Here is a 113,458-nt window from a genome sequence, read left to right as displayed (position 1 = left end):
GTGGCGGTGATGGCGGTCGGGTGAACGCGGGATGTCGGCCGGGCTCGCCCGGCCGCCCCTGTGGCCTGATCCGAGTGGTCTGCGTCACAACGGCTCAATCGAATACAACCGTTCGGAATGCGAACGAGTCATGATCTTCCGTGTAGGCGTTCGATTCCTTGGGTATGCCGACGCGCCCCGAAGACTCGAAAAGACCTGAAAGAGACATAAGCCGCAGAAGTTCCGCACTGAGTGGAAATTCTGATTGCTCCCGCAGGATCGACCACTCCTGCCGCGTGCCGACCGCTCCCGCAGTGCCGCAGTACCAGAAAACGCAAGAAGTTCCAGAAGGGAAGCACCATGGCCGCCTCGCCTGTGAAGCGGCGACACAAGGTCCGCCGCCGGGCCGATATGTCGCTGCTGGGTGGTATACGACCGCCCATCGCGGTCCTCTCGGCCCTGCTGCTCTCGCTGGCCGCCATCACCGCGCTCGGACTGGGCCGCACGGTGCAGGACCGCGTACCCGAGGCGGTGCTGACCTCCCAGCAGGAGTTCGCCGAGGACGGCGCCATCGCCCTGCGCGCCTCCATCGACGAGAGCTTCACCGACCTGGGGCGGACCGCCGGCCTCTTCAACGCCGCGGACCAGGTCTCTCCCGACGCGGTGCTCGACAAGGTCAGCAGCGTCTACCAGAAGTGGACCGGCACAGCGGTCGTCGAGATCTCCTCCGGCAAGCTGCTCGCCGCCCGCGGCGAGAACGTCCCCCTCACCGCGATCGACACCTCGAAGCTCAGCGGCAAGGACGCGCTCGGCCCCCGCATGGTGAAGCTGGCCAACGGGGAGACCCGGCTGCTCTCCTTCGCCCTGCTCTCCTGGCCCGGTGCCCCGCAGCAGCTCCTCGTCGCCTCCAGCAACCTGCGGTTCCCCGGCATCAGCCTGGGCCAGTTCCGCTCCATCGCCGTCATCGACGCGGACGCCGCCATCCTCTCCAGCGACGGCATCCCGCAGCCCGAGCAACTGCTCACCGACACCCAGCGTGCCGACGCCAAACGCGCCGACAAGCAGCTGAAGAGCTTCGCGAAGACCGCCTCCGTCAAGGTCCGCCAGCACCCGCTGTCCGCCAAGGAGCCCGGCTCCGGCGGCTTCCCCGGCGTCAGCGGCAGCCTGCTCGGCAGCGTGCACTCGGGCGACCGCAACGTCGCCGGCTACGCCTCCCTCGCCGGCCCCCAGCCCGGCGAACCCACCATCGCCACCGGACTCGGCCTCAGCGTCGTCGCCATGGTCCCGGTGGCCGAGAACCCCACCGCGGTCGCCGGACCGTTCTTCGGCCTGGTGGCCGCGGGCTGCCTGGTCGTCGTCGGCGCACTCGCCGTCGCACTGCTCCTGGGCACCGTCCAACGGCCCCTGATCCGGCTCTTCCTGGAGAGCCGCCGGCTGACCCGCGGCGACCTCACCCGGCCGGTCAGCACCCCCTCGTACGGCGAAGCGGCCCGGATCGGTAACTCCCTGGAACGGCTGCGCCGTCAGCTGCTCGGCGAGCCCCGGTCCACCGAGCCGCCCCGGCGCGGCCGGTTCGGCACCCGCGGACTCCTCGTCGTCTGCGGAGTACTCGTCCTCGCCTGGTGCGCCCCGATGCTGCTCCTCCTCAACCGGGCCGACGCCACCGCCGTCGTACCGCAGCAGCTCGTCAACGACCAGCGCGAGCGCACCGACACCCTCACCGACCGGGTGCGCCGGGCCCTCAACGAGGGACAGGCCGACCTCCTGTCCGTGGCCACACTGATCGGCGCCGACACCTCGCCCGCCGACATGCGCACCGTCCTGGAACGCACCCGCCTGGAGCACGACCGCTACCAGTCGCTGTACGTCGTCGACGCCTCCGGGAAGGTCGCCGCGCACGCCGGCGACACCCCGCACCAGCCGTCCGGCAAGACACCCACCGGCCAGCTGATCCGGGTGCTCAACGACTCCGGCAAGAAGCCGGTCATCGTCGCCCAGGCCCAGATACCCGGCCGCGACGGCGACACCGTCGTCGGCGAGTTCCGCATCGAGTTCGTCAACGGCCTGCTCAAGCGGCCCGGCCTCGGCCAGGTCAACATCGTCGACGACAAACAGCGGATCATCGGCGGCAACTCCGGCTACCGCGCCTTCCAGGAACTGTCCGGCGAACGCCTGCGGACCCTCGTGGCCGGCACCAACCAGAAGACCGGTGTGAGCACCCACCCCAGCGGCATCCTGTACCGCGACGGCGGCAAGGTGCAGATCGCCGCGGCCGCGCCCTTCGTCGGCGGCGGGGCGGCGAAGTCCCTCGGCTGGACCGTGGTCAGCCGCCAGCCCGCAAGCTCCCTCGCCATCCCCGAATACCGCCGGCAGAACCTCACCGTGCTCGCCGGACTGCTCGGGATGGCCGCGGCCATCGCCTGTCTGGGCTGGCTGCACATCGTCGTCGTACGCCCGCTGCGCGCCCTCGCCGACCAGGCGGAGGCGCTCGCCGGCGGCGACCGGCGCACCGTCCTCTATCCGCGCCACCACGACGAGGTCGGCGCCGTCACCCGCTCCCTGGAGCTGGTACGCCAGCAGCTCCCGGCGCAGCAGAAGCGCGAGACCGCGCCGACGGCGCCCACGACCTACGCCGAAAGGACCTGACCGGCCGTGCTGTTCCTTTACACCGTGCTGGTGGTGTGCTGCGCGATCCTGCTGACAGCGGGCATCGTCGAGCAGCGACGCCACTTCATCAACCTGGAGCGAATACCCGCCCGGGTCCTGGTGAACGGCATCCGCGGTAAGTCCTCCATCACCCGGCTCTGCGCGGGTGCCCTGCGCGGCGGCGATCTGGTGACCGTCGCCAAGACCACCGGTACGGCGGCCCGGTTCATCCACCCGGACGCCACCGAGGAACCCGTCTACCGCAAATTCGGCCTGGCCAATGTCGTCGAGCAGATCGGCATCGTGCGCCGCGCCGCCTCGTACGAGCCGCAGGCCCTGGTCATCGAGTGCATGGCCGTGATGCCCGCGCTCCAGGAGATCAACCAGTCCAAGCTGATCCGCTCCACGATCGGCGTGCTCTGCAACGTGCGCGAGGACCACCTCGCCGAGATGGGCCCGACCCTCGACGACGTGGCGCGCTCGCTCTGCCGCTCCATGCCGGAGGGCGGCATCTGTGTGACCGCCGAGGTCGAACGGTTCGCGATCCTCCAGGAGGAGGCCGACGCCCGCGACTGCGAGCTCGTCTACGCCGACCCCGAGACCGTGAGCGACGAGGAGCTGCGCGGCTTCAGCTGGTTCACCTTCAAGGAGAACGTGGCCATCGCGCTGAAAGTCGCCGAACTGCTCGGCGTGGAACGGGAGACCGCCCTCAAGGGCATGTACGACGCCCCGCCGGACCCGGGCGTCCTCTCCGTCGAGAGGTACGTGACACCGGACGGCAAGAAGCTCCGGTTCGCCAACGTCTTCGCCGCCAACGACCCCGAGTCGACGCTGATGAACGTCAACCAGCTGCTGGACCTGGGCGCCGTCCACCGCCCGCTGAACGTCGTCATCAACTGCCGCCCCGACCGCGTCGAACGCAACGGCCAGATGGGCGAGATCATCCCCGACCTCCAGCCCGACAAGGTCTTCGTCATCGGCCACCCCGCCAAGAGCGCCATCGACGCGATCCCCGCCGAATGGCGCGACCGCGCGGTGGACCTGGGCGGTGACCGGCGCGATCCGGAGGAGTTCATGCGTGAGCTGCTCGGCGGCCTCGGGCCCGACTCGTCGCTGATCGCCATCGGCAACATCCACGGCCAGGGCGAACTCCTGCTGGAGCACCTCAGCGAACTCCCGCCCGACGAGACCCCGGACGAGCAGCTCGACCCGTCCCCGGCCGAGCCCGCCGAGGAGACCCCCGACGAGCAGGACACGGGGACCCCGGACGAGCAGCCGGCCCCGCACGCCCCGCAGCACGTCCGCCACGACGAGACGCTGCCGCTCCAGCAGTACCGGCCGCACCTCGACCCGTACGCGCCCTACCCGGAGGCGTACGAGACCCGCTACCAGCCGCACCCCACGGTCCAGACCCTGGCCCAGGCCCAGGCCCAGGCAGCGCTCCAGACCCCGGCGCCGGTGCCGGCCCAGCCCCGGCAGCGCGGCATGTTCGAGCCCGCACTGCCCCCGGACAGCCGGCCCCCGGACCACCGGCAGGAGCCGGAAGACCCGCACCAGCAGCCGTACCGACACGGGCAGCAGCCCACAGGGCAGCAGGGCCCGCACCCGGACCCGTACCCGCCGCAGGACCCCTACCAGCAGAGCCGGCAGAACAGCGCAGGAGACCCCCGTTGATCCCCACCGTCCTGACGCCCGAGATCGCCGCCATCGGTATCGCGCTCGGCCTGATGTTCTCCCTGGTCTGCTACCTGACGACCAACCTCTCACCCGGCGGCATGATCACCCCCGGCTGGCTCGCACTGACCCTCGTCGAGGATCTCCAGCGCGCGGCCATGGTGGTCGGCGTCACCGTCCTCACGTACGTCTCCGTGCTGCTGCTCCAGAAGGTCGTCATCCTCTACGGGAAGCGGCTGTTCTCCGCGGTGGTGCTGACCGGGGTCATCCTCCAGGCGACGGTGATGATCGTGCTCCAGGTGGAGTTCCCGCTGATGTACGCCAACCAGACCCTCGGCTTCATCGTCCCGGGACTCATCGCCTACCAGCTGGTCCGCCAGCCGAAGGGCGCGACGCTGCTGGCCACCGGCTCGGTCTCGCTGCTCGCCTACGTCGTCCTGACCGCCGGCATCCTGCTCGGCGCCCTTCCGTCTGCCTGAGGTGATCTCATGACCGCTCCCCGTACCAAGCAGTCCAAGCGCCCCCGTCAGATCCTGCACGCCGTCACGCTGGTGGCGCTGCTCGCGGGCAGCGCGTACTTCACGGTCGAGCTCCGCAAGGACGAACAGGCGAAGGCGCCCGCAGTCCAGGCCATCACGGACAAGCCGGCGGGAGCCGAGCTGAAGTCCGGCGAGCAGACCTGGGAACGGCTGAACACACCCGCCCGTACCGTCCTGCGCGACGCCGGCGGCAAGGTGCTCGCCACCTTCACCGACCACGCCCGCACCGCCACACTCACCGGCCCCTCCCGTACCTTCGCCGAACCCACCAGCACCAAGTCCCGGGTCATCACCGAGAACTGGGTGCGGCTGATGCCGGAGAAGTGGAAGAAGGGCGCCGAGAAGCAGCAGTGGTTCAAGGACTGGTTCAAGACCTACTACGGCAGCGAGGAGGACGACCTGTTCGCCTTCGCCTTCCAGTACATCGAGGGAGCACCGGTCAAGAAGGACGACGAAGGAGTCTCCTACGCCGGGGACGCCCAGTTCGGACCCCTCAACCCGGTCGGCAGCGAGGGCAACGACCTGCGCCTGGAGGAGTCGGACTTCTTCGACTACCTCGGCATCCCGTACACCTTCCGCAACGGCGTCACCCGCCAGCCCGAGAAGGCCCGCTACCGGTCCATGGACTGCTCCGGCTTCATGCGGACGATCTTCGGCTACCGCGCCCGCTACCCCCTCGCCCCCCTCGACGGCCAGGGCGACGGACTGCCCCGCACCGCCAACGGCATCGGCCGCTCCAAGCTCGGCGCGGACGTCATCCCGCTCAAGGGCATCACGCCCGCGGACCGGCCCACCTCGATCGACGTCCTGCAACCGGGCGACCTGGTCTTCTTCAAGCTCGACCAGCGCACCGGACAGCGGCTCGACCACATCGGCATGTACATGGGCCACGACTCCGACGGCCACCTCATCTTCGTCTCCAGCCGGGAGGAAGTGAACGGCCCCACCATCGGCGACAAGGGCGGCACCTCACGCCTCGACGGCAACGGCTACTACGCGGCCACCCTGCGCAGCGCGAAGCGGCTCTGAGGCCTCCACGGCCCGTGCTCATCGTCGAGCGGCGCCCTCACGAGCCGCCCCACGATGAGCACGAGCCCCGACTGCGGGCGTCCACGGGCCAGTTCACCCAATGGCCGCCCCTCGGCCACACCCGGCATCCACTCCCGACACATGGACCGGCTGATCTACCTGTGTGCTGATCTCGCTGGTGGTGCCCTGCTTCAACGAGGAAGCGATTCTCGAACGCTTCCATGAACGCGTGACGGACGAGATGACCCGGCTGGGACACGCGTTCCAGCTCGTGTACGTCGACGACGGCAGCGCGGACCGGACCCTGCCGATCCTGCGGCAACTGGCCGCCGCCGACCCACGGGCCCGCTACGTCTCCTTCAGCCGCAACTTCGGCAAGGAGGCCGCCATGCTGGCCGGGCTCCAGCACGCCGAGGGCGACGCCGTCGTCATCATGGACGCCGACCTCCAGCACCCGCCGGAACTCGTCGGCCGCATGCTGGAGGAGCACGCGCACGGCTACGACCAGGTCATCGCCCGCCGCACCCGCACGGGCGACCGCGTCACCCGCACCCTCACCGCCCGCGCCTACTACTGGCTGATCAACCGCCTCGTCGACGTGGAACTCGTCGACGGCGTCGGCGATTTCCGGCTCCTCTCCCGCCGCGCCGCCGACGCCGTACTCGAACTCACCGAATACAACCGGTTCTCCAAGGGCCTCTTCGCCTGGGTCGGATTCCCCACCACGGCCTTCAGCTACGAGAACGCCGTCCGCGAAGAGGGCCGGTCCGCCTGGACCTTCGGGAAACTGCTGAACTACGGACTCGACGGGCTCCTCTCCTTCAACAACAAGCCGCTGCGCGCCGCGCTCTACCTCGGCCTGCTGCTGCTGTCCCTCGCCCTCGTCTACTCCGGGTGGATCGTCGGCGTCGCCCTGGTGAAGGGCATCGACACCCCCGGATACGTCACCCTCCTCGTCGTCGTCACCGCCCTCGCCGGGGTCCAGATGGTGATGGTCGGGGTGGTCGGGGAGTACGTCGGCCGGATCTACTACGAGGTCAAGCGCCGCCCGCACTACCTGGTCCAGGACACCAACACCCGCACCCGCGGGACGGCCCCGGAGCCGCAGCCCCTGGAGTCCGTACGCCGATGACGGTCAAGGCACAGCTGGCACGCTTCGCCCTCGTGGGCGTCGTGAACACCGGCACGTACTACGGCTGCTACCTCGCCCTGCTGACCCGGCTGCCCTACATAGCGGCGCACGTGGCCGCGTTCGCGCTCAGCATGACCGGGTCGTTCTTCCTCAACTCCTGGTTCACCTACCGCACCAGGCCCACCTGGCGGAAGTTCCTGCTCTTCCCGCTCACCAACGCAGCCAACTTCGCCATCACCACCGGCGGGGTCTACCTGCTGGTCGACCTCGCCGGGTTCAGCAGCCGGTACGCCCCGCTCGTCGCGGCCGCGGCAGCCGTCCCCATCACCTTCGTCGTCTCGCGCACGATCATGCTGCGGCCGGACGCACCACCGAAAACCTCCCTGCCCGTGCGCTGATCGGGGCCTCTGGGGAGACCACATCCCCAACTCCTGCCGGATGCTCTAGCATCGATCACCGCAAGGCCTTGTGCACCGCCGCACAATCTCCTCGGGAGGCTCCTTTGCACCGCCGCCGTCGCACCGCGCTCACCGTCTCCGCCGCGGCTCTCGTCGCAGCGCCACTCCTCTCCGCCTGCGGCAGCCAGGCTCACCCCGGCGCGGCAGCCGTCGTGGGCGGTGACCGGATCGCGGTGTCCACCGTGCAGGCCCAGGTGGCGGACGTGCGCGACGCGCAGGACACCTCCGCGCAGCCCGCCCAGGGCGCCGACCAGTCCGGCCAGCTCGCCCGCGCCAAGCTGCACGGGATCATCCTGGACCGGGTCCTGGACCGGGCCTCGGCCGACGCCGGGGTCACCGTCAGCCGCGCCGAGATCCAGCAGATGCGCCAGTCGGCCGTCGCCCAGTACAAGGGGGAGAAGGGGCTGCGGGCCGCGGTGCTCCAGGAGCGCTGGATCTCGCCGGGCCAGATCGACTCCTTCCTGCGCGAGCAGATCCAGCTGACCAAGCTCTCCCGGGCACTCGGCGCCGACCCGTCGACCCCGGCCGGCACGAAGATCCTCGGCGACGCGCTGACGAAGGCGTCCAAGGCGCTGAAGGTCGACGTCAACCCCCGCTACGGCACCTGGAACAACAAGCAGATCCAGCTCGCGGACTACAAGGCCCCCTGGATCAACCAGGTCACCAAGCCCGCCCAGGCACCCGCGGAGGCCGGGGCGTAGCAGCGGCCGGGCGGCCGGGTAGATTCGCAGCGTGAACGCTGAAGACCCCGGCCGTATCGTCCTGCTCACCGCCAGCCACCGGGTCGCGCCGGGGCTGCTGTCCTGGCCCGCCTGGCAGACGCTGCACGCCGCCGACCGGGTGCTGTGCGCCGAGCCGGACCAGCCGCAGCTGCCGTATCTGCGCGAGGCGGGCATCACCGTGGACCCGGCCGTCCCCGACGCACCCGAGCTCGTCGGCGCCTGCGCCGGAGGCCGGACCGTGGTGGTGCTCAGCGGCGGCGAGGGGAACCAGCCGCTGACCGACGGGCTGGCGAGGCTGGCGGGTTCGGGGCGGGTGCAGATGCCGGACCTGGAGCTGCTGCCCGGCTCGTACGACCTGCCGGGTGCCCGGCTGCTGGATCTGGTCCAGGTCATGGACCGGATCAGGATCGAGTGCCCCTGGACCTCGGGGAAGACCCACGAGGGCCTCGCCAAGTACGCCATCGAGGAGGCGTACGAACTCGTCGAGGCGATCGAGGACGGCGACCGCGAGGAGCTGCGCGAGGAGCTCGGCGACGTACTGCTCCAGGTCGTCTTCCACGCGCGCATCGCCGAGGAGGACGAGACGGAGCCGTTCTCGGTGGACGACGTCGCCGCCACGCTCGTCGAGAAGCTGGTCCACCGCCATCCGCACGTCTTCGGCGACGAGACCGCGGAGACCCCGCAGGACGTCCACGCGCACTGGCTGCGGACCAAGGCGATCGAGAAGCAGCGCGAGTCGGTCACCGACGGGGTGCCGATCGGCCAGCCCGCCCTGGCCCTCGCGGCGAAGCTGGCCGGCCGGGCCCGTACCGCCGGACTCGACGTGGCGCTGCCGCAGGGCGACGGCATCGGCTACCGGCTCCTGGAGCTGGCCGTGCGCGCGCAGGAGGACGGCACCGACCCGGAGGCAGCACTGCGGGCCGCGGGCCGCGCCTACCGGGACGCCATCAGGGCGGCGGAGGGCAACGGCTGACGTCCGGGCCGGTGGACACGGTCGTGGGGGTGAACTCCACCGGGAGTGTCCGCAGACCACGCATGATGAGTCCGCCCCTCCACCGCAGGTCGACGGGGTCCACGGCAAGCCCGAGGTCCGGCAGACGGCGGAACAGGGTCTCCAGCGCGGTGCTGCCTTCCAAGCGTGCGAGGGGAGCGCCCAGGCAGTAGTGGATGCCGTGTCCGTACCCCAGGTGCTGGTTGTCCCGGCGGGACAGATCCAGCGTGTCCGGCTCCGCGAAACGGGCCGGATCACGGTCGGCGGCTGCGAGGACCACGAGCACCGGATCACCCTCGCGGATCCGCTCTCCTCCGATTTCGAGCGCTTCCGTGGCGTAGCGCCAGGTGGCCAGCTCCACCGGGCCGTCGAAACGCAGCAGCTCCTCGACTGCGCTGTCCAGGAGGCGCCTGTCGCCCCGCTGGACCGCGTTCTGGAAAATGGCGCGCTGTGGGGGGTTACGGAAGAACGCGTGGGCGCTGTTGCCGATCAGGTTGATGGTCGTCTCGAAACCCGCAAAGAGGATCACGAAACACATCGCGGCGGCCTCGTTCTCGGTGAGGTGCTCGCCGTGGTCGCTGGCCCGGATCAGGCCGGAGATCAGGTCGTCGCCGGGGTTCTGCCGTTTTCTGTGGATCAGCTCGGCAAGGTAGGCGCGGATCTTCTTCACGGATCGGGCGACCCCGCCGCGCGGCCCGCCGCCGTGCCGGATCATCATGCCCGCCCAGTCCCGGAAGTCGTCCTGGTCCTCCTCGGGTACGCCGAGCAGATCACAAATAGCGTAGATGGGGAGCGGGAAGGCGAAGTCGTGGATCAGGTCGGCCTCCCCCTTCTCCGCGAAATCGTCGATGAGCCGATCAGCCAGCTCCTGCACGCGGGGTCCGAAAGCGGCGATCGTCCGGGGTGTGAACGCTTTGGAGACCAGTCGGCGAAGTCGTGTGTGGTCGGGCGGGTCGATGTTCAGCAGATGCGTCATGAGGTTGGCGCTGCGCTCGCCTGGGATGCCGGTTTTGCTCTTTCCCCGGGCGTCCTTCGCGTGGTGCGCGGGGTTCTTCGAAAGGCGGCCGTCGGCGAGGGCCTGCCGGGCGTCTGCGTATCGGGTGACGAGCCACGCCTCGACACCGCTGGGCAATATCGTCTGGTGTACGGGACTGTGCTCCCTCAGCCAGGCGTAGGCGGGGTACGGGTCGGTGGCGAACTCCCAGGTGAAGAGTTCTGGCGGCGGGGTGTGGTTCACGTGACGACGGTATCGGGCGTCCGCGGGTCGGCCTCCGCCGTCGCGCTTCTCGCCGACCGTCGGTGTCAGCGCCCATCACTCAGACGGGTATCAGGGAAGCCTCCTGTAGGCTGCTCCCCAAAAAACGGCACCGGCCCCAAAGCGCTTGGTAGAGCGCGATGAGGCCGGAACCTTCCCGGCGGTGCGTCAACACCCCGGGGACGGAACAGTCTCGGAGGACTGATCATGTCCATTGTGGCACGCCTGCGCCTGCCTGAACCTGCCGCGATCGTGGTGGCGAAGTACGCCCGCGTCTCTACCCTCGACCAGCTCGACGGGTTCGGTCTCGAAGACCAGGAGAAGATCTCCAACGGGTGGCTCGACCGTCATCCAGAGGCCACGGTCTACGACGCGTACGTGGACGAGGCAGTGTCCGGCGCGCTGGAGAGTCGCCCCGAGATGGACCGCCTCGTCCTCGACGCGCATCGGCAGCACTTCAACCGCATCCTTGTCCCCAAGGTGGACCGCATCGGCCGCACGGCCCGTGTCGCCTACCAGTGGGCCTGGGCCATGGCCGACCTCGGTGTCTACTTCATCTCGGTCAGCGAGAACATCGACACCAGCACAGAGTCTGGCTGGTCCCAGTTCATGCGGCACGTCACCTTCTCTGAGATGGAGTGGCGACGCATCAAGGAACGGACCCTCGCCGGACGGGAGTTAACGATCAGTTACGGTGGCTGGCCCGGCGGCCCCGCCCCCTACGGATACAAGATCGCGCAGGACACCTCCGCGGTGGGCGAGCGACGGAAGAAGTTCAGTGTCCTGGTCACCGATGAGCACGAATCGAAAGTGCTCTTCGTCGCCACCGAACTCATCGTCGACCAGGGTATGAACATCTCCGAGGCCTGCGACGAACTCAACAAGCGCTCGCTCTGCACCCGCAGCGGCGTCCCGTGGAGTCCGGCGAACCTCCGTAGCCGCCTCCACAGCGAGACCATTCACCGCGGCTATGTCGTCTACCGCAAGACCGACCGAGGCACTGGCAGGAACACCACCCGGCGCCGCGAAGACGGCAGCCCCGTCCACGGCGACCAGGTCAAGATCGGCGTCCCGCCCATCCTGTCCGAGGAGCGTGCCGGGCTCCTCATGGGGACGCTCAAGAAGATCGGGTTCCAGAACGGCCGCACCGGCGACCGGATCTACCCCTTGAGCGGACGGATCGACAGTCTCTGTGGCTCGGTCTACGTCGGCTCCGGCAGGCGCGGCGAGAAGGCGCGCTCCTACCGCTGCAAGGGCGTGACCAAGAAGGGGGAGTCCTGCGGAGAGCCGTACTTCAACGCGGCGGAGATCGAAGGTGCCGTCTGGACCGAGCTGGCCGGACTCGTGAAAGACGAATCCCAACTCCTGGTGATGGCGTCCGAGTGGGTCAGCAGTCGGCCGGGGGACAGGGAGAAGTACGAGAAGCGTGTCACCGACTTCGCCGGCAAAATCGCGAAGCAGGAGGACCTCATCCACCGGCAGGTTCCCGCGTACATGAAGGCCGGCGTCGACCCCCTCGTACTCAAGGCGGGGGTGAAGGAGATGCAGCAGGAGCTGGCCGAGTACCGCAAGCAGCTGGGCTTCGCCGAAGAGTGGTTGCAGGCGTACGCGGAGCATGAGCGTCAGGCCCGCAATCTCGCCGGCATCGCGCACAACGCTCGCCGGCCCCTCGACAGCATGACGCTGTCGGAGCGCAAGGAAATCTTCGACATGTTCGACATCCGTGTCACGCCGGGCACGATGGGGAGTACGGCGAAACCGGGTGTCAAGTGCGAGATCGGTCGGTGGCACCACGAAACGGCCACTCTTGTGCCCCCCGACCCGACGGACGAGGAGTGGGAGGCGGTTCTTGCGGTCCTGCGCAAGGCCGTCTCCGGGAAGTCGAAGAAGCACTTCACTTCGAAGTACGACATCCGCGCGCAGTTCTCCGGCATGCTGCACAGGCTCCGGCAGGGGCTGTCATGGGCCGACATGCCCCTTACCTGGGGCCCGATCAATCCCATGCGGGAACGCCAGCTCTTCTGGTGGAAGCGAGGTGTCTGGCCCGAGTTCATGGCGGTCCTGGGAGCGGACCGCAGGGGAGTGGAGGCGTACAGGCGTCCGACCCTGCCGCAGCTCACTGTCACCGGAGGGCTCCGTGCCGGTCTGCCGGTGGAGGTGCGAAGCGAGGCTCCCGAGGACAAGGAGACGCCGTGACCTCCCAGCGGCTGTGGTCAGGCTGCCCTCGCCACGTTGCTGAGACGCCTTCCGGACCTGCGACTTGCGGTGGAACCTGCCGATTTGCGCTGGCGTGGCGGGCTCATCATGCGTGGACTGCGCACGCTTCCGGTGGAGTTCACCCCCGGGCCCGCCCTCGGGTCCACTTCCGGGTCCGCTCCCCGGGAAGGTGACACTCTGTCAACTCTGTGACTTTTACGTGATCTCCGCTGCATCGACTTGTGACACACGTTCGAGTCCCGCTAGGTTCACCGTTCGACTCACCCGTCACTCGTCAGTCACACGGAAGGCATTCCCATGGGCTCCGCGAACGGCAGACACCGTCGCCCTCGGCAGGCACCCGCGATCATCGTCGCCGCAGGCGTGACCGGCTCGGCCATTGCCATCCCGCTGCTCGGCGCGGCCGGTGCGCACGCCGCCGACGCCTCGACCTGGGACCGGGTCGCGGAGTGCGAGAGCGGCGGCATGTGGAGTGCCGACCTCAGCAACGGCTACTACGGCGGCCTGCAGTTCTCGCAGGAGGTCTGGAAGTCCTACGGCGGCGAGTCCTACGCCCCGCGCGCGGACCTCGCCAGCCGCTCGCAGCAGATCGCCGTGGCGGAGAAGGTCCTGGACGACAAGGGGCCCAAGGCGTGGCCCAGCTGCGCCGTCATCTCCGGCCTCGCCACGGACGGGTCCCTGCCGGGCGTCGACCCGGGCGACACCCCGTCCGCCGATCCGTCGGAGAGCGCGGACCCGGCCGCGAGTGCCGACCCGTCAGAGAACGCCGACCCGGCGGACGACGCGTCCGAGGGCGCGACGAAGACCCCGTCGGACGACGCCACCGCCGACACCGCCGACAAGGACCGTACGCCGGACGCCCCGGCCTCCCCGTCCGCCACGCCCTCGGCATCCGGCTCCTCTCGTGCGAGCGACCCCTCGGACGCCCCGGACGGGTCCTCCTGGGACGGGGAGACGGGCGGCAGGCACCGCGGCGCGCCGGCCCCGGAGGGGACCGGTGACCGGGACGCGGGGCGGCACGCCTCGCGCGGCGAGGCCGACGCACGGGGCAAGGGCGCACCGGCTGCTGACGGTACGTACACCGTCCGGCCGGGCGACAACCTCTGGGCGATCGCTGACGCACAGGAGCTGCCCGGCGGCTGGACCGAGCTGTACGAGGCCAACAAGGCGGCGGTCGGTTCCGATCCGGACCTCATCCTGCCTGGCCAGAGCCTCGATCTCGGCGTGAAGGCCGGATGAGGGCGGCCGCGCGAGCGGTCTGATCAACAGCTGAAAACGCCTCAAATCTGGGGTACTTAAGAGGCCTATGTCCCACTTTTGACTAAGTGAGACATGGGTCTCTTCGTGTGAACTGGCGCGTCTTGTCCGGGAGCTCCCTCCGCATCCCTTCCGACCTGCGCAAATATATGTTTTTCAGATGCAAGTAAGGGCTGTTTATCCGGTATGTCCTTCTTTGAATGTGGGGGTGGCGTGTGTTTACGGTCAGAACCGCTCGCACCGCGGGCCCCGTCGATCGTCACGCCGAATCCTGCCGTCGGTCGAAGGGAACAGACGCGTAAAGCGCCGTAGGCAGGAGCGGGGGACCCAGGTAAGTGCCGGGCTGGATCGTCGCGAGACGCATCAGGACCGGCTTGGGGTTAAGTCGTGCGCTAGGACGTGCGACCGGGCAACTCACTTGGCCCGAACCCGACAGCTCACCTCGTAGGCGTCGGTGAGGAGAAGTCTCGATGCTGCTTAACAGCAAGGGCAACAAGCACCGCCGTCCGTCCAGGGCCGTCCGTATCGCCACGCTCGCCGGTGTGACCGGTGCCGCCATCGCCGTGCCGCTGATGGGTGCCACCGGCGCCTCCGCGGCCTCCGTCTCCACGTGGGACGCGGTCGCCCAGTGCGAGTCCGGCGGCAACTGGTCCATCAACACCGGCAACGGCTACTACGGCGGTCTGCAGTTCTCGCAGTCCAGCTGGGCCGCCGCCGGCGGTACGCAGTACGCGGCCCGCGCCGACCTGGCCAGCAAGTCCCAGCAGATCGCCGTGGCCGAGAAGCTCCTCGCCATGCAGGGACCGGGTGCCTGGGCCTGCGCCGGTGCCGGCAACCTGAGCAACGACGGTGTCGACCCGGGCGTCGACACTGCCTCCAAGACCGAGACCGCTCCGAAGCAGGAGTCGGCTCCGGCCCAGCAGGCCGAGCCGAAGAAGGCCGAGCGCACCGAGGCCCCCGCCACCAACCGCTCGGACCGCTCGACCGCCCCCGAGGCGGAGCAGAAGAAGACCGTCACCACCCCGACCGGTGAGAAGGTCAAGAAGGGCGACGGCGAGTACAAGGTCGTCACCGGCGACTCGCTGAGCCAGATCGCGGCCGACCACAACGTCAAGGGCGGCTGGGAGCAGCTGTTCAAGCTGAACAAGGACATCGTCACGGACGCCGACATGATCTTCCCGGGCCAGCAGCTCCACCTGGTGAAGTAGTTCAGCACTCTCCTCGCTGACCGCCCCGGCCCGGCCGCACCTCCCCCCGTGCGGCCGGGCCGGGGCTCACCGCTTTCCCGTGTTGATTGTTCAACTGTTGTAGTTACTTGCCAGTAAATTTCTGGCCGTTTGCCCTGCTGTGACCGCTCTTGGGTCCTTTTTCGTCCCAGGGGACGGGCGCGCGGCCGACTGAGACGGCCGCGCCGGTTAGGCTCTTGTCGCAAGGCCAAAGTGACCCTGCACAACCAGCGTCATATCCCAGAAGGAGATGCCTCGTGCCGTCCATCGACGTCGTCGTAGCCCGGGAAATCCTCGACTCCCGGGGCAACCCCACGGTCGAGGTCGAGGTTGGCCTCGACGACGGCAGCACCGGTCGTGCTGCTGTTCCGTCCGGAGCCTCCACCGGTGCGTTCGAGGCCATTGAGCTTCGCGACGGTGACCCCAACCGCTACCACGGGAAGGGCGTCGAGAAGGCGGTCCTCGCCGTGATCGAGCAGATCGGCCCGGAGCTCGTCGGCTACGACGCGACCGAGCAGCGGCTGATCGACCAGGCCATGTTCGACCTGGACGCCACCGAGAACAAGGGCTCGCTCGGCGCCAACGCCATCCTCGGCGTCTCGCTCGCCGTCGCGCACGCCGCGTCCGAGGCCTCGGACCTGCCGCTGTTCCGCTACCTCGGTGGCCCGAACGCGCACCTGCTGCCCGTCCCGATGATGAACATCCTCAACGGTGGGTCGCACGCCGACTCCAACGTGGACATCCAGGAGTTCATGATCGCCCCGATCGGCGCGGAGTCCTTCTCCGAGGCCCTGCGCTGGGGCGCCGAGGTCTACCACACGCTGAAGAAGGTCCTGAAGACCAAGGGCCTGTCCACCGGTCTCGGTGACGAGGGCGGCTTCGCGCCGAACCTGGAGTCCAACCGCGCCGCGCTCGACCTCATCCTCGAGGCCATCAAGGAAGCCGGCTACGCCCCCGGCAAGGACATCGCGCTCGCGCTCGACGTCGCCGCGTCCGAGTTCTACAAGGACGGCAAGTACGAGTTCGAGGGCAAGTCCCGCTCGGCCGCCGAGATGACCGAGTACTACGAGGAGCTCGTCGCCGCGTACCCGCTGGTCTCCATCGAGGACCCGCTGTACGAGGACGACTGGGCCGGCTGGAAGGTCATCACCGACAAGCTCGGCGCCAAGGTGCAGATCGTCGGCGACGACCTCTTCGTCACCAACCCGGAGCGCCTGGCCCGTGGCATCGAGGAGGGCTCCGCCAACGCCCTGCTCGTCAAGGTCAACCAGATCGGTTCGCTGACCGAGACCCTGGACGCCGTCGAGCTGGCCCAGCGCAGCGGCTTCAAGTGCATGATGTCGCACCGTTCCGGCGAGACCGAGGACGTCACCATCGCCGACCTCGCGGTCGCCGTGAACTGCGGTCAGATCAAGACCGGCGCCCCGGCCCGCTCGGACCGTGTCGCCAAGTACAACCAGCTGCTGCGCATCGAGGAGATCCTCGACGACGCCGCGGTGTACGCGGGCCGCTCGGCGTTCCCGCGGTTTCGCTCCGCGAACTGACGAAGACAGCACGGGCTGACAAGCCCGGCCGGGACCGACGCCCCGGCCTCCGTCCGTCCCCGCACTCGGTCCCGTACCGTGTGCGGGGACGGACGTGCGTAATGGGGAGGCGGAGACATGGCCGCGAAGGACCGGGACCGGTTCTCCACCGCGACCCGGCTGAGGCTGCTCGGAGAGCAGACCGCAGCCCGTGTCTACAGGTCCCAGAACCGCCGCCAGGCGCACCGCTCCCGGCTCACCGGCCGGGCGGCCTTCCTGGCGCTGGTCGTCTGCTCCCTGGTCGTCGCCCTCGCGTACCCGATGCGGCAGTACGTGTCGCAGCGCGACGAGATCGCCGACCAGCAGCGGCTCGCGCAGGAGGCCGAGGCACGCACCGAGGAGCTGCGCGACGAGAAGTCGCGCCTCCAGGACGACGCCTACGTCAAGCGGCTGGCCCGCGAGCACCTGCACTACCTTCTTCCGGGAGAGACCGGCTACACGGTGGTCGATCCCGACGCGGTCAAGGAGCGCAACGGAAAGTCGGACGAGTCCGGCCGGCCGTGGCACTCCAACCTGTGGGACGGCGTCGACAGCGCCGACCGCGGCTGACCCGCGTTCCCCCGTACATCTGCGGAACCGCAGTTCGAGCAGCCCGATCAGAACCTAGGCAGGCATGGAAACGCCCCCTCCCCAGACCGAGTCCACCGCGCCCACCGACGCGGACATCGCCGCGTTCCAGCAGCAGCTGGGGCGCCCGCCGCGCGGGCTGCGCGCCATCGCGCACCGCTGTCCGTGCGGAAACCCGGACGTGGTCGAGACGCAGCCCCGGCTGGAGGACGGCACGCCGTTCCCGACGACGTACTACCTGACGTGCCCGCGTGCGGCGTCCGCGATCGGCACGCTGGAGGCGAACGGGGTCATGCGGGAGATGACCGAGCGCCTCGGTACGGACCCCGAGCTGGCGGCCGCGTACCGGGCCGCGCACGAGGACTACATCGCGCGGCGTGACGCCATCGAGGTGCTGGAGGGTTTCCCGAGCGCGGGGGGCATGCCGGACCGGGTGAAGTGCCTGCACGTGCTCGTGGGGCACTCGCTGGCCGCGGGGCCGGGAGTGAACCCGCTGGGGGACGAGGCGATCGCGATGCTGCCGGAGTGGTGGCGCAAGGGGCCGTGCGTGTCGCCGTGCGGCGTGCAGGGTGGGGACGAGAGCTGAGGTTCCCCCTCGGGGGCTCCGCCCCGGACCCCCGCTCCTCAATCGCCGGAGAGGCTTGAAGACATGACGCGCGTGGCCGCCATCGACTGCGGTACCAACTCGATCCGCCTGCTGGTGGCGGATGCCGACCCCGTCACCGGGGAGTTCGCCGAGCTCGACCGGCGGATGGAGATCGTCCGGCTCGGGCAGGGCGTCGACCGGACCGGACGGCTCGCCCCCGAAGCGCTGGAGCGGACGTTCGCCGCCTGCCGGCAGTACGCGGCGGTGATCAAGGAGCACGGCGCGGAGAAGGTCCGCTTCGTCGCCACCTCCGCCTCCCGGGACGCGGAGAACAGGGACGACTTCGTCCGCGGCGTGCTGGACATCCTGGGTGTGGAGCCCGAGGTGATCACGGGTGACCAGGAGGCGGAGTTCTCCTTCGACGGCGCCACCAAGGAGCTCACCGGCCGCGACGACCTCGCGAAGCCGTATCTCGTCGTGGACATTGGCGGCGGCTCCACCGAGTTCGTCCTCGGCGACGACCGGGTGCGGGCCGCCCGGTCCGTGGACATCGGCTGCGTCCGGATGACCGAGCGTCATCTCTCGCGGGACGGCGCGGTCGTCGACCCGCCCACGCCGGACGCGGCCGACGCGATCCGCGCCGACGTCGCCGCCGCCCTGGACCTGGCCGGGCGGAGCGTCCCGCTCACCGGGGCGGGCACGCTCGTGGGGCTCGCCGGCACGGTCACCACCGTGGCCGCGATCGCGCTGGGGCTGGAGGAGTACGACTCCGCGGCGATCCACCACTCCCGGGTCTCCCTGGAGCAGGTCCGGGAGATCACCGGGCGGCTCCTCTCCTCGACCCACGCCGAGCGTGCCGCGATCGGCGCGATGCATCCGGGACGGGTCGACGTGATCGCCTCCGGGGCGCTGATCCTGCTGGCCGTCATGGAGCGGACCGGGGCCCATGAGGTCGTGGTCAGCGAGCACGACATCCTCGACGGGATCGGCTGGTCCATCGCGTAGGTCAGGCCCTGGCGCGCCCTCTCGGGGGCCGGGGCCGCACAGCGCCCTCCTGGGGCCCCCGCGCGGGGCTCCGGGGGCCCGGTGCCCGGAGGGGCGGGAACGTCGCTCATACGCATTCCTGCCTGCACCTTTGAGTCGCTGAGAGCCACCCGAGGGACCCGCTCGGGGACACGTCGCGACGAACTTCGTGAACTTCTTCACAAGGAATTGCGCCCCTGGGGGCGGACTTCTGCTCCGGACGGGCACCCGGGAGGGTGTGCGGGGTCACAGACGGCGGGAACGCGCCGGTTCCGGGGGTGTTGCGGGCGTGTGAACCGAGGGGGTGGTCCACCTCGCCCGGTGGCTCAAGGGCCAGCTCACAAGGGGTGAACAACGTTCGCCGCAGTGTCGTGGTTCCCTTCCGGGAACATGACCTGGGTCACGTGGGCGGCGAAGTGTAGCAGAGGGTGGGCCATACCTTGTGAAGGGGCTCACGAGCTCGCCCCCCGGGTGGGGTGGATACTCGATGGCATGAGCACCACGGAGCGTCCCAGGATCCTCGTAGTAGGGGGTGGGTACGTAGGCCTGTACGCAGCTCGGCGCATCCTGAAGAAGATGCGCTACGGAGAGGCGACCGTCACGGTCGTCGACCCCCGGTCGTACATGACCTACCAGCCCTTCCTCCCCGAAGCTGCTGCCGGCAGCATCTCGCCCCGGCACGTCGTCGTCCCGCTGCGACGCGTGCTGCCGAAGGCCGAGGTCCTCACCGGCCGCGTCACGACCATTGACCAGGACCGCAAGGTCGCCACGGTCGCGCCGCTCGTCGGCGAGGCCTACGAGCTGCCCTTCGACTACCTGGTCATCGCGATGGGCGCCGTCTCGCGCACCTTCCCGATCCCCGGCCTGGCCGAACAGGGCATCGGTATGAAGGGCATCGAGGAGGCCATCGGCCTGCGCAACCACGTTCTGGAGCAGCTGGACAAGGCTGACTCGACGACCGATGAGGATGTCCGCCGCAGGGCGCTCACCTTCGTCTTCGTGGGCGGCGGGTTCGCCGGTGCGGAGACCATCGGCGAGGTCGAGGACATGGCCCGCGACGCGGCGAAGTACTACACGAACGTGAAGCGCGAGGACATGCGCTTCGTGCTCGTCGACGCCGCCGACAAGATCCTTCCCGAGGTCGGCCCGAAGCTGGGCACCTGGGGCCGGGAGCACCTGGAGTCCCGCGGTGTCGAGGTCTTCCTCTCGACCTCCATGGACTCCTGCGTCGACGGTCACGTGGTGCTGAAGAACGGCCTGGAGGTCGACTCCAACACCATCGTGTGGACGGCCGGCGTGAAGCCGAACCCGGCGCTGGCCCGCTTCGGCCTGCCGCTCGGTCCGCGCGGTCACGTGGACACCTCCGAGAAGCTCCAGGTGCAGGGCACCGACTACATCTGGGCCGCGGGCGACAACGCCCAGGTTCCGGACCTGGTCGGCCGCAAGGCCGGCAACCCGAACGCCTGGTGCCCGCCGAACGCCCAGCACGCACTGCGTCAGGCCAAGGTCCTCGGTGACAACGTCATCTCCGGGATGCGCGGCTTCCCGCAGGCCGACTACAGCCACGCCAACAAGGGCGCGGTCGCCGGTCTGGGCCTGCACAAGGGCGTCGCGATGATCGTCGTCGGCAAGATGAAGATCAAGTTCAAGGGCCGCCTCGCCTGGTACATGCACCGTGGCTACCACGGCATGGCGATGCCGACCTGGAACCGCAAGATCCGGATCTTCGCCGACTGGACCCTCGCGATGTTCCTCAAGCGCGAGGTCGTCTCGCTCGGCGCCATGGAGACGCCGCGCGAGGAGTTCTACGAGGCCGCCAAGCCGGCTCCGGCCCCCGCCGCCGCCCAGCCGGTGGGCGAGAAGGCCAAGGCCTCCTAGCGCACCCGGGACCGGAGGCCAGCACCTCCCGGTCCGCCCGCGGATACCCGTATCCGCGCAGAGCAGTCGCACAACCCCGAAGGGGCCGTCCGCCATCCGTGGTGCGGGCGGCCCCTTCGGCGTATCGGCGCGGCGCGGGGCGGGGCACGGTACAGGGCGACCGGGGCCAGCGGCCCGGCGGATGCGTGGTCCGTACAGGTATTTTGCCGATCCATTGCGCGGTAGCGGGATGGCCCGGCCGCCGGAAACTGTTGAGGGGGGTGTACCTCGCCGCGGCGCCACAGGGTGCCGGGGCGTGGTCCGAGACATGTGTGGGCATGTCTGGGCACGTTGGGAAACACCATCACGGAGGTGTGCGCCATGGCAGACGCCGCGTTGCGGCTGACCGCTCTCGCCCAGGAGTTGCTGGGAGAACCCCTACCGGTCCGCATCCGGGCCTGGGACGGCAGCGAATCCGGACCGCCCGATGCTCCCGCCCTCGTCCTCAGAAACCGTCGCGCCCTGCGCCGGCTGCTGTGGAAACCGGGCGAACTGGGCCTCGCCCGCGCCTGGGTGGCCGGGGAGCTCGACATCGAGGGCGATCTGTACGAGGCCCTGGATCTGGTGGCCGGGCTGATCTGGGACCGCGGTGCGGACGCGAAGGACAGCGTCCACCCGGTCCGCGACCCGAAGGTGCGCGCAGCGGCCAAGGGGCTGCTGCAACTGGCCGGACCCTGGCCGCCGCCCCCTCCTCCACCGGAGGAGGTACGCCGCCGCACCGGTGCCCTGCACACCAAGCGCCGCGACAAGGAGGCCATCAGCCACCACTACGACGTGGGCAATGACTTCTACGAACTGGTCCTCGGCCCGTCCATGGTCTACTCCTGCGCCTACTGGGAGGACGGCGGGAACCTGGAGGACGCCCAGCGCGACAAGCTCGACCTGGTCTGCCGCAAGCTCGCGCTGAAGGAGGGGGACCGCCTCCTGGACGTCGGCTGCGGCTGGGGCTCCATGGCCATCCACGCGGCCCGCGAGTACGGCGCCCGGGTCACCGGTGTGACCCTCTCCACCGAACAGGCCGCCTTCGCCAGGAAGCGCATCGCCGAAGAGGGCCTGACCGACCGGATCGAGATCCGGGTCCAGGACTACCGTGACGTCAGGGACGGCCCGTACGACGCCATCTCCTCCATCGGTATGGCAGAACACGTCGGCTCCGTCCGCTACCGCGAGTACGCCGACGACGTCTACGCACTCCTCAAGCCCGGCGGGCGCCTCCTCAACCACCAGATCGCCCGTCGCCCGGAGAAGGACGAGTCCGCGTACCACGTGGACGAGTTCATCGACGCCTATGTCTTCCCGGACGGTGAGCTGGCCCCGCTGGGCCGGACCGTCGCGACCCTCGAGGAAGCCGGTTTCGAGGCCCGCGACGTCGAGTCGCTCCGCGAGCACTACGCACTGACCCTGCGCCGCTGGGTCGCCAACCTGGAGAAGGACTGGAACCTCGCGGTCAAGATGACCTCGCCGGGCCGGGCCAGGGTCTGGCGGCTCTACATGGCCGCCTCCGCGCTCTCCTTCGAGCACAACAAGATCGGCGTCAACCAGATCCTGGCGGTTCGGCCGGCGGCTGCCGGTTCCGCCCGGATGCCGTTGCGCGCCCGCGACTGGAAGGCGTCCGCGACCGGCTGAGCCGGACGTGACACGGCAGAGGGCCGGTACCCGCCACCGCGGGTACCGGCCCTCTGCCGTGTCACGTCCGGTGCTACTCGGTCTTGATGGCCGTGAGCATGTTGAGCTTGGCGGCGCTGCGGGCCGGCCACATCGCGGCCAGCACCCCCACCAGCCCGGCCAGCAGCAGGAAGAGCGCGATCCGGCCCCACGGCACGACCAGGGCGTAGTCCGGGATCCCGGACGACGCGGCCTGACCGATCGCCCAGCCGAGGAACAGGCCGAGCCCGATGCCGACCACCGCACCGAACAGTGAGATGACCACGGCCTCCAGCCGGATCATGCGCTTGACCTTGCGCCGGTCCAGGCCGATCGCCCGCAGCATGCCGATCTCCTGCTGGCGCTCGAAGACCGACATGGCCAGCGTGTTGACGACCCCGAGCACCGCGATGATCAGGGCCATCGCCAGGAGCCCGTACATGATGTTCATCATCAGGTTGATGGTGCCGCCGAACATGTCCCGGATGTCCTGGCGGTCCATGATGCTCATGCCGGGATTGTCGCCCAGCGCGTTCACCACGGACTTCTCGTTGGCCGCGCTCGCGCCGCCGTCCGTCTTCACCCAGATCTCGCGGATGTCGGCACGCTCCTCGTGCGGGGCCACCTTCTCGCGGGGGATCAGCGCCTGCGAGAGGAACTCGTTGTCCTTGTAGAGCGCGCCGACCTTCAGGTTCTCCTTCTTGTCGTCCTCGTAGGTGACCGGGAGGGTGTCCCCGGTCTTCCAGCCGTTCGACTTCGCGGTCTTCTCCGAGACGGCGATCTCTCCGCTGCCCAGGGAGTCCATCGAGCCCGAGAGGGTGTCGACGTTGAAGACCTTCTGCACATCGCCGGGTGACACGCCGGACGCCGAGAGACCGGCCTTGCCGACCGTCAGCCAGACGGCCTGCTGGGGCGAGACCGCGGTGACGCCGTCGGCCTTCTTCAGGGCGGTGAGCGCCGACTCGTCGAGCGAGTCCCCGCTCGCCATCGACACCATGTAGTCGGCCTTGATGTTGTCCGTCGTCATCCGGTCGACCGCCTGGCCGAGGGTGACGCCGAGGACCGAGATGCCGGTGACGAGGGTGAGGCCGATCGCCAGCGCGGAGGCGGTGGCACCGGTGCGCCGCGGGTTGCGGACCGCGTTCTGCGCGGCGAGCTTGCCGGAGACCCCGAACAGCCGCTGGAGCAGCGGGCGGACCAGCGCGATCACCGGGCGGGACAGCAGCGGGATGAGTATGATGATGCCGATCAGTGCCAGGAAGGCACCGGCCGCGATGACGGCCTGGGCCGTGTTCCCGGACTGCGCCGCACCGGCGACGACCGCCGCCGCGCCGAGCAGGGTGATGACGGCGCCGATCGAGTTCCGTACCACCAGGGACTTCACGGTGGCCGCGGAGTACATGCTGTTCATCGCCGCGACCGGCGGGATCTTCGCGGCCCGGCGGGCGGGCAGCCAGGCGGCCAGCACGGTGATCAGGACGCCGACACCGAAGGCGGCGGCGACGGTGGTCGGGGAGACCACCAGCGGACCGGCCGGGATCTTGCCGCCGATCAGGCTCATCGCGGAGCGCAGCCCGGTCGCGAGACCGAGGCCCAGCGCGAATCCGATGACGGACGCGATCAGGCCGACCACGGCGGCTTCGAGCAGCACCGAGCGCTTGACCTGGCGGCGCGAGGCGCCGACGGCGCGCATGAGCGCCAGCTCCTTGGTGCGCTGGGCGACCAGCATGGTGAAGGTGTTGGCGATCAGGAAGATGCCGACGAAGAGGGCGATGCCCGCGAAGCCGAGCAGCAGCTTGTTGAGGCTGCTCAGGCTGTTCTCGATCTGCTTGGCCTGCTCATCGGCGCGCGCCTTGCCGGTGCTGACCTCGGCGTCCTTGGGCAGCAGCGGCTTCACCGCGGTCAGCAGTTGCTGGTCGGAGGCGCCGGCCGCGGCGGTGACGGAGACGTCCTGGAACTCGCCCGGCCTGAGGAACAGCTTCTGGGCGACCTCGGTGTCGAAGAGCACCAGGCTGCCGCCGGCGTTGACCGCGCCGTCCTCCGTGGTGAAGACCCCGGACAGGGTGTACTCCTTCACCGGCCCGTTCGTGGCGACCCGGACCTTGTCGCCGACCTTGTACTCGCCCTTCTCGGCGGTGTCCGCGTCGAGGGCGATCCGGCCGTCCGCGGTCGGCCCGGTGCCGTCGGTGAAGGCGTACTGCGCGTCCTCGCCGCCCTTGCCGGGGGAGAAGTTGGCACCGGTGTTGGACCAGCCGTTGCCGATCAGCTTGCCGTCCGGGTCGGCGACCCCGGCGAAGCCGGAGACCCGGCCGGTGGCGCTCTCCACCCCGTCCAGGGCCCGGATCTTCTTCAGGGTGGCGGTGTCGACGCCGTGTGAGTCGGGGTCGTGCGGGCCGGCGTAGGTGGTGACCGCGACGGCGACGTCGTCGTAGCTCTTCGCCGACTGGTTGCGGAAGGCGTTTCCGAGGGTGTCGGTGAAGACCAGGGTGCCGGAGACGAAGGCCACGCCGAGCATCACGGCGAGGACGGTCATCAGCAGCCTGGCCTTGTGCGCGAGCACATTGCGCAGGGCGGTACGGAACATGTCTGTCAGTCCTGGGAGGGGAGGGGTTCCGGAAAGGGCAGGGTTCGGCCGCCGCGCGGCACGAGGTGGTGCGGGGCGGTGCGGCGTCGGGGCCCGGGGAGGGGCCAGGGGCTCAGCTGGTGCGGCCCTTGGCGTCGAACGCCTTCATCCGGTCCAGCACCCCGTCCGCGGTGGGGTGCATCATCTGGTCCACGATCGCCCCGTCCGCGAGGAAGATCACCCGGTCCGCGTAGGAGGCGGCCGCCGGGTCGTGGGTCACCATGACCACGGTCTGGCCCAGCTCGCGCACCGAGTTGCGCAGGAAGCCGAGGACCTCGGCGCCGGAGCGCGAGTCCAGGTTCCCGGTCGGCTCGTCACCGAAGATGATCTCCGGCTGCGAGGCCAGGGCGCGGGCCACCGCGACGCGCTGCTGCTGGCCGCCGGAGAGCTCGGTGGGCCGGTGCTTCAGCCGGTCGGAGAGGCCCACCATCTCGATGACCTTGTGCAGCCAGTCCTGGTCGGGCTTGCGGCCGGCGATGTCCATCGGCAGCGTGATGTTCTCCAGCGCCGTCAGCGTCGGCAGCAGGTTGAACGCCTGGAAGATGAAACCGATCTTGTCCCGTCGCAGCTGGGTGAGCTGCTTGTCCTTGAGGGACCCCAGCTCCGTCTCGCCGATCCGGACCGAACCGCTGCTGAAGCTGTCGAGACCGGCCACGCAGTGCATCAGCGTGGACTTGCCGGAACCCGACGGGCCCATGATCGCGGTGAACTCGCCCTGCGGGAAGTCCACGGTGACCCGGTCCAGCGCGGTCACCTTGGTCTCGCCCTCTCCGTAGACCTTCGACAGTTCCGTGGCGCGGGCAGCCACCGCGGTGGCGCGGTGAGCGGTGGTCATGGTGGTCACGGGAGACTCCAGGGTCGGGTTGGTACGGGAGGGAAGGGCCTTCGCTCCGGGGCCGGAGGGAAGGCGCCGCCGGGGGGCAGCGCCCTTCGCGATGGCACAGCTCCATCGTCTCCGCCGCTTCGCCACGGATCGTCAGTCCCGGTGCCCGTTCCGGAGGCCGCCTTGAGTCGCACCGCGGGGTCCTCACGTCCTCCTGCGGTATGACACCGCCCCTGAGAGGAGTGACGCCCTCCCGGGACAGAACACCTACCTCGGCGCGGCCGTCGACCCGCGTGGGACCAGCCGGGCCGCCGCGTCCTCGACCCCCTCCGCCGCGCCGTCGGTGACCAGGGCCAGCAGGGTGCGGGCCGCGTGGCTCCCGTACGCCGGGCTGTCGCGGCTCAGCGCGGTCAGCGGCGGCCTGACCACCCGGGAGAGCTGGGAGTCGCCCCAGGCGACCAGGGAGAGGTCACCGGGCACGTCCAGCCCCATCTCCTGGGCGACCGAGAGCCCGGCGACGGCCATGATGTCGTTGTCGTAGATGACCGCGGCCGGCCGCTCGGGGGAGCTGATCAGCCGTCGGGCGGCATGAGCCCCGTCCTCGCCGGAGTAGTCGGTGTGGACGATCACCGGCTCACCGAGACCGAGTTCGGCGCAGACCTCGCGCTGGGCCCGGTCGCGCAGCCCCGTGCGGTTCAGCTCGGGCAGCCCCGCGACCCGGGCGACCGACCGGTGCCCCAGCGCGGTCAGATACGTGAGGGTGTCGCGGACCGCCGCCGCGTCGTCCGACCACACGGAGGTGAGCGGGCCGGCCGCCGAGGGATGGCCGATCACCACGGCCGGCAGGCCCAGTTCGGCGATGCCCTCGATCCGCGGGTCGCGGGGGAGACGCCGGGCCGGTCGTTCAGCGCGTAGGACACCGCGACCTTGGAGACGCCGGCGCGGTGTGCGATATCGGCGATCGTGGGGCGGTGCCTGGGCATGCGACCTCGCAAAGACCTACCGCGCCGGAGCCTTCGGCGGCGGCTCCGTCACCGCCGTCGACCGGGTGTCGTTCACCGCCGCACCCGGCGAGGTCGTCTCCCTCATCGGGGAGAGCGGCAGCGGGAAGTCCACGATCGGCCGGATGATCCTCGGCCTCACCGGGGTCAGCGGCGGCAGCCTCACCCTGGACGGCCGGCCGGTCCGCCCGGGAAAGGACTTCTACCGCCGGGTCCAGGGCGTCTTCCAGGACCCCTTCTCCTGCTACAACCCGGTCTTCCGGGCCGACCGCGTCTTCGACCTGATCCGCCGCGCCTACCACCCCGGTGTGCCCGACACGCAGTGGGCCGACCGCGTGGAGAAGGCCGTACGGGACGTCCGCCTGGGCCCCGGACAGGTACTCGGCCGCTACCCGCACCAGCTCAGCGGCGGCCAGCTGCAACGCCTCCTCATCGCCCGCGCCCTCCTGCTCGACCTGAGTTTCCTGGTCGCCGACGAGATCACCAGCATGCTCGACGCCTCCACCCGCATCGACGTCCTCAACCTCCTGGCCGCCCTCAAGGAACGCGGACTGGGCGTCCTCTACATCACCCACGACCTGGCCCTCGGCACCTACCTCGCCGAACGCACCGTGGTGCTGCGCCGCGGCCGGGTGGTGGAACGCGGCGACACCCAGAAGGTGTTCGGCAACCCGCTGCACCCCTACACCCGCATCTTGCCGGCCGCCGTGCCCCGCCTGAACACCCCGTGGAACCCGCCCGAACCGCTGGAGCGCTGCGCCTTCCACGAGGGCGGGGCACCCGCCACCACCGACCTGTTCGGGCACCGAGGACGTCCACCCGCAGGACCCGGCCCACGGCACCATCCACATCTGGGACGTGTGGAACCGGGCCGACTACGCGGCGTACGCCGACCGGGTACCGCGCTTTCGTCGCCGAGTTCGGCTTCCAGGGCCCGCCCGCGTACGCGACCCTGCGCCGCGCCGTCAGCGGACCCCTCGCCCCCGACGCCCCGCTCCTCGCCCACCACCAGAAGGCCGAGGACGGCAACGCCAAACTGCTCCGGGGCCTGGGCGACCACCTGCCGCCGCCCGGCGCGGACTTCGACGACTGGCACTGGCTCACCCAGCTCACCCAGGCCCGCGCCGTCGCCTTCGGCATCCGCCACTTCCGCTCCCACACCCCGTACTGCATGGGCACGGTCCTCTGGCAGCTCAACGACTGCTGGCCGGTCGTCTCCTGGGCCGCCGTCGACGGCGACGGCCGCCGCAAACCCCTCTGGTACGCCCTGCGGGCCGTCTACGCGGACCGCCTGATCGCCGTCCGCGACGGCGCCGTCCGCCTCGTCAACGACGCCCCCACGCCCTGGACGGCGCGGTCCTGGCCGAAGAGGAGGTGGGGGCGAGCACGGCCGCGCGCTCGGTCACCCGCGTCCCGCTGCCGGGGACCTCGCGCTCTTCCCCGACCGACTGGACCCGGCGGCCGAGGTGGACGCCATGCTCGTCACCCTGCTCCCGGGGGAGAGCACCGTGTTCATGATCACAGGAGCGGCCCTGAAGGACCCGGAGGCCCTGGGCCGGCACCCGGTGTTGCGCTGCGTGAACGACACCGTCACCCGATAGGGGTGGCGCGCCCCTGGCGATCCGTGGCGTGCCCCTGGCGAATCGGCTGTGTGGGTGCGGCGAATTCACGTCAATTCGGATTGCCGGTCGCTGCGCCCACAACCCCGCAAAGGGTGCGCCTACGCCTCGCGGGTGTGCTGACGCACCCTCAAACGGTCAATAAAATAAGACAACATCGAGCCACTGTTCAGCTGATCGGGGGAGCCCCCCGGATAGGGTCATGTGCCAACGCGGAGCCGCGCGCCAAGCCCGGATGGTGGAATGCAGACACGGCGAGCTTAAACCTCGCTGCCCCTCGGGGGCGTGCCGGTTCGAGTCCGGCTCCGGGCACCACCGCGCGCTTGCGGGCTGACCTTTATGTGCGGCTTGTTCCGCGCATTCCCCCTTATGCGCCTCCTCCTCGGACGGCTCCGCTCCCGGTGATTGCTCGCAACCGGCGCCGTCCCCGGCGTGGTCGCAATCTGCCGCAATCTCAGCGCGGCTGACCTCTATTCGACCCATCCTGGTGGTCTGCGCCCCCGGAGACTGATGGAGGCAGAGATGACACTGCGGTTCCTCGGCACGACCGGCGACGGAGGAGACTGCCCGACCCTGTGCGAGATCGAGGGGCAGCGTTTCCTGCCGGCTACGGCACCGAGCCTGATGCGATTCGTCTTCGACGAGGATGACACCACCGTAGGGGTCTTGATTTCCGAGGACCCGACAGAGGTACTCGCGGCCTGCCAGGCACGCGACAAGGCATGGCATCACGCGGTCCGTGCCGCCGACTTCGCCGGGGCGGTACGTTCCACAGCCTGAGCACGGACTGTCAAGCTGCCCGGATCAACCTCGGTGCGCGACTCCGTGAGCTGCGTACCGCTGCCGGTCTCGACGGCAAGGGAGTCGCCGCTGCCCTTGGGTGGCAGCGCTCCAAGGTGTCGCGCCTGGAGAACGGCAAACAGGCTCCGTTCCCCGCGGACGTTGCGGCATGGGCCCGTGCGGTCGGCCGCGAGGACCTGACAGGGGAACTGAAAGGCCGTCTGGCAGGGCTGGAGACCCAGTACCGCTCGTGGCGGCGGCAACTCGCCGGCGGCCACCGGGCCCGGCAGGAACTGGGTGTGGCGGAGAGCGCGGCCACCGAGACGATCCGGGGCCTGGAGGTCTCCCGAATCCCTGGGATGTTCCAGACGGCCGACTACGCACGCCATGTACCGACCGCCTGATCGCGATCCGAGGCGAGGGAACCTCGAACGGGGCCTGAGCCGGGCCCAATCCGGGCCCGCAACCGGCCCGGATTGGGCCCGAGCAGTGCCCGGGTTGAGCCCGGAACGATCCCGGCCGGCGATCCTCCGCCGTCGCGTGCCGCGCATCAGGCTGTCTCGTGCGGGACTTCCCCGCCCGGTGCCGCGCCTGCGGCCGGGGCGGGGCCGCGGTCCGGGGTGCGGTGGGTGACGGCGTGGACCGCGGCGCCCAGGGCGAAGCCGTAGAAGGTGCTCAGCACCGGAGCGCTGTCCTCATAGAGCGCTGCGGACGCTGAAGGACGCCGGTGTCCACGACGAGCACCTGGGCATCGCGGGCGACACGGTGTTCAGTCACATCACGGGGTACGTGCTCCAGGAGCAGAGCGAGCCGCCCGCCCTCGACGTCAGCGCCGAGGATGTCGCCGCCCTCCACCGTCGCTTCCCGATGACCGTGGCCGCGGCGGCCGGCCGCGACCAGGACGAGAAGTTCATCCGCAGCGTGCGACTGCTCTGTGCCGGAATCCGGGCGCTCGACGAGTGAGGGCGAGGGCGACGGCGCCTTCGGAACGGCCTTCGGAACGGCATCCGGGGCCGGTCACCCTCCGGTGATCGTGATCAACGCGCTGTGGACATCCAACGGCAGGCATGGAGAATGGGCTTCCTCATCCAGTCGCTGTGGGGGGTCACATGAGTTCTGGTGGAAGTGCGATAGGCCTGTTAGGGCTGGTCGTCATCCTGTTCGTCTATTTCGTGCCGACTGTGGTCGCGTTCGCCCGAGGAGTGCCGAACAAGGGCTCCGTACTTGTCCTGAATCTGTTCCTGGGCTGGACCGTGCTGGGGTGGATCGTGTCGCTGGCCATGGCGGCGCGCAGCACTCAGCCGCGACCGTACGTGTGAGCCGTCCGGGCGGGCCGTGCCGCATGACGGCCCGCCGGGCGGCGTCGGAGGCCGGCCCCGCCGGCCTCCGGCACCACGCCGCCTGATCACCCCGGCGCCTTCCGTCACGCATCGCCCGCTTTGTCGGCGGGGCGGGCCCGGTTGGCCCACTGGCGTGTCCGAATTGGGACCGGGATTGGGCCCACGGGCCCGTGCCGTACCAGGTGCACCTCTCATAGCCTCCCTGCCCTAAGGCCATACGGGGAGGACACGACATGCCGCGAACGAGGTACCGGGAGCCCATACCCAGCAGCAGGCGGGGTGACCGGGGAGCCACCGCGTTCGAGTATCTCGGGACGATCCTGGTCGTCGTCTCCCTCATCGGCGGTATGGCGGTGGCCGGTCTCGGTGGGCAGATCAGCCAGCGGATCCAGTGCCTCGTCTCATCGATCGGCGGCGGCAGCGCCGGGTGCGACTCGGGCAAGGGCGGTGAGGCGGGCGCCGATCCCAACGCCGAGTTCGAGCCCATCACCTGTGCGACGGTCACGAAGTCCGGTACCCAGGGCGGCAAGGTGGGCGTTTCCTTCGAGACGCTCGGCATTGAGTTCGGCGGCGAGTTCGGCTTCGAGGAGACGACCTCCAAGGCCAAGACGGACGTCAACAAAGACGGAAAGATCGACGACAAGGACGAGCAGGTCTCGCTCACCTTCACGGACGCCGCCTCGGTGAAGGGCACGGAGAAGCCCAAGGCCCGCGTCAAGATCGGCGACGTGGGCAAGGACAAGGTCGAGATCGGCGCCGGGCTCACGGTCACCACCGGCGACACCTGGGTGTTCGACAGCCAGAAGGAAGCCGACCAGTTCCGCAAGGACCTCCAGGAGTACAAGAAGCTCAACCGGCTGAACAAGCTCTCCAACCTCAGCCCGATCGTGGGCGGCAGCACGGAGATCGCCAGCTGGTTCGGCAAGGGCCCGAAGGCCAAGGAGAGCCGCCTCAAGAAGAACATCGAGGACCGGCTCGGCAACAAGCACATCACCACCCAGAAGCTGAGCCTGGAAGTCGCCGCTCAGGCCGGGTTCCAGTTCGGCGCCGGGATGAACGCCCCTGACACGACCAACCCCGACGGCACGACCAGCCCGGCCCCCAAGCCGGGCGCCACCATCGAGGCGGGCGTCAAGATCTCCGAGTCCCAGGAGGTCACCCTGACGCAGAACCACATCAACAACACCGACGCGTACACCTACCAGGCCAAGGCCACCGGCGGTGCGTACGCGAAGGCGGAGGCCGGACCGGCCAAGGCCGGCGCCGAGGCCAACGGCTCGGCGGCGGGCGCGATCACGGTCACGGTCGACAGCAAGACCGGCAAGGTGAAGAGCATCACGATGACGCGGACCCTTGAGGGGAAGGCGGACGCCAACGCCGGTATCAAGGGTGACGTCAACGGCAACAAGAAGGGCGGCGGGACGACCACCGAGGTCGTCACGACCACCGTGCCGCTGGACGACAAGAACCTCTCCAAGGCGGAGTCCGACCGCATCAAGGCCCAGATGTTCTCCGGGCAGGGCATGAACAGCGCGTTCAACTACCTGTTCACCGGCACTCCGGTCCCGACCAAGGACCCCGGCCCCGGAGACCCGTTCGGCCACTACGCGTTCCAGCACGGGCAGGTCAGCAAGCAGGAGTACGACGGTTCCTCCTCGTCCGACGAGATCGGCCTCGACATCAATCTGGAGGTGGCGGGCATCAACGGCGCCTACACCACCTCCGAGAGCGAGAAGAACCTGCAGAAGGCCGAGTTCCTGGGGGCTCCCACCAACGGGCAGCGCTCCTTCGTCCCGTACAGCTACTGTGCGAACTGATCGACCAGCACTAGGAGACGTGATCATGACCTACCGTTCCCTCCGCCGGACGGTGCAGGCCGTCGCCGTCACGACCGCTGTCGTCACCGCCGGGCTGACGCTCAGTGCCTGCGGCTCGGAGAAGCAGGAAGCACCGGCCGCGCCCAGCGGCTGGAAGGAGTTGTCGGGGCCGACCGTGTCGCTCTCCTACCCGGCCGACCTCACCGAGCAGAGCAAGGCGGAGCTCGGCAAGCTCAACGACGCCGCGGCCCTCCGTACCGAGGGCGACCGGCCCACGGTCAAGGTGTCGATCCAGAGCGGCTTCGCCAACGCCTCGAACGGCGACGACGCGGCCTCCGTCGGCCGGGCGCTCCTCATGGCGACCACCGAGGTGAAGGACACCAAGGACGCCGGCATCACGGGTGCGAAGGGCGCGAAGCGCATCGACTTCAGCTACACCGGTACCGGTGTGCCGCAGTCGCCCCCGAAGGGCGCCAAGGTCAACGGCGTGGTCATCACGGGCGTCGACTCCAAGGGCAAGATCTACTCCGTCCGCATCGACGCCCAGGCGGGCAAGCTCAGCGACGCCGACCGGACGAAGATCGTCGACAGCATCGAGGTGAAGTAGTGCCCGAGCGCCGGCCGACGACGAAGAGGCAGTCGAATGTCGCGATTTGACGCACACCGCGGGTACGCCCCCGCCCCGGCCGGCGACCGGCCGCGGCTGTTCGACCTGATGCTGCCGTGGGCCGCGGGCATCCTGGTGACCGTGATCGCGGAGCTGTGCGTCGCGGTGGTCGTGTGGGACTGGGTGGCGGGCGACGACCCGTCGAGCGTGGCCACGCCCGCCCGTACCATCCTGTTCCTGCACCTGCCGTCCGCTGTCTGCATCGCGCTCGGCACCTGGGCCGCGGCGGCGGTGCACCGCTCGCCGTCACGGGATTCCCGCGTACGGCACGCCCTCGCCGCGTTCGCGCCCGCCGCAGCCCTGCAACTGGTGATCTACGTGTCCCAGGGGAGCGACCTCACCGTCCTCACCTTCCTGGTCCAGCTGGTCGTTCTGCTGGTGGGCTGCGCGGTGGGCTTCCTCGCCGACAGGCTGCGCAACGGCTAGCAGGAGTCGGGGAACCAGGGGAGCGGGGCACGGCATCAACGGACCAAGGAAGCCATGAACACGTCGTACGTACTCATCGGTGTGGTCGCCCTGGTGGCGCTCAGGTCCCTGGGGCGGACCGCCCGGCAACTGCGCGGGGCGCGCTCCGGCGTCACCGCTCCGGCGCGCTGCATCCGGGTGTACGAGCGCGACTCGGCGACCGGCTCGTCGAACGACCGGCGGACCTGGCACGTCTTCGCGTTCACCGCGCGGAACGGGGAGTGGGTCGAGTTCCACGACGGCGGCAACAGGCGCTACATCGAGGGCGCGCGGGTCACGGTGCGCTACGACCCCGCCGACCCCAAGCGCACCGCCACGCTGGCCGGCAGCCCACGCGCGGCCCTGACCGAGGGGGCCGTCGGCCTGGCGCTGATGGCGCTCGTGCTGGTGATGTTTCTGACCGGCTTCCCGGAGAACCTGTTCTCCTGACCGGGCGGTGGGGGTTCGGCACGGCGGTGGGTTCAGCCCCGCCAGCGCCAGTAGAGGCCGGGCCGGATCTGCGCGCCACAGCCGAGGAGCCCCAGCCGGGGATGCCGGTTGTCCCTGGCGTCCCACCGGGAGGGGAGCGGGCGGTCGTCCTGGAAAAGACGAACGGAAGCAGCGTCGGCACCCGGCGGCCCCGGGTCTCGGAACGTGTGCGGCCCACGGAGCCGTCCTCATGGCCGGGGGCTGGGTCCGGACCCCGCGTCCGCCCTGTGCGCGGTGCTGGGCCTCTGCTGCTCCCCACGGCCCCACGTCCCGCCGCTCAGGGCTCGGCGGCCGCGTCACACCTGGCGGGGGAGGCGCCGGACGATCCGCGCGGGCTGCCCGCTGACCACGGGAATCTTGCAGTCCGGCGCGGTAGACGCCCGGCATCCGACGCGCGGGCCGCCGCGGCGGCACCGCATGGGCGAAGCCCCCGGGCCCGCTCCGGCGGGGCCGGCCCCCGGCCGACGACCGGGGAAAGATCCTCCCCTGGCACTAGGGAGTTTGTTTTGCCTACCCATTACTCTTGTCCCAAGGCCGCGCTGGGTGGCCATGGAGGAGTGAGATGAGGAGCAGCAACCCGGTCTTCTCGCGACGGGGCTTCAGCCGCGACAACGGTTACGCGAACGTCAACGCGGCACCGCAGGCCGGGGCCCCAGTAGCGGGTGCCAACCCGTACGCCACCAACCCGTACGCCCAGCCGGACGCGCAGTTCGGCGCCCCGCAGGCACCGGCGCGTTCCGGTGTGATGACGATCGACGACGTCGTCACCCGTACGGCACTGACGCTGGGCACGGTCGTGGCAGGTGCCGCGGTCGCCTGGGCCCTGCTGCCGGTCGACGAGGCCAACCTCGGCAAGTCGTACGGCATCGCGATCGGCGCCGCGCTGATCGCGTTCGTGCTGTCACTCGTCCAGTCCTTCAAGCGCACTCCGGTTCCCGCGCTGATCATCGCGTACGCGGCCTTCGAGGGCGTCTTCCTCGGGGTCATCTCCAGCGCGGTCAGCACGTACATCGGACCGGGCGTCGTGATGCAGGCGGTGATGGGCACCATGTGTGTCTTCGCCGGTGTGCTGTTCGCGTACAAGATGCGCTGGATCCGCGTCACCCGCCGCTTCTACGGCTTCGTGATGGCCGCCGCCATGGGGTTCATGCTCCTGATGGTGGTCAACCTGCTGTTCGCCGCCTTCGGTGGCGGTGACGGCCTCGGCTTCCGCAGCGGTGGTCTCGGCATCCTCTTCGGCGTCGTCGGCATCATCCTCGGCGCGTGCTTCCTGGCACTCGACTTCAAGCAGGTCGAGGACGGCGTCGCGTACGGCGCCCCGCGCGAGGAGTCCTGGCTGGCGGCCTTCGGCCTCACCATGACCCTGGTGTGGATCTACCTGGAGATGCTGCGTCTGCTCTCCATCCTCAGCGGCGACGACTGAGCCGGGCTTTCCACCAGGTCCGTTGATCTCGCGTGAACGGCCCGCAGGCTCCTTCGACGGAGCCTGCGGGCCGTTCCGCGTTTCCGCGGGGACGGGGCTGCTGAGGGGGCTGAGCCTCCCGGCGCCGTGCCCGGCGTCAGCCCGTTGGCAGCAGTCCCTGCGAGGCGCGTAGGGTCGCGGGGTGCTCGATACGACGCCCCTGATCATCGCCGTGGACCGATTCGCCGACCGGCTGCGTGCCGCCCCGCAGAGCAGGCTGCAGCGGGGTGCGGCGGCCGAAGGGCTGGCCGTGGCCAGGCGGTTGGCGGTGCGGGCCCAGCGCATCGAGGCGCCGGAGCGGGAGCCGAGGACCATGCCGGATGCCGGGATCTTCGCGATCGGTGACCAACTCGCGGTCGCGGGCCGGGATCTGGCCGTGGCACTGGAAATGGCCCCGTCGGCGGAGCTGGACGAGGCCGTGCGTTTCGTCGAGGAAGCGACCGCGCGGGCGTTCGCCTGAGCCACGGGGCGAGAGGCGGCAGCGCTGGGCGTCCGGGGCGTGCGGGGTGTTCTGGGCAGCGGCAGGCAAGGGCCGCTGTGCCGGGGGAGGTGCCGGACGACCGGTCCGCGGGCTAGAAGCTCGCGATGACGCGGTCGGCGAGTATGTACACGTTCTCCCTGCCGCAGGAGAACGTCAGCGCGTACGCGCCGGAGACTCCGGAACCGCCCAGCAGCACCGGGTGCTCACCGGACCGCAGCGACTCGGCCAGACGCTCGGCCGTCTCCCGGTGGCCGGGGGTCATACAGAGCGTGGTGCCGTCGGCGAACACATAGACGTCCAGGGTGCCGAGCGGGCCGGGGCGCACGTCGGAGAGCTCCGTACGGCTGTCGGCGAGCTCTTCCAGGCGGTTCACCGTACGCTCGTGATCGGTGACAACGGGTGTCTGCACCGGCACGAAGTCGGGGTGCGAGGGGTGGCGGCGACGGGCCGCGGCCAGTTCGGGGGAGTCCTCGGCGAACTCCGCGATCTCGGGGAGCTCGGCGATGTCCGCCAGCTCGGCCAGTTCCGTCAGCTCCTCCAGCGCCTCCGCGGCGTCGAGGTCCATCGCCTCCAGGCCGACGAAGTCCGCCTGGCGCGGCATGAAGAACGGGGCGTCCTCGCCGATCCCGGCCAGGCCGCCCAGCAGGGACGGGGCGTCGGCGGCGTCGCGCGCCTCCTGCGAGGCCCAGAAGGCGCGGGCCTCGGCGAGCTCGCGCTCGCGCTCCTCGGCCAGCGCCTCGGCGACCGCCGCGCGTATTTCCGCGGCAGGTGTGGCGTCGTTACGGCTCTGGGCGGGGACGGCGGCGGCACGGGCGCGGTCGTCGGCCAGCTCCCTCCGGAGGGCGGATACCTGCTTGCGCAGCCCGTGAGCGGCGTGCAGAGCAGCGGCGCCCACGGCCGTGGCAGCGGCGGTGGTCAGCAACAGGGCAAGAGGCATGGCGCTCACTGACATACTCCCGGTTTCAATCGATCCCCCGACTTCCTACATCAGCTTGGCCTGTACCGGCACCATGTGTCAGTGCATTACGTCACGAATTGGACAGGTCTTTGTGCCTGGGGTTTAGCCCTGATGTGGGTGTGACCTGCGGGAATGACTCTCCCCCAGGAGATAGGTCACATCCTGGGGGAGATTCGGTCACGTTCGGGGCTCGGAACCGGCCACGCCGGCCGGTCCGGAAGGCCCGAAAGGCCCCGAAGGGCCCGGCGGGCGGGGCCTGTGACGGTCAGCGGAAGGCCGCCCGCACTCGGGCCCGGTGGAACGCGTCCCGGTTCAGCTCAGCCGCTCGATGACCATCGCCATGCCCTGGCCGCCGCCCACGCACATCGTCTCCAGGCCGAACTGCTTGTCGTGGAACTGCAGGCTGTTGATCAGCGTGCCGGTGATCCGCGCGCCGGTCATGCCGAAGGGGTGGCCGACGGCGATGGCGCCACCGTTGACGTTGACCTTGTCCAGCGGCAGGCCGAGGTCCCGGTAGGACGGGATCACCTGGGCGGCGAAGGCCTCGTTGATCTCGGCCAGGTCGATGTCGTCGATGCCCAGCCCGGCGCGCTTCAGCGCCTGCTTGCTCGCCTCGACCGGTCCGTAGCCCATGATCTCGGGGGAGAGGCCGGAGACGCCGGTGGAGACGATCCGGGCCAGCGGGGTCAGGCCCAGCTCGCGCGCCTTGGTGTCGGACATGATCACGAGCGCCGCGGCGCCGTCGTTGAGCGGGCAGCAGTTGCCGGCGGTGACCAGGCCGTCGGGGCGGAAGACCGGCTTCAGGCCCTGCACGCCCTCCAGGGTGACGCCCGCGCGCGGACCGTCGTCCTTGGCGACCACCGTGCCGTCCGGCGTCGTCACCGGGGTGATCTCGCGCTCCCAGAAGCCGTTCTTGAGAGCTTCCTCGGCGAGGTTCTGCGACCGGACGCCGAACTCGTCCATGTCCTGACGGGTGACGCCCTTGGTCCGGGCCAGGTTCTCCGCGGTCTGCCCCATCGAGATGTACGCGTCCGGCACGAGGCCGTCCTCGCGCGGGTCGTGCCAGCTCGCACCGGACTCCTCGGCGCGGGCCGCGGTACGGGCCTCGGCGTCGGCGAACAGCGGGTTGTGGGTGTCCGGCCAGCTGTCGGAGTTGCCCTTGGCGAACCGGGACACCATCTCGACACCGGCCGAGATGAACACGTCGCCCTCGCCGGCCTTGATGGCGTGCAGCGCCATGCGGCTGGTCTGCAGGGAGGACGAGCAGTAGCGCGTGACCGTACAGCCGGGAAGGTGGTCCATCCCCATCTGCACGGCGATGATGCGGCCCAGGTTGTTGCCCTGCTCGCCGCCGGGGAGGCCGCAGCCGAGCATCAGGTCGTCGATGTCCTTGGGGTCCAGCTCGGGGACCTTGGCCAGTGCGGTCTGGATGATCGTGGCGGTCAGGTCGTCCGACCGCAGGTCCTTCAGCGAGCCCTTGAAGGCCCGGCCGATGGGGGAACGGGCAGCAGAGACGATCACGGCTTCGGGCATCACGCGGCTCCATGAGGGCTGGAAGGCTGTCTGGCTGGACTGCTCTGGAAGTTACCCGGACGTACTGCCGAGGTCACCCGGCCGGGCGTGTGATGCGGGCCTCTTTTCTAAGCGACCGCTCAGTCCGTCGGTTCAGGCGGTCCGGGACGAGGTGCCCGTGTCGGTGCCCGGACGCCGTTCCACCCGGGTGGAGCCGCCCTTCTCCCCGCGCGCACCCGGGTGCGGATGCGGATGCGGGTGCGGCTCCGTCGCCGCAGGCAGGCGCCGCCGCCTGCGGTGCTTGAGGAGCGCCCAGGGCGCCCGAGCCCCGGTGACCTCCGTACCGGCCTCCCTGGCCGCCTGGGAGGCCGCCTTGGCCACCGGCAGCATGTCCTCGCGCCGGGCGCCGTCCAGATGATCGGACTCCGGCCACAGCCCCAGCACCGCGCAGACCGTCGGCAACAGCGCCATCGCGGCCGTCGCGTAGCCCTCTGCGGAGGGGTGGTAGTTGTCCGGGCCGAACAGCTCCCGCGGGTTCGCCTCGAACTCCGGGCCCAGCAGGTCCCCCAGCGACACCGTGCGCCCGCCCTGCTCCACCGAACCGATCGTCTGCGCCGCCGCCAGCTGCCGGCTCACCCGCCGGGCCAGCCACCGCAGCGGCTGGTAGACCGGCTCGATCGTGCCCAGGTCCGGACAGGTGCCGACCACCACCTCGGCCCCCGCCGTACGCAGCCTGCGCACCGCCGCGGTCAGACAGCGCACCGACTCGGTCGCGGGCATCCGGTGCGTCACGTCGTTCGCCCCGATCATGATCACGCAGATGTCCGGGGTCCCGAGCGGATCGGAGAGCAGCAGCGCCACCTGCCGCTCCAGATCGTCCGACCGGGCTCCCGGCTGCGCGACGTTGCGCAGATCCACCGGCCGCTCCGAGACGGCCGCGAGGCCCGAGGCCACCAGCGCCCCCGGCGTCTGCCCGGCCCGCCGCACGCCCTGCCCGGCCGCGGTGGAATCCCCCAGCATCCCCAGCCGCAGCGGGTCCGACGGTCCGGCGAACGCCACGCCGTACCGCCCGTCCGCACTCGGCGGGACCGGTGCGATGCCGCCGCCCACCAGCCGCTTCGCCAGCTGGACCTCCGCCAGCACGACCCCTACCGCCGCGGCGCCCAGCAGCCCGACGCTGCCGCCGCCGTAGGCCGCGCCCGCCGCGATCCGCCGTGCCACCCTCGCTCTCGACACAGTCCGGTCCACCTCCTCGTCGCCTTACGGCCCCGCCCGCGGCCGCCGTTCCCGCCGCGGTGTCCGCGGCGTCCGGCCATCGCGGGTGAGGTCGTCACCGCCGTACACAGAGCTAACTGCCCCCAAGAGGCCGTTGTTCAATCGCTTCGCCCAATCAGGTCCCCGTACGCATACTCTTGCCGCACCATCTCGGAGACCCCGGAGTACACGGTGCAATTCCACGATTCGATGATCAGCCTCGTAGGCAACACCCCGCTGGTGAGGCTGCGCAGTGTGACGGCCGGCATCCAGGCGACGGTCCTGGCCAAGGTCGAGTACTTCAACCCCGGCGGTTCGGTCAAGGACCGGATCGCCCTACGCATGATCGAGGCCGCGGAGCAGAGCGGCGAGCTGCAGCCCGGAGGCACGATCGTCGAGCCGACGAGCGGCAACACGGGCGTCGGCCTGGCGATCGTCGCGCAGCAGAAGGGCTACAAGTGCATCTTCGTCTGCCCGGACAAGGTGTCCACGGACAAGATCAACGTGCTGCGCGCCTACGGCGCCGAGGTCGTCGTCTGCCCGACGGCGGTCGACCCCGAGCACCCGGACTCCTACTACAACGTCTCCGACCGGCTGGTCCGTGAGACGCCCGGAGCCTGGAAGCCCGACCAGTACTCCAACCCCAACAACCCGCGCTCCCACTACGAGACCACCGGTCCCGAGCTGTGGGAGCAGACGGACGGGAAGATCACCCATTTCGTCGCGGGGGTCGGCACCGGCGGCACGATCAGCGGCACCGGCCGCTACCTGAAGGAAGCCAGCGACGGCGCGGTCAAGGTCATCGGCGCGGACCCGGAGGGCTCGGTCTACTCCGGCGGCTCCGGACGGCCGTACCTGGTCGAGGGCGTCGGCGAGGACTTCTGGCCGACGGCGTACGACCGGACGGTCACCGACGAGATCGTCGCCGTGTCCGACAAGGACTCCTTCCAGATGACCCGTCGGCTCGCCAAGGAGGAGGGCCTGCTGGTCGGCGGCTCCTGCGGGATGGCGGTCGTCGGCGCACTGGAGGTCGCGAAGCGGCTGGGGCCGGACGACGTGGTCGTTGTCCTCCTGCCGGACAGCGGGCGCGGATACCTGAGCAAGATCTTCAACGACGAGTGGATGGCGGACTACGGCTTCCTGGAGGGCACCGGTCCCTCCGCACGCGTCGCGGCCGTCCTCGACTACAAGGAGGGCCCGATCCCGACCCTCGTCCACATGCACCCGGAGGAGACCGTCGGCGAGGCGATCGAGGTCCTGCGCGAGTACGGCGTCTCGCAGATGCCGATCGTGAAGCCGGGCGCGGGCCACCCGGACGTGATGGCCGCAGAGGTCATCGGCTCGGTCGTCGAGCGGGAGCTGCTGAACGCGCTCTTCGCCCAGCGCGCCTCGCTCTCCGACCCGCTGGAGAAGCACATGTCGCCGCCGCTGCCGCAGGTCGGCTCCGGCGAACCGGTCGAGGACCTGATGGCGGTGCTCGGAGGTGCGGGCGCGGCGGACGCGGCGATCGTGCTGGTGGAGGGCAAGCCGAAGGGCGTGGTCAGCCGGCAGGACCTGCTGGCGTTCCTCGCCAAGGACGCGGCGGCGGCCCCCAAGCCGTAGCGGCGGGCCAGGGGAAGAAGCCGCAGGCCGGGCCCGCCGGGGAAGCCGCGAGCGGGTCCGGCGGGGAAGCCCGCGCGCGGGCTTCGCGAAAACGGTACGAGCGCGACACGTACCCGCAGCACCGGCTTAACACGGCTCGGGCAGATTGATCGGTGTCGGCAGGGAGACCCGCCGGCACCGATACGGCGACACGGACTACGGAGCGGCTCCCGGACCTCCACTGTCGCCCGGATGCGAGACCGGCCCTGACCCGGACCGCGTCCCTCGCGGGGACCGCCGCCGTCCCGACCTCCGGGAAACCGGGGGTGCGGCGGTCCCCGCGATACACCCCCGGCCCTCCCGGCCGCTCATTCCTCCCAGTCGGACTTCTGCCGCTCGTCGTCCCGGCGCCGGAAGAGCCGCCCGCCGCGGGCGACCTGGAAGGCGTTGACACCGACGATCCCGAGCCAGGCCACGACCAGCCCCTGAATGCCCGCGTTGGCGACACCGATGGCCGACAGCGGGATGGCCAGGACCAGCGAGACGATCGCGAATCCGTACTGCTCGCCGAAGTGCCCCGCGGTGGGCCGCGGCGGCTGTGCTCCCCTGGCGACGACGATCTGCTGCTCCGCGAGATGGCGCCTGACCCGCCGGTCGAGCGTGCCGTCGAGCCGCTGCTCGACCTTCTCGAGGAACGACTCGACGAGCGCGGGCTCGTACTCGGCCCCCAGCTCACGGCGGGCCTGAAGGGTGGCGTCGAGCTCCTTCTTGAGCTCGGTGTCGGGTGCGTCCATATCCCTACGGTACGAATCCGGGGCGGGCGGGTCAGTGGGGCTAACCCCCCTGTTTGTGCCGGAGCACGCCCCGGCGACGCCGCCGCCGTCCTCCCTCACCGCGCGGCTGCATATGGACATGCAGACGGCTTGCTGGCTGAATGGATTCGTCGGTGCCGGACCGCGGCGCGACGGATCTACCGAGGGGACAGGATGAGCGGGAGCAGCCCGGCCGCGAGGTTGCAGCAGCTGTTCGAGGGGCGCAGGCTCACCCCCACCCAGCGGCGCATCGCGCACTCGATGGTGCGCAGGGCGGGTGACGCCCCGTTCCTGTCCAGCGTCGAGCTGGCCGAACTGGCCGGGGTGAGCCAGCCCTCCGTCACCCGGTTCGCCGTGGCGCTCGGCTTCGACGGCTACCCCGCGCTGCGCAGACATCTGCGCGAGGTCACCCCGGCCGGACCGGCGGCGGGCGCCGGGGAGGACACGTACAACGAGTACCAGCAGGCGGTGCACGCCGAGATCGAGAACCTGCGCCACCTCGCCGAGCTGCTCGCCGATCCGGGTCCGGTCGAGCGGGCCGGACGCCTGCTCGCCGCCTCGCGCCCGCTGCCCGTGCTCGGGCTGCGCGCCGCCTCCTCGCAGGCCCGGGGCTTCGGATACTTCGCCGCCAAGGTCCACCCCGACGTCCGGGTGCTCGACGAGGGCGGCAGCATGCTGCACGACCGGATCGACGCCGCCCGGCGGGCCGGGGCCAGCGCCCTGATCTGCTTCGCGCTGCCGCGTCACCCCCGGGAGGTCGTGGACGCCCTCGCGTACGCGCGGGAACAGGGGCTGACCGTGGTCTCGGTCGCGGACTCCGCCTTCGCCCCGGTGGCCGGCCACAGCGATCTGCTGATCCCGGCCGCCGTCGGGACCGGGCTCGCCTTCGACACGGCGTGTGCGCCGATGCTGCTGGGGCGGGTGCTGCTGGAGTCCATGTGCGACGCCCTGCCGGACGCGCAGGCGCGGCTGGAGGAGTTCGACGCGAGGGCGGCGGCGCGGGGCCTGTTCGTCGAGTGAGCCGCGCGGCGGCCCGCGCCGCCGCCCCGTCCGTCACGGGCGGGGCCGCGCTTCTCAGACTTCGCTCATGTACGGCCCCTAATCTGCGCCCACGGAACGGGCACAGGGCCGTCGGAGAGGGGTAAGGACGTGGGGCGCGGAGCGCAGTCGTTGGCGAGAGTGGCCGTGATCGTACGGGCCGGCGCGGCGCCCATGTGGTGGCCGGGGCTGCTCGCCGCGGCCATCGGGGCACTGGTGCCGGGGCTCACCGGCCGTCGCATCGGACTGCTGACCGGGGCGGCGCTGTTCCTGGTCACGATGGCCGTCGTGGCGCTGGCGCGCGGCAAGCGGTACGACGGGCTCGCCCGGGGTGCCACCCGGGCCGGCCGCACCGACTTCCTCCAGGACCGGGCCGTGACCGTACGCAACTGGCGCCGCGGGCACCGCTGGTGGCTGCTCGGGGCGTTCCTGGTGGCCGTCGCGAGCGCGTTCGCGGTTCCCGGGGCGGGCGGGCTGCTGCTCGCGGGGGCCGGGGCCGGGCTCTGGGCCAAGGCCGTCCGGATCGGGCAGCGGGAGCGCCGGGACGACGCCCTGTACTGGGTCCGCACGGACTGGGTGGAGCGCGGGCGGCCCACCGGCAAGCCGGTCAAGGCGTTCCGGACGACGGGGCCGGTGGCCGGGGACGCCGCACCCGGTGGGGCGCGGCGCTCCCGCTGACCGGCCGGTCAGACCTCCAGCTCCGCCTCGATCCTCTTGAGCTGGTGGCGGGCCATGGCCAGGTTGGCGCGGCCGGCGTCCAGCACCAGGTAGAGGAACAGGCCGTTGTTGCCACGGGTCTTGAGCAGCCGGATCAGGTGGTACTGGGTGCCCAGGGTGATCAGGATGTCCTCGATCTCGTCCTGGATGCCCAGGTGCTCCATGGTGCGGAGCTTGGCGCGTACGACGTCGGTGTTGCCGGCCGCCGCGACCTCCAGGTTGAATTCCTTGCCGCCGCCGAGGGTGCCCAGCGCCATGCCGCTCGTGTAGTCGACGAGGGCGACACCGACGGTGCCCTCGATGGACGTCATCGCTTCCTTCAGTGACGCTTCGGTGTTCGCCATGAGTACTCGATTCCTTTCCCTGACCGGCCGCGATGACCGGTTCCGTTTCCTGGGTGCGAGAGCTGGGGGCGGTTCATGTCGTGCGGTGGGGCAGGGTGCCCGGCTGCTGCGGGGTGCGTGGCAGCGGTGGGCGTGCCCCGGGTGCGGGCTGCGGGGTGCGTTCCAGTGCGGCGTCGATGAGCTGACCGATCCTGGCGCCGGCCCGGCGGCCCTCCAGATGGAGCCTGCCGACGTTGATCCGGTCCTCGGCCAGCAGGGTCAGTACGGCCGACGAACCCGCGGCGTACGCCGCGATGTAGCCCGTCTCGCCCCGTACGAGGAGTTCGCGGAAGCCGCCCCGGCCGGTCGCCTCCGTCATCCGGATCGAGACGCCGAGCGCGGCCGCGGTCAGTGCGGCGACCCCTTCGGCCTCCACCCCCGGGGTGTCATGGGCGAGAACGAGTCCGTCGGTGCTGGCCGCCAGGGCGCCGGCGAGGAGCGGCACCCGCGCCCGCAGCCGCTGGAGTTCGGCCAGGACATCCTGGACTTCGGCCTCGGGCACCATCGGCTGTCTCCTCCCGGCACGCTGTCTGAGCGCGCGTATCACAGGGCCTCCAATGCGTCTCTGAGCCGGCGCAGCAGGGCGACGTCGGGGTCGGCCGTGACCTCGGGCAGCTCGATCCGGGGGGCCGCGGAGGCGGCCGGGCCCGTCGGCGGGCGGACCGCTTCCACCAGCCCGGACGCGGCCAGCCGCCGGAGGTCGACCAGGGTGTGGAACGCCGACCTGCCCAGCTCCTGGGCGATGTCCGTCGCGGTGCGCACCCCGTCCACGTGCTCCAGTACGCGGTACTGGCGCGGTGGTACGGGGGAGTCGAACGGGCGGCCGGTCCGCACGAGCGGGGCGCTGTCGGTCACCGCCTCCGGCCAGATCCGGTCCAGCAGCTCCCGGCGCCGGAGCGTCTCGCGCTGCACGGCGTCCACGGGCACGGGGCGGACCGGGCCGATCCAGTGGGCGACCCCGTAACGGAAGCGGGCCGGGGTCCGGGTCGGGGCGAGGGCGAAGAACGCCGCGTCGTACAACGCCCCCAGGTGGCACAGCTCCAGCGCGCCGCCCGCCACCCGGCCGCTGTCCACGAGGTAGCGGCCGACCCGCTGCCCGGCCCCCGCCTGGGCGACCGCGTCCCACCAGCCGTCGCGGTGCAGGGCGCCGCCCCGGGTGAGCAGGACGTCGATACCGGGCGTGGCCGGGCTCTCGGCGTGCACCACCTTGCCGTCGGCGAGGTAGAGGGTGCCCCGGTCGCGCATCAGGGCGCCGGTGGCCCGTTCCGCGGCGAGGCGCTGAAGCATGGGCGAGAGGACGGCGGCGGGGGAGGGGGCTGCCTCGGGGGTGGTCGTTCTCATGCCAGGACCAGCCGCTCGGCCATCTCGCCCAGCCGTATCCGGGCCAGGGCCAGATTGCCCTCCGCGCGGTCCAGCCAGAGGTGGAGGAAGACACTGCTGTCGAAGTCCGTCTCGACGAACCGGAGGATGTGGTACCCGGCCCGGGTGGTGACGATGACGTCCTCGACCGGGGACCCCGTCCCCGTGATATCCGTGCCGCCGACGGCCGTTGGCGGCTGAGGTAACTCCAGGGCGAAGGCGGGCTGTTCGGCCGCCATCCGTGCCACCTCGGCCGTCTCCGCGGCGGTGGCCTCGTGGTCGCCGTTGGGCGAGTCACCGATGGTGCCGAGAGCGAGACCGCTCGTCCAGTCGACCACGGCGGCACCACGGGCACCGGGCAGTCTCATGGCGTCGAGCAGGCACTCGTCGATTCCGGGCACGCGGACTCCCCTCCGACGCTGCGTGCGGCTGTGACCCTGAGGTTACGCAACGTGCTCACGCCCGGTGGAGGTTCTGGCATTTTCCACAGGTACATGCAGGTGGCGGTGGAAAATGCCCTGCCGCAGACCGGAATGACGCCGTCCGGGTCCGGGTCGCACCGCCCTGTTGACTGGAGGTATTCAGCCGATCAAGATGTGAATAGAAAATTCACAGTCGCGAGGAGGCATTGCCATGTCAGGACCCCGCCCCGTACGGGCACCGCGCGGTACCGAGCTGAGCGCCCTGGGATGGCAGCAGGAAGCCGCGCTGCGGATGCTGCAGAACAACCTGGACCCCGAGGTGGCCGAGCACCCCGACAAGCTCGTCGTCTACGGCGGCACCGGCAAGGCGGCCCGCGACTGGCGCTCGTTCGACGCGATGGTGCGCACGCTCCGGACGCTCAAGCAGGACGAGACGATGCTCGTCCAGTCCGGGCGTCCGGTCGGCGTCATGCAGACGCACGAGTGGGCCCCGCGGGTCCTGATCGCCAACTCCAACCTCGTCGGCGACTGGGCGAACTGGGAGGAGTTCCGCCGCCTGGAGGCGCTCGGGCTCACCATGTACGGCCAGATGACCGCCGGGTCGTGGATCTACATCGGCACCCAGGGCATCCTCCAGGGCACGTACGAGACGTTCGCCGCCGTCGCCGCGAAGAAGTTCGGCGGGACGCTGGCCGGGACGATCACGCTGACCGCCGGGCTCGGCGGCATGGGCGGCGCCCAGCCCCTCGCCGTGACGATGAACGACGGCGTCGCGATCTGCGTCGACTGCGACCCGCGCGCCATCGAACGCCGCATCGAGCACCGCTTCCTGGACGTGAGGGCCGACTCCCTGGAGCACGCGCTCCAGCTCGCGGTCGAGGCACGGGACGCCCGCAAGCCGCTCTCCATCGGGCTGCTCGGCAACGCGGCGGAGCTGCTGCCCCGGATGCTCGCCGAGGGCGCCCCGGTCGACATCGTCACCGACCAGACCAGCGCGCACGACCCGCTCGCCTACCTGCCGCTCGGGGTCGACTTCGACGACATGGCCGACTACGCCGCCGAGAAGCCCGCCGACTTCACCCTGCGCGCCCGCGAGTCGATGGCGAAGCACGTCGAGGCGATGGTCGGCTTCATGGACGCGGGCGCCGAGGTCTTCGACTACGGCAACTCCATCCGCGGCGAGGCGCGGCTCGCGGGCTACGGGCGGGCCTTCGACTTCCCGGGCTTCGTGCCCGCGTACATCCGGCCGCTCTTCTGCGAGGGCAGGGGCCCGTTCCGCTGGGCGGCCCTGTCCGGCGAGGCGTCCGACATCCACAAGACCGACAAGGCGATGCTCGAACTCTTCCCGGAGAACGAGTCGCTGCACCGCTGGATCAAGATGGCCGGCGAGCGCGTCCAGTTCCAGGGGCTGCCCGCCCGGATCTGCTGGCTCGGCTACGGCGAGCGGGACCGGGCCGGCGAGCGCTTCAACGACATGGTGGCGAGCGGTGAGCTGGCCGCGCCGCTGGCCATCGGGCGCGACCACCTGGACTGCGGCTCCGTGGCCTCCCCCTACCGGGAGACCGAGGCCATGCTCGACGGGTCCGACGCCATCGCCGACTGGCCGCTGCTCAACGCGATGGTCAACGTGGCGTCGGGGGCGTCCTGGGTCTCCATCCACCACGGCGGCGGCGTGGGCATGGGCCGCTCCATCCACGCGGGCCAGGTGACGGTGGCCGACGGGACGAAGCTGGCCGGCGAGAAGATCCGCCGGGTACTGACCAACGACCCCGGCATGGGCGTCATCCGGCACGTGGACGCGGGGTACGACATCGCGGAGTCGGTCGCCTCCGACAAGGGCGTGCGGGTGCCGATGCGGGAGGGCGAGGCGTGACGGCGCCGGACCGATCCCGGTCGACGCTGTCCTTCCAGGACATGTGGCGGGAGCTCGCTCCCCTCGGACGGCACCCGGACAGCGGCGGCTACCGCCGCTACGCCTGGACCTCCGCCGACACCGACTGCCGTACGTGGTTCCGGGCGCAGGCCGAGGCGCGCGGGCTGACCCTGGAGACCGACCGCAACGGCAACCAGTGGGCCTGGCTCGGCGACCCCCTGGCCGGGGACGCCGTCGTCACCGGGTCGCACCTGGACTCGGTGCCGGACGGCGGCGCCTTCGACGGCCCGCTCGGTGTCGTCTCCTCCTTCGCCGCACTCGACGAACTCCGCGGCAGGGGAGCGGAGTTCACCCGGCCACTGGCGATCACCAACTTCGGTGACGAGGAAGGCGCCCGCTTCGGCCTCGCCTGCGTCGGCTCCCGGCTCGCCGCCGGGCAGCTGACCGCCGAGGCCGCGCACCGGCTGCGGGACGGGGACGGCGTCACGCTCCCCCAGGCCATGGAGGCGGCCGGGTACGACCCCGACGCCATCGGACCCGACCCCGAACGGCTCGCCCGGATCGGCGCGTTCGTCGAACTCCACGTCGAACAGGGCCGCGCCCTCGACCTCACCGGCGACCCCGTCGGCATCGCCTCCGCGATCTGGCCGCACGGACGCTGGCGGTTCGACTTCCGGGGCGAGGCCAACCACGCGGGCACCACCCGGCTCGCCGACCGGCGCGACCCGATGCTCACGTACGCCGAGACGGTGCTGGCCGCCCGCCGGGAGGCGCAGCTGGCCGGCGCCCTCGCCACCTTCGGCAAGATCGCCGTCGAGCCGAACGGCGTCAACGCCATCCCCTCCCTGGTGCGCGGCTGGCTCGACTCCCGGGCCGCCGACCAGGACACCCTGGACACCGTCGTCACCGGGATCGAGCGGGCCGCCAGGGAACACGCCGAACGGGCCGGTATCGATCTGGACGTCGTACGGGAGTCCTTCACGCCCGTGGTGGAGTTCCAGCACGACCTGCGCGACGAGCTGGGCACGATCCTGAAGGGTGCCGCCACCCGTGGGGACGGTCGCGCCGCCCCCGTGCTCGGCACCGGAGCGGGACACGATGCGGGTATTTTGTCCGCTTCGGCCCCTACCGCCATGCTGTTCGTCCGGAACCCCACCGGGATCTCGCACTCGCCGGCCGAGCACGCCGCCGAGGACGACTGCGTGGCCGGGGTGATCGCACTCGCCGATGTACTGGAAGGTCTCGCGTGCCGATGACGACGGAGCCGACGAAGGCCCCCGTGACGTACTGGCTCTCCCATGCCTGGCTCGGCACCCATGTCGAACCGGATGTCCTCCTGGAGGTGGCCGACGGGCTGATCGCAGGGGTGCGGACCGGAGCCGGCACCCCGCCGCCCGGCGCCACCGTGCTGCGCGGGCTCACCCTGCCCGGTCTCGCCAACACCCACTCGCACGCCTTCCACCGCGCCCTGCGCTCCACCGTCCAGGTCGGCTCCGGCACCTTCTGGACCTGGCGCGAGACCATGTACCAGGTCGCGTCCCGCCTCACCCCCGACACGTACTACGAACTGGCCCGCGCGGTGTACGCCGAGATGGCGCTGGCCGGCATCACCGCGGTCGGCGAATTCCACTACCTGCACCACGCGCCCGGTGGCACCCCGTACAACGACCCGAACGCGATGGGCACGGCCCTGATCGCGGCCGCCCGCGAGGCCGGCATCCGGATCACCCTGCTGGACACCGCCTACCTCGCCGCCGGGTTCGGCCGCAGGCCCTCCCAGTACCTGAAGCCCGACCGGCACCAGCTGCGCTTCTCCGACACCACCGCCGACGCCTGGGCCGAGCGCGCCTCCCTCCTCAAGGGCGACGAACACGCCCTGATCGGCGCCGCCGTCCACTCCGTGCGCGCCGTGCCCGCGGCCCAGCTCGCCACCGTCGCGGCGTGGGCGCAAGAGAGGCGGGCGCCGCTCCATGTCCACCTCTCCGAGCAGACCGCGGAGAACGACGCCTGCCTCGCCGCCCACGGCTGCACCCCCACCCGGCTCCTGGCCGACCACGGGGTGCTCGGCCCGCGCACCACCGGCGTCCACAACACCCATCTCACCGGGGAGGACATCGCGCTGATCGGCTCCACGGCCACCGGCACCTGCATGTGCCCGACCACCGAACGCGATCTCGCCGACGGCATCGGCCCCGCCGCCGCCCTCCAGCACGCCGGCTCCCCGCTGTCCCTCGGCAGCGACAGCCACGCCGTGATCGACCTCTTCGAGGAAGCCCGCGCGATGGAGCTCAACGAGCGCCTGCGCACCCGGACCCGCGGCCACTGGACCGCCTCCGCACTGCTGCGTGCCGCCTCCGCCGACGGCCATGCGGCCCTCGGCCGGCCCGACGCGGGCATCCTCGAACCGGGCGCGCCCGCCGACCTCGCGACCATCGCCCTGGACTCCGTCAGAACAGCGGGGCCGGTCCCCAGGCTGGCTGCCGAAACAGCCGTATTCGCCGCCTCCGCGGCCGATGTGCGCCATACGGTGGTCGCCGGACGGCACATCGTGCGCGACGGACACCACACGCTGGTCCCCGACGTCCCCGCGGCACTCGCGAAGGCCATCGCGGCCCTGTACCGCTGAGCGCTCCCCGGGAGCCGCCCGGCCCCGCGCCCCCGCCGAAGCCGACACGCAAGGAGAGCAGTCCCCCGATGACGACGACCGCCATCACCCACATCGCCGCGCTGGTCACCAACGACCCCTCCCTCGGTGACAGTTCCCCCCTCGGACTGATCCAGGACGCGGCCGTCGTCATCGAGGGCGACCGGGTCGTCTGGACCGGTGAATCCAGCAAAGCACCCGCCACTGACAACGCCGTCGACGCGGCCGGCCGGGCCGTGATCCCGGGCTTCGTCGACTCCCACTCGCACCTCCTCTTCGCGGGCGACCGCACCCAGGAGTTCAACGCCCGGATGTCCGGACGGGCCTACACCGCGGGCGGCATCCGCACCACCGTCGCCGCGACCCGCGCCGCCACCGACGAGGAGCTCGACGCCAACGTCGCCCGCTACCTCGCGGAGGCGCTGCGCCAGGGCACCACGACCTTCGAGACCAAGTCCGGCTACGGCCTCACCGTCGAGGACGAGGCCCGCGCCCTGCGCATCGCCGCCCGCCACACCGACGAGGTCACCTTCCTGGGCGCCCACATCGTCCCCCCGGACTACGCCGACGACCCGGCCGGCTACGTCGACCTGGTCACCGGTCCGATGCTCGACGCCTGCGCCCCGTACGCCCGTTGGATCGACGTCTTCTGCGAGAAGGGCGCCTTCGACGGCGACCAGGCGCGGGCCGTCCTCACCGCGGGCCGGGCCAAGGGCCTGCACCCCCGCGTCCACGCCAACCAGCTCGGCCACGGCCCCGGCGTCCAGCTCGCCGTGGAACTCGACGCGGCGTCCGCCGACCACTGCACCCACCTCACCGACGCCGACATCGACGCCCTGGCCCAGTCCGCCACCGTCGCCACGCTGCTCCCCGGCGCCGAGTTCTCCACCCGCGCCGCCTGGCCCGACGCCCGCCGCATCCTCGACGCGGGCGCCACCGTCGCGCTCTCCACGGACTGCAACCCGGGCTCCTCGTTCACCTCGTCCATGCCGTTCTGCGTCGCACTCGCCGTCCGCGACATGGGCATGACCCCCGACGAGGCCCTCTGGTCCGCCACCGCGGGCGGCGCCGCGGCGCTGCGGCGTACCGACGTCGGGCGCATCGGTCCCGGGGCCCGCGCCGACCTGGTCGTCCTCGACGCACCCAGCCACGTCCACCTCGCCTACCGGCCCGGCGTACCGCTGGTGCACGAGGTCTGGCGGGGCGGCGAGCGCACCGGCGCCCGGCAGCAGGGCTGACGTCACGTCGGCAACGCGGAAGGACCTGCCCCCTGTCGGGGCAGGTCCTTTGTCCGGCAGCCCTCGCGAGCGCGTCGCGAGGTGACCGCTCATTCCTCCAGCGTCAGGCCCTTGCGGAGCTTGACCAGGGTGCGGGAGAGCAGCCGCGAGACGTGCATCTGCGAGATGCCGAGCTCCTCGCCGATCTCCGACTGCGTCATGTTGGCGACGAACCGGAGCGAGAGGATGGTCCGGTCACGGCCGGGCAGTGAGGCGATCAGCGGCTTCAGGGACTCGACGTACTCGATGCCCTCGAGCCCGTGGTCCTCGTAGCCGATCCGGTCGGCCAGCGCGCCGTCGTTCTCGTCCTCCTCGGGCTTGGCGTCCAGCGAGCTCGCGGTGTACGCGTTGCTCGCGGCCATGCCCTCGACGACTTCTTCCTTGCTGATGCCCAGGCGGTCGGCGAGCTCGCCCACGGTGGGCGCGCGGTCCAGCTGCTGGGCGAGCTCGTCGCCCGCCTTGGCCAGGTCGAGCCGCAGCTCCTGCAGGCGCCGCGGCACGCGCACGGACCAGCTGGTGTCGCGGAAGAAGCGCTTGATCTCGCCGACGATGGTCGGCATCGCGAAGGTCGGGAACTCGACGCCGCGGCTGAGCTCGAACCGGTCGATCGCCTTGATCAGGCCGATCGTGCCGACCTGGACGATGTCCTCCATCGGTTCGCTGCGGGAGCGGAACCGGGAGGCGGCGAACTTGACCAGGGCCATGTTCAGCTCGACGAGCGTGTTGCGTACGTAGGAGTACTCGTGGGTGCCCTCTTCGAGGGACTCGAGCCGGGCGAAGAGCGTCTTGGAGAGCGCCCTGGCGTCCAGCGGCCCCATCTCGGAGGAGGGCGGGATCTCGGGAAGCTCCACGAGTCCGCCGGTGGTGTCGCTGTGGTCACTGCTGGTGGTGCTGTCGCGCGTGCCGTCCAGGACGGCCGCGGCAGGGGAGTCTGATTCGGTCAGTCCCTGAGGACATGCTGACGTCGCGTTGTGGGTACGCGGTTCGTCGAGCCGGGGTGACATGGTCTCCTCCATCGTTCTCGGCATATGGCTGCCGATGCCCATACGTGTTCCTGCGGTAAAGCGGCGCCTCCAAAGCCGGCCATGTTTTGGGTGTCCCCCTACCCTTACCCGGTCCCTGTGGGTCGTTACAAGCTCCAATTACCGCTATATGTCCGGTTTGTTGAGGTCTTCGGCTACCGCGTGGCGCACAGAACGCGTACTGTTTTAACAACGTCAGCGACAGGTGCAACGCATCTGCATGCACGGTGATGCAGACAGTGACGATCGGCGAAGAGGGACGGGCATGGACCGCGGGACGGTCGGCAGTGCGAACCGGGGTCGGCTTCAGGTCGAGGCCCGGACCGTGGGCCGCAGCGAGGTTGTGACGCCGGTGGGTGAGCTCGATCACCACACGGCCGATCTGCTGCGTGAGCCCCTGGAGAGCGCGGTCGAGCAAGGGCGCGCGCGCCTGGTGGTGGACTGCTCGCAACTCGAGTTCTGTGATTCCACCGGGCTGAACGTGCTGCTCGGTGCCCGCCTCAAGGCGGAGGCGGTCGGGGGAGGGGTCCATTTGGCCGGAATGCTGCCCGTGGTGGCGCGGGTGTTCGAGATCACCGGGGCCGAGGCGGTTTTCACCGTTCACGGCTCCCTCGAAGAGGCCCTGGACGACTGATCGTGGTGTGTTCCACCACCCCGCCAACCTCATGTGTTGCGCGCGTCACGCGATCCGCGTAGCGAAGTGGGTGTTGTCACGATTCGGCCGGGCAGGAGACACCCCGGCGGCCCCTCGGCGAGCTGCACGCTCCGTATCCGCCCGGTGCCTGCATGTGTATCTGTATTCGTATCTGTTCAATGGCGACATGGTGAATCGGTGAGGTGAAGCGCTGATGAGCACCACCCGGCAGCATCCGCCGGGCGACCTCGGCCGCGAGCCGGAGGACGCAGGCGTGGGTGCGCCTACCGACGCGGGCACACGCGCGGACGCGGGCGCCGGCGCTTCCTCCGACGGGTCCGCCGAGCGGCAGTGGCGCACGCTGTCGCTGCGGCAGGTCAGCGGCATCGTGCCGACGGCCCGGGATTTCGCCCGTCAGGCACTCCACGACTGGGGCTGGCTCCCCGCCTCGACCGCCGACCGCCGTGCGGCCGCGGAGGACGTCCTGCTGGTCGTCTCCGAGCTGGTCACCAACGCGTGCCTGCACGCGGAGGGCCCCGACGAGCTCCGTATCGCGCGCACACCGAAGGCGCTGCGGGTCGAGGTCGTCGACGGCGGCGCGGGACAGCCCGCGCCGCGCACTCCGCACCGGGCCGGCCGGCCCGGCGGGCACGGCATGTTCATCGTGCAGCGGCTCTGCCTGGACTGGGGAGTCGCACGGGTACCGGACGCACCCGGCAAGACCGTCTGGGCGGAGCTGGCCGCCCCCGTATAGCCGCACGCGGGTTTGCCCGCCCGCCCCGGGGGCCGTACCCCCGGGCTCCACGCCCCTCGAAGAGCGCGCCGGATCGGCGCGCTCTTTGTCTTCCCTCCACAAGGCGCCGGGCGTACCTTGAGCGCCCAATCTGATGTGTCGTCAGCTATTTGGGCCGCACGGAAGCGGCGCACGGCGACTCCCGGCATGAGGGGAACTCGAGGTGTCGTACCAGAAGCGAACAGCTCTCGCGCTGGCGTCCGGGCTGGCGGGGGCGGTGGTGCTGATGGCCGCGCCCGCCGCTCACGCGACGGTCGTGGACGTCAACTACAAGTGCAAGACCCCGATCGGGGACAAGGCCGCCGTGTCGCCCATCGACATCAAGAGCGTCAAGAGCGGCAGCGGCTACAAGCTCACGATGTCCTTTCAGAAGGGCGTCTCCTCCAGCCCGGTCGAACTGGGCAAGGGCGCGATGAACCCCAGCGCGGTGATCAAGGTGGGCGGCGCGGACCCGGGGCAGCTCCAGGTGTCGGGACCGGCCAACTCCGCCGCCATCCCCGCCAACAGCCCCATCAAGATCAGTGATCTGTCGGGGACGTACACCCCGAAGAAGAGCGGGAAGGTCGACTTCACCGCCGGGGTGCTGACCATCAAGGCACTCGGTACGACGACGACCTGCACCCCGTCCAACAACCCGGGCCCCTCGCTCTCCCTCGACGTGAAGGCCGCGGGCGGCGGCGGGGGCGCGCAGAGCGCACCGGACACCGGCGGCTCGCTGCCGAAGACCGGCCCGCTCGACTCGGCGGTGGCGCTCGGCACGCTCGGCGGCACGGTGCTGCTGACCGGCGCGGCCGGAGTGCTGTGGCTGACCAGGCGCGGGCAGCGGGCCACGGGCTGACCCCCGCTCACCGCCGCCGCCGTCACGCACCAGGGAGCCGCCCATGCCGCCGTTGACCGGTCACGCCACCCGACTCGCCCTTGCCGTACCGCTGCTCGCCGCCCTGTGGTGGGCCGTCGCCCCGGCCGCGGCGGCCGGTGCCACCGAGCACCCGGCCGCCCCGGCGTGGACGGCGCAGCCCGCGACGGACGGCGCCGGCCGGGACGGCGGCAGACCGTACTTCTACCTGGAGGGCCTGCCCGGCAGCGTCCTCCAGGACCGCCTCTCGGTCACCAATCCGGGTCCGGAGCCGGTGACCGTACGGCTGCGCGGCGCCGACGCGTACAACACCGCGAAGGGCGGCTTCGCGGTACGCGGCGCGCGGGGCTCCACCGGCACCGGGGCCTGGCTGCGCACGGCCACCACCAAGGTGACCGTGCCCGGCCGGACCCGTGCGGAGGTGCCCGTGTCCGTCACCGTGCCCGAGGGCGCGCTGCCCGGTGACCACCCGGGCGCGATCGTCGCCGAGAGCGGCGGCCGCTCGGTGGGCGTCCGGGTCCAGCTGCGGGTCGGCGGGCCGACGCTGGCCGCGCTCACGGTCGAGGACGTCACGGTGTCCGGGCGGACCATCCACTACACGCTGGTCAACCGGGGCAACGCGGTCCTTGCGCCCCGTCTCGCCGTCAGCGCCGACGGGCTGTTCGGCAGCCTGCTGCGACGCGACGCCCGCACCCTGCCCGTCGAGCTGCTGCCCGGACAGCGGGTACGGCTCACCGAACCGTGGCGGGACACCCCCGCCCTGGACTCCGCCACCGTCCGGCTGCGCGTCACGGCGGCGGGCGGCGCGCACGGCGAGGCCACCGCCCCGGCGCTCTTCGTCCCGTGGCTTCCGGTGACCGGGGGCGCGCTGCTGCTCCTGGCCGCGGCCGCCGCGGGCACGTACGCCCACCGGCGCGGACGAGGAGCACGGCGGAGCGAGCACGAGGACGGGCCCGTCCCGTCCCCTGACCATCAACGGCATTCCGACGAGAGGCACTTGGTGAAGGCGGGAGCGGAATCGTGACTGGACGGACCGGACCGGCGGCACTCCGGAGCTGCGGCCGCGGGCGGGCGGCAGCGCTGTTCGCCGTACTGCTGGCCGCGATACTGCCCGCCCTGCTGCTGACCGCGACCGGGGCCCACGCCACCGGCCGCAGCGCGGCGGACCCCGAACCGGCGGTCACGCTCTCCGAGAAGCAGGCGGGCAAGGGCGGCGAGATCACCGTCAAGGGCAGCGGCTGGCGGGCGGACACCCTGCTGATGATGCTGGTCTGCGGGCAGTCGAGCCCCGCCCGAGGCGTGATCGGCGGCACCAACTCCTGCGCCAACGCGGACGGCCGCGCCGTCACCACCGACTCCAAGGGCGCGTTCGCCAAGAAGCTGCCGGTCGCGGAGCCGCCCGCGCCCTGCCCCTGCGTGGTGCACGTCGCCACGGTCACCGGGGACCAGGCCGTGGCCGACGCCGTGTTCGTCGTCGCCGGACACCCCGTCGCCGCCCTGCCCAAGGCGGACGGCGACGGGAAGCTCGCCGTGCTCGCCACCACCCGGCTGGAGGGCGACAGCGGGATCCTCACCTGGTTCGGCGCCCCGGCGTCGCGCCGCCTCGTCCTGACCGTCGGCAATCTGGGCTCCGCCGCGGTCAAGAACCCGGTCTTCCAGGTCGGCACCGCACACGGCGTCTACGCCCCGCAGTGGGAGGAGCGGGAGTGGCGCGGCACCATCGAGCCCGGCCGCAAGGCGCGGATCGAGCTGCCCGTCGAGCTGACGGCGGGCGCCCACGGCGACTACCAGGTCTCGCTGAAGTACGGGACGAAGGTGCTGGCCGAACAGCCGTGGGGAGTCGGCCGCCCCTGGGGCGTGACGCTCTTCTGGATCCTGCTTTGCCTCGTCGTGCCCGCCGCCGTGTTCCGTATCGGCATGGCGGTCGTCGACAAGGTGCGCCCGCGCTCCGCGCACGCGGCGTCCCGGTCGCGCCGGGCCCCCGACAGGTTCGCCGATGTGACAGCCCGGTTGCCGAGGCTGCGGCGGACGCCCGCGCCGTCCGAGGGCCCCGCGCCCGGGGCGGCCGCGAGCACCACCACGGCCGCGCTGCCGTGGTTCACCCCTGATTCCGCACCGTCAGAGCACAGACCGACGACGAAGGGACATTCGTGAGTACGCAACGCAGGACGGTCGCGGCAGGAGTCGCGATGATGATCGGCGGGGCGGGCATGCTGCTGTCCGCCGGCCCGGCCCAGGCCGCCGACATCTCGTACAAGACGGAGTGCATACCCCCGGCCATCTCCGGACTGCCGGCCGTACAGGGCACCACCCAGGTGCAGCTGACCGCGCCCGCGGAGGCGAAGGTCGGGGACACCGTCGAGGTGGTGTGGAAGACGGTCAAGGGCGCCTCCGACAACCCTGATGTTCTCGATCTGGAGAAGGACACCGTCAAGCCGACCGGCACCATCAAGCTGGGCGGCGCCGCGACCGGCGACCTGAAGATGGAGGGGCCGCGGGAGAACCCGGCGATCCCCAAAAAGAGTCCGATGATCATGTCGGACATGAAGGGCTCGCTGAAGCTGGAGAAGGCGGGAGACCTCACGCTGACGCCGGACGCGTACAACCTCAACGTCTCCAAGCCGATCTCCACGGACACCAAGTGCTCCCCCAAGGAGACGGTGAAGCCGGGCGCGACGATCAAGGTCACGGACGGCGGCGGAGGCACGGACGGCGGCACGACCGCCGGCGGCACGACCGCCGGCGGCACGACCGCCGGCGGCACGACCGCCGGTGGTACGACGGCCGGTGGCACGGCCGACGGCGGTACGGACGCGGGCGGCACCACGACCTCCGGTGGCACGACGGCCGGCGGTACGACAGCCGGTGGCGCGGACGCCGGCGGCTCCACCGGGGGCTCCGGCGGCGCCACGGACTTCCCGGGCAAGGAAGTCGTCGTGAACTACACCTGCCAGTCGCCCGGTCCGTCGAACGGCATCGCCACCAAGGTCACGATCAACGCCAAGAAGAACGGCGGGAGTTACGCGCTCACGGTGAAGACCGCCAAGGGCGTGATGGACAGCCCCGCCGATCTGCCCGCGGGCGCGCTCAAGCCGTCCATGCAGATCGTCATCGGAGGCTCCGACAAGGGCACCGTCAAGGCCACCGGGCCGGCGAACCCCGAGCCCCTGAAGCTGAACAAGCCGGTCAGCCTGACCGACATGACCGGCACGTACAAGCCGGGTGCCTCCGGGAAGTCCACGCTCACCCCCGGCAACCTGACGATCGACGTCACGCTGGGCACCTCGAAGATCAACATCCCGTGCACGGTCAAGGGCGCCGTGAAGGCGTCGCTCGAACTCGACACCACCGCCCAGCAGGGCGGCGCGTCCGGCGGTGACACCGCGGGCTCCGGCGGAGCGGCGGCGGCGGGCGGCGGCACGGCCTCCGGCGGTCTCGCGGCCACCGGCGCCGAGGACAACGGCGCCCTGCGCGCACTCGGCCTGGTCGCCGGCACGGCGATCCTGCTCGGCGGCGCGGTGTTCACGTTCACCCCGTGGCGCAGGCTGCGGTCCGGCCGGTGAGCTGAGTCCCGCACGGCACAACGCAAGGGGCCTTCGCACCGAACGGTGCGAAGGCCCCTTCCCCACGCGGAGCCGCGAGGTCAGTGCACGTCGCCCATGAGCTTCGTGACCTTCCTGCGGTACATCCAGATGCCGAAGCCGGCGACGACCGCGAGCACCGCCTCGACCGCGACGGCGGCCGAGGTGTTCAGGTTGACGTCGAGCTGCGGGGACGTGAGCAGACCGGTCAGCGAGTCGCCCGCGGTGACGGCGAGGAACCAGACACCCATCATCTGGGAGCTGTACTTCGCCGGGGCCATCTTCGTGGTGACCGACAGGCCGACCGGCGAGAGGCAGAGCTCCGCGACGGTCTGGATGAAGTAGATCGCCACCAGCCACATCGGGCTGACCCTGCCGCCGTTGGCCGCGGTGTCGATCAGCGGGATCATGAAGACGACGAACGAGATGCCGATCAGCGTGAGGCTGGAGGCGAACTTGACGGCGGTGCTCGGCTCCTTGCCGCGCTTGTTCAGCCACAGCCACGCCGAGGCGACCACGGGAGCCGCCGCCATGATGAAGATCGGGTTCAGCGACTGGTACCAGGACGTGGGGAAGTCGAACCCGAACAGACTGTTCGTGGTCGAGTTCTCACCGAAGATCGACAGGGTCGAGCCGTTCTGGTCGTAGATCATCCAGAAGACGGCGGCGACCACGAAGAACCAGATGTAGCCCGAGAGCTTGGACTGCTCGGTCTCCGTCAGCTCCTTGTCGCGCTTCATCCGGACCAGGACCGCCACTGGGATGACCAGACCGGCGATGGTGATCGGCAGCAGCGCCCAGTCGGCGAAGTTGCCGGTGACGGCGAGCAGACCGTAGAAGACCGTCGCGACGATCAGCCAGACCAGGCCCTTGCGCAGGACGGAGCTCTTCTCCTGCGCCGTCGCCGGAGTGGCGACGACATCGCTCTCCCGGCTGAGATGGCGCGAGCCGAGCAGGAACTGGGCGAGGCCCAGCGCCATGCCGATCGCGGCGAGCGCGAAGCCGAAGTGCCAGTTGACCTTCTCGCCGATGGTCCCGATGGACAGCGGGGCGAGGAAGGCGCCGAGGTTGATCCCGATGTAGAAGAGCGTGAAGCCACCGTCGCGGCGCGGGTCCTCCGGGCCGTCGTAGAGGTGGCCGACCATCGTGGAGATGTTCGCCTTGAGCAGGCCGGAGCCGAGCGCGACGAGCACGAGGCCCGCGAAGAAGGACGCCGCGTTGGGCAGCGCGAGCGTGATGTGACCGAGGATGACGACACCGGCGCCGATGGCGACCGTCTTGCGCGGCCCCCAGAAGCGGTCGGCCATCCAGCCGCCGGGCATGGCGAGCAGGTAGACCATCGCCATGTAGACGGAGTAGATCGCCGTCGCCGTGGTGGCACTCATGTGCATGCCGCCGGGGGCGATCAGGTACAGCGGGAGCAGTGCCTTCATGCCGTAGAAGCTGTAGCGCTCCCACATCTCGGTCATGAAGAGCGTGGCCAGGCCCCGGGGATGGCCGAGGAAGGTCTTCTCTGCGCCAGGGGGACTGGCAGGGTCCTTCGTCAGGCTGGACGCCATGGTCGATCCTTGCTTGCTCGGGACGCGGCGCCTCGTGCGGCGGTACGCGCCCGGTGGGGGGAGGCCGGCACCGACGCGGGTACGCCCACCACGTCGGGATCCACACCCGGTGCCTTCATTGGCGTTCCGGGCCCGGCCCACAGGTCATTCACTGAAAACTTCCGGACTGGCGGGTACCAGCCCCGCACACAAAAGAGACCCCGGGCGCTCATAGCTGCCCAAAGGTCTTTGAGTAGTGCAACAGGCGTCGATACACCATACGACACGACAGAACTGGATATGAAAGGACTTGAGACATGAATCACAGGTCGGAGTGCCATCGCGCTCCCACATTCGAAGGTCTGGTCATGAACAGGACGCAGACCCGCAGGGCCTTTGGATCACCTCACTCCTCGTCCGCTCCGCGGACTACCATCACCCCATGACCCGTGTACTGCTCGCCGAGGACGACGCATCCATCTCGGAGCCATTGGCCCGCGCCCTGCGTCGGGAGGGTTACGAGGTCGAGGTCCGCGAAGACGGTCCGACCGCTCTCGACGCCGGCCTCCAGGGCGGCATCGACCTGGTCGTACTCGACCTGGGACTGCCCGGGATGGACGGCCTCGAAGTCGCCAGAAGGCTCCGCGCCGAGGGCCACACCGTGCCGGTCCTGGTGCTGACCGCCCGCGCCGACGAGGTCGACACGGTCGTCGGCCTCGACGCCGGCGCCGACGACTACGTCACCAAGCCCTTCCGGCTGGCCGAACTCCTGGCCCGGGTCCGGGCCCTGCTGCGCCGCGGCGCCACCGAGCCCGCCCCGCAGCCCGCCACCCACGGGGTCAGGATCGACGTCGAGTCGCACCGGGCCTGGATGGGCGACGAGGAACTCCAGCTCACCGCCAAGGAATTCGACCTGCTGCGGGTCCTGGTCCGCGACGCGGGCCGGGTCGTCACCCGCGACCAGCTGATGCGTGAGGTCTGGGACACCACCTGGTGGTCGTCCACCAAGACGCTCGACATGCACATCTCCTGGCTCCGCAAGAAGCTCGGGGACGACGCCGCCAATCCGCGCTACATCGCCACCGTCCGGGGCGTCGGCTTCCGCTTCGAGAAGAGCTGACGTACAGAAAAACTCATGCGCCGAAGACTGATCAACTCCACCCTCGCCGTGGTGCTCGTGGTGATCGCCGTCTTCGGCGTCTCCCTCGTCATCGTCGAGGCCCGCACCATCAGCAGCAGCGCCCAGGAGAGCGTGGACTCCGAGGCGCTGCGCGTGATCAGCGTCATCGAGAGCCGGCTCCTGGGCGCCGAGCGGATCAACCCCGGCGTGCTGGCCGAACAGGTCGACGACAAGCGCTACGCCCTGGTGAAGATGCCCGGCCGCGCCCCCATCGAAGTGGGCGAGCGCCCCAGCGGCAGCGTGATCAGCGCCACCGAGGTGGGCGAGCACGGCGAGAAGGTCACCATCGAGGAGTCCAGCTCCGCCGTCACCCGCGAGATCGGCCGCACCCTGATGATCATCGGCGCGGTGGCGCTGCTGGCCATCGTCTCCGCCGTGCTCCTCGCCGTGCGCCAGGCCGACAAGCTGGCCTCGCCGCTCACCGACCTCGCCGAGACCGCGGAACGCCTGGGCTCCGGCGACCCGCGCCCGCGCCACAAGCGGTACGGGGTGCCGGAGCTGGACCGCGTCGCCGACGTCCTGGACTCCTCCGCCGAACGGATCGCCCGGATGCTGACCGCGGAGCGCCGGCTCGCCGCCGACGCCTCCCACCAGCTCCGTACACCGCTGACCGCGCTCTCCATGCGGATCGAGGAGATCTCCGTCACCGACGATCCGGAGACGGTGAAGGAGGAGGCGAACATCGCCCTCACCCAGGTCGAGCGGCTCACGGACGTGGTGCAGCGGCTGCTGACCAACGCCCGCGACCCGCGGACGGGCTCGGCCGTCGTCTTCGACCTCGACGAGGTCGTCAAGCAGCAGATCGAGGAGTGGCGCCCGGCCTACCGGGGCGAGGGCCGCGCGGTGGTCCGCTCCGGCAAGCAGGGGCTGCGAGCCGTCGGCACGCCGGGCGCGGTCGCGCAGGTGCTGGCCGCCTTGATCGAGAACTCGCTGATGCACGGCGGCGGCACGGTGGCCCTGCGCACCCGCGTCACCGGCAACCAGGCGGTCATCGAGGTGACGGACGAGGGCCCCGGAGTCCCCGCCGACCTGGGGGCGCGGATCTTCGAGCGGACCATCAGCGGCCGCAACTCCACGGGCATCGGCCTCGCGGTCGCCCGGGACCTGGCGGAGGCGGACGGCGGCCGTCTGGAGCTGCTCCAGCAGCAGCCCCCGGTCTTCGCCCTGTTCCTCAGCCGGGTGGCCCTGAACAGAAAAGAACCGGAACGCCCGGTGAGGTGAGACCGGGCGTCCGCCCCGAGTGACCCCGGGCCGTCGATCCGATCCGCCCGCTACCGCCGCGCCGCGTCCGCCTCGACCCGCGCGACGGGCGACGGCACGGGCACCGGACCCGCGGCCGCCGCCGGACCCGCCGGCGCCGGCACGGCCCCCGCTTCCGCCGTCCCGCTCAGCACGGCCTCTTTGTCAGGCAGCGCCTTGAACACCCAGCTCCGGTACGACCAGAAGCGGAACAGTGTCGCGACACCGATTCCGACGATCTTGAAGACGTTGCTCTGGACCGGGCTGTTCCAGCCGAACCCGTACGTCGCCGCGTACAGCACCCCGGTCTCGATGACCGCCCCCGCCGCGCTGAACAGCAGGAACAGCGTCAGCTCCCTGGTCCGGCCGCTCTTGTCGCGGTCCCGGTACGTCCAGTAGCGGAAGCCGACGTAGTTGCAGAGGATGGCGACGAACGTGGCCATCAGGCCCGCCCGGACCGTCGGGATGTCCGTGTAGCGCCACAGCAGGTTGGATACCGCGATATTGACGACCAGACCGACCGCACCGACCACGCCGAACTTGGCGATCTCCCGGGCCAGCACATCCAGCCGGGCCCGCAGTGCGCCCCGTTCACTCATGGTGATTGCTCAGCCCGTCTGTCGGTTCGTGTCCGTCGGTTCGTCTTCGGGTTCCGTCAACCCGGCCATGCTAACCAGCCCGCCCGCCGGCCGCCCGTGCGTACCGGTACAGGTGTGGCGAGCCTGTGACACCGGCGTCCCCGCGCGGGCGCCCGCGGAGGCCGTCGTCGGGCGGCCCCGGGGCGTGCGGATACCCTGGAGGAGTGACGTTCCCGGTAGTCGGCATGGTCGGTGGCGGTCAGCTCGCCCGTATGACCCACGAGGCGGGCATCCCCCTCGGCATCAAGTTCAAGCTCCTCAGTGACACCGCGCAGGACTCGGCGGCCCAGGTCGTGAACGAAGTCGTCGTCGGCGACTATCGCGACCTGGAGACGCTGCGTGCCTTCGCGCGCGGCTGTGACGTGATCACCTTCGATCACGAGCACGTGCCGACCGAGCACTTGCGGGCCCTGGAGGCGGACGGCATCCCCGTGCGCCCCGGCCCCGGTGCGCTGGTGCACGCCCAGGACAAGGGGGTGATGCGCGCGAAGCTCACCGAGATCGGCGCGCCCTGCCCCCGCCACCGCATCGTGAAGGACCCGGCCGACGCCGCGGCCTTCGCCCACGAGGTCGGCGGCTTCCCCGTCATCCTCAAGACCGTGCGCGGCGGCTACGACGGCAAGGGCGTCTGGGTCGTCCGCTCCGAGGCGGACGCGGCCGACCCCTTCCGGGCCGGCGTCCCGGTCCTCGCGGAGGAGAAGGTCGACTTCGCACGGGAGCTGGCGGCCAACATCGTCCGCTCGCCGCACGGCCAGGCCGTCGCCTACCCGGTCGTCGAGTCGATCCAGGTCGACGGCGTCTGCGACACGGTGATCGCCCCCGCCCCCGAGCTGGACGAGCGCCTCGCGGGCGAGGCCCAGCAGCTCGCGCTGCGGATCGCGGCCGAGCTGGGCGTGGTCGGCCACCTCGCGGTCGAGCTCTTCGAGACCCGCGACGGGCACATCCTCGTCAACGAGCTGGCGATGCGCCCCCACAACTCCGGGCACTGGACGCAGGACGGCGCGATCACCTCGCAGTTCGCCAACCACGTCCGGGCCGTCCTCGACCTCCCGCTCGGCGACCCGCGCCCGCGCGCCCCCTGGACGGTCATGAGCAACGTCCTCGGCGGCGACTACCCGGACATGTACCAGGCGTACCTGCACTGCATGGCCCGCGACCCGCAGCTCAAGATCCACATGTACGGAAAGGACGTGAAGCCCGGCCGCAAGGTCGGCCACGTCAACACCTACGGCGACGACCTGGCGGACGTGCGCGAGCGCGCCCGGCACGCGGCCGACTACCTGCGAGGAACGATCACCGAATGACTTCCCCCTCCACCGCACCGGTCGTCGGCATCGTCATGGGCTCCGACTCCGACTGGCCCGTCATGGAGGCGGCGGCCAAGGTCCTCGACGAGTTCGAGATCCCCTTCGAGGTCGACGTCGTCTCCGCCCACCGGATGCCGCACGAGATGATCGCGTACGGCGAGAACGCCGCGGGCCGCGGCCTCAAGGCGATCATCGCGGGCGCGGGCGGCGCCGCCCACCTGCCCGGCATGCTCGCCTCCGTCACCCCGCTGCCGGTCATCGGCGTGCCGGTCCCGCTGAAGTACCTGGACGGCATGGACAGCCTGCTCTCCATCGTGCAGATGCCCGCAGGCGTCCCCGTCGCCACCGTCTCGGTCGCCGGCGCACGCAACGCGGGCCTGCTGGCGACCCGTATCCTCGCCGCCCACGACAGCGAGCTGCAGGCCCGCATGGTCGAGTTCCAGAAGGAACTGAACGACCAGGCCACGGAGAAGGGCAAGCGGCTGCGCGCCAAGGTGCAGGGCGCCGACTCCTTCGGTTTCGGAAAGTAGGGCAGCGATGGAACAGCTGGAGCGGGCCCGGGAACTCCTCGCGGAGTACCCCGTCGTCGACGGCCACAACGACCTCCCGTGGGCGCTGCGCGAACAGGTCAACTACGACCTGGACGCCCGCGACATCGCCACCGACCAGTCGGCCCATCTGCACACCGACATCCCGCGGCTGCGCGCCGGCGGCGTCGGCGCGCAGTTCTGGTCCGTCTACGTACGGTCCGACATGGCGGGCGAGGACGCCGTCAGCGCCACCCTGGAGCAGATCGACGCGGTCGCCGAACTGCTGGCCCGCCACCCCGCCGACCTGCGCCGCGCGCTGACGGCCGACGACATGGAGACGGCACGGGCCGAGGGCCGTATCGCCTCCCTGATGGGGGCAGAGGGCGGCCACTCCATCAACAACTCGCTGGGCACCCTGCGCGCCCTGCACACCCTCGGCGTCCGCTACATGACGCTGACCCACAACGACAACATCGCCTGGGCGGACTCGGCGACCGACGAACCCGGCGTCGGCGGGCTCTCGCCCTTCGGCCACGAGGTCGTACGGGAGATGAACCGCACCGGGATGCTGGTCGACCTCTCGCACGTCGCGGCCACGACGATGCGCGACGCCCTGCGCACGTCCACCGCGCCGGTGATGTTCTCGCACTCCTCGGCGCGGGCGATCTGCGACCACCCGCGCAACATCCCCGACGACGTCCTGGCGCAGCTCCCGGCCAACGGCGGCATCGCCATGGCGACCTTCGTACCGAAGTTCGTCCTGCCGGCGGCCGTCGACTGGACCCGGGCCGCGGACGAGAACATGCGCGCCCAGGGCCTGCACCACCTGGACACCACCGAGCGGGGCATGAAGGTCCACGCCGCGTTCGAGGCGGCGAACCCCCGCCCGATGGCGACCGTCGCGACGATCGCGGACCACCTCGACCACATGCGCGAGGTCGCCGGGATCGACCACATCGGCATCGGCGGCGACTACGACGGCACCGCGTTCCTCCCGCAGGGGCTGGAAGACGTCGCGGGCTACCCCAACCTGATCGCGGAATTGCTTGGCCGCGGCTGGTCCGCCGCCGACCTGGCCAGGCTCACCTGGCAGAACGCGGTACGGGTCCTGCGCGACGCGCAGGACGTGTCCCGCGACCTGTCCGCCCGCCGCGGCCCGTCGCACGCCACGATCGAACAGCTGGACGGCTGAGCGCCCGGCCGGGACCGGGCGGCGCCCGGTCCCGGCCGACGGCGCCGCGCCCTAACCGGCGCAGAGACAGAACGGGTGCCCCGCCGGGTCGGCGTACACCCGGAAGGTCCGCTCCCGGTCCTCCGCGTCGAGCACCGTCGCACCCAGCGCCAGCACCTCCCGCTCCGCCGCGTCCAGATCCTCCACGGTCAGGTCCAGGTGGAACTGCTGCGAGCCGTCCGGTCGCGGCCACCGCGGCGGTACGAAGCCGGGTGCGGCCTGGAAGGCGAGCGGCGTGCCGGTGCCTCCCGTGAGATCCACCCAGTCCTCGTGCCGCTCGACCTTCCCGCCGAGCACGCGGGCGTAGAAACCGGCCAGAGCGACGGGATCGGGGCAGTCCAGGACGACGGCACCCAGTACGGCAACAGCCATGACGTTTCCTCCTCGGGCAGACACGGTCAGTCGGTTACCCGTTAAGTGGCTCAACCGGTAACCGTTACCGCATACTCCCGTAGTGGGGGTAACGTCGCAACCGAGAATGACAACCGATGGATGACCACGATGAATGAGAGGGACTCCGCCCCCGGCGGACTCGCGCTGATCGAAGCACTGGTCAACACCCTGAACGTCGAGACGGGTGCCGACACCCTCGACACGGCCGACGGGCGCGCCGAATTCGCCCTCGCCGAGCGGGACGCCCCGGCGGCCCGCACGCTCCGCGAGGCCCTGCGCACCGTCTGCCTGGCCCACGCCGGCCACCGCCCGCCCGACGACGGCGCGGCGTCCGTGCTCGACCGGCTGCTCGCCGGCGCGCCCCTGCGCGTCACCGTGGACGCGGCGGGCGCCGCTGCGCTGCGCCCCGTCGAGGAGCCACCCGGACTGACCGCCCGGGTCGCGGCGGCCATCGCCACCGCGTCGGCGGACGGGACCTGGGACCGGCTCAAGGCGTGCGAGGCGGCGGACTGCCGCTGCGCGTACTACGACCGCAGCCCGGCGGGACGCCGCCGCTGGTGCTCGATGTCGGTGTGCGGTGCCCGCGCGAAGATGCGCACCTACCGCGCGAAGCGCGGCTGAGGGCAGCCGGGAAGGGGCCCGGACGTCCGGGCCCCGGGGGATCAGGCCTTCGGCCGTCCCATCGCCCGGAACGTCCACCCGGCCTCGCGCCACACCGCGGGGTCCAGCGCGTTGCGCCCGTCCAGGATGATCCGGCGGCCGGCGGCCTCGCCCAGCACCGCCGGGTCCAGCTCGCGGAACTCGCTCCACTCGGTCAGGTGCAGCACCACATCGGCGCCGCGCACCGCGTCCAGGGCCGTCTCCGCGTAACCGAGCGTGGGGAAGAGGCGGCGGGCGTTGTCCATGCCCTTCGGGTCGAAGACCGTCACCTGGCCGCCCTGGAGGTGGATCTGCCCGGCGACGTTCAGGGCCGGTGAGTCACGTACGTCGTCCGAGTCCGGCTTGAAGCTGGCGCCCAGGACGCCCACCCGCTTGCCGAGGAAGGAGTCGCCGCCGACGGCCTCCCTGGCGAGCTCCACCATGTGGCCGCGGCGCCGCATGTTGATGGAGTCGACCTCGCGGAGGAAGGTCAGCGCCTGGTCGGCGCCCAGCTCACCGGCGCGGGCCATGAAGGCGCGGATGTCCTTGGGCAGGCAGCCGCCGCCGAACCCGATGCCGGCCCGCAGGAACTTCTTCCCGATCCGCTCGTCGTGGCCGATCGCCTCGGCCAGCTTCACGACGTCGCCGTCGGCGGCCTCGCAGACCTCCGCCATGGCGTTGATGAAGGAGATCTTGGTGGCCAGGAAGGAGTTGGCCGAGGTCTTCACCAGCTCGGCGGTCGGGAAGTCCGTCACGACGAACGGGGACCCCTCCGCGACCGGGGTGGCGTACACCTCGCGCAGCACCTTCTCGGCCCGCTCGCTCTCCACCCCGACGACGATCCGGTCCGGGTGCAGCGTGTCGTTGACGGCGAAGCCCTCGCGGAGGAACTCCGGGTTCCACGCCAGCTCGGCCGCGTCGCCCACGGGTGCGAGCTCGGCGATCCGCGCCGCGAGCCTGGCCGCGGAGCCGACGGGCACGGTGGACTTGCCGACCACCAGGGCGGGCCTGGTCAGGAGGGGTGCGAGCGAATCGAAGGCGCTGTCCACGTAGCTCATGTCGCAGGCGTACTCGCCGTGCTTCTGCGGGGTGTTCACGCAGACGAAGTGCACATCACCGAATTCGGCCACCTCTTCCCACGAGGTGGTGAAGCGCAGCCGTCCGCTGGCACCCTCGATGCCCGCGACGTGCTTCTTCAGGATCTCTTCCAGCCCCGGTTCGTACATCGGGACCCGGCCGGCCGACAACAGCTCGACCTTCTCGGGCACGACGTCCAGTCCCAGCACTTCGAAGCCCAGCTCCGCCATGGCCGCGGCATGGGTGGCGCCGAGGTAGCCGGTGCCGATCACAGTGATCCTGAGGGCCATGTAGTGCTCCTGTGAGATGCGGACAGACGTGCGGTGAACGAGCATAGTCCTGCCTCTGAATCGCTCCATTCCGGCTGTCGCGAAGCTCACGGCTCCAGCTCGTATGCCTTTCCCGGGGCGGACGCCTAAAATTGTGTTACTTAACGGTAGTTAGCATCCTGGGGAGTGAGAGTCTTGGCGGGTTCGACCGATTTCGACCTGTACCGTCCGGCCGAGGAGCACGACATGCTCCGTGAGACGGTGCGTGCGCTCGCCGAGGCGAAGATCGCCCCGTACGCGGCCGCGGTCGACGAGGAGGCCCGCTTCCCGCAGGAGGCGCTGGACGCCCTGACCGCCGCGGACCTGCACGCCGTCCACGTACCGGAGGAGTACGGCGGCGCCGGCGCCGACGCGCTCGCCACGGTCATCGTGATCGAGGAGGTGGCCCGCGCCTGCGTCTCCTCCTCCCTCATCCCGGCCGTGAACAAGCTCGGCTCGCTCCCGGTGATCCTGTCCGGCTCCGAGGACCTCAAGAAGAAGTACCTGGGCCCGCTCGCCAAGGGCGACGCGATGTTCTCCTACGCCCTCTCCGAGCCCGACGCGGGCTCCGACGCCGCCGGCATGAAGACCAAGGCCGTCCGCGACGGCGACTTCTGGGTCCTCAACGGCGTGAAGCGATGGATCACCAACGCGGGCGTCTCCGAGTACTACACGGTCATGGCGGTCACCGACCCGACCAAGCGCTCCAAGGGCATCTCGGCGTTCGTCGTCGAGAAGTCGGACGAGGGCGTCTCCTTCGGCGCCCCGGAGAAGAAGCTCGGCATCAAGGGCTCCCCGACCCGCGAGGTCTACTTCGACAACGTCCGCATCCCCGCCGACCGCATGATCGGCGAGGAGGGCACCGGCTTCGCCACCGCGATGAAGACCCTGGACCACACCCGCATCACGATCGCCGCCCAGGCCCTCGGCGTCGCCCAGGGCGCGCTGGACTACGCCAAGGGCTACGTCCAGGAGCGCAAGCAGTTCGGCAAGCCGATCGGCGACTTCCAGGGCATCCAGTTCATGCTCGCCGACATGGCCATGAAGCTGGAGGCGGCCCGCCAGCTCACCTACTCGGCCGCCGCCAAGTCCGAGCGCCTCGACAGCGACCTCACCTTCTTCGGCGCCGCGGCCAAGTGCTTCGCCTCCGACGTCGCGATGGAGGTCACCACGGACGCGGTCCAGCTGCTGGGCGGCTACGGCTACACGCGGGACTACCCGGTGGAGCGGATGATGCGGGACGCGAAGATCACCCAGATCTACGAGGGCACGAACCAGGTGCAGCGGATCGTCATGGCGAGGAACCTGCCGTAACGGCGGACACACGGATCAGTGATCACGGCCCCCGGCGCGCTTGCCGGGGGCCGTGCGCGTGACTCAGGCGGCAGTCCGGGCGGTGTGTGACCGGCGCCCGCGGAGCGCGGGATGCCCGGCCAAAGCCCCTCCTGGGCCCAGCCGCTTGTGCGGCAATGCAGTCGGGGGGGACGCGCTCGCGGAGCGCGCGAGACGCCGCTGGTATGGTCCGCGAAGGTTTTGTGCGACGTGATGGAGTTGGTTCGGTGAAGCTGCTCCCGCTGTTCCTCCGGCGGCCGATAGAAGCGGTGTACGAGCGGCGACTGGCCGCCACCCTCGTGGGGTTGCCGCGCCCGCAGCACGTCGGGATCATGCTCGACGGCAACCGGCGCTGGGCCCGGCAGGCGGGCCACACGGATCTCCGGGAGGGGTACCGGGCGGGCGGCGCGAAGGCGACCGAGTTCCTGGGCTGGTGCGCGGCCGCCGGAATCGAGCGTGTGACCCTCTTCATGCTCTCCGACGACAACCTCGGGCGCCCCGCCGAACAGCTCGGCCCGCTGATCGAGATCATCGAAGAGACCATCCAGGACATCACGGCCGTCGGCCACCCCTGGGAAGTCCAGGTGATCGGATCGCTCGACCTGCTGCCCGGCGCCACTGCCCAGGCCCTCAAGGAGGCCACCGCCGCGACGGCCGGGCGCAGCGGGCTCAAGGTGGATATCGCGGTCGGCTACGGCGGCCGACGGGAGATCGTCGATGCGGTGAAGAGCGCCTTCGAGGAACACCGGGCGGCCGGTGGCGACCTGGCCGAACTGGTCGAGCGGTTCGATGTCGAGGACATCTCCCGGCATCTGTACTCGCCGACCGCCGCCCACACCGACTTCATCATCCGGACCTCCGGCGAGCAGCGTCTGTCGGGGTTCCTGCTCTGGCAGTCCGCGTACGCCGAGATGCACTGGGTGGACTGCTACTGGCCGGCGTTCCGCCGCGTGGACTTCCTGCGCGCGATCCGCTCGTACGCGCACCGGCAACGGCGATTCGGCAAATGACTGCCGTCGGCGCCCGGCCCCGTGACCGACGGTTGACCGGTCGGCGTTCGAAGGCGATCGCAACGGGCGCGACCGGCTCCCGAGCCTGCCCTTCCGCCTGACGATCCGGCCGCCGCTCCACCCGGGCCGCGAGACATGTCCGGGGCCGTCCGTGTGCACCGTGCTCCCGGCCGTTTCCGGGGACGACCGGGAAAGACTGGGACAGCGGCGACAATCGTCGGGGTGGGCGGAGTTACCCAGCCGGGGCTACTTCGCGAAGACTTCCGCGGCGGTGGTGGCGGTGGCGGCGCGTTGGATCCACTGGTTCAACAGGTGGGAGTCGGTGCAGGTGGTGATCTGCTCGCGGGTCTCGTCGGTGAGGGTGATGCCGCGTGCTTCAAGGACCAGGAGCAGGCCTTCCGCCTGGCCCTTTGCCTGGCCTTCGGCCCGGCCTTCGGCCCGGCCTTCGTCGCGGATTTCTTCTGACATGAAGGACTTGTAGAAAGAGGTATCCACGGCCACCAGGTTCCTCCACTGTTGTGCGGCCGGGCGGTTGCCCAGGCCCTGTGCGGTGAGTTCGACGATGGGGTCGGTGATGGTTTCGGGTGCTTCGCGTAGTGCGGCGGAGAGTGTTTTCAGTATGGCACCGACGTCCGGATTGTCGGCGTGTGTGATGGCGGCGAGGGTGGCGAGTGCGAGGTCTTTGCGGGCTTCGGCGATGTCGGTGATGACGGGCATGTTGTGGGGGCCTGCGACGAGGGGGTTGAGGGTGAGGGTGGGCCATTGGGGGAGGCCGATGGTGAGGGGGCGGGCGGCCCATTCGGCGGTGGCGTGGTCCTGGCAGACGACCAGGAGGAGGACGGGCAGGCCGTCGTATCGGTTGTGGAGGTAGCTGACGTAGTAGGGCCAGCTGGTTGTCTTGCGCCGGTCCTTCTTGCCCTGGGCTTCGATGGCGAGGAGGTAGGGGCCGTCGGATTCTGTTTCGATGCGCAGGAGGGTGTCGACGCGGCGTTCGACGGGTTTGGCTTCGGTGAGGTCGGTGGGCAGGACGGTGGCCGAGGTGGGTGGTGGGAGGTCGATGCCGAGCACTTCGGAGACGCGGGAGAAGAGGCCCGGGTACTCCTGGAAGATGCGGTGCATCGCCTCGTGCGGTGAGCTGACCATGCAGGTCCGTTCGGGGTCGAGGGTGGGTACGGCTCCGGCTGTGGCCGTGGTGGTGACGCGGCGAGTGCTGGTGCGGCCGTACCTGGCCGGTCTTACGAGACCGTGCGGGTGATGGCCCGGCATCCAGGAGCCGTACGCGGCTGTGTGCTGGGCGAGGTGGGCGCCGACGTCGCTGGACTTCGCCACGAGCATATGCCAGCCAACCCACCTCAAAACCAGCCCAGTTGTGATTTATCACCCGTGTGAGTGACGAGGGCCGGGGTGGGGCGGTAATGGGCTGGGCCTGTTCTCCACGTTCCTTGGGAGCCTGGCTGTCCGCGAACCGGTGAAGTCAACGGCCGGCGACCGCCTCGACGGTGAGGAGCCCCCTCCGCGCACCGCGCCCGCCGGGCGAACCGCCCTCGGTGCAGGCGTCGTTGCCCGGACCTGATTCCCGCTGCGGCATGATCGACGGCATGGGACATACACACCTGCCGAGCACCGAGGCCGCAGTCGCCGCAGTCCGTGAGGTCGCGCGCGCGTACGGGCTGGAGATGACCGTCACCGACGACATCGGTGCGGACCAGACATCCCGCCGCACGTCGGCAGGTGCCTTCGCGGTGCTCGACGCGGACGGGTCGCTCCCGCACGAGGCGTTCGTCGAGCTGGGCGGCGTCCCTGCCGTCACCGTCCAGGTCTTTCCCGAGGACGACGCGAGGATCACCGTCGACGGAGTGGAGTTCAACGACGTCCCCCGTGACTCCGTGCCCGTTTTCCTGCGCTCCGTGTACGGCGGAACGGCCTACGTGAAGGGGAGGCTCTTCCCGTTCGGCCGGTGGCTCGTCGTACCGCTGCCCGGGGACGAGACGTACAAGGAAATCGTCCCGCGCGGCATCCTCAGCCCGTGGCTCACCCGGAACATCCGCGGCTAGGGGGGCCCGTGGCGGGCGCTGCCCCTACGTGCCCTTTGAGGCATGGGGCCGTTAGGGGTGTCGCGGACGCGCTCGGTGTCCCGGCCGGAAGGATGCCTGATGTACACGAAGCGCGTTGCCCGCCGTCTGCTGGTGCTGACGGCCACGGTGGCCACCGGTACCGGTGCGTTGAGCGTTCCGGCCGTCGCGAACACGAACATTCTGGCGGCCGGCAACCCCGCCTACGACACCACGATGATCAACAAGGAGCGTGAGGTCGGGGCGGTCGGCGTGACGGCCCACAGCAGTGGGGTGGGCAGCGGTCTGTTCCAAGTGCCGGTGAGCAGCCCGGAGAACCGCGGTGGTGGCGGCAGCCTGCTCTTCTCGGATCGCGGGCTGAAGACCGAGGTGACCGCGGTGGTCTGGGAGCGATGAACTACCGGTGGTTGACAGGGGCCTTGGCCGGGTTGAGGACATCGGTCAGGGCCAGGAGGCGCCTGCGGCAGGGCGCTTCCGCGGCCGGGCTGGCGTCCGACGCCGTGTCGGGTGCGGTGTGCGGCAGCGGTCCGGTCAACGGGTACCAGGTGCTGGAGCAGGTGGTGCGGCTGCCGGTCAGCACGTGGCGGTACCACTGGGACCCGCCGCACGTACGCCACCTGGGGCCCATGGCGCAGGACTGGTGGAAGGCGTTCGGGGTCGGTGAGAACGACCGAACGATCTGCTGCACCGATGCCAACGGAGTGGCCGTCGTCGCCATCCAGGCACTGCACCGGGAACTGACCGAGCTGCGCGGCGAAGTCGCTGCCCTACGGGCCCGGACGGCAGGAGGGGAGCGGCACCGGGGAGAGGGTGACAGCTGACAAGCGGCAGGCCCCCCGTTCAGACATCCGTGCGGGACGCCCGGCCGTCACGGGCGCCCGACAGGCCCGGGTGCCCCGCCCGCGCGCCCGACTTCTCGGCGGCGCCACCGGGCACCAGCCGCTCGCCCAGCAGGACCGCGCAGCCCGCGACGCTCAGCAGGCCGCCCAGCAGGAACGTGCCCCGTACGTCGGACAGCGACAGGACCAGTCCGCCGAGCGCGGCGCCCGCCGCGATGCCGGCGTTGTAGGCACCGGAGTTGGCCGCGAGAGCCATGTCCGTGCGACCGGGGGCGCAGTGCAGCATCTCGTTCTGGGTGGCCATGAACACCGGGCCGAGCGCGGCGCCGGTCAGGGCCAGGAACACCACCGCCGCGACCGGATCGCCGCCGGCCGCGTACAGGCCGAGCATGCCGACCGCCTGAGTCGCGACGGCGGTGGCCAGTACGGAGCCCGGGAAGCGGTCCAGCAGCGCTCCGGTGAGGGTCACCCCGGCCAGGCACGCGATGCCGAAAGCCACGAGCAGGGCGTTGACCGCGCCCCCGGAGAACCCGCTCACGTCGCCCAGGAACTTCACGACGTACGTGTATCCCGCGAACGCGCCGGTGGCGGAGAGGACCCCGGCCGCCAGTACGGTGCCGAAGCGGCGGGCGTCGGGGCGGGTGCCGTACGCGGCGTGTCCCTCCTCCGGGCGCGAGGTCGGCAGCAGCACGGCGATGGTCACCAGGGAGACGAACCCCAGCCCCGCCACCCCCGCGACCGGCACCGGCCAGCCGCTCTGCCGGCCCAGCCAGGTGCCGACGGGCACCCCGAGCACGAGGGCGAGCGAACCGGCGACGGACAGCGCCCCGATCACCCGCCCACGGATACCGGGCCGGAACAGCCCCACCGCGACCGGCCCCATCACCGCCCAGAACAGCGCCTGGGCGAGCGCCGTCAGCAGCCGGGCCCCGAGCAGCAGCCAGTAGGAGCCGGCCAGTGCCGCGACCAGGCTGGACACGACCAGTGCGGTCAACAGGGCCGTGAGCACGTGGCGTCGGGGCATCGCCCGTGTGAAGTGGGCCAGCGGCAAGGACGCGACGGCGACCGTCACGCCGTAGCCGGTGACCAGGTAGCCGACCGACGGCAGGGACACGTGCAGGCCCTCGGCGATGAGCTCCAGGAGGCCGATCGGCAGGTTCTCCGCGGTGTTGAACGTGAAGGCGGCGAGCATCAGGGCGCCGAGTACCGCCGGCCCCCGTTGCCTTCCGGCGAACTCGACGATCACTCGAACAGTCTGGCAGACAGGGCGAACGCCGTCCGGTCCGAACGTAAGACCCGGGGCGGTAGTGGTTCCGCCGTGCCGGGGCCGGTGGCGTACCTTCCCTTTCCATGACGGACATCGACGAGCTGCCCGAGCTGACCGGCCTGTTCGAGGCTCTGGGCGCCGACGACGCGGCGGGCTGGGCCGAGTCGGAGGCCGAGGAGAACATTCCTCAGCTGGCCCGGTACCGGTTCCTGCGCATGGTCTGGCAGGACATCGACGCCTGGAGCACGGCAGCGCCCGACTGGGTCGAGGCCTACCGCAAGGGCGGACTGGCGGGCGGGGCCGTGGACCGGGCGCTGCGGCTCGGGCTGACCCCCGGCGAACTGGGCGAGATAGCCCGCGAGATCGCGAAGGAGACCGCGTTCGGCCTGCTCTACGGGCTGGCCGACCCGGCGGACGGCGATCTCCCGCCCGAGACCGAGGCGAGGCTGCCCGGCTGGTGCCTGGCCGAACTGTCGCCGGAGGGCCGGCCCACGGGGCGGATTCTGGACGCGCTCTACGAGGACCTGGACGAAGCGGAGCCGCAAGGCCCGACCGGAGGTGTCACATGACCGCTTTCGACGTGAGTGAGCGGCGGGTCTGGGACGGGCGGGCCGAGAGCTACGCCCGGACCTTCGCCCGCCTCTGCGCCCGTACGGTGCCCGCCCTGCTGGACGCCGCCGCCGTGGACCGCGGGACCCGGCTGCTCGACGTGGGGTGCGGCAGCGGCAGTGTGACGGTCGCCGCCGTCGGCCGGGGCGCGGTCGTTCGGGCCGTGGACGCCGAGCCCGGCATGGCCGCGGCCACCCGGCGGGCGGCGCCCGGCGTCGAGGTCCGTACCGGTTCGCTGCCCCAGCTGCCTTACCCCGACGGGGAGTTCGACGCGGTCGCGGCGAACTTCGTGCTCAACCACGTGGGCCGCCCGCTGGACGCGCTCGTCGAGCTGCGCCGGATCACCCGCCCCGGCGGCCGGGTCGCCGTCACCATCTGGCAGGCACCCGGCGGCTCCGGGCAGGGCCTGGTCGGACGGGCCGCGGAGGCTGCCGGACTGACCCGTCCCGCCTGGCTGGCCACGGTCGACGAGGAGCACAACTTCCCCCGGACCCCTGACGGGTTGAGTGCCCTGCTGGCCGGGGCCGGGCTCGGGGACGTGCGGAGCGAGTCGCTGTCCTGGGACCACCGCGCGGACCCGGAGGACTGGTGGGCCGGGCCCGCGGCCGGTGTCGCCGCGATCGGACAGCTGATCAACAGCCGGGGACCGGAGGGCGTGGCGGCGGCGCGGCGCGAGTACGACGTGCTGTGCGAGGAGTTCACCTCGGAAGAGGGGGAGTTGGTGCTGCCGCACCGCGCACTGCTGGCGCACGGGCGGGTGTAGCGGCGGCGCCTCCCGGAGCGCGGGCAGGCAGGGGGGAGCATGCGACAGGGCCCGGACGGCGAACCGTCCGGGCCCTGTCGGTGGCCGCCGTCATTTGTCGGAGACGGTGACCTTCTCGTCGTTGTTGAGCTGCTCGACCAACTGCTTGACCTTGGCCTTGTCCCAGACCAGGTTGCCGCCGGTGGAGCCGGAGATCGGCATGTTCATCGACGTGCCGTCGCCGCCCGTGACGCCCTTCATGGCGAAGAACATCTGGCCCAGGGACCAGAGCGACATGTCCTCGTCGACGACGAGGGTGTCCAGGCCGGCGCCCATCGTCGGGTACAGCTTGAACGGGTTGAGGATCGTCGACGGCGTCGCCGTCTGGCTCGCCAGCGCCGCGAGGAACTTCTGCTGGTTCTTCGTCCGGTCCAGGTCGCTGCCCGCGAAGGCGTACCGGGTCCGGACGAAGGCGAGGGACTGCTCGCCGTTCAGCGTCTGCTTGCCGGCTTTGAAGTCCGCGCCGGAGTTCTTGTCCTTGAACGCCTTGGGGATGTCGAGCTCCACCCCGCCGATCGCGTCCACGATCTTGGCGAAGCCGCCGAAGCCGATCTCGACGTAGTGGTCGATGTGCAGGCCGGTGTTGAACTCGACGGTACGAACGAGGAGTTCGGGGCCGTCCTCGGCGTAGGCGGCGTTCAGCTTGGTGAAGCGGCCGCGAGCCGGGTAGAGCTTGCCCGAGTCCGAGCCCTTGTACGACGGGATCTCGACGTTCGAGTCACGCGGCAGCGAGACCAGCGTCGGGCCGTTGCCGCCGTCGTGCAGGATCATCATCGAGTCGGTCCGCTTGCCCTCGGCGGAACCGGTGTGAAGCTTCTTCTTGTCCTCGGCGGACATGCCCTCGCGGCTGTCGGAGCCGACGATCAGGTAGTTCGTGCCGTCGCCGCCCTTCGGCCGCTCGATGACCTTGGAGAGATCGACGTCGCGCTTCAGCTTGGAGTCGGCCCAGAAGTACGTCCCGATGGAGACGGCGAGCACCACGACCACCAGGGCCAGTGCGCCGATCTTGATCCGGCGGCGCCAGTTCGGCGCGGCCGACGGGCGGCCCTGGACGTATCCGCCGTCACCCGGCCCGCCGCCCTGACCGCCACCCCGGCCGCCGCCGTTGCCGCCGCCGTAGACCTGGCCCGTGTTGTAGCCGCTGTCGTACTGCGAGCCGTCGTCGTAGCCGCTGGACTGCTGCGGTACCTGCCGCGACGGTCCGGGGCGCTGCTGCGGCGGGGCGGGCTGCTGGGACGGGACGGGGCGCTGGACGTGCGGCATCGCGCGGGCGCTCTCGGGCCGGTCGCTCGCGCTTCCCTGCCCGTAGCGGTTGCCGCCGCGGTTGTCGTCGTTCCGGCCCTCGGGCCATTCGTTCATGCGACCCAGTGTGCAGTCCCGGACCACTGCTATTACAGGGTGTAAGTGAAATCGGACCTGGGCTGTTGCGAAGCTGATGCATTGCGACGGGCCGGAAGCCCCCGCATAAGGTGGAGGGCATGACAGATCAGGCCCCGCGCCCGGAGGGCGACATTCCGGGCAAGCCGACCGCGGCCTCCCGGACCACCCTCAGCCACATCATGACCGGCAGCGACACCAATCTGCTGGGTACGGTGCACGGCGGCGTGATCATGAAGCTGGTCGACGACGCGGCGGGCGCGGTGGCCGGCCGGCACTCCGGCGGTCCCGCGGTGACGGCCTCGATGGACGAGATGGTCTTCCTGGAGCCGGTCCGCGTCGGTGACCTCGTTCACGTCCGCGCCCAGGTGAACTGGACCGGCCGCTCCTCGATGGAGGTCGGCGTCCGGGTCATGGCCGAGCGGTGGAACGAGTCGACCCCGGCCCAGCAGGTGGGCAGCGCGTACCTGGTGTTCGCCGCGGTCGACGCGGACGGCCGCCCGCGCGCCGTACCCCCGGTGATCCCGGAGACCGAACGCGACAACCGGCGCTACCAGGAGGCGCAGATCCGCCGTACGCACCGGCTGGCCCGGCGCCGCGCGATCAGGGAACTGCGCGAGAAGCGCGCCGCCGACGGCATCGAGGACTGAGAGCTGCGGCCTGCGGCCCGAGAGCTGAGGGCCGGGGCTGTGGCGCTCCCGGCCCCGCCGCCTACGGGCAGACCACCTCGTCGCCCGTCACCGCGCCGAACCTCCCCGGATCGGACTGCTCGGCCCGGACCCGCGCCACCGCGGTGTAGTCCGCGCCCGCGATCACCTTCATCGTGGCGCCCTGGCCCTGCACCGCCTTCAGCTCCGCCCCCGGCAGCGCCGCCGCCAGTGACTTCGCGGACCGGTTCCAGCGCGGGTCGTACGTGACCAGGGTGTGCTTGAGATCGCGCTGCTCCCCGTTGAGCGGGTCCTTGGTGGTGTCGAAGCCGGTGCCGTGCAGCGCGGTGTCGACCGTGCCGCCGAGTCCGTCCTTCGGGGTCCCGTTGTAGACCTGGACCCTGATCTCCTGCGGCGGCACGTCCACCTGCTTCGCGGGCGGCTCCCCGGGCCGCTTCACCGCGAGCGGCGTGTCCTCGCGCAGCGCCCGGAACAGCTCCTTCGACTTCTCCGGGTCCCATTTCACCGTCGAGCCGATGCCCTTCACCTGGTAGGCGACATCGCCCATCGGCACCGAGGCGAATTCGGACGAGGCGGCGGAGAAGCCCCGCATCGCCTGGCCGAGGTCCAGCATCTGCTGCGTACCGAAGCCCTTGTCCGCCCGTACCGACTTCAGCATCGTCGAGGCGACCTCGCGGAACTTCACCGGGTTCAGCAGCACCCCGCTGCTGGTCGTCTGCTTGATCAGCGAGGCGAGGAACTTCTGCTGGCGCTGCATCCGGCCCAGGTCGGCGGCGCCGTCGATGTGCCGGGAGCGTACGTACTGGAGCGCCTCGCCACCGTTCAGCTCGTGGGTGCCCGCCGCGAGGTCGAGACCGGTGTACGAGTCCTTCATCGGCCGGGTGGTGCAGATCTTCACCCCGCCCAGGGTGTCCACCGTCGTCATGAAGCTGGTGAAGTCGACCTCCAGGTAGTGGTCGACCTTGACGCCCGTCATGTGCTCGACGGTCCGCACGGTCAGACCGGGCCCGCCCTCCGCGTAGGCGGCGTTCAGCTTCACCGGGTGGGCCGCGTGCTCCTCGCCGGTGGTCTGGTCCCGGTGCTCGGGGATCTCGGCGTAGCTGTCGCGCGGCAGGCTGACGATGCTGGCGCGCTCCTTGTCCGCGGACAGGTGCACCAGCATGACCGTGTCGGTGCAGTGGCAGGGCGCACCGCCCAGCCGGTACTTCTCCCTCTCCTCTTTGGTGATCTTGTCGCGGCCGTCGGTGCCGACCAGCAGCAGATTCATGCCGTGACCGCCCGCGGGCCGGTTCTTCATGTCCTTGAAGGGGTCGATCCGGTCGATCCCGGTCTCCAGATCGGTCACGAGTGCATGACCGATGCCACCGGCACCGAGGACCAGTACGGACAGCCCGGTCGCCATCCGCATGCCCCAGCGCGGCCTCTCGTCCTGCTTTCTGGGCCGGCCGGGCTGCGGGGGAGCAGCGCGGGGCCGCGGCGGACGGGGGGAGCGGTGCGGCGTGGGCACGGGGGGACACCTCCGCGGTGCAAGGGGGACCTGTCGCACGGTAGGCCCATACGATCTGCATCCCGGCCCGCGACCCGGCGGCGCGCACCGGGTTCCCCCATACGCGGTAACGTGGCGGCCGAATGACGCCGCCTGGTGGGGTTCGGACCCCCGGCGCCCCCGAGGACCCCCCGAGGACCACATGTCTGCCGCGCAGCACCCCGCCGTCTCCGTGATCATGCCGGTGCTCAATGAGGAGCGCCATCTCAGGAACTCCGTCCGGCACATCCTGGAGCAGGAGTACTCCGGTGAGATGGAGGTGGTGATCGCGCTCGGCCCGTCCACGGACCGCACCGACGAGATCGCCGCCGAACTGGTCGCGGAGGACCCCCGGGTCCACACCGTGCCGAACCCGACCGGCCGTACCCCCGCCGCGCTCAACGCCGCGATCAAGGCGTCCAGCCACCCCGTCGTGGTGCGCGTCGACGGCCACGGCATGCTCTCGCCGAACTACATCGCGACCGCCGTCCGGCTCCTGGAGGAGACGGGCGCGCAGAACGTCGGCGGCATCATGCAGGCCGAGGGCGAGAACGCCTGGGAGGACGCCGTCGCCGCGGCCATGACGTCGAAGATCGGTGTCGGCAACGCGGCCTTCCACACCGGCGGCCAGGCGGGACCGGCCGAGACCGTGTTCCTGGGCGTCTTCCGCCGCGAGGCCCTGGAGAGGGCCGACGGGTACAACATCGAGTTCATCCGCGCCCAGGACTGGGAGCTGAACTTCCGCATCCGCGAGGCCGGCGGCCTGATCTGGTTCTCGCCCGAGCTGCGGGTGCAGTACCGCCCCCGCCCCTCCGTCCGGGCGCTCGCCAAGCAGTACAAGGACTACGGCCGCTGGCGCCACGTCGTCGCCCGCTACCACTCCGGCTCGATCAACCTGCGCTACCTGGCACCGCCGACCGCCGTCGTCGCCATCGCGGCGGGCATCGTCGTCGGCGCCGCCGTCACGCCGTGGGCGCTGCTCGTCCCGGCCGGGTACGTCGCGGCCATCGTCGCCGGATCGCTGCCGGCCGGCCGGGGACTGCCGCTGAAGGCGCGGGCGCTGATCCCGGTGGCGCTGGCCACCATGCACATGTCGTGGGGGTACGGCTTCCTGACCAGCCCGCGCTCGCTGGCGAGGAAGGTCATCGCCAGTCGCCGCCCGGCGGTCAGCGAGCCGGGCACGGGCACCCCGGTGGCCTGACCCGCGCGAAGCGCCGAGCGCGAGGACATGAAGAGGGGGATGCCCGGTGCGAACCGGGCATCCCCCTCTTCACGCGTTCAGGGACGCGGCTACATCTGGCGGTACGGCCAGTACACGTCCATGCAGCCCGCCTTGGCGCCGTTGACGGCCTCGGTGCCCTCCAGCGGGTCGCTGTCGTCCTTCGCGGCCTTCGGGAACGTGGTCCCCGTCCGCCAGTCCGAGCCGACCGTGAGCGTCAGCGTGTCCCCGTCCGGCGCCTCCTTGACGACGCTGGACGGCATCGACATCGCCTTGGCGATGGAGAGCGCGTCCGACCTGCCCTGGGCGCCGGAGCTCTTCGGATAGGTCAGCTCGGTCGTCAGCGCCGATCCGGGATCGGTCGAGGTGGCCGCCTCGGTGAAGCCCTTGGCCCGCAGCAGGTCCCGGACGCCACCGGCACGGTTGCCGGTGGGTGCCTGGCCGTCGGCCGCCGTCCCGTTGACGACGCTCACGCCGATCGACGCGGGAGCGCCGGCGGCCGGACCGGTCTCCTTCTTCTTGTTCTTGGCCCGGTCCTTCGGGTCGAGCGACTGGTCGTCGCGGATCAGCGCCCAGAGCTTGTCCGCGGCGCCCGGCTTCGGGAGTACGTGGTTCTCGTCCTGGTCGTCGGTGATCCTCGGCATGGTCAGCATGTTCATCTTTTCCATCGGCACGCCCTTGAGCTGCATGCCGAGGCCGAACAGCTTCTTCACCGTACCGATCTCCTCGGAGACCTGGAGCGACTTGGTCGCGGTCTCGGCGAGACTCGTCAGCCGTCCCGTGTCCGAGAACGCGTCCTGGTCCTTCAGCTCACGGATGACGGAGTTCATGTACATGTGCTGGGCCTTGGAGCGGCCGAAGTCGCTCTCGAAGGCGTGCCGGGTGCGCAGCCACTGGAGGGCCTGCTTCCCCTTGACCTTGTGCGTGCCGGCCGTCAGCCTCAGGCCGGAGCCACCGGGCACGTTGGGCTTGGGCACGTCGTTGACGTTCTGCTTCACACACACGTCCGCGCCGCCCACCGCGTCCGCCATGTCCACCACGCCCGCGAAGTCGACCATCATCCAGTGGTCGATGTAGACCCCGGTGAGCTTCTCCCAGGTGTCCAGCGTGCAGCCGGGGCCGCCGCGGCCGAGCGTCTCGTTGATGAGTGTGTTGGTGGCCGGGTACTTCCTGCCGTTGTCGGGGTCCTCGCAGGCCGGGATGTCCACCCGGGTGTCGCGCGGGATGCTGACGACCGAGGCGTTCTTCCGGTCGGCCGACACATGGAGCAGCATCTGCACATCGGCGAGCGGAGATGCGCCGACGCTCGACTTCGAGCCGCCGAGCTTGAGGTTCGCCTTGGTGTTGCGGCTGTCGGACCCGATCATCAGGATGTTCAGCGGGGTCTGGCCGGCGGCGTTCGGCGCGGTCTTCTTCGCCGCGTTGTTGCCCGCGCTGCGGTGACCCTTGCGGAGGTTGCCGTTGAGGTGCTCGTACCAGAGATAGCCGGCCGCGGCGGTGCCGAGTATCAGCACCGCGAGCGCGAGGGCCGTCCAGCGCAGTATTCGGCTCTTCTTCCCCTTCCCGCCCCGGCGGGGGCGGCCGCGCCGGCCGCCGCCGTGGCTCGCGCCGCGGCGGGCGGCGTCCCCGTCTCCGTCCCCGCTCCCGTCCGGCGCCTGGGCGCCGGCCTTGTCGTCCTCGTAGAGGCCGTCGTCCCAGCCGAGTTGACCGGCATGCCGGACCCGTGGTCGCGTTCCCTCCCCTGGCGTGCTGCTCCGTCCCACCGGACCCCCCTGCTGCTCAGACTCGCGGTACGGCGCAGTGACCGGGTGTCACTTGGCGCACTCTGCCTTGTCGGCACTGGCTTTCGGAATGTCGATCTTGGCCGGCCCGGTGATCGGGGTGCCCGCACCCTCGAAGTCCGCGCCGAGCGTCAGCACCATCGCCTGCAGGCCCTCGGCATCGGTGGTGCCCTTCTTGAGCGCCGATCCGGGGAGCCCCATCATCGCGGCGAGGGCACGGGCCTGGTCCGCCTGGTTCGGCGCGTACTCCAGCGTCGTCTTCGCGGTCTTCGCCGGGGCGTTGGCCTTGTTCGTGGACTTCAGGACGCCCTTGGTGTTCTGCAGCCAGGTGACGGTCTGCTGAGCCCCGCCGGCGATCTTGCCACCGTTGTAGACATCGACGCGGACGTCGGCGGCGGCGGCCTTGGTGCCCTTGAGGAGGGCGTCCTGCTTGCTCTTCGCGGCCTTCTTCTGCGCGGCCACCTCGGTCAGTGAGGTGTCCTTGCGCATCATCGAGAACAGCTGGGGCGCCTTCACCGGGTCCACGACCACCGTGATCGGCTTGGGCTCGGCCGGGTTGTCGATCACCGGGACCGTGACGAACGAGATGTTCTTCGTGTCGATCTTGGTGAGTTCCTTGGCGAGCGTGGTCAGCTTCGGCACCGAGCCGATGGCCTTGTCGACCGTCAGGGCCTTCGTCGCCGCGTCCGCCAGCTTGAACAGCTTCGACGGGCTGGTCAGTGTGTCGTCCGACTTCATCTGCCGGATCATCGAGCCGATGAACTGCTGCTGGACCTTGATCCGGTCCAGGTCGCTCCCGTTGGCGAAGCTGTGCCGGGTCCGTACGAACGCCAGCGCGTCCTCGCCCTCGATCGTGCTCTCGCCGGCCGGCAGGTCCAGGTGGGAGTCCGCGTCCTTGACGGGCTTCGCGAGGCAGACCTTCACGCCGCCGACCGCCGTGGACAGCTCCTTGACCGCGTTGAAGTCGACCATCATGAAGTGGTCGACCTTCAGGCCGGTGATCTCCTTGACGGTGTTCATCGTGCAGCCCGGGTCACGGCCCTCCTGGCCGAGGCTGACGTTGAACCGGATGTTCTGCGTGCCCGGAATGATCTTGTCGCTGCCGTCCGGCTGCCGCAGCGTGCAGTCCGGGATGTCGGTGATGAGGTCGCGGGGGATGCTCAGCGCCGTGGCGTTGGTGCGGTCCTTGGAGACGTGGAACAGGATGTTGGTATCGGCGTGGCCGGTACTGCCCTTGTCGCCGTAGCCCTCGTTGCCCTTGCCGGTGCGCTTGTCCGTACCGATGACCAATATGTTCAGGGGCGCGTTGGCCGTGGCCACGTCCTTGTTGCCGGCGTCGCCGATGTCCACGGTGTTCAGATTGCCGTTGAAGTGCTGGTACAGCAGGTAACCGCCGGCCGAGACACCGACGAGCAGGAACGCCATCACGCCGCCCGTCCAGATCAGCGCCTTCTTGCGGCGGGCCTTCGGGGCCTTGCGCTTGCGGCGGCCGGTGCTCTCGTTCGCGGACGGGGACGCGCCCGAACCCGGTCCCTCCTGGCCGCGGGCCGAACGGCGACCGCCCTGTCTGGGCACCTCACGGCTGGGGCCGGCACCACGTCCGGCACCGTCGCGCGGGGAGTTCCGCCGCCGGGCGCCGTCCTCCTGGACGGCGTCCCTGCGCCGGGAGCCACGCGGGGCCGAAGTGCTCGGGCCGCCGCCCGAATCCCCTCCGGATTGGTTCAGTCGCAGTTCGTAGTCGCCGGTGTCCGGGTTGAGGACCCATTGGTCTGCGGGATCGATATTTTCCGCCCGCCCACGGCCTTGTGCATCCACGGTTGCTTGAGTCCTCCGTCGGTGCCACGCGAGGCGCCTCCCCCGATAAGGCGCTCAATCTTTCACTCCGGAAGCGCTCGGCCCGAGGGCCGGAAGTAACCGGATCGCGTCACACTATCCGTCCGGTTCGGCGCCGAGCGATGAGCGTGACACATTCCACGGCCCTTACAACCGGGCATTCTTCCCATTGCACGCCGAACGTTGATGTCCGCTTGGTAATTGCTTTACTGCTTACACAGGTCGGTCGCCGCGTTGTTACCCGAATAGGTGGGTGTGGGGCTGGGGCCCGGAGCGCCTGTAGCACCCGATTCCCCGTCCGTTGCCCCGTCGCCGGACCGGCTGTCGCTGTCTTCATCCTGTGAATGTTCCGAAGCCTCCCCGTGTCCGGTGTCCTTGCCGTCGTCGCCGTTGAGCTGATCTGCCGGAACCACCGCGAGCGGCTTGTCGTCGCGCAGTTGTTTGAAGAGCTTGCCCGCATCGGGTTGTACGAGTTCGTCCCGGTTCCGGTTCGCGGCGTAAGGCTGCCGGGGGACGGTCAGGAACTGAACCTTGTCGGTCGGTACGTTGCGCATGCCGCGTACCAGCTCGTAGAGATCCTTCAGGGTGTCCAGCCCCGGGTCCGTGGTGAGCGCCTTCGTCGCCGCGTCCAGCACCGGGTAGAGCCGGGTCGGATTGAGCAGGACGCCGTTGCTCTGCACCTTGTTGACGAGCGCGCCCAGGAACTGCTGCTGGCGGTCCATCCGTTCGGTGTCGCTGCCGTCGCCGATCGACTTGCGGACCCGTACGTACCCCAGGGCCTGCTCGCCGTCGAGCTTCTGGCGGCCCGCCGGGAGCTTGAGGTGGGCCGCGGTGTCGTTGATCGGTTCCTTGAGGCAGATCTCCACGCCGTTCACCGCGTCGACCATGTCCTTGAAGCCGTTGAAGTCGACGACCATGTAGTGGTCGATGCGGATGCCGGTCATCTTCTCGACGGTACGGATGGTGCAGGCGGTTCCACCGAGCTCGAAAGCCCAGTTGAACTGGGAGAATTGCGGGTTGCTGGAAGTTTTGTCCGACTTGTGGCAGGTCGGGATGTCCGCCATCAGGTCGCGCGGGATGGACATCGCGGTGGCGCTTTTCCGGTTCGCGGCCAGGTGCAGCAGGATCGTGGTGTCCGAGCGCTGGCTGCCGCCGTCGTCGCGGCCGTACTTGCGGTTGTCCCCGGCCCGGCTGTCGGAGCCGATGAGGAGGATGTTCTCCGCGTCATGGACGACGGACGCGGGGCGCTCCTTCTCGTACGTCTTGAGTTCGGCGGCGGCGGAGGTGTCCGTCTTGATGTTGCCGTCGAGCTTCTTGTACAGCCACCAGCCGGCGCCCGCGGCGACGAGGACGACGAACGAGGCCCCGAGCGCGGTCCAACGCAGCCAGTGCCGCTTGCGCTTGACGGTGATGTCGAGGGTCGGACCCGGCCCCGGGCCCGGGGGCGGTGCCCCGCCGGAAGATCCGCTGCCGGCGCTGCTGCCGGACCCGTTGCCGGACCCGGCTCCCGAGCCGCTGCGCGTCTCGCCGCCGGGGGCGCTCCCGGGAGCGCTCGCAGGGGTGTCCTCCGGGGCGTCCTTCGAGGCGATTTCCGGGGTGTCCTTCGGGGTGTCCACCGAGGCGGTTTCCGGCGCGGGCTTCTCGCCGCGCTCCGCACCGGGCGACCCGTCCGGCGTCTGGTCCTCGCCCGCGGCCGAGTCGTCGGGGTCGGCCGGAGTGCCGGCACTTTCGGTCACGTCTGCGTCCATCCTTCACGTTCGGCGGCGCGATGGGCCGCCGGTTGCAGAAGTAGACGGCTGAACCTCACGCTTGGTTGTGCCTTGAGTGGTCTGTACCGCAGATCATGTACCGGAGTTGACGCATCGCCCGGAGGGCTCGGCCCACGATGGGCCGGACGGGTGGTCCACGGACCGCTTGTCGTACCGCGGCGCCCCGCTGTCACGCGGAGCGCCGCCGCGCGGGCCCCTGTCACACGGTCAGAGTGACCCGCTCGCTCTCGACGCGCTGCGCCAGCCCGTCCTCGCCCAGCTCCCCGAGGTGCCGGCACAGGACCACCGAACCCCCGGTCGCCAGCGGCGCGAAGAGCCCGGCGCTGAGGCCGTCCCAGGTGTCGTACGTACGCCCCGAGAGCAGCCGCGATCCGGCGCCCAGGCCCAGCGCGGCGCCGTCCTCGCGGGCCCGCGCGACCAGCTGCGCCGAGCTGAGGGCGACATCGCCCACGGTCAGCGCCGGGGCGTCCGGGTCCACCGGGGCGAACGGCGCGAACCGGTCGCCCTGGCCCGGCACCTCCACCGCGTAGTCCGCGAAGCCCTCGGGCGGCTGCGGGAACCGGCCGCCCATCGGGCGCAGCGCCAGCGCCATCCGCTCACCGCGGCAGGCCCGCGCGGCCTCCAGCGTGTCCGGTCCGGTGACGACGAGGTCGGCGGACGCCGGGTCGCCCTGCACCTCGGCGACGACGCCGACCGAGGAGCAGGCGAGCAGCCAGACCGCGGACTGCCAGTGCGCGGGGAGCAGCAGCGCGATCCGGTCACCGGGCTCGACGGCGAGATCGCCCTGGAGCAGGTTGGCGGTCTTGGCCACCCAATTGGCGAAGGTGGCCACCGACAGTTCGACGCGTTCTCCGGTGGCGTCGTCGTAGAAAGTGACCATGGGGCGGGCCGGGTCCGCGGCGAGCGCGGAACGCAGCAGGTCGGCAGGGGTGCGGTCGCTGGCGTTCATCCGCGCAAGAGTACGTGGCGGTGGCGGGACCGGGCGGGTACCGCGGGTGCCTCGTACACCGGTTCGGCAGACGGGCCGTCACATGCCCGAAGAAACACCGGTCGCCGGAGTTGTCGGTTTATGTGAAGGATCATCTGTATGCGTGCCTTCATTGCATCCGCCATTGGTGTCACCTCCGCGGCAGCCCTCCTGCTGCCGCTCGCCGCGCCCGCGGGCGCCGCCCCCGACACCCCCGCCCACTCGACTGCCACGGGCTCCGTGCCCGCCGAGGCGTCCGAACCCGCCGCGCTGCCGGGTTCGACGCAGTCGCTGGCCCTGTCCCCCCTGTCCACCGCCTCCGCGCGGGCCACCGGTGAACCCGCCGCCGGACAAGGGCTGAGCGAGCGCGACGTCCACGCGTTCTCCATGGTCGGCGTCGTCTGGGACGACGTGAACGCCGAACTCCACGGCACCGCCCAGGTCCGCACCCGCTCCACCGGCACCGGCCGCTGGTCCGGCTGGCAGGACCTGGAGACGCACAACGCCGAGCACTCCGCCGACCCCGGCACCCCCGAACGCGAGTCGGGCGCCGTCCGCGGCTCCACCGCCCCGCTCTGGGTCGGCGCCTCCGACGGGGTCGAGGTCCGGGTGAACCCCGAGACCTCCGGCACCCGGGACGCCTCCGTACCGCTGCCCGCCGGGCTGCACCTCGAACTCGTCGACCCCGGCAAGGACCCGCAGGAGCTCCCCGCCACCGGCGCGGCCGGCGCCGGCCGCGCCGCACCGCAGGGCGCCACTGCGCTCCCCGCCCTGAGCAGGTCCGCGACCGACGCGGCCGCCGGCTACGCGCCGGGCGCCAAGCCGTACATCGGACCCCGGCCGCGCATCATCACCCGCAAGGGCTGGGGCGCCGACGAGAAGATCCGCGAACGCGCCTTCGCCTACACCAAGACCGTCAAGGCGGCCTTCGTCCACCACAGCGCCACCGGCAACAACTACAGCTGCTCCCAGTCGGCCTCGGTGCTGCGCGGCATCTACCGGTACCACGTCAAGAGCAACGGCTGGCGCGACATCGGCTACAACTTCGCCGTCGACAAGTGCGGAAACATCTACGAGGGCCGGGCCGGCGGCGTGACGAAGGCCGTCATGGGCGCGCACACCCTCGGCTTCAACACCAACACCATGGGCGTCGTGGTGCTCGGGACCTACAGCAGCTCCAACCCGCCCTCCGCGGCGGTCAACGCCGTCGCGAAGCTCACCGCCTGGAAGCTCGGCCTCTTCAAGGCCAACCCGAAGGGCAAGGTCACCCTGGTCTCCGGCGGGAGCAACAAGTACAAGAAGGGCAGGCAGGTCAAACTCAACGTCATTTCCGGCCACCGGGACGGTTTCGCAACCGAATGCCCCGGAGCACGTCTCTACAAGAAGCTCGGCACGGCCCGGACCAGTTCGGCCAAACTCCAGGGCCGCTGACACGGAAGGAACCGAAAAGGGCGCAGAGGGCGCCCGGGGCCTGCTGCGGGCCGCTGACCGAGGAGACCCCCTCCGGTCTGCATACACTGGCCAGCCGTAACCAGGCCCGGCCCCAGCAGGAAGCAGAGACAGTGCTGTGACAGAGGCAAAAGAAGCGATTCTCCTGGTCGGCGGCAAGGGAACCCGGTTGCGCCCGCTCACGGTGCACACCCCGAAACCCATGGTTCCGGCAGCAGGCGTCCCCTTCCTCACGCACCAGCTGGCGCGTGCACGGGCCGCCGGGGTCGAGCACATCGTCCTCGCGACGTCGTACCTGGCGGAGGTCTTCGAGCCGCACTTCGGTGACGGCTCGGAACTCGGCCTCCACATCGAGTACGTCACCGAACGCGAACCGCTCGGCACCGGCGGCGCCATCCGCAACGTCGCGGAACGGCTCCGCTCCGGCCCGGACGAACCGGTCCTCATCTTCAACGGGGACATCCTCACCGGCCTCGACATCCGGGCGCTGGTCACCTCGCACGCGGACTCCGGAGCCGACGTCTCGCTCCACCTCACCCGGGTCGACGACCCGCGCGCCTTCGGCCTCGTACCGACGGACGACACCGGCCGGGTCACCGCGTTCCTGGAGAAGCCGCAGACCCCGGAGGAGATCGTCACCGACCAGGTGAACGCGGGGGCGTACATCTTCCGCCGCTCGGTCATCGACACCATTCCGGCCGGCCGCCCGGTCTCCGTGGAGCGCGAGACCTTCCCCGGACTGCTCGCCTCCGGCGCACACCTCCAGGGCATGGTCGACTCCACGTACTGGCTGGATCTGGGCACCCCGCAGGCCTTCATACGCGGCTCCGCCGACCTGGTGCTGGGCCGCGCACCCTCCCCGGCCGTCCCCGGCCGGTGCGGCGACCGGCTCGTGCTGCCGACGGCCTCCGTCGCCCCCGACGCCAAACTCACCGGCGGTACGGTCATCGGCGCCGACGCGGTCATCGGCGCGGGCGCCAGGATCGAGGGCTCCACCGTGCTGGCGGGCGCGATCGTCGAACCCGGAGCCGTGATCACGGACTCCCTGGTCGGAGCCGGTGCCAGGATCGGCAGCCGTACGGTGCTGGCCGGCGCGGTCATCGGCGACGGGGCCAAGGTCGGCGCCGACAACGAACTGCGCGACGGCATCCGGATCTGGTGCGGCGCACACCTGCCCGCCGCGTCGGTGCGCTTCTCCTCGGACGAATGACCGGACGAATGACCGGACGAATGACCGGGGCGAGCCGCTCCTCACGGACGTCCCCGCTGGCCGGAAACAGCCGTACCCTCGACAGGCACCCCCGACTACCGAGGACCTCACCCGTGGCAGGACGATTCGCTCCCCGCAGCGCCCCGCACGCGGCTGTCCCGCGCCAGGTGACGACGCCCGAACCGACGGCGCTGACCCGCGACTGGACCCCGCCGGGCCCGTTCGACCTGCGGCTCGTCCTCGGCCCGCTGCGCCGGGGCCCCGCCGACCCCACCTTCCGGATGTCCGCGGACGGCTCCGTCCGCCGGGCCAGCCGCACCCCCGCCGGTCCCGGCACGCTCCACGTCGTCGCCCGCGAGGGCCGGATCGAGGCGGCCGCCTGGGGGCCCGGCGCGTCCTGGCTGCTGGACCAGCTGCCGACGCTGCTGGGCGCGTCCGACGAACCGGAGGCCTTCACCCCGCGCCACCGGCTGCTCGCGGTGACCCACCACCGGCGGCCGGGCCTGCGGCTGCTGCGCACCGGCCTGGTGATGGAGTCCCTGATCCCGTCGGTCCTGGAACAGAAGGTCACCACGGACGAGGCCTACCGCGCCTGGCGCCTCCTGGTCCGCAAGTACGGGGAGCCGGCGCCGGGCCCGCAGGAGTACGGCCTGTACGTCATGCCGGACGCCCGCACCTGGTCGCTGATCCCGTCCTGGGAGTGGCACCGCGCGGGCGTCGACAGCAAGCGCTCGGCGACGATCCTGCGCGCGGTCCGGGTGGCCCGCCGCATGGAGGAGGCCGCCGCCATGGAGCTGGCCGAGGCGATGGCCCGGCTCCAGGCGATCCCGGGCATCGGCCCCTGGACCGCCGCAGAGACCCTGCAACGGGCGAACGGCGCCCCGGACGCGGTGACGGTCGGCGACCTCCACCTGCCCGGCATCGTCGGCCACGCGCTGGCCGGCAACCGCAACGCCGACGACGAGGAGATGCTGGCCCTCCTGTCCCCCTACGAGGGCCAACGCCACCGGGCCACCCGCCTGATCATGCTCTCCGGCAACACCCCGCCCCGCCATGCCCCCCGGATGACCCGGGGCGACATCGCCAAGCTGTAGAACACGGGCCCGGCCACATCAAGCCTGTCAGCCCGGCACGTTCCACCGGACCCGGCCACATCAAGCCTGTCCGGCGATTGAGGACCGGGGGCCGGGGCAGAGCCCCGAAAACCGCCCCCGCCCCCGCACCACCTCACCGCACCGCGACGAACGACTCCGCATCACGAGCCCCCCGCGCCGGAGGCGACACCGCGGCCCGCCCCACCGCCACCGCCCCCAACGGATCCCACGACGCCGGCAGCGACAGCACCTCCCGCACGACATCGCGGCAGAACATCGTCGAGGACACCCACGCGGAGCCCAGCCGCTCACCGGCCAGCGCGACCAGGAAGTTCTGGATCCCGGCGCCCGCGGCGACCACGAACATCTCGCGCTCCGCGGTGTCCCGCCGCTCGTCCCCGTACGTGTGGGAGCCGTCCATCACCAGACACGGCACCACCAGATACGGCGCCCGGCGCAGCACGTCGCCCCGCCGCACCCGCTTGGCGACCGACTCCTCGCTCTTCCCGTCCCGCCGCAGATCCGCGATCCACGCGTCCCGCATCGCGTCCAGCAGCCGGGTCCGCGCGTCCTCGGACTCCAGCAGCACGAACCGCCACGGCGTCGTGTGATGCGGCGCGGGCGCCGTCACCGCCGCGGCCACGGCCCGCCGCACCGCACCCGGGTCCACCGGGTCGTCGGTGAACTCACGCACCGTGCGCCGCTGGGTCACCGCCTCCCGCACCGCCTCGGACGTCCCCAGCCGGAACATGTCGTCGGCCGCGCCCCGCACCATCGCCCGCGCGCCCCCGGCCCCGGCCGGGTCCACGACGTGGCCGAGCCCGCGCACCACCGCCACCGGCAGCCCGTTGGCCTTTCCCTTGACCAGATCCCCGGCAGCGGCCAGCTCGTCGGCGGTGGCGACGACGGTCGCGCTCAGCGGATTGCCGTACGCGTCGGTCCCGCCCCGCAGGTCGTCCAGCACCCGCACCCCGGACGCCCCGATCGCGACATCGGTCAGCCCGCTGCGCCACGGGCGCCCGAAGGTGTCCGTGACGATGACGCCGACGTCGACGCCGAGCGTGTCCCGCAGCCCCTCCCGGATCGTCCGCGCCGACGCGTCGGCGTCCTCGGGCAGCAGCAGGACCGTTCCGGCGGGGGTGTTGGAGGCGTCGACCCCGGCCGCGGCCATGACCAGGCCCTGCCGGTTCTCGACGATCCGCAGCGTGCCGCGCCGCGCCACCACCCGTACCGTCTCCGCGTCGATCGCCGCCTCCCGGTCGGTGGCCTCGACGATCCGGCCCTCCGCCTTGGAGACGATCTTCGAGGTGACGAGGAGGACGTCACCGTCGGCGAGACCGGGCCCGGTGGCGGCGATCAGCTTCGCGAGATCGTCCCCGGGCCTCACCTCGGGCATCCCGGGCAGCGCCCACACCCGGTAGGAGGGTGCGGCGTCCGGGACGGCGGTGCTCATGCGCGTACCTCTTCCGCGAGAACCAGTGCCTGCCGCGCCATCTCGGCCGTGGCGGCGACGTCGGTCATCATCAGCGGTACGGAGCGGCAGCGGATGCCCGCGGACTCCACCTCGGCCACAGCGCCCGCGTCCACGGTGTCGACGAGCCAGCCGTCGAGCAGCCCGGAGCCGTAGTGCTGGGCGACCGCCGCGGCCGTCGAGTCGACGCCCACCGCGGCGAGCACCTTGTCAGCCATCCCGCGCACCGGTGCGTCACCGACGATGGGGGAGAGGCCGACGACCGGCACCCCGGCCTCGGCGATGGCTTCCCGGATCCCGGGCACGGCGAGGATGGTCCCGATGGACACGACGGGGTTCGACGGCGGGAAGAGGATGACGTCGGCCGAGGCGATCGCCTCCAGGACGCCCGGCGCCGGCTTGGACTGCTCGGCGCCGACGGGCACGATCGCCCGCGCCGGCACGGAGGCGCGCAGCTTCACCCAGTACTCCTGGAAGTGGATCGCTCTGCTCTCGCCGTCGACATCGACCGCCACATGCGTCTCGATCCGGTCGTCGGACATCGGCAGCAGCCGGACCCCCGGCTTCCAGCGCGCACAGAGCGCCTCCGTGACGGCGCTCAGCGGATAGCCCGCGCCGAGCATCTGCGTACGGACGATATGGGTCGCGAAGTCACGGTCGCCGAGCCCGAACCACTCGGGCCCCACTCCGTAGGCCGCGAGTTCCTCCTTGACGTGGAAGCTCTCGTCGGTCCGCCCCCAGCCCTGGTCCTCGTTGATGCCACCGCCGAGGGTGTACATCACGGTGTCGAGGTCGGGGCAGACCTTGAGCCCGAACAGATGGATGTCGTCACCGGTGTTGCCGATCACCGTGATGTCCGCGTCGGGCGAGGCCTCCTTGAGGCCACGCAGGAAACGAGCACCACCGATACCGCCGGCCAGAACCACAATGCGCATGAGAAACAGTCTGTCAGGCGATGCCCGGTCGTTGTCGGGGTGGTGGCGGGCAGCCGGGTGGGATCGGCAGGTGGGGGCGCGCTGCCCGGTGGCGGGCCGTCAGACGGTGGCGGTCGCCGCGGCGTGCTGGGTGGAGTGCATCGGCATGTCGGTCAGGCCCGGGTAGTAGACGTGCATGCTGACGGCCGGTTCGAGGGAGTCGTTGATCACTTCGTGGACGTAGCCGGGAGCGAAGACGCGCTGGGAGCCGGAACCCAGCGTCCGCTTCCCGCGGTCCGTACGCTCCGTCAGTTCGCCTTCCAGCACGGTCAGTACGCCGGAGGAGAGGCCGTGGTCGTGCAGACCGCTGCCCTGGCCCGGGATCCAGCTGAGCAGCCAGACCTCGTAGCCGAGAGCCTGGGGATGGCCGAGCAGCCGGTGGTACCAGCGGGTGGTGGCGTCGTACTGGACGAGCGGGGCCCACCGGGAGCGGTCACCGGCGATGGAGCGGGCGAGCCCGACGAACTCCGCCACCGTGGCGGGGTGCTCACGGGCGGGGCGCAGGAGGTGCTGGACCTCAAGGAGGTCGCCGGCGATCTGGAGGTCGCTGTCGCTGTTCATGGGTGCGGTGGTTCCTCGGCAGGAGTGCACGCGAGTGCGGGTGCGGATGCAGGGGTGTCGCGAGGACCGCGGAACCGGGTGGCCAGGGGCCGCGAGGGCCGCAGGGAAGGGTCCGGGGGTCCGGGACGAGCTGTGTCGGGCTGGAGCGCGGGGGCTTCAACAGCCGAGACAGCTGGAACAGCAACAGCGAGCCTGGACAGCGCTACGGAACCCACGGATGTGGGTGACGCGCATCGCTGAGGTCACTGGCATGGCATCAAGGAGAACCGGAGAACCTTCGACTGTCAACCCAATGACCGATTTGGGGCTAATGTTTCACCTCTTCCGGTTACTCCAAGCGGAGAAAGGTTTGTGCAGCACCCGCGGCGGAGATGTGGCGCAGCAGACGTACGCGCAAACGTGGCCGCGGCGCCGTGACCCGACTGTGATCCTGATCGCTTCGGTGATCGAATCGCAACGTGTCCGCCCTCCGAGGAGTTCCTCTCTGTGGCGGGTGTGTGCGGAATGAAGCCCATGGCATATGTCAGGTTTTTGGTGATTTGAACACTTTCCGCATACGCTTGGTGCCGCAGAGTGAATACCGGGCCCAATAGCAGATCTGCGCTTGACTGGCACGAAGCTACACACTTGTAATTTCACTCGTGTCGTTCGGCCGATTCGATAACGGCCGCATCACGGGGACGCAAGAGACAGACGAGGGGCGCACATGACCGAGCTGTTCCAGCAACTGCTGGTCGAGGACGCGGACGAGGAACTCGGCTGGCAGGAGCGCGCACTGTGCGCCCAGACCGATCCCGAGTCCTTTTTTCCTGAGAAGGGCGGATCCACCCGCGAGGCCAAGAAGGTCTGCCTCGCCTGTGAGGTCCGGTCCGAATGCCTTGAGTACGCCCTTTCCAAAGACGAGCGATTCGGCATCTGGGGCGGTCTCTCCGAGCGCGAGCGACGCCGTCTGAAGAAGGCCGCGATCTGACCCACCCCGGCCGGTTCACCCACCCCGGCCCCGGTCACCCATGGCCCGCCGCCTGCACCCTGCCCGCAGGCGGCGGGCCATTGCCGTGCCCGCCCGCCCGCGCGCCGCCACCGCCGCCCCGGGCCCCGGCTCCGTCCGGTCCGCCGTCCTCCGCCGCTGTGCCGTCGCCCTCGCGCAACCGCTCCGCGCCACCCCGGTTATCCGTACCGTTAGTGTGGGGCCCCGTCCGAGACGCGCCAACGACCTGACAGGGCGCGCGTGTACACCGATGCAGCCCCCGGGGGTATTTTCCCCCCGGACCCGGCCGGAGGGCCCGTACCTCGATGTCCGTGCACAGCCATTCGACGGCGCCGTACGCGGCTGCCGCCGCCCCAGAGTTCCCCCGGCATGTCGTCACCGCCGTGCTCGTCTCCCACGACGGCGCACGCTGGCTGCCCGACGCGCTCGCCGGGCTGCTCGGGCAGGAACGCCCCGTGCAGAGCGTCGTCGCCGCCGACACCGGCAGCGCCGACGACTCCGCGCGGCTGGTCACCGAGGCGCTCGGCGCCGACCGCGTCCTGCACCTCGCGCGACGTACGGGCTTCGGCACCGCCGTCGACGAGGCGAGCCGCACCGCCGGCGTCCTCACCCCGGACGACCTGCCCTACCTGAAGCGCCCCAGCGGCTGGGACCCGGTCACCAGAACCTGGCGGGACGACGCCTACGACCTGCCCGAACTGCCGCACGGCGAACCGGTGCAGTGGCTCTGGCTGCTCCACGACGACTGCGCGCCCGAGCCCGACGCACTCGCCGAGATGCTCCGCGTCGTCGACAACGACCCGCACGCCGCGATCGTCGGCCCCAAGCTCCGCGGCTGGTACGACCGCAAGCAGCTCCTCGAAGTCGGGGTCTCCATCGCCAACAGCGGGCGACGCTGGACCGGACTCGACCGGCGCGAGCAGGACCAGGGCCAGCACGACCAGGTCCGTACCGTCCTGTCCGTCTCCACCGCGGGCATGCTGATCCGCCGTGATGTGTGGGAGGAGCTCGGCGGGTTCGACCGCAGGCTCCCCCTGATGCGCGACGACGTCGATCTGTGCTGGCGCGCCCACATGGCCGGGCACCGGGTGCTGATCGCCCCCGACGCCGTCCTGCGGCACGCGGAGGCGTCCGCCCGCGAACGCCGTCCCATCGACTGCGCCGGGCGGTCCGTATCCAGCCCGCACCGCGTCGACAAGGCCGGCGCCGTCTACACGATGCTCGTCAACGCCCGCGGCAAGCTGCTGCTCTGGGCGCTGCTCCGGCTGGTGCTCGGCACCCTGCTGCGCACGCTCGCCTACCTCGTCGGCAAGGTCCCCGGCCAGGCGGTCGACGAGGTCACCGGACTCCTCGGCACCCTGCTGCGGCCCGGAAGGATCCTCGCGGGCCGCCGCCAACGCGGCAAGGGCGTCATCGACCCGGCCGAGCTGCGCGGGCTCTTCCCGGCGCCCGGCGCCACCGTCCGCGCCACCGTGGAACAGGTCGCGGGGAACTTCGGCGGCTCCACGGAGGCCGAGTCCGGCGGCTCGCGGCACGGCGCCGTCGAGTCCGGACCGGGCGGCGACGACGCCGACTTCCTGGAGGTCGACCAGTTCGCCAAGTTGAAGCGGGTCGGGCGCAAGCCGGGACCGGTGCTCTTCGCCGTCCTGCTCCTGGTCTCGCTCGTCGCCTGCCGCAGCCTCATCGGCGGCGGCGCGCTGGCCGGCGGCGCCCTGCTGCCCGCACCCGGCGACGTCTCCGACCTGTGGGGCCGGTACGCGGACGGCTGGCACACCGTGGGCACCGGCGGCACCCAGACCGCACCGCCCTACCTGGGCATGATCTCCGCGCTCTCCGCGCTGTTCCTCGGCTCCACCGGATTCGCGCTCACCCTGCTGCTGGTCTGCTCGGTCCCGCTCGCCGGACTCACCGCGTACTTCGTCTCCCGCCCGCTGATCCCCTCGCGGCTGCTGCGGGCCTGGGCGAGCGTCGCGTACGCCTTCCTGCCCGCCGCGACCGGCGCCCTGGCGACCGGCCGCCTCGGCACCGCCGTCCTGCTCGTCCTGCTGCCCCTGATCGCCCGCGCGGCCGTCTCCGCACACGGGATGCGCGGCAGCGGTGACAGCCGCGGCAGCTGGCGCGCCACCTGGGCGTACACCCTGCTCCTCACCCTCACGACGGCGTTCACCCCCATCGTGTGGCCGCTCGCCGCGGTGCTCGGCGTCGGCGTGCTGGTGCTGCGCCGCAACGACATCACGGCCTACGGACTCCGCTTCCTCGCCGCCGTCGGCACCCCGCTGCTCGTCCTGGCGCCCTGGTCGTTCTCCCTCCTGACCGACCCCTCGTCCTTCCTGAAGGAAGCGGGCCTGGAGACCGGTACGGGATCGGCCTCCGCCCTCGACCTGCTCGGGATCAGCCCCGGCGGGCCCAAGGCGGCGGGCGGCGTCCTGCTGCTCGGCATCGTGCTCGCGGCGCTGGCCGCACTGCCGCGCGGGGAGCGGCAGTTCGCGGTCCGGACCGCCTGGGCCGTCGCCCTGGTGGGCCTGGCCTTCGCCGGGCTCGCCAACGGCTCGGGCTGGGCGGGACCGGCCACCCTCGTCTACGGCGCGGCGCTCATCGCCGCCGCGCTGGTCGGCGCCGACGGCGCCCGGGTCCGCGTCGCGGAGCTCAGCTTCGGCTGGCGCCAGCCGGTCGCCGTCCTGATCGCGCTCGCCGCCGGGATCGCTCCCGTGCTGGCCGCCGCGGGCTGGATGATCGGTGGCGCGGCCGGCCCCCTGGAGCGGCGCGACCCGGTGCAGGTGCCCGCGTTCGTCGCGGAGGAGAGCAGCACCCGCGACCAGCCGCGCACCCTGGTCCTCGGCGGCACGTCGCCCTCCTCCGTCGCGTACACCCTGGTCCGCGGCTCCGGCGCCCGCCTCGGCGACGCCGAACTGGCCGCGGCCGGCGGCGGCAACAGCCACCTCGACAAGGTCGTCGCCAACCTGGTCGCGGGCTCCGGTGCCGACCAGGGCAGCCAGCTCAGCGGCTTCGCGATCCGCTACGTCCTCGTACGGGACGGGGCGCCGAAGCAGATGAGCCGGGTGCTCGACGCGACGCCCGGCCTCAGCCGGCTCAGCCAGCTCGACGGCAGCGCGCTCTGGCGGGTCGACCGCCAGGTCGCCCGGATCATGGTCGTCCCGTCCGACGCCGGTGACGAGCCGCTCCCGGTCGGCTCCCTCCAGGTCGAGGCGCACACCAAGATCCCGCCGGGTGGCGCGGGCCGGGTGCTGCGGATCGCCGACGCGGCCGACCCCGGCTGGCAGGCCACGCTCGACGGGCGGGCGCTGACCCGCAAGACCGTCGACGGCTGGGCGCAGGGCTTCGAACTCCCCACCGAGGGCGGTTCGCTGGACCTCACGTACGAGACGTCCTTCACGCACTCCGCGTGGATCTGGGCCCAGGCCGCGTTCGTCGTGGTCCTGCTGGTCCTGGCCCTTCCGGGCCGCCGCCGGGAGATCGACGACGACCTGCCGGAGGAGACCGAGCCGGTCCCCGCAGAGCCGGTCGCGGGCGAGGGACGCCGGGCGCGCAGGCTGCGCGCGGCCGCCCAGATGGAAGGCGAGGAGGACGGCGAGGACGCCGACACGGGCGAGGAGCGGGCGGAGTACGCCCCGGCCCACCAGCCGGCCGAACCGACGGAACAGCAGGCCACCGACGACCAGGACGCCTTCGTCCCGCAACAGGCCCAGGGCGACACCGGCCAGTACGCGGCGGTGCCGCAGCAGGCCGAGGGTGACACGGGGCAGTACGCCGCGGTGCCGCAGCAGGCCGAGGGTGACACCGGCCAGTACGCGGCTGTGCCCCAGCAGCAGTACGGGGAGTGGGACGCCCAGCAGTACCAGGGCGCCGACTACCCGCAGTATCAGGAGGGCCAGTACCAGGAGGGTCAGTACCAGGGCGGCCAGTACGGGGACGGGCAGCAGCAGAACCCCGCCGCCGGGTACGACCAGTACGGCTATCCGCAGCAGCAGGACGGCTACACCGCGTACGGCCAGGGCCAGTACACCAACGCCCCGTACGACGCGGCGAACCCGCAGTACGACGCCCAGGCCCCGTACGGGACGGGCGACCAGTACGGCGCGGGGGAGCAGTACGGCAACGCCCCGTACGACGCGAACGGGCAGTACGACCCCAACGCCCAGTACGGTGTCGGCCAGTACGGCGACCAGCGGCCGTACGACCCGCAGAACCCCGACCCCGCCAACACCCCGGCCAACACCCCCGACGAGAATCCCGACGAGAACCCCGCCCCGGGCCAGAACCCGTGGCCGACCGGTAACGCATCGCGAGGCGAGTCCGAGTGAAGTCCACCAGCCTGTCCCTCATCGCGGGGGCCGTGGCCCTCGCCGCCGTCACCGGATTCGCCGCGCTCACCGTGCCGGGGGACGGAGGTGCGACGGTGGCCGGGGCGGCGTCCCGGCTGCCCGTGGAGCGGTCCAGCCTGCTCTGCCCGGCGCCCGGCCTCTCGGATCTCGCGGAGACGACGTACACGTCCTTCACCCCCGTCGCGAAGAGCGGCGACGAGGCGGGCACGGCCGAACTGAAGTCACCCACGGCCGCCAAGAAGGACGACAAGGAGAAGACCACCAAGGACAAGCCCGCGAAGGACAAGGACAAGAGCCAGGACAAGGCGGCCGACACGGACAAGCCCGTCGTCGCTCTCAAGGAGCCGGGCAAGCCGGCCACCGCCGACGTGTCCGGTTCCGACGCCCCCGCCCTCGTCGGCACCGCCACCGGCCGCCTGGCCCCCGGCTGGACCGCCCAGCAGACCACCACCGTCGAGGCGGGCGACTCCCGGGGCCTGCTCGGCGTCAGCTGCACGGCACCCGACACCGACTTCTGGTTCCCGGCCGCGAGCACCGCGAAGACCCGCGAGGACTACGTCAACCTCACCAACCCGGACGACACCGCCGCGGTCGCCGACATCGAGCTGTACGGTCCGGACGGCACACTCAAGTCCGATGTGGGCGAGGGCATCACGGTCCCCGCCGGATCCGGCGTCCGGGTCCTGATCTCGACCCTCACCAGCAAGGCGGCCGACGATGTGACCGTCCACGTCACCACCCGCACCGGACGGGTCGGCGCGGTCGTCAGGACCGCGGACAGCAAGACCGGCAGCGACTGGCTCGCCGCCTCCGCCGCCCCGGCGGGCACCCTGGTGCTGCCGGGCATCCCGGCGGACGCGACCTCGGTCCGGCTGGTGGCCTTCGCCCCCGGCGAGGACGACGCGGACCTGAACGTGAAGCTGCTCGGCAAGACGGGCGCGTTCGCCCCGGTCGGGAACGAGGACCTTCACGTCAAGTCCCGGATGACGGCCGGTGTCGACCTGAAGAACATCACCCGGGGCGAGGCGGGCTCCTTGCTGCTGACCCCCGCCCAGAAGGACAGGGCCACCCCGGTGGTGGCCGCGCTGCGCGTGGTCCGGGGCAAGGGCGACAAGCAGGAGGTCGGGTACATCCCGGCGACCGGCCCGGTGGGCGCGCAGGCGACCGCGGCCGACAACCGGGCGAAGGGCTCGGTCCTCTCGCTCACCGCCCCGGGCGCCGCCGGCACCGTGAAGGTCACGGCGTCCGCGGGCAGCAAGGGCGGCACCCCGGTCAGCAAGACGTACAAGGTCGCCGCGGGCACGACGGTCGCGGTCACCCCGCCGGTCCCGACGGGCCTCAAGGGCACGTACGCGCTGACGGTCGAGACACAGCCGGGCGGCGGCCCGGTCCACGCCGCCCGCACGCTCACGCTGCCGCAGGACGGCATCCCGATGTTCACGGTGCAGACGCTGCCGGACGACGGCGGAACGGTCGAGGTACCGACGGCCGAACAGGACCTGTCGGTCCTGGACGACTGATCACCCGGGCAAGGGACGGGGGCGGGGCGGGGCATGAACGAGGTGGCCCCCGCCCCGCCGCCCTGCCCCGCTTCGCCCGCTACTCCTGCCCGTACCGCGGGTCGACCGACTCCGGTGCGAGCCCGAGCAGTTCCGCGACCTGCTCCACCACGACCTCGTGCACCAGCAGCGCACGCTCGTCGCGGTTCTTGGTGCGGATCTCGACGGGACGCCGGTAGATGACGATCTGCGCCGGCCGTTCCTTCTCGGCGGACAACGCGTTCCCGAGCGGAACGGTCTCCTCCCCGGTGCTCGGCACATCGAGGACCACGAAGTCGACCTCGGCCAGCTGAGGCCAGCGCCGCTCCAGTCGCTCCACGGAGTCCTGCACGAGATCACGGAAGCTGTCCGCCCGGCTGGCCGAGAGCGGCACCTGCGGCGGGGCGACGGGCCCACGCATGCCTCGGCCGTGTCGGTCTCGGCGCCGCGGTCGCGGCTCGGACGGGTGGGGCGGTACGGGACTGTCCATCACCGACGCAGCGTAACGCTCCGCGGGGCCGGCGGACGGCTGCTGCCCGGGGACGGACCTGCCTGTCCGCTCTTGAGTGATCCGGCCACGGGGGAGCCCGTTTCAGGCCCCGCTCATGACCGTTCGCCTTCCGTCTCATGACCGTTTTCGAGACGAGTGGTGACCCGAACCGTGGCCGTCATGACCTGCGGCCTTCTGCTGCCGCGCAGGTCGGGGGAGCCGCCGCCGGAGGCCGCCGTACCCCGGGTCACAGGGCGACACGGTGGGGTGAGCCGGGGGAGAGTCGTCGCAGCCCGCTCAAGAGTGCGGTAGCGTCCAACATCGTGAGCCCTGTACGTCGCTGTTCGCGCACCGCGTGCGGCCGCCCTGCCGTCGCGACACTGACGTACGTCTATGCCGACTCGACTGCGGTCCTCGGCCCGCTCGCCACCTACGCCGAGCCCCACTGCTACGACCTCTGTGCCGAGCACAGTGAGCGGCTGACCGCGCCACGCGGCTGGGAGGTCGTCCGGCTCTCCGACCCCTCCGCGCCCGTCCGCCCCAGCGGCGACGACCTCGAAGCGCTCGCCAACGCCGTACGGGAAGCGGCCCGTCCGCAGGACCGCGGCGACGGGCCCCGGGGCGGCGGTCCCCGTACCGCGGATCCGGCGGAGGTCGCCCGCAGGGGCCACCTCCGCGTGCTGCGCTCGCCCGACTCCTGAGCACGAGCCGTGGTGCTCCGCGTCCCCGGAGCGCGAGGTGATCCGGGCCGCCGGGTAGTTTGGCGGTCCGAAGAAACCCTCAGGAGGACCGTCCCGTGACTGCAGACCTGTCGCAGCTCGTGAAGGCGTACGACGTTCGCGGAGTCGTGCCCGACCAGTGGGACGAAGCCCTGGCCGAGCAGTTCGGAGCGGCGTTCGTCGAGGTGACGGCCGCGGCCGCGATCGTGATCGGCCACGACATGCGCCCCACGTCCCCCGCCCTCTCGGGAGCCTTCGCCCGGGGCGCCGCGGGCCGCGGCGCGGACGTCACGATGATCGGTCTGTGCTCGACGGACCAGCTGTACTACGCGTCGGGGTCGCTGGACCTGCCGGGCGCGATGTTCACCGCCTCGCACAACCCGGCGCGGTACAACGGCATCAAGATGTGCCGTGCGGGCGCCGCACCGGTGGGGCAGGACACCGGCCTCGCCGAGATCCGCACCCTGGTCGAGCAGTGGTCCGTGACCGGCGCCCCGCAGCCGACCGCCACCCCCGGCACGATCACCGCACGGGACACGCTCACCGACTACGCCGCGTACCTGCTGTCGCTGGTGGACCTGTCCGCGATCCGGCCGCTGAAGGTGGTCGTGGACGCGGGCAACGGCATGGGCGGCCACACCGTGCCCACGGTCTTCGCGGACCTGCCCGTCGACCTCGTCCCGATGTACTTCGAGCTGGACGGCACGTTCCCGAACCACGAGGCCAACCCCCTGGACCCCAGGAACATCGTCGACCTCCAGGCCCGGGTGGTGGCCGAGACCGCCGATCTGGGTCTGGCCTTCGACGGCGACGCGGACCGCTGCTTCGTCGTGGACGAGCGGGGCGAGGGCGTCTCCCCGTCGGCGATCACCGCCCTGGTCGCGGCCCGGGAACTGGCACGCAACGGCGGCCGGGGCACGGTCATCCACAACCTGATCACGTCCCACTCGGTCCCGGAGGTCGTACGCGAGAACGGCGGCACCCCCGTCCGGACCCGGGTGGGCCACTCCTTCATCAAGGCGGAGATGGCCGCGCACGGGGCGATCTTCGGCGGCGAGCACTCGGCGCACTACTACTTCCGCGACTTCTGGAACGCGGATACGGGCATGCTCGCCGCCCTCCACGTCCTGGCCGCTCTGGGCGGCCAGGAGGAACCCCTCTCCGCCCTGGTCGCCCAGTACGACCGCTACACCGGCTCCGGCGAGATCAACTCCACGGTCGACGACCAGCCGGCCCGCACGGCCCAGGTGCGGGCGGCGTTCGCCGACCGCGAGGGCGTGACCACCGACGACCTCGACGGCCTGACGGTCACGGCCCCGGACTGGTGGTTCAACCTCCGGGCCTCCAACACCGAACCGCTGCTGCGCCTGAACGTCGAGGCCCGCGAGGAAGAGACGATGAAGGCGGTACGGGACGAAGCCCTGTCCCTGATCCGGAGGCCGGAAACCACCGCCCCCGGCTCAAGCCAGTCCTGAGCGGGCCTTGCAAGACCCGCCGCGGGCGCGCCCACCCCCACCGCACCCTCAATAAGAGCCCCCCGGCCAGGCCGCGCCCCCGTCACCCCAGCGGTAGGCTGACGTCGCCCGATCCAAGAACAAGCAGCAAGAACAAGCAGCAAGAAACAAGAACACGCACTCGCGCCCGCCCGAAGGGACCCACCCCATGCCGCTCGAAGCCGGCCTCCTGGAGATCCTGGCCTGCCCGGCCTGCCATTCCCCCCTCGACGACCGGTCGGCGGCCGACAGCCCCGAACTGGTCTGCACGGGCAAGGACTGCGGCCTGGCCTACCCCGTACGCGACGGCATTCCCGTCCTCCTCGTCGACGAGGCCCGCCGCCCCGCGTAACCGGGCCCCACACCCCGCACGGTGATCAGCGTGTGATCGGAGGACCGTCCCCATGCTCGACGAGTCGTTGCTCGACGCCCCGGAAGCCCTGGCCCGAGCCGACCGCCGCGGTCTGCTGCGCGGAGCCGCCGAGGCAGGGGCGAGGGTCCGTACCGCCGCCCGGCACGCGACGGAGGCCGGAATCACCGCACTGAACCCGGAGGGCCGCCCGCGCGCCGTCCTGGTCGCGGGCTCCGGCACCGCCGCCTCCGGCGTCGCCGACCTGATCGCCGCCCTCGCCGGGGCCTCCGCGCCGGTCACACGCATCCACCCCACCGGCGTCGCCCCCGCCGCGGGCGCGATGCGCTGGACGCTGCCCGGCTGGGCCGGCTCCCTCGACCTGCTGCTCATCGCCACGGCGGACGGCTCCGAACCCGGCCTGGCCCTCGTCGCCGAGCAGGCCTACCGCCGCGGCTGCACCGTGGTGGCCGTCGCACCCCGGCAGTCACCGCTGCGCGAGGCGGTCGACGGCGTGCACGGCCTCGTCGTACCGATGGCCTCCGCCCCGCACGGCGAGTACGACGCCGAGACGTCGGCCGCGGGACCGGGCACCCTCTGGGCCCTGTTCACCCCACTCCTCGCGCTGCTCGACCGCGTCGGCCTGGTCACCGCGCCCCCGGAGACGCTGCAGAGCGTCGCCGACCGCCTGGACCGCACGGCGGAACGCTGTGGGCCGGCCGTCGCCACGTACAGCAATCCGGCCAAGACCCTGGCCTCCGAACTCGCGGACACCCTCCCGCTCGTCTGGACCGAGGGCGAGGCGGCGGCCCCGGTCGGACGCCGGTTCGCCGCGGTCCTGGCCGAGCTCTCCGGCCGCCCGGCCCTCGCGGCCGAACTCCCCGAGGCGCTCCCCGTCCACGGGGGACTGCTGGCGGGGGCCTTCGCCGCCGGAGCGGACCCCGACGAGTTCTTCCGCGACCGGGTCGACGAGCCGCAGGCCCTGCACGCCCGCGTCGTCCTGCTCCGGGACCGGCCCACCGGCGGCCTGAGCGCGGCCCCCGCGGCCCGCGAACTCGCCCTGGGCCACGAGACACCGATCAGCGAACTCGAACCGGAGGAGGGCAGCAAGCTCGAAGCCCTCGCCGAACTCCTCGCGGTCACCGACTTCGCGGCCGTCTACCTGTCCCTCGCCTCGGAAGCCCGTACCTGAACCACCACCACCGCGAGGCGCGGCACAGCAGGAGACCCGACCTCACGCACGCCGCAGGACCCGCGCACCCGAGAGCTCCACGCTCCCCGTCGCACCTCCACGAACCACGCATCCCACACAGCACGAGGACACACTCCATGGACCGGCTCTCCAACACCGTGCGCCCGTACGCCTGGGGCTCCACCACCGCCATCCCCGCCCTGCTGGGTGTCGCCCCCACCGGCGAGCCCCAGGCCGAGATGTGGATGGGGGCCCACCCCGGAGCACCCTCCCGGATGATCCGCACCGGCCCCGGCGCGGTCCCCGGCACCCCGCAGGCCGCCACCGAGCACCCCCTCACCGACGTCATCGCCGCCGACCCCGTCGGTGAGCTCGGCGCGGCCACCGTCGAGAAGTTCGGCCCCCGCCTCCCCTTCCTCCTCAAGCTGCTCGCCGCCGGAGCCCCGCTCTCCCTCCAGGTCCACCCCGACCTCGCCCAGGCACAGCAGGGTTACGCGGACGAGGAGCGCCGGTCCGTCCCGATCGACGCACCCCACCGCACGTACAAGGACGCCAACCACAAGCCCGAACTGATCTGCGCGCTCACCCCCTTCGACGGCCTGTGCGGCTTCCGCAAGCCCATCGAGGCGGCCGAGGCGATGGAGGCGCTGGGCGTCGACTCCCTCAAGCCGTACGCCGATCTGCTCCGCGCCCACCCCGAGGAGGCCGCGCTGCGCGAGGTCCTCACGGCGATCCTCACCGCGGACCCGGCACAGATGGCGGAGACGGTGACCGCCGCGGCAGTCGCAGCGGAACGGCTCGGCGGCGCGTTCGCCCCGTACGCGCGGATCGCCCACCACTTCCCGGGCGACGCGGGCGTCATCGCGGCCATGCTGCTGAACTACGTGCAACTCCAGCCCGGCGAGGCGCTGTTCCTCGGCGCCGGGGTCCCGCACGCCTACCTCGACGGCCTCGGCGTCGAAATCATGGCGAACTCGGACAACGTGCTGCGCTGCGGACTGACGCCGAAGCACATCGACGTACCCGAACTCCTGCGCATCGTCCGCTTCGAGTCGACCGATCCCGGGGTCCTGCGCCCCGAGGCGTCCCCGTCCGGCGAGGAGCTCTACGAGACGCCGGTCGACGAGTTCCGGCTCTCCCGCTTCGACCTCTCACCGGGCGCCGACCCCGTCGACCTGACCGCGGCCACACCGCAGATCCTGCTCTGCACGGCGGGCGCGCCCCGGACCGGCGACCTCGGCCTCGTACCCGGCGACTCGGTCTTCGTACCGGCCGGGGAGAAGGCCGAAGTGTCCGGCGCGGGCACGCTGTTCCGTGCCACTGTGGTGGCCTGACGTACCGTCCGCACCATGGACTGCAACAATGTCCGGCCGTACCGCGGCCACCGGAGCCGCAGCACCGAACGAAGGGACACCAGGCACCCATGAGTGCGTCAGGCGGAACCAAGGCGATCGTGGCGGCGCTCGGCGCCAACCTCGCGATCGCAGTGGCCAAATTCGTGGCGTTCCTGTTCAGTGGCTCGTCGTCGATGCTCGCGGAGAGCGTCCACTCGCTCGCCGACTCGGGCAATCAGGGACTGCTGCTGCTCGGCGGCAAGAAGGCCAAGCGAGAGGCCACCCCCCAGCACCCCTTCGGGTACGGGCGCGAGCGCTACATCTACGCCTTCCTCGTCTCCATCGTGCTGTTCTCGGTCGGTGGCATGTTCGCGGTGTACGAGGGCTACGAGAAGATCAAGCACCCGCACGAGATCGAGGCCTGGTACTGGCCGGTCGGGGTGCTGGTCTTCGCGATCATCGCCGAGGGCTTCTCCTTCCGTACGGCCATCAAGGAGTCCAACGAGACCCGGGGCGCGCTGTCCTGGACCGAGTTCATCCGCCGCGCCAAGGCTCCCGAGCTCCCCGTCGTGCTGCTGGAGGACTTCGGCGCGCTCATCGGTCTGGTCCTCGCCCTCGGCGGCGTGGGCCTGGCCGTCGGCACCGGTGACGGCGTGTGGGACGGCATCGGCACGCTCTGCATCGGCATCCTGCTGATCGTGATCGCGATCGTCCTGGCCGCAGAGACCAAGTCCCTGCTGCTCGGCGAGGCCGCCGGCACCGACCAGGTCGAGAAGATCAAGGCCGCGGTCGTGGACGGCGACACCGTCACCGGCATCATCCACATGCGTACGCTCCACCTCGGCCCGGAGGAACTGCTGGTCGCCGCCAAGATCGCGGTCCAGCACGACGACACGGCCCTCGAGGTGGCCAACGCCATCAACGCCGCCGAGTCCCGCATCCGCGAGGCGGTCCCGATCGCACGGGTCATCTACCTGGAACCGGACATCTACAACGAGGCCGCGGCCCGCTCCGGAACCAACCCCGCCAAGGACCACCCCGGCGCGGACCCGGCCACGGACCCGGCCACGGACCTGGCCAACGGCTCGGGCGGATCAACCGCCGTCGCCACCGAACCCGCATCGACCGAACCTCCATCGACCGAACCCACATCGACCGAACCCGACAAGGCGCCCGACACCCCGGCCGACCCGACCGAATCCGGCCATTGAACGCACCCGACGCGCCTTCGAGACCGCTCCCGGACCCGGTGGGCTGGGAGCGGCTGGGCCGTTCGGTGTAGATTCGAGTGCAGTGCCAGACGTCGCTGCTGATGGCGGTCGAGCGGTCCGTGGTTACGGACCGGCCGAGGGAGAGAGGGCCTCCGACGGATTGCGCTGCGAGCCGCTCGGGCATTCGTGTGCCCGGCGCCGCAGAGCCGCCCACCCACCCTCGACCCATCACGAGGAGCAGCCCGTTATGACGACGGTCGCCAATCGACAGGACTTCAAGGTCGCCGACCTCTCCCTCGCAGCCTTCGGCCGCAAGGAGATCAACCTCGCCGAGCACGAGATGCCCGGCCTGATGTCGATCCGCAAGGAGTACGCCGCCACGCAGCCGCTGGCCGGCGCCCGCATCACCGGTTCGCTGCACATGACCGTGCAGACGGCCGTGCTGATCGAGACCCTGGTCGCCCTCGGCGCCGAGGTCCGCTGGGCCTCCTGCAACATCTTCTCGACCCAGGACCACGCGGCCGCGGCCATCGCGGTCGGTCCGACCGGCACGCCGGACGCCCCCGCCGGCGTCCCGGTCTTCGCCTGGAAGGGCGAGTCGCTGGAGGAGTACTGGTGGTGCACGGAGCAGGCTCTGACCTGGCCGAACACCCCGACCGGCGGTCCGAACATGATCCTCGACGACGGTGGTGACGCCACCGTCCTCGTCCACAAGGGCGTGGAGTTCGAGAAGGTCGGAGCGGCCCCGGACCCGTCGACGGCGGACAGCGAGGAGTACGCCAACGTCCTCACCCTGCTGAACCGCACCCTCGGCGAGGACCCGCAGAAGTGGACCCAGCTGGCGTCCGAGATCCGCGGTGTCACCGAGGAGACCACCACCGGTGTGCACCGGCTGTACGAGATGCACCGTGACGGCTCCCTCCTGTTCCCGGCGATCAACGTCAACGACGCGGTCACCAAGTCGAAGTTCGACAACAAGTACGGCTGCCGCCACTCGCTGATCGACGGCATCAACCGCGCCACCGACGTCCTGATCGGCGGCAAGACCGCCGTCGTCTGCGGCTACGGCGACGTGGGCAAGGGCTGCGCGGAGTCCCTGCGCGGCCAGGGCGCCCGGGTGATCATCACGGAGATCGACCCGATCTGCGCCCTTCAGGCGGCGATGGACGGCTACCAGGTGGCCACCCTCGACGACGTCGTGGAGCAGGGCGACATCTTCGTCACCACGACGGGCAACAAGGACATCATCATGGCCGCGGACATGGCCCGGATGAAGCACCAGGCCATCGTCGGGAACATCGGCCACTTCGACAACGAGATCGACATGGCGGGCCTCGCCGCCATTGACGGCATCGTCAAGGACGAGGTCAAGCCGCAGGTCCACACCTGGACGTTCTCCGACGGCAAGGTCCTCATCGTGCTGTCCGAGGGCCGTCTGCTGAACCTGGGCAACGCCACGGGCCACCCCTCGTTCGTCATGTCCAACTCGTTCGCGGACCAGACCCTGGCCCAGATCGAGCTGTTCACCAAGCCCGAGGAGTACCCGACCGACGTCTACGTGCTGCCCAAGCACCTCGACGAGAAGGTCGCCCGCCTGCACCTCGCCGCGCTCGGAGTGAGGCTCACGACGCTCCGTCCCGAGCAGGCCTCCTACATCGGTGTCGACGTCGACGGCCCGTACAAGTCCGACCACTACCGCTACTGATCCCGTGACCGGGGCGGCCCGCCGGTCACCGGTCACAGCGACCACCGGTCGGTGACGGCCGGTCGGTGACGACCGGCCGCCGGCGGGCCACGCGGCCCCGGACCCCGAGCGCGCGGACGCGACAGCGTCAGCAGGCCCGTCGGCTCAGCAGCACAGCGCAGCAGCTACGAAGCAGGCCCCCGCACCCCCGTGTCGGGGGCCTGCTTCGTACCGCACCCGCACAGCCCGAGGAACCCGAAGGACCCCATGCCCCGCGGCCGATATTCGCTCCACGACCTTCACGACCACACCCCCCTCGGTGAAGAGCACTTCCACTGCGCCCCCGGCCCCTCCGGCTGGCGCTATGTTTCCCAGACGACCGCCCCGTCCGGCGACCACCTCGGATCCATCGATCTCACCCTGGACGAACTCGGCCGCCCGATCCGCCTCGAACTCCACGCCGCGAGCTGGCGGATCCGCGGCGCCGCCCTCGAAGGCGTCACCTGGGTCCGCTCCGATCCGACCGGCACTCACGCCGACGAAGGCAATGTCCGCGCCCACACCTTCACCGGCACTTCCCCCGCCTTTCTCATCGCGACCGCACGCCTGTTGCGCCTCACCCCCGATTCCCCCGCCACCCGTCTCCGCGTCGTCGCCTTCACGGATCCGGTCCTCGCCCCCCGTACTGTCGACCAGTCCTGGGCCCTGGTGAACAGTGAAACGCACGCCACTGACAACGGACCGCTGACCGTGGACGAATACCAGGTCAACGCCTTGGACACCGGCGAGCAGCACACCCTCCACATCGCCGGCGACGTAGTCCTCTCGGCCCCCGGCATCGAGCTCGAAGAGCTGGAATCCCCACCCTCGACGCGCTAGGCGGGCGGAGCGAACCCGGTAGCGGGCGGCCGCGCCCGATCCGCCCCGGGAGCCACCACGCCCCCGCTCCCCGCAGGGGCCACAGGGAACACAGGCGCCGGGTCTGCAGAAGGGGCAACAGGGGCGCCAGGAACAGCTGGGGCGCCAGGAACAGCCCCCGAGCCCCACGGCTGCTCACCCGCACCCCCGCCCGCCGGGCCGGGGCCGGAAGGCCCCATCCACGGACCCGTACCGCCGGGGCCGTCGGCGGAGGTACGGGAAGCGGCGAACATCCGGTGCGCATCCCGAGCCTGCCGTTCGTTCACCACGGCCGCCAGGTACGCGGCGGCGGGCACGCCCACCGGAGCCGGAACCCCGGTCCATCCGGCGAGCTCTCCGGCCAGCCGCCCCGCCATGGTCCGGCCCACATCGGCGTCCAGCTGGTGCATCCGCGTCAGGTACTGGCGCACCGCCAGCCACAGTCCGTCCGGAACCGCCGACAGGTCCAGCCCGGCGAAGCGTCCCACCAGCCAGGGAGGCGGCGGCGGAACAGTGGCGGCCCGGCCCGCCGGCAGCCGCTCCCGTACGACGAGCGTCCCCGCGAAGACGTCCCCGAGCCGCCTCCCACGCGCCGACACCAGCGACGCGACGGAGGCGACCACCCCGAGCGTCATGAGGATCTCCACGACACCCATCGCCCCACGCACCAGCGCGTGCCGGAACCGGATCGGCCCCCCGTCGTCCCGCACCACCCGCAGCCCGCACGCCAGCTTCCCCAGGGAACGGCCGTGGCTGAGCGTCTCCACCGCAATCGGCGCTCCCACCAGGACCAACAGGAACGTCGCCACGGAGATGGCGGCGGACGCCGCCCCGTCCAGTGAGGCCGTCGCCACGGTCAGTCCGACCGACACCAGGACGAACACCGTTCCCACTGCCATCAGATCAATGGCCAGAGCCAGCGCACGGCTCGGCAGTTTCGCCGGCCGCAGCCCCAGCACGACCGCGTCCCCGGTCACGAGCTCACTCATCGCCGCCCACCCTTCGCCGACCATCCCTGCCCCTCGGGGCCACAGTCTGCCAAGCTGACCCGCAAACGCGCCGCAGCAGTACGGACCCGTACGCACCCATGCCTGGAGCAGCAGCCGACCATGGACCTCGACGTCTTCGTCAACGCCCACCGCAGCGAGTGGGACCGCCTGGACCACCTCCTGCACCGCGGGCGCAGGCTCACGGGCGCGGAAGCCGACGAACTCGTCGACCTCTACCAGCAGACGGCCACCCATCTCTCCCTGATCCAGTCCAGCGCCCCCGACCCACTGCTCATCGCGCGCCTCACACAACTGGTGGCCCGCGCCCGTGCCACGGTGACGGGCACCCGCCGGGCCTCGTGGCGCGACGCCGCGCACTTCCTCACGGCAGGATTTCCCGCGGCGGTCTACCGCTCCAGGCACTGGTGGATACCCACAGCCGTCCTCTCCGCGCTCCTGGCCGCGCTGATCGGCTGGTGGATCGGTACCCACCCGGAAGTCCAGTCGGCCATCGCCGCCCCGGACGACCTCCGCCGCATGACCAGTCCCGGCGGCGAGTACGAGACCTACTACTCAAGCCATCCAGCGGCCTCGTTCGCCGCCCAGGTCTGGACGAACAACGCCCAGGCCGCGGCCATGTGCCTGGTGCTGGGCGCGTTCCTCTGCGTCCCGGTGATCTGGATCCTCTTCCTCAACGTGCTGAACCTCGGGGTGGGCATCGGGCTGATGGCCTCGGCCGGCCGGCTCGACACCTTCCTCGGTCTGATCCTTCCGCACGGACTGCTCGAACTCACCGCTGTCTTCGTGGCGGCCGGCACCGGCCTCCGTCTGGGCTGGACGGTCATCGACCCCGGCCCCTACACCCGGCGCACAGCCCTGGCGCAGCAGGGCCGCGCCGCGCTCGGCATGGCCATCGGGCTGGCCCTGGTCCTGTTCGTCTCGGGTGTCATAGAAGGCTTCGTCACCCCCTCCGGCCTCCCGACCTGGGCCCGTATCGCCATCGGCATCGCCGCCGAGCTGGCCTTTCTTGCCTACGTCTACATCCTGGGCGGCCGCGCGGCCCGAACCGGCGACACCGGCGACCTTGCCGACGCCGAACGAAGCGCCGAACTCCCGGTTGCCGCCTGATGTGCGTACGGCTCCTCTGACCTGCTAGTCTCCTCCTCGCCCCAAAAAACCGTTGACACGGCGGACTGGGGGAGGTAGATTCGAACGGTTGCCTCGAACTGGACAAGTTCGGGCCCAGCAGTTAGCGTCATCTCGCTCTCACCGGAAATTGAATTTCCGCAGAGCCATTGATTCCCACTCTCTGGATCACGAAGCCGATTAGTTCGGCGGAACTGTTTCTGATAAAGTCGGATCAGCCGAAAGGCAAGGCCACTTCAACGGCCACCGGAAATCAAATTCGAACCGGAAACGGAACGAAATTGAGTCTGGTAAGGTTGGAACCGCTGGAAAGGGAAACGCGAAAGCGAAGAACTGGAAAGCGAAACTGCGAGGCCCGCTTCGACCGGGAATCGGACACGAAAGAGTCTGATAGAGTCGGAAACGCAAGACCGAAGGGAAGCGCCCGGAGGAAAGCCCCAGAAAATGTTCTGGCGGTGAGTACAAAGGA

General features: G+C 70.9%; 102 protein-coding genes, 1 tRNA gene, 4 pseudogenes and 1 riboswitch. Of the genes and pseudogenes, 74 read left to right on the top strand and 33 right to left on the bottom strand.

The genetic code is table 11. The features are described from left to right. Nucleotides 1-339 precede the first annotated feature (339 nt). From ACIQM0_RS25100 to ACIQM0_RS25065, 8 genes are all read left to right on the top strand, one after another. Nucleotides 340-2,625, top strand: coding sequence for a HAMP domain-containing protein (locus tag ACIQM0_RS25100; protein WP_401290427.1), 2,286 nt, complete (start codon nt 340-342; stop codon nt 2,623-2,625). Nucleotides 2,626-2,631: 6 nt separating this feature from the next. Beyond that, nucleotides 2,632-4,299, top strand: a complete 1,668-nt coding sequence (pgsB, locus tag ACIQM0_RS25095; protein WP_401290425.1) for a poly-gamma-glutamate synthase PgsB — start codon at nt 2,632-2,634, stop codon at nt 4,297-4,299. Continuing rightward, nucleotides 4,296-4,778, top strand: a complete 483-nt coding sequence (locus tag ACIQM0_RS25090; RefSeq protein ID WP_073738471.1) for a poly-gamma-glutamate biosynthesis protein PgsC/CapC — start codon at nt 4,296-4,298, stop codon at nt 4,776-4,778. Before pgsB ends, ACIQM0_RS25090 begins: the two co-directional genes overlap by 4 nt. Before the next feature lie 9 nt (nt 4,779-4,787). Continuing rightward, on the top strand, nt 4,788-5,867 hold the full coding sequence (locus ACIQM0_RS25085) for an NlpC/P60 family protein (RefSeq protein WP_401290421.1): 1,080 nt from the start codon (nt 4,788-4,790) through the stop codon (nt 5,865-5,867). Between the two features lie 163 nt (nt 5,868-6,030). Next, nucleotides 6,031-6,999 (top strand): glycosyltransferase family 2 protein, encoded by a 969-nt coding sequence (locus ACIQM0_RS25080; RefSeq protein ID WP_401290418.1) that lies wholly within the window; start codon nt 6,031-6,033, stop codon nt 6,997-6,999. Next, nucleotides 6,996-7,397, top strand: coding sequence for a GtrA family protein (locus ACIQM0_RS25075; RefSeq protein WP_401290415.1), 402 nt, complete (start codon nt 6,996-6,998; stop codon nt 7,395-7,397). Before ACIQM0_RS25080 ends, ACIQM0_RS25075 begins: the two co-directional genes overlap by 4 nt. A 104-nt stretch (nt 7,398-7,501) precedes the next feature. Beyond that, on the top strand, nt 7,502-8,158 hold the full coding sequence (locus tag ACIQM0_RS25070) for a SurA N-terminal domain-containing protein (RefSeq protein ID WP_401290412.1): 657 nt from the start codon (nt 7,502-7,504) through the stop codon (nt 8,156-8,158). Nucleotides 8,159-8,189: 31 nt separating this feature from the next. Continuing rightward, on the top strand, nt 8,190-9,152 hold the full coding sequence (locus ACIQM0_RS25065; protein ID WP_401290410.1) for a nucleoside triphosphate pyrophosphohydrolase: 963 nt from the start codon (nt 8,190-8,192) through the stop codon (nt 9,150-9,152). Here the strand turns inward: ACIQM0_RS25065 and ACIQM0_RS25060 are convergent. After that, nucleotides 9,127-10,407, bottom strand: a complete 1,281-nt coding sequence (locus ACIQM0_RS25060; RefSeq protein WP_401290408.1) for a cytochrome P450 — start codon at nt 10,405-10,407, stop codon at nt 9,127-9,129. The genes ACIQM0_RS25065 and ACIQM0_RS25060 overlap by 26 nt on opposite strands. A 225-nt stretch (nt 10,408-10,632) precedes the next feature. Between ACIQM0_RS25060 and ACIQM0_RS25055 the strand changes: the two genes are divergently transcribed. From ACIQM0_RS25055 to ACIQM0_RS25010, 10 genes and pseudogenes are all read left to right on the top strand, one after another. Further along, nucleotides 10,633-12,621: a recombinase family protein gene (locus tag ACIQM0_RS25055; RefSeq protein ID WP_401290405.1), complete on the top strand. Its 1,989-nt coding sequence runs from the start codon at nt 10,633-10,635 to the stop codon at nt 12,619-12,621. Between the two features lie 15 nt (nt 12,622-12,636). Continuing rightward, a pseudogene (locus ACIQM0_RS25050) lies at nt 12,637-12,834 on the top strand (hypothetical protein); the annotation flags it as partial. Nucleotides 12,835-12,939: 105 nt separating this feature from the next. After that, nucleotides 12,940-13,881 carry a transglycosylase family protein gene (locus ACIQM0_RS25045; RefSeq protein ID WP_401290403.1) on the top strand — a complete coding sequence of 314 codons (942 nt, stop codon included), beginning with the start codon at nt 12,940-12,942 and terminating at the stop codon, nt 13,879-13,881. A gap of 312 nt (nt 13,882-14,193) precedes the next feature. Further along, nucleotides 14,194-14,365, top strand: a riboswitch (cyclic di-AMP (ydaO/yuaA leader). Nucleotides 14,366-14,369: 4 nt separating this feature from the next. Beyond that, entirely contained in the window at nt 14,370-15,107 is a 738-nt protein-coding gene (locus ACIQM0_RS25040) for a transglycosylase family protein (RefSeq protein WP_385037622.1), read from the top strand. A 275-nt stretch (nt 15,108-15,382) separates the two neighbouring features. Further along, the gene (gene eno, locus ACIQM0_RS25035) at nt 15,383-16,669 is read left to right on the top strand and encodes a phosphopyruvate hydratase (RefSeq protein WP_363023901.1); all 1,287 of its coding nucleotides are present in this window, start codon (nt 15,383-15,385) and stop codon (nt 16,667-16,669) included. Nucleotides 16,670-16,786: 117 nt separating this feature from the next. Beyond that, nucleotides 16,787-17,257, top strand: coding sequence for a septum formation initiator family protein (locus ACIQM0_RS25030; RefSeq protein WP_363023900.1), 471 nt, complete (start codon nt 16,787-16,789; stop codon nt 17,255-17,257). Nucleotides 17,258-17,321: 64 nt separating this feature from the next. Beyond that, nucleotides 17,322-17,861 carry a DUF501 domain-containing protein gene (locus ACIQM0_RS25025; protein WP_401290399.1) on the top strand — a complete coding sequence of 180 codons (540 nt, stop codon included), beginning with the start codon at nt 17,322-17,324 and terminating at the stop codon, nt 17,859-17,861. A 63-nt stretch (nt 17,862-17,924) separates the two neighbouring features. After that, nucleotides 17,925-18,866 carry an exopolyphosphatase gene (locus tag ACIQM0_RS25020; RefSeq protein WP_401290397.1) on the top strand — a complete coding sequence of 314 codons (942 nt, stop codon included), beginning with the start codon at nt 17,925-17,927 and terminating at the stop codon, nt 18,864-18,866. Between the two features lie 510 nt (nt 18,867-19,376). Continuing rightward, nucleotides 19,377-20,762 (top strand): NAD(P)/FAD-dependent oxidoreductase, encoded by a 1,386-nt coding sequence (locus ACIQM0_RS25015; RefSeq protein WP_123459753.1) that lies wholly within the window; start codon nt 19,377-19,379, stop codon nt 20,760-20,762. A 360-nt stretch (nt 20,763-21,122) separates the two neighbouring features. Beyond that, entirely contained in the window at nt 21,123-22,427 is a 1,305-nt protein-coding gene (locus ACIQM0_RS25010) for a class I SAM-dependent methyltransferase (RefSeq protein ID WP_401290394.1), read from the top strand. A gap of 73 nt (nt 22,428-22,500) precedes the next feature. On the opposite strand, the gene ACIQM0_RS25005 is transcribed toward ACIQM0_RS25010, so the two are convergent. The 4 genes from ACIQM0_RS25005 to ACIQM0_RS24990 form a co-directional block, all read right to left on the bottom strand. After that, complete coding sequence (locus tag ACIQM0_RS25005; RefSeq protein WP_401290391.1) at nt 22,501-25,029, bottom strand: ABC transporter permease; 2,529 nt, start codon at nt 25,027-25,029, stop codon at nt 22,501-22,503. A 112-nt stretch (nt 25,030-25,141) separates the two neighbouring features. Beyond that, nucleotides 25,142-25,912 carry an ABC transporter ATP-binding protein gene (locus tag ACIQM0_RS25000; protein WP_024491442.1) on the bottom strand — a complete coding sequence of 257 codons (771 nt, stop codon included), beginning with the start codon at nt 25,910-25,912 and terminating at the stop codon, nt 25,142-25,144. A 246-nt stretch (nt 25,913-26,158) separates the two neighbouring features. After that, nucleotides 26,159-26,728, bottom strand: a complete 570-nt coding sequence (locus tag ACIQM0_RS24995; protein ID WP_401290387.1) for a LacI family DNA-binding transcriptional regulator — start codon at nt 26,726-26,728, stop codon at nt 26,159-26,161. Further along, nucleotides 26,722-26,874 (bottom strand): LacI family DNA-binding transcriptional regulator, encoded by a 153-nt coding sequence (locus tag ACIQM0_RS24990; protein WP_401290384.1) that lies wholly within the window; start codon nt 26,872-26,874, stop codon nt 26,722-26,724. The genes ACIQM0_RS24995 and ACIQM0_RS24990 overlap by 7 nt, the downstream gene beginning before the upstream one ends. Here ACIQM0_RS24990 and ACIQM0_RS24985 point away from each other — a divergent pair. From ACIQM0_RS24985 to ACIQM0_RS24965, 5 genes and pseudogenes are all read left to right on the top strand, one after another. Further along, nucleotides 26,838-27,581, top strand: a pseudogene (locus ACIQM0_RS24985) (ATP-binding cassette domain-containing protein); the annotation flags it as partial. The gene ACIQM0_RS24990 and the pseudogene ACIQM0_RS24985 overlap by 37 nt on opposite strands. Nucleotides 27,582-27,675: 94 nt before the next feature. Beyond that, nucleotides 27,676-28,493 (top strand): annotated as a pseudogene (locus ACIQM0_RS24980) (glycoside hydrolase family 2 protein); the annotation flags it as partial. Between the two features lie 247 nt (nt 28,494-28,740). Next, nucleotides 28,741-28,826: transfer RNA gene (locus tag ACIQM0_RS24975), tRNA-Leu, on the top strand. A gap of 207 nt (nt 28,827-29,033) precedes the next feature. Further along, nucleotides 29,034-29,291 (top strand): DUF6879 family protein, encoded by a 258-nt coding sequence (locus ACIQM0_RS24970; protein ID WP_401290382.1) that lies wholly within the window; start codon nt 29,034-29,036, stop codon nt 29,289-29,291. Then, nucleotides 29,288-29,680 (top strand): annotated as a pseudogene (locus ACIQM0_RS24965) (helix-turn-helix domain-containing protein); the annotation flags it as partial. The gene ACIQM0_RS24970 and the pseudogene ACIQM0_RS24965, both read left to right, overlap by 4 nt. 161 nt (nt 29,681-29,841) lie before the next feature. Here the strand turns inward: ACIQM0_RS24965 and ACIQM0_RS24960 are convergent. After that, nucleotides 29,842-29,973: a hypothetical protein gene (locus tag ACIQM0_RS24960; protein ID WP_401290379.1), complete on the bottom strand. Its 132-nt coding sequence runs from the start codon at nt 29,971-29,973 to the stop codon at nt 29,842-29,844. A 23-nt stretch (nt 29,974-29,996) separates the two neighbouring features. Between ACIQM0_RS24960 and ACIQM0_RS24955 the strand changes: the two genes are divergently transcribed. The 8 genes from ACIQM0_RS24955 to ACIQM0_RS24920 all read left to right on the top strand — a co-directional run bounded on the left by ACIQM0_RS24955 (nt 29,997) and on the right by ACIQM0_RS24920 (nt 35,970). Further along, nucleotides 29,997-30,254 carry a TetR/AcrR family transcriptional regulator C-terminal domain-containing protein gene (locus ACIQM0_RS24955; RefSeq protein ID WP_401290841.1) on the top strand — a complete coding sequence of 86 codons (258 nt, stop codon included), beginning with the start codon at nt 29,997-29,999 and terminating at the stop codon, nt 30,252-30,254. A gap of 209 nt (nt 30,255-30,463) precedes the next feature. Further along, nucleotides 30,464-30,610, top strand: coding sequence for a superinfection immunity protein (locus tag ACIQM0_RS24950; protein WP_401290376.1), 147 nt, complete (start codon nt 30,464-30,466; stop codon nt 30,608-30,610). A 254-nt stretch (nt 30,611-30,864) separates the two neighbouring features. Next, on the top strand, nt 30,865-32,448 hold the full coding sequence (locus ACIQM0_RS24945) for a hypothetical protein (protein WP_401290373.1): 1,584 nt from the start codon (nt 30,865-30,867) through the stop codon (nt 32,446-32,448). Between the two features lie 25 nt (nt 32,449-32,473). Continuing rightward, complete coding sequence (locus ACIQM0_RS24940) at nt 32,474-33,055, top strand: hypothetical protein (RefSeq protein WP_401290370.1); 582 nt, start codon at nt 32,474-32,476, stop codon at nt 33,053-33,055. A gap of 36 nt (nt 33,056-33,091) precedes the next feature. Then, nucleotides 33,092-33,541 (top strand): hypothetical protein, encoded by a 450-nt coding sequence (locus ACIQM0_RS24935; RefSeq protein ID WP_401290368.1) that lies wholly within the window; start codon nt 33,092-33,094, stop codon nt 33,539-33,541. A 54-nt stretch (nt 33,542-33,595) separates the two neighbouring features. Next, entirely contained in the window at nt 33,596-34,009 is a 414-nt protein-coding gene (locus tag ACIQM0_RS24930; RefSeq protein ID WP_401290365.1) for a DUF3592 domain-containing protein, read from the top strand. 601 nt (nt 34,010-34,610) lie between these two features. Beyond that, nucleotides 34,611-35,471 carry a Bax inhibitor-1/YccA family protein gene (locus tag ACIQM0_RS24925; protein ID WP_363023874.1) on the top strand — a complete coding sequence of 287 codons (861 nt, stop codon included), beginning with the start codon at nt 34,611-34,613 and terminating at the stop codon, nt 35,469-35,471. A 181-nt stretch (nt 35,472-35,652) separates the two neighbouring features. Continuing rightward, nucleotides 35,653-35,970: a hypothetical protein gene (locus tag ACIQM0_RS24920; protein WP_401290362.1), complete on the top strand. Its 318-nt coding sequence runs from the start codon at nt 35,653-35,655 to the stop codon at nt 35,968-35,970. 112 nt (nt 35,971-36,082) lie between these two features. Here ACIQM0_RS24920 and ACIQM0_RS24915 read toward each other — a convergent pair whose 3' ends face one another. The 3 genes from ACIQM0_RS24915 to ACIQM0_RS24905 form a co-directional block, all read right to left on the bottom strand. Then, the gene (locus ACIQM0_RS24915) at nt 36,083-36,943 is read right to left on the bottom strand and encodes a hypothetical protein (protein ID WP_385354163.1); all 861 of its coding nucleotides are present in this window, start codon (nt 36,941-36,943) and stop codon (nt 36,083-36,085) included. A gap of 318 nt (nt 36,944-37,261) precedes the next feature. Then, nucleotides 37,262-38,482, bottom strand: a complete 1,221-nt coding sequence (locus ACIQM0_RS24910; RefSeq protein WP_363023869.1) for an acetyl-CoA C-acetyltransferase — start codon at nt 38,480-38,482, stop codon at nt 37,262-37,264. 132 nt (nt 38,483-38,614) lie between these two features. Beyond that, the gene (locus ACIQM0_RS24905; RefSeq protein ID WP_401290839.1) at nt 38,615-39,682 is read right to left on the bottom strand and encodes an SGNH/GDSL hydrolase family protein; all 1,068 of its coding nucleotides are present in this window, start codon (nt 39,680-39,682) and stop codon (nt 38,615-38,617) included. Nucleotides 39,683-39,907: 225 nt separating this feature from the next. On the opposite strand from ACIQM0_RS24905, the gene ACIQM0_RS24900 reads away from it, so the two are divergent. After that, a complete protein-coding gene (locus ACIQM0_RS24900) occupies nt 39,908-41,317 on the top strand; it encodes a cystathionine beta-synthase (protein ID WP_401290359.1) in 1,410 nt (469 codons plus the stop codon). Nucleotides 41,318-41,664: 347 nt separating this feature from the next. On the opposite strand, the gene ACIQM0_RS24895 is transcribed toward ACIQM0_RS24900, so the two are convergent. Further along, complete coding sequence (locus ACIQM0_RS24895; protein ID WP_401290356.1) at nt 41,665-42,090, bottom strand: hypothetical protein; 426 nt, start codon at nt 42,088-42,090, stop codon at nt 41,665-41,667. A 192-nt stretch (nt 42,091-42,282) separates the two neighbouring features. Between ACIQM0_RS24895 and ACIQM0_RS24890 the strand changes: the two genes are divergently transcribed. Then, complete coding sequence (locus ACIQM0_RS24890; protein ID WP_363023865.1) at nt 42,283-43,128, top strand: MurR/RpiR family transcriptional regulator; 846 nt, start codon at nt 42,283-42,285, stop codon at nt 43,126-43,128. A 159-nt stretch (nt 43,129-43,287) separates the two neighbouring features. Next, nucleotides 43,288-43,824, top strand: coding sequence for a hypothetical protein (locus ACIQM0_RS24885; RefSeq protein WP_401290353.1), 537 nt, complete (start codon nt 43,288-43,290; stop codon nt 43,822-43,824). 8 nt (nt 43,825-43,832) lie between these two features. Here the strand turns inward: ACIQM0_RS24885 and ACIQM0_RS24880 are convergent, their stop codons facing one another. The 4 genes from ACIQM0_RS24880 to ACIQM0_RS24865 all read right to left on the bottom strand — a co-directional run bounded on the left by ACIQM0_RS24880 (nt 43,833) and on the right by ACIQM0_RS24865 (nt 46,006). Then, on the bottom strand, nt 43,833-44,207 hold the full coding sequence (locus tag ACIQM0_RS24880; protein WP_363023864.1) for a hypothetical protein: 375 nt from the start codon (nt 44,205-44,207) through the stop codon (nt 43,833-43,835). Nucleotides 44,208-44,280: 73 nt separating this feature from the next. Continuing rightward, on the bottom strand, nt 44,281-44,751 hold the full coding sequence (locus ACIQM0_RS24875; protein WP_401290350.1) for a roadblock/LC7 domain-containing protein: 471 nt from the start codon (nt 44,749-44,751) through the stop codon (nt 44,281-44,283). A 38-nt stretch (nt 44,752-44,789) separates the two neighbouring features. Next, complete coding sequence (locus ACIQM0_RS24870; RefSeq protein ID WP_401290347.1) at nt 44,790-45,587, bottom strand: MarR family transcriptional regulator; 798 nt, start codon at nt 45,585-45,587, stop codon at nt 44,790-44,792. Then, nucleotides 45,584-46,006: a hypothetical protein gene (locus tag ACIQM0_RS24865; RefSeq protein ID WP_401290344.1), complete on the bottom strand. Its 423-nt coding sequence runs from the start codon at nt 46,004-46,006 to the stop codon at nt 45,584-45,586. Before ACIQM0_RS24865 ends, ACIQM0_RS24870 begins: the two co-directional genes overlap by 4 nt. Before the next feature lie 232 nt (nt 46,007-46,238). On the opposite strand from ACIQM0_RS24865, the gene hutU reads away from it, so the two are divergent. The 4 genes from hutU to hutI all read left to right on the top strand — a co-directional run bounded on the left by hutU (nt 46,239) and on the right by hutI (nt 51,782). Beyond that, entirely contained in the window at nt 46,239-47,900 is a 1,662-nt protein-coding gene (gene hutU / locus ACIQM0_RS24860; RefSeq protein ID WP_401290342.1) for a urocanate hydratase, read from the top strand. 41 nt (nt 47,901-47,941) lie between these two features. After that, the gene (locus tag ACIQM0_RS24855; protein WP_401290837.1) at nt 47,942-49,156 is read left to right on the top strand and encodes an allantoate amidohydrolase; all 1,215 of its coding nucleotides are present in this window, start codon (nt 47,942-47,944) and stop codon (nt 49,154-49,156) included. Next, complete coding sequence (locus ACIQM0_RS24850) at nt 49,153-50,526, top strand: formimidoylglutamate deiminase (protein WP_401290339.1); 1,374 nt, start codon at nt 49,153-49,155, stop codon at nt 50,524-50,526. The genes ACIQM0_RS24855 and ACIQM0_RS24850 overlap by 4 nt, the downstream gene beginning before the upstream one ends. Nucleotides 50,527-50,594: 68 nt before the next feature. Next, entirely contained in the window at nt 50,595-51,782 is a 1,188-nt protein-coding gene (hutI, locus tag ACIQM0_RS24845; RefSeq protein ID WP_401290336.1) for an imidazolonepropionase, read from the top strand. 89 nt (nt 51,783-51,871) lie between these two features. On the opposite strand, the gene ACIQM0_RS24840 is transcribed toward hutI, so the two are convergent. Further along, nucleotides 51,872-52,825, bottom strand: a complete 954-nt coding sequence (locus tag ACIQM0_RS24840; RefSeq protein WP_401290833.1) for an RNA polymerase sigma factor SigF — start codon at nt 52,823-52,825, stop codon at nt 51,872-51,874. A gap of 283 nt (nt 52,826-53,108) precedes the next feature. Here ACIQM0_RS24840 and ACIQM0_RS24835 point away from each other — a divergent pair, with 283 nt between their 5' ends. From ACIQM0_RS24835 to ACIQM0_RS24810, 6 genes are all read left to right on the top strand, one after another. Beyond that, nucleotides 53,109-53,477: an STAS domain-containing protein gene (locus tag ACIQM0_RS24835; protein ID WP_401290333.1), complete on the top strand. Its 369-nt coding sequence runs from the start codon at nt 53,109-53,111 to the stop codon at nt 53,475-53,477. A 214-nt stretch (nt 53,478-53,691) separates the two neighbouring features. Further along, nucleotides 53,692-54,231, top strand: a complete 540-nt coding sequence (locus ACIQM0_RS24830; RefSeq protein WP_401290330.1) for an ATP-binding protein — start codon at nt 53,692-53,694, stop codon at nt 54,229-54,231. A gap of 202 nt (nt 54,232-54,433) precedes the next feature. Beyond that, nucleotides 54,434-55,108: a peptidase gene (locus tag ACIQM0_RS24825; protein WP_363023847.1), complete on the top strand. Its 675-nt coding sequence runs from the start codon at nt 54,434-54,436 to the stop codon at nt 55,106-55,108. A 43-nt stretch (nt 55,109-55,151) separates the two neighbouring features. After that, a complete protein-coding gene (locus ACIQM0_RS24820; protein ID WP_401290327.1) occupies nt 55,152-56,150 on the top strand; it encodes a hypothetical protein in 999 nt (332 codons plus the stop codon). Continuing rightward, entirely contained in the window at nt 56,147-57,280 is a 1,134-nt protein-coding gene (locus ACIQM0_RS24815; protein WP_401290325.1) for a hypothetical protein, read from the top strand. The genes ACIQM0_RS24820 and ACIQM0_RS24815 overlap by 4 nt, the downstream gene beginning before the upstream one ends. 38 nt (nt 57,281-57,318) lie before the next feature. Further along, nucleotides 57,319-58,689, top strand: a complete 1,371-nt coding sequence (locus ACIQM0_RS24810) for a hypothetical protein (RefSeq protein ID WP_401290832.1) — start codon at nt 57,319-57,321, stop codon at nt 58,687-58,689. Between the two features lie 80 nt (nt 58,690-58,769). Here ACIQM0_RS24810 and ACIQM0_RS24805 read toward each other — a convergent pair whose 3' ends face one another. Beyond that, nucleotides 58,770-60,266, bottom strand: a complete 1,497-nt coding sequence (locus ACIQM0_RS24805) for a peptide MFS transporter (RefSeq protein ID WP_401290322.1) — start codon at nt 60,264-60,266, stop codon at nt 58,770-58,772. Between the two features lie 421 nt (nt 60,267-60,687). On the opposite strand from ACIQM0_RS24805, the gene ACIQM0_RS24800 reads away from it, so the two are divergent. Next, nucleotides 60,688-61,365 (top strand): response regulator transcription factor, encoded by a 678-nt coding sequence (locus ACIQM0_RS24800; RefSeq protein WP_018524728.1) that lies wholly within the window; start codon nt 60,688-60,690, stop codon nt 61,363-61,365. A 15-nt stretch (nt 61,366-61,380) separates the two neighbouring features. Continuing rightward, nucleotides 61,381-62,646, top strand: coding sequence for an ATP-binding protein (locus ACIQM0_RS24795; RefSeq protein WP_401290320.1), 1,266 nt, complete (start codon nt 61,381-61,383; stop codon nt 62,644-62,646). A gap of 50 nt (nt 62,647-62,696) precedes the next feature. On the opposite strand, the gene ACIQM0_RS24790 is transcribed toward ACIQM0_RS24795, so the two are convergent. Continuing rightward, entirely contained in the window at nt 62,697-63,263 is a 567-nt protein-coding gene (locus ACIQM0_RS24790; RefSeq protein WP_401290317.1) for a GtrA family protein, read from the bottom strand. 203 nt (nt 63,264-63,466) lie between these two features. Here ACIQM0_RS24790 and ACIQM0_RS24785 point away from each other — a divergent pair, with 203 nt between their 5' ends. The 3 genes from ACIQM0_RS24785 to ACIQM0_RS24775 are packed head-to-tail and all read left to right on the top strand — an operon-like array spanning nt 63,467 to nt 66,331. After that, nucleotides 63,467-64,606, top strand: a complete 1,140-nt coding sequence (locus ACIQM0_RS24785; protein WP_401290314.1) for a 5-(carboxyamino)imidazole ribonucleotide synthase — start codon at nt 63,467-63,469, stop codon at nt 64,604-64,606. Next, entirely contained in the window at nt 64,603-65,139 is a 537-nt protein-coding gene (purE, locus tag ACIQM0_RS24780) for a 5-(carboxyamino)imidazole ribonucleotide mutase (RefSeq protein ID WP_401290312.1), read from the top strand. The genes ACIQM0_RS24785 and purE overlap by 4 nt, the downstream gene beginning before the upstream one ends. 7 nt (nt 65,140-65,146) lie before the next feature. Then, a complete protein-coding gene (locus ACIQM0_RS24775) occupies nt 65,147-66,331 on the top strand; it encodes a dipeptidase (RefSeq protein ID WP_401290309.1) in 1,185 nt (394 codons plus the stop codon). A gap of 51 nt (nt 66,332-66,382) precedes the next feature. Here ACIQM0_RS24775 and ACIQM0_RS24770 read toward each other — a convergent pair whose 3' ends face one another. Beyond that, complete coding sequence (locus ACIQM0_RS24770) at nt 66,383-66,742, bottom strand: VOC family protein (protein ID WP_401290306.1); 360 nt, start codon at nt 66,740-66,742, stop codon at nt 66,383-66,385. A 129-nt stretch (nt 66,743-66,871) separates the two neighbouring features. On the opposite strand from ACIQM0_RS24770, the gene ACIQM0_RS24765 reads away from it, so the two are divergent. Further along, a complete protein-coding gene (locus ACIQM0_RS24765; protein ID WP_401290830.1) occupies nt 66,872-67,384 on the top strand; it encodes a CGNR zinc finger domain-containing protein in 513 nt (170 codons plus the stop codon). A gap of 41 nt (nt 67,385-67,425) precedes the next feature. Here the strand turns inward: ACIQM0_RS24765 and ACIQM0_RS24760 are convergent, their stop codons facing one another. Next, nucleotides 67,426-68,769, bottom strand: a complete 1,344-nt coding sequence (locus tag ACIQM0_RS24760; RefSeq protein ID WP_385034218.1) for a UDP-glucose dehydrogenase family protein — start codon at nt 68,767-68,769, stop codon at nt 67,426-67,428. Between the two features lie 174 nt (nt 68,770-68,943). Here ACIQM0_RS24760 and ACIQM0_RS24755 point away from each other — a divergent pair, with 174 nt between their 5' ends. Further along, nucleotides 68,944-70,101, top strand: a complete 1,158-nt coding sequence (locus ACIQM0_RS24755) for an acyl-CoA dehydrogenase (protein ID WP_362954889.1) — start codon at nt 68,944-68,946, stop codon at nt 70,099-70,101. A 245-nt stretch (nt 70,102-70,346) separates the two neighbouring features. Beyond that, nucleotides 70,347-71,129, top strand: a complete 783-nt coding sequence (locus ACIQM0_RS24750; protein ID WP_401290303.1) for an isoprenyl transferase — start codon at nt 70,347-70,349, stop codon at nt 71,127-71,129. Nucleotides 71,130-71,375: 246 nt separating this feature from the next. Here ACIQM0_RS24750 and ACIQM0_RS24745 read toward each other — a convergent pair whose 3' ends face one another. Both ACIQM0_RS24745 and ACIQM0_RS24740 read right to left on the bottom strand, forming a co-directional pair. Further along, a complete protein-coding gene (locus ACIQM0_RS24745) occupies nt 71,376-72,272 on the bottom strand; it encodes a hypothetical protein (RefSeq protein WP_401290828.1) in 897 nt (298 codons plus the stop codon). A gap of 331 nt (nt 72,273-72,603) precedes the next feature. Continuing rightward, nucleotides 72,604-72,729: a hypothetical protein gene (locus ACIQM0_RS24740; protein ID WP_401290301.1), complete on the bottom strand. Its 126-nt coding sequence runs from the start codon at nt 72,727-72,729 to the stop codon at nt 72,604-72,606. On the opposite strand from ACIQM0_RS24740, the gene ACIQM0_RS24735 reads away from it, so the two are divergent. The 3 genes from ACIQM0_RS24735 (at nt 72,728) to ACIQM0_RS24725 (ending at nt 74,022) form a co-directional block, all read left to right on the top strand. Further along, the gene (locus tag ACIQM0_RS24735; RefSeq protein ID WP_401290298.1) at nt 72,728-73,183 is read left to right on the top strand and encodes a hypothetical protein; all 456 of its coding nucleotides are present in this window, start codon (nt 72,728-72,730) and stop codon (nt 73,181-73,183) included. The genes ACIQM0_RS24740 and ACIQM0_RS24735 overlap by 2 nt on opposite strands. A gap of 99 nt (nt 73,184-73,282) precedes the next feature. Beyond that, nucleotides 73,283-73,597: a hypothetical protein gene (locus ACIQM0_RS24730; protein WP_363031052.1), complete on the top strand. Its 315-nt coding sequence runs from the start codon at nt 73,283-73,285 to the stop codon at nt 73,595-73,597. A 32-nt stretch (nt 73,598-73,629) separates the two neighbouring features. Further along, nucleotides 73,630-74,022, top strand: coding sequence for a tail fiber domain-containing protein (locus ACIQM0_RS24725; protein WP_401290295.1), 393 nt, complete (start codon nt 73,630-73,632; stop codon nt 74,020-74,022). 19 nt (nt 74,023-74,041) lie between these two features. Here ACIQM0_RS24725 and ACIQM0_RS24720 read toward each other — a convergent pair whose 3' ends face one another. Next, the gene (locus tag ACIQM0_RS24720) at nt 74,042-75,232 is read right to left on the bottom strand and encodes an MFS transporter (RefSeq protein ID WP_401290825.1); all 1,191 of its coding nucleotides are present in this window, start codon (nt 75,230-75,232) and stop codon (nt 74,042-74,044) included. A 158-nt stretch (nt 75,233-75,390) separates the two neighbouring features. On the opposite strand from ACIQM0_RS24720, the gene ACIQM0_RS24715 reads away from it, so the two are divergent. Together ACIQM0_RS24715 and ACIQM0_RS24710 are read left to right on the top strand one after the other, a co-directional pair. Further along, a complete protein-coding gene (locus tag ACIQM0_RS24715) occupies nt 75,391-75,876 on the top strand; it encodes a hypothetical protein (protein WP_401290292.1) in 486 nt (161 codons plus the stop codon). Continuing rightward, nucleotides 75,873-76,679, top strand: a complete 807-nt coding sequence (locus ACIQM0_RS24710) for a class I SAM-dependent methyltransferase (protein ID WP_401290289.1) — start codon at nt 75,873-75,875, stop codon at nt 76,677-76,679. The genes ACIQM0_RS24715 and ACIQM0_RS24710 overlap by 4 nt, the downstream gene beginning before the upstream one ends. 90 nt (nt 76,680-76,769) lie before the next feature. Here the strand turns inward: ACIQM0_RS24710 and ACIQM0_RS24705 are convergent, their stop codons facing one another. Beyond that, a complete protein-coding gene (locus ACIQM0_RS24705; RefSeq protein ID WP_401290286.1) occupies nt 76,770-78,077 on the bottom strand; it encodes an LCP family protein in 1,308 nt (435 codons plus the stop codon). Between the two features lie 119 nt (nt 78,078-78,196). On the opposite strand from ACIQM0_RS24705, the gene ACIQM0_RS24700 reads away from it, so the two are divergent. After that, entirely contained in the window at nt 78,197-78,745 is a 549-nt protein-coding gene (locus ACIQM0_RS24700; RefSeq protein ID WP_124284167.1) for an acyl-CoA thioesterase, read from the top strand. A gap of 61 nt (nt 78,746-78,806) precedes the next feature. On the opposite strand, the gene ACIQM0_RS24695 is transcribed toward ACIQM0_RS24700, so the two are convergent. Next, the gene (locus tag ACIQM0_RS24695) at nt 78,807-80,171 is read right to left on the bottom strand and encodes an LCP family protein (RefSeq protein ID WP_401290823.1); all 1,365 of its coding nucleotides are present in this window, start codon (nt 80,169-80,171) and stop codon (nt 78,807-78,809) included. 280 nt (nt 80,172-80,451) lie between these two features. Between ACIQM0_RS24695 and ACIQM0_RS24690 the strand changes: the two genes are divergently transcribed. Further along, nucleotides 80,452-81,489 carry a glycosyltransferase family 2 protein gene (locus tag ACIQM0_RS24690; protein ID WP_401290283.1) on the top strand — a complete coding sequence of 346 codons (1,038 nt, stop codon included), beginning with the start codon at nt 80,452-80,454 and terminating at the stop codon, nt 81,487-81,489. Between the two features lie 89 nt (nt 81,490-81,578). On the opposite strand, the gene ACIQM0_RS24685 is transcribed toward ACIQM0_RS24690, so the two are convergent. From ACIQM0_RS24685 to ACIQM0_RS24670, 4 genes are all read right to left on the bottom strand, one after another. Further along, a complete protein-coding gene (locus ACIQM0_RS24685; protein ID WP_401290280.1) occupies nt 81,579-83,270 on the bottom strand; it encodes an LCP family protein in 1,692 nt (563 codons plus the stop codon). Nucleotides 83,271-83,318: 48 nt separating this feature from the next. Next, nucleotides 83,319-85,103, bottom strand: a complete 1,785-nt coding sequence (locus tag ACIQM0_RS24680; RefSeq protein WP_401290278.1) for an LCP family protein — start codon at nt 85,101-85,103, stop codon at nt 83,319-83,321. A gap of 224 nt (nt 85,104-85,327) precedes the next feature. Then, nucleotides 85,328-86,869: an LCP family protein gene (locus ACIQM0_RS24675; protein WP_401290275.1), complete on the bottom strand. Its 1,542-nt coding sequence runs from the start codon at nt 86,867-86,869 to the stop codon at nt 85,328-85,330. A gap of 220 nt (nt 86,870-87,089) precedes the next feature. Beyond that, nucleotides 87,090-87,839: a TIGR03089 family protein gene (locus ACIQM0_RS24670; RefSeq protein ID WP_401290273.1), complete on the bottom strand. Its 750-nt coding sequence runs from the start codon at nt 87,837-87,839 to the stop codon at nt 87,090-87,092. Nucleotides 87,840-87,977: 138 nt separating this feature from the next. Here ACIQM0_RS24670 and ACIQM0_RS24665 point away from each other — a divergent pair, with 138 nt between their 5' ends. From ACIQM0_RS24665 to ACIQM0_RS24655, 3 genes are all read left to right on the top strand, one after another. Next, nucleotides 87,978-89,288, top strand: a complete 1,311-nt coding sequence (locus tag ACIQM0_RS24665) for a peptidoglycan recognition protein (protein WP_401290270.1) — start codon at nt 87,978-87,980, stop codon at nt 89,286-89,288. 136 nt (nt 89,289-89,424) lie between these two features. Then, nucleotides 89,425-90,516 carry an NDP-sugar synthase gene (locus tag ACIQM0_RS24660; RefSeq protein ID WP_363031040.1) on the top strand — a complete coding sequence of 364 codons (1,092 nt, stop codon included), beginning with the start codon at nt 89,425-89,427 and terminating at the stop codon, nt 90,514-90,516. 113 nt (nt 90,517-90,629) lie between these two features. Continuing rightward, nucleotides 90,630-91,610, top strand: coding sequence for a DNA-3-methyladenine glycosylase family protein (locus ACIQM0_RS24655; RefSeq protein WP_401290267.1), 981 nt, complete (start codon nt 90,630-90,632; stop codon nt 91,608-91,610). A gap of 133 nt (nt 91,611-91,743) precedes the next feature. Here the strand turns inward: ACIQM0_RS24655 and ACIQM0_RS24650 are convergent, their stop codons facing one another. The 3 genes from ACIQM0_RS24650 to ACIQM0_RS24640 all read right to left on the bottom strand — a co-directional run bounded on the left by ACIQM0_RS24650 (nt 91,744) and on the right by ACIQM0_RS24640 (nt 94,616). Further along, nucleotides 91,744-93,063, bottom strand: coding sequence for a coenzyme F420-0:L-glutamate ligase (locus tag ACIQM0_RS24650; RefSeq protein ID WP_401290264.1), 1,320 nt, complete (start codon nt 93,061-93,063; stop codon nt 91,744-91,746). Further along, nucleotides 93,060-94,016, bottom strand: a complete 957-nt coding sequence (cofD, locus tag ACIQM0_RS24645; protein WP_401290262.1) for a 2-phospho-L-lactate transferase — start codon at nt 94,014-94,016, stop codon at nt 93,060-93,062. The genes ACIQM0_RS24650 and cofD overlap by 4 nt, the downstream gene beginning before the upstream one ends. Before the next feature lie 99 nt (nt 94,017-94,115). Further along, entirely contained in the window at nt 94,116-94,616 is a 501-nt protein-coding gene (locus tag ACIQM0_RS24640) for a cysteine dioxygenase (protein WP_401290257.1), read from the bottom strand. A gap of 706 nt (nt 94,617-95,322) precedes the next feature. Here ACIQM0_RS24640 and ACIQM0_RS24635 point away from each other — a divergent pair. From ACIQM0_RS24635 to ACIQM0_RS24625, 3 genes are all read left to right on the top strand, one after another. Continuing rightward, nucleotides 95,323-95,586 carry a WhiB family transcriptional regulator gene (locus tag ACIQM0_RS24635; protein ID WP_024494319.1) on the top strand — a complete coding sequence of 88 codons (264 nt, stop codon included), beginning with the start codon at nt 95,323-95,325 and terminating at the stop codon, nt 95,584-95,586. 323 nt (nt 95,587-95,909) lie between these two features. Beyond that, the gene (locus ACIQM0_RS24630; protein ID WP_401290254.1) at nt 95,910-99,926 is read left to right on the top strand and encodes a glycosyltransferase; all 4,017 of its coding nucleotides are present in this window, start codon (nt 95,910-95,912) and stop codon (nt 99,924-99,926) included. Beyond that, on the top strand, nt 99,923-101,467 hold the full coding sequence (locus ACIQM0_RS24625) for a DUF5719 family protein (RefSeq protein WP_401290251.1): 1,545 nt from the start codon (nt 99,923-99,925) through the stop codon (nt 101,465-101,467). Before ACIQM0_RS24630 ends, ACIQM0_RS24625 begins: the two co-directional genes overlap by 4 nt. Before the next feature lie 79 nt (nt 101,468-101,546). Here the strand turns inward: ACIQM0_RS24625 and ACIQM0_RS24620 are convergent, their stop codons facing one another. Beyond that, nucleotides 101,547-101,975: a metallopeptidase family protein gene (locus tag ACIQM0_RS24620; protein WP_123459687.1), complete on the bottom strand. Its 429-nt coding sequence runs from the start codon at nt 101,973-101,975 to the stop codon at nt 101,547-101,549. A gap of 323 nt (nt 101,976-102,298) precedes the next feature. On the opposite strand from ACIQM0_RS24620, the gene ACIQM0_RS24615 reads away from it, so the two are divergent. The 8 genes from ACIQM0_RS24615 (at nt 102,299) to ACIQM0_RS24580 (ending at nt 110,836) form a co-directional block, all read left to right on the top strand. Continuing rightward, entirely contained in the window at nt 102,299-102,676 is a 378-nt protein-coding gene (locus ACIQM0_RS24615) for a DUF3499 domain-containing protein (RefSeq protein ID WP_363031033.1), read from the top strand. Nucleotides 102,677-102,771: 95 nt separating this feature from the next. Next, nucleotides 102,772-104,169: a phosphomannomutase/phosphoglucomutase gene (locus ACIQM0_RS24610; protein WP_401290248.1), complete on the top strand. Its 1,398-nt coding sequence runs from the start codon at nt 102,772-102,774 to the stop codon at nt 104,167-104,169. 187 nt (nt 104,170-104,356) lie between these two features. Continuing rightward, nucleotides 104,357-104,539, top strand: coding sequence for a Trm112 family protein (locus ACIQM0_RS24605; protein ID WP_018552946.1), 183 nt, complete (start codon nt 104,357-104,359; stop codon nt 104,537-104,539). Nucleotides 104,540-104,591: 52 nt separating this feature from the next. Further along, nucleotides 104,592-105,728 (top strand): SIS domain-containing protein, encoded by a 1,137-nt coding sequence (locus ACIQM0_RS24600; RefSeq protein ID WP_401290245.1) that lies wholly within the window; start codon nt 104,592-104,594, stop codon nt 105,726-105,728. 137 nt (nt 105,729-105,865) lie between these two features. Beyond that, entirely contained in the window at nt 105,866-107,062 is a 1,197-nt protein-coding gene (manA, locus tag ACIQM0_RS24595) for a mannose-6-phosphate isomerase, class I (protein WP_401290242.1), read from the top strand. A gap of 89 nt (nt 107,063-107,151) precedes the next feature. Beyond that, nucleotides 107,152-108,273 carry a cation diffusion facilitator family transporter gene (locus tag ACIQM0_RS24590; protein ID WP_401290240.1) on the top strand — a complete coding sequence of 374 codons (1,122 nt, stop codon included), beginning with the start codon at nt 107,152-107,154 and terminating at the stop codon, nt 108,271-108,273. Nucleotides 108,274-108,520: 247 nt separating this feature from the next. Next, a complete protein-coding gene (gene ahcY / locus ACIQM0_RS24585) occupies nt 108,521-109,978 on the top strand; it encodes an adenosylhomocysteinase (protein ID WP_401290237.1) in 1,458 nt (485 codons plus the stop codon). Between the two features lie 246 nt (nt 109,979-110,224). Further along, nucleotides 110,225-110,836: a hypothetical protein gene (locus tag ACIQM0_RS24580; RefSeq protein WP_401290234.1), complete on the top strand. Its 612-nt coding sequence runs from the start codon at nt 110,225-110,227 to the stop codon at nt 110,834-110,836. Here ACIQM0_RS24580 and ACIQM0_RS24575 read toward each other — a convergent pair. Continuing rightward, on the bottom strand, nt 110,833-111,843 hold the full coding sequence (locus ACIQM0_RS24575) for an RDD family protein (RefSeq protein WP_401290232.1): 1,011 nt from the start codon (nt 111,841-111,843) through the stop codon (nt 110,833-110,835). The two genes, ACIQM0_RS24580 and ACIQM0_RS24575, sit on opposite strands and share 4 nt — an antisense overlap. 120 nt (nt 111,844-111,963) lie before the next feature. On the opposite strand from ACIQM0_RS24575, the gene ACIQM0_RS24570 reads away from it, so the two are divergent. Then, nucleotides 111,964-112,971: a stage II sporulation protein M gene (locus tag ACIQM0_RS24570; protein WP_401290229.1), complete on the top strand. Its 1,008-nt coding sequence runs from the start codon at nt 111,964-111,966 to the stop codon at nt 112,969-112,971. The last annotated feature ends 487 nt before the right edge of the window (nt 112,972-113,458 follow it).

Origin of the sequence: Streptomyces sp. NPDC091387 (assembly GCF_044756945.1) — a bacterium.
GTDB lineage: Bacteria > Actinomycetota > Actinomycetes > Streptomycetales > Streptomycetaceae > Streptomyces.
Note: the sequence above shows the minus strand (reverse complement) of the source record. Positions and strands in the feature narration are given on the sequence as shown.

Bases quoted from the DNA above. Each gene is read 5' to 3' on its own strand.
- ACIQM0_RS24650 (WP_401290264.1), bottom strand. From the start codon at position 93,063: ATGAGCACCGCCGTCCCGGACGCCGCACCCTCCTACCGGGTGTGGGCG.
- ACIQM0_RS25010 (WP_401290394.1), top strand. From the start codon at position 21,123: ATGGCAGACGCCGCGTTGCGGCTGACCGCTCTCGCCCAGGAGTTGCTG.
- ACIQM0_RS24805 (WP_401290322.1), bottom strand. From the start codon at position 60,266: ATGGCGTCCAGCCTGACGAAGGACCCTGCCAGTCCCCCTGGCGCAGAG.
- ACIQM0_RS24640 (WP_401290257.1), bottom strand. From the start codon at position 94,616: ATGAACAGCGACAGCGACCTCCAGATCGCCGGCGACCTCCTTGAGGTC.
- ACIQM0_RS24765 (WP_401290830.1), top strand. From the start codon at position 66,872: ATGAATGAGAGGGACTCCGCCCCCGGCGGACTCGCGCTGATCGAAGCA.
- ACIQM0_RS24720 (WP_401290825.1), bottom strand. From the start codon at position 75,232: ATGCTCGCCGCCTTCACGTTCAACACCGCGGAGAACCTGCCGATCGGC.
- ACIQM0_RS24745 (WP_401290828.1), bottom strand. From the start codon at position 72,272: ATGGTCAGCTCACCGCACGAGGCGATGCACCGCATCTTCCAGGAGTAC.
- ACIQM0_RS24700 (WP_124284167.1), top strand. From the start codon at position 78,197: ATGACAGATCAGGCCCCGCGCCCGGAGGGCGACATTCCGGGCAAGCCG.
- ACIQM0_RS24795 (WP_401290320.1), top strand. From the start codon at position 61,381: ATGCGCCGAAGACTGATCAACTCCACCCTCGCCGTGGTGCTCGTGGTG.
- ACIQM0_RS24635 (WP_024494319.1), top strand. From the start codon at position 95,323: ATGACCGAGCTGTTCCAGCAACTGCTGGTCGAGGACGCGGACGAGGAA.
- manA (WP_401290242.1), top strand. From the start codon at position 105,866: ATGGACCGGCTCTCCAACACCGTGCGCCCGTACGCCTGGGGCTCCACC.
- ACIQM0_RS24870 (WP_401290347.1), bottom strand. From the start codon at position 45,587: ATGAGAACGACCACCCCCGAGGCAGCCCCCTCCCCCGCCGCCGTCCTC.
- ACIQM0_RS24790 (WP_401290317.1), bottom strand. From the start codon at position 63,263: ATGAGTGAACGGGGCGCACTGCGGGCCCGGCTGGATGTGCTGGCCCGG.
- ACIQM0_RS24800 (WP_018524728.1), top strand. From the start codon at position 60,688: ATGACCCGTGTACTGCTCGCCGAGGACGACGCATCCATCTCGGAGCCA.
- ACIQM0_RS24830 (WP_401290330.1), top strand. From the start codon at position 53,692: ATGAGCACCACCCGGCAGCATCCGCCGGGCGACCTCGGCCGCGAGCCG.
- ACIQM0_RS24820 (WP_401290327.1), top strand. From the start codon at position 55,152: ATGCCGCCGTTGACCGGTCACGCCACCCGACTCGCCCTTGCCGTACCG.
- ACIQM0_RS24570 (WP_401290229.1), top strand. From the start codon at position 111,964: ATGGACCTCGACGTCTTCGTCAACGCCCACCGCAGCGAGTGGGACCGC.
- ACIQM0_RS24580 (WP_401290234.1), top strand. From the start codon at position 110,225: ATGCCCCGCGGCCGATATTCGCTCCACGACCTTCACGACCACACCCCC.
- ACIQM0_RS24590 (WP_401290240.1), top strand. From the start codon at position 107,152: ATGAGTGCGTCAGGCGGAACCAAGGCGATCGTGGCGGCGCTCGGCGCC.
- ACIQM0_RS24760 (WP_385034218.1), bottom strand. From the start codon at position 68,769: ATGGCCCTCAGGATCACTGTGATCGGCACCGGCTACCTCGGCGCCACC.
- ACIQM0_RS24810 (WP_401290832.1), top strand. From the start codon at position 57,319: ATGATCGGCGGGGCGGGCATGCTGCTGTCCGCCGGCCCGGCCCAGGCC.
- ACIQM0_RS25045 (WP_401290403.1), top strand. From the start codon at position 12,940: ATGGGCTCCGCGAACGGCAGACACCGTCGCCCTCGGCAGGCACCCGCG.
- ACIQM0_RS24705 (WP_401290286.1), bottom strand. From the start codon at position 78,077: ATGAACGAATGGCCCGAGGGCCGGAACGACGACAACCGCGGCGGCAAC.
- ACIQM0_RS24630 (WP_401290254.1), top strand. From the start codon at position 95,910: ATGTCCGTGCACAGCCATTCGACGGCGCCGTACGCGGCTGCCGCCGCC.
- hutU (WP_401290342.1), top strand. From the start codon at position 46,239: ATGTCAGGACCCCGCCCCGTACGGGCACCGCGCGGTACCGAGCTGAGC.
- ACIQM0_RS24910 (WP_363023869.1), bottom strand. From the start codon at position 38,482: ATGCCCGAAGCCGTGATCGTCTCTGCTGCCCGTTCCCCCATCGGCCGG.
- ACIQM0_RS24600 (WP_401290245.1), top strand. From the start codon at position 104,592: ATGCTCGACGAGTCGTTGCTCGACGCCCCGGAAGCCCTGGCCCGAGCC.
- hutI (WP_401290336.1), top strand. From the start codon at position 50,595: ATGACGACGACCGCCATCACCCACATCGCCGCGCTGGTCACCAACGAC.
- ACIQM0_RS25030 (WP_363023900.1), top strand. From the start codon at position 16,787: ATGGCCGCGAAGGACCGGGACCGGTTCTCCACCGCGACCCGGCTGAGG.
- ACIQM0_RS24945 (WP_401290373.1), top strand. From the start codon at position 30,865: ATGCCGCGAACGAGGTACCGGGAGCCCATACCCAGCAGCAGGCGGGGT.
- ACIQM0_RS24935 (WP_401290368.1), top strand. From the start codon at position 33,092: ATGTCGCGATTTGACGCACACCGCGGGTACGCCCCCGCCCCGGCCGGC.
- ACIQM0_RS24740 (WP_401290301.1), bottom strand. From the start codon at position 72,729: ATGCCGTCGATCATGCCGCAGCGGGAATCAGGTCCGGGCAACGACGCC.
- ACIQM0_RS25040 (WP_385037622.1), top strand. From the start codon at position 14,370: ATGCTGCTTAACAGCAAGGGCAACAAGCACCGCCGTCCGTCCAGGGCC.
- ACIQM0_RS25025 (WP_401290399.1), top strand. From the start codon at position 17,322: ATGGAAACGCCCCCTCCCCAGACCGAGTCCACCGCGCCCACCGACGCG.
- ACIQM0_RS24835 (WP_401290333.1), top strand. From the start codon at position 53,109: ATGGACCGCGGGACGGTCGGCAGTGCGAACCGGGGTCGGCTTCAGGTC.
- ACIQM0_RS24775 (WP_401290309.1), top strand. From the start codon at position 65,147: ATGGAACAGCTGGAGCGGGCCCGGGAACTCCTCGCGGAGTACCCCGTC.
- ACIQM0_RS24575 (WP_401290232.1), bottom strand. From the start codon at position 111,843: ATGAGTGAGCTCGTGACCGGGGACGCGGTCGTGCTGGGGCTGCGGCCG.
- ACIQM0_RS24605 (WP_018552946.1), top strand. From the start codon at position 104,357: ATGCCGCTCGAAGCCGGCCTCCTGGAGATCCTGGCCTGCCCGGCCTGC.
- ACIQM0_RS25055 (WP_401290405.1), top strand. From the start codon at position 10,633: ATGTCCATTGTGGCACGCCTGCGCCTGCCTGAACCTGCCGCGATCGTG.
- ACIQM0_RS24695 (WP_401290823.1), bottom strand. From the start codon at position 80,171: ATGCGGATGGCGACCGGGCTGTCCGTACTGGTCCTCGGTGCCGGTGGC.
- ACIQM0_RS24890 (WP_363023865.1), top strand. From the start codon at position 42,283: ATGAGCGGGAGCAGCCCGGCCGCGAGGTTGCAGCAGCTGTTCGAGGGG.
- ACIQM0_RS25075 (WP_401290415.1), top strand. From the start codon at position 6,996: ATGACGGTCAAGGCACAGCTGGCACGCTTCGCCCTCGTGGGCGTCGTG.
- ACIQM0_RS24735 (WP_401290298.1), top strand. From the start codon at position 72,728: ATGGGACATACACACCTGCCGAGCACCGAGGCCGCAGTCGCCGCAGTC.
- ACIQM0_RS24915 (WP_385354163.1), bottom strand. From the start codon at position 36,943: ATGTCAGTGAGCGCCATGCCTCTTGCCCTGTTGCTGACCACCGCCGCT.
- ACIQM0_RS24715 (WP_401290292.1), top strand. From the start codon at position 75,391: ATGACGGACATCGACGAGCTGCCCGAGCTGACCGGCCTGTTCGAGGCT.
- ACIQM0_RS24665 (WP_401290270.1), top strand. From the start codon at position 87,978: ATGCGTGCCTTCATTGCATCCGCCATTGGTGTCACCTCCGCGGCAGCC.
- ACIQM0_RS24675 (WP_401290275.1), bottom strand. From the start codon at position 86,869: ATGGACGCAGACGTGACCGAAAGTGCCGGCACTCCGGCCGACCCCGAC.
- ACIQM0_RS24875 (WP_401290350.1), bottom strand. From the start codon at position 44,751: ATGGTGCCCGAGGCCGAAGTCCAGGATGTCCTGGCCGAACTCCAGCGG.
- ACIQM0_RS24850 (WP_401290339.1), top strand. From the start codon at position 49,153: ATGACGACGGAGCCGACGAAGGCCCCCGTGACGTACTGGCTCTCCCAT.
- ACIQM0_RS24940 (WP_401290370.1), top strand. From the start codon at position 32,474: ATGACCTACCGTTCCCTCCGCCGGACGGTGCAGGCCGTCGCCGTCACG.
- ACIQM0_RS25005 (WP_401290391.1), bottom strand. From the start codon at position 25,029: ATGTTCCGTACCGCCCTGCGCAATGTGCTCGCGCACAAGGCCAGGCTG.
- ACIQM0_RS24620 (WP_123459687.1), bottom strand. From the start codon at position 101,975: ATGGACAGTCCCGTACCGCCCCACCCGTCCGAGCCGCGACCGCGGCGC.
- ACIQM0_RS25020 (WP_401290397.1), top strand. From the start codon at position 17,925: ATGACGCGCGTGGCCGCCATCGACTGCGGTACCAACTCGATCCGCCTG.
- ACIQM0_RS24670 (WP_401290273.1), bottom strand. From the start codon at position 87,839: ATGAACGCCAGCGACCGCACCCCTGCCGACCTGCTGCGTTCCGCGCTC.
- ACIQM0_RS25100 (WP_401290427.1), top strand. From the start codon at position 340: ATGGCCGCCTCGCCTGTGAAGCGGCGACACAAGGTCCGCCGCCGGGCC.
- ACIQM0_RS24880 (WP_363023864.1), bottom strand. From the start codon at position 44,207: ATGGCGAACACCGAAGCGTCACTGAAGGAAGCGATGACGTCCATCGAG.
- cofD (WP_401290262.1), bottom strand. From the start codon at position 94,016: ATGCGCATTGTGGTTCTGGCCGGCGGTATCGGTGGTGCTCGTTTCCTG.
- ACIQM0_RS24925 (WP_363023874.1), top strand. From the start codon at position 34,611: ATGAGGAGCAGCAACCCGGTCTTCTCGCGACGGGGCTTCAGCCGCGAC.
- ACIQM0_RS24690 (WP_401290283.1), top strand. From the start codon at position 80,452: ATGTCTGCCGCGCAGCACCCCGCCGTCTCCGTGATCATGCCGGTGCTC.
- ACIQM0_RS24990 (WP_401290384.1), bottom strand. From the start codon at position 26,874: ATGCCCAGGCACCGCCCCACGATCGCCGATATCGCACACCGCGCCGGC.
- ACIQM0_RS24770 (WP_401290306.1), bottom strand. From the start codon at position 66,742: ATGGCTGTTGCCGTACTGGGTGCCGTCGTCCTGGACTGCCCCGATCCC.
- ACIQM0_RS24855 (WP_401290837.1), top strand. From the start codon at position 47,942: ATGTGGCGGGAGCTCGCTCCCCTCGGACGGCACCCGGACAGCGGCGGC.
- ACIQM0_RS24970 (WP_401290382.1), top strand. From the start codon at position 29,034: ATGACACTGCGGTTCCTCGGCACGACCGGCGACGGAGGAGACTGCCCG.
- ahcY (WP_401290237.1), top strand. From the start codon at position 108,521: ATGACGACGGTCGCCAATCGACAGGACTTCAAGGTCGCCGACCTCTCC.
- ACIQM0_RS24930 (WP_401290365.1), top strand. From the start codon at position 33,596: ATGAACACGTCGTACGTACTCATCGGTGTGGTCGCCCTGGTGGCGCTC.
- purE (WP_401290312.1), top strand. From the start codon at position 64,603: ATGACTTCCCCCTCCACCGCACCGGTCGTCGGCATCGTCATGGGCTCC.
- ACIQM0_RS25015 (WP_123459753.1), top strand. From the start codon at position 19,377: ATGAGCACCACGGAGCGTCCCAGGATCCTCGTAGTAGGGGGTGGGTAC.
- ACIQM0_RS24710 (WP_401290289.1), top strand. From the start codon at position 75,873: ATGACCGCTTTCGACGTGAGTGAGCGGCGGGTCTGGGACGGGCGGGCC.
- ACIQM0_RS24895 (WP_401290356.1), bottom strand. From the start codon at position 42,090: ATGGACGCACCCGACACCGAGCTCAAGAAGGAGCTCGACGCCACCCTT.
- ACIQM0_RS24730 (WP_363031052.1), top strand. From the start codon at position 73,283: ATGTACACGAAGCGCGTTGCCCGCCGTCTGCTGGTGCTGACGGCCACG.
- ACIQM0_RS25085 (WP_401290421.1), top strand. From the start codon at position 4,788: ATGACCGCTCCCCGTACCAAGCAGTCCAAGCGCCCCCGTCAGATCCTG.
- ACIQM0_RS24840 (WP_401290833.1), bottom strand. From the start codon at position 52,825: ATGTCACCCCGGCTCGACGAACCGCGTACCCACAACGCGACGTCAGCA.